Annotated in this window: 114 protein-coding genes and 3 pseudogenes (2 of these 117 cut by a window edge); 68 read left to right on the forward strand and 49 right to left on the reverse strand. The window is 47.5% G+C overall.

The genetic code is table 11. The annotated features are described in order from the left end of the window. The 3 genes from PSE6802_RS0116240 to PSE6802_RS29270 form a co-directional block, all read left to right on the forward strand. Positions 1-503, forward strand: partial view of a site-specific integrase gene (locus tag PSE6802_RS0116240; RefSeq protein WP_019501102.1) — the 3' end only. Its footprint begins 628 nt before the window's first position; only the last 503 of its 1,131 coding nucleotides appear in the window; its start codon lies beyond the left edge, outside the window; the stop codon is at positions 501-503. 87 nt (positions 504-590) lie between these two features. After that, positions 591-1,382: an IS5 family transposase gene (locus PSE6802_RS0116245; protein ID WP_019498649.1), complete on the forward strand. Its 792-nt coding sequence runs from the start codon at positions 591-593 to the stop codon at positions 1,380-1,382. Beyond that, the gene (locus PSE6802_RS29270) at positions 1,383-2,195 is read left to right on the forward strand and encodes a Fic family protein (RefSeq protein ID WP_019501103.1); all 813 of its coding nucleotides are present in this window, start codon (positions 1,383-1,385) and stop codon (positions 2,193-2,195) included. It begins immediately after the preceding gene. Here the strand turns inward: PSE6802_RS29270 and PSE6802_RS0116255 are convergent. Continuing rightward, a protein-coding gene (locus PSE6802_RS0116255; RefSeq protein ID WP_156815358.1) for an ISKra4 family transposase occupies positions 2,156-3,231 on the reverse strand; the annotation gives its coding sequence in 2 pieces (ribosomal slippage) (positions 2,156-3,073 and positions 3,076-3,231; 1,074 coding nt in all). The genes PSE6802_RS29270 and PSE6802_RS0116255 overlap by 40 nt on opposite strands. Positions 3,232-3,424: 193 nt before the next feature. Here PSE6802_RS0116255 and PSE6802_RS0116265 point away from each other — a divergent pair. From PSE6802_RS0116265 to PSE6802_RS29280, 5 genes are all read left to right on the forward strand, one after another. Further along, positions 3,425-3,670, forward strand: a complete 246-nt coding sequence (locus tag PSE6802_RS0116265; protein WP_019501104.1) for a hypothetical protein — start codon at positions 3,425-3,427, stop codon at positions 3,668-3,670. A 78-nt stretch (positions 3,671-3,748) separates the two neighbouring features. Beyond that, a complete protein-coding gene (locus PSE6802_RS33545; protein WP_019501105.1) occupies positions 3,749-3,895 on the forward strand; it encodes a hypothetical protein in 147 nt (48 codons plus the stop codon). 190 nt (positions 3,896-4,085) lie between these two features. Then, the gene (locus PSE6802_RS32035) at positions 4,086-4,751 is read left to right on the forward strand and encodes a transposase (RefSeq protein WP_019501106.1); all 666 of its coding nucleotides are present in this window, start codon (positions 4,086-4,088) and stop codon (positions 4,749-4,751) included. Positions 4,752-4,803: 52 nt separating this feature from the next. Further along, positions 4,804-6,057 (forward strand): IS256 family transposase, encoded by a 1,254-nt coding sequence (locus PSE6802_RS0116280; RefSeq protein WP_019498360.1) that lies wholly within the window; start codon positions 4,804-4,806, stop codon positions 6,055-6,057. A gap of 103 nt (positions 6,058-6,160) precedes the next feature. Beyond that, complete coding sequence (locus PSE6802_RS29280) at positions 6,161-6,799, forward strand: transposase (protein ID WP_019501107.1); 639 nt, start codon at positions 6,161-6,163, stop codon at positions 6,797-6,799. Positions 6,800-6,944: 145 nt separating this feature from the next. Here PSE6802_RS29280 and PSE6802_RS33550 read toward each other — a convergent pair whose 3' ends face one another. Together PSE6802_RS33550 and PSE6802_RS0116295 are read right to left on the reverse strand one after the other, a co-directional pair. Continuing rightward, entirely contained in the window at positions 6,945-7,088 is a 144-nt protein-coding gene (locus PSE6802_RS33550; RefSeq protein WP_156815558.1) for a hypothetical protein, read from the reverse strand. Positions 7,089-7,451: 363 nt separating this feature from the next. After that, entirely contained in the window at positions 7,452-8,318 is an 867-nt protein-coding gene (locus tag PSE6802_RS0116295; protein WP_019501109.1) for a 3'(2'),5'-bisphosphate nucleotidase CysQ family protein, read from the reverse strand. Between the two features lie 283 nt (positions 8,319-8,601). Here PSE6802_RS0116295 and PSE6802_RS0116300 point away from each other — a divergent pair, with 283 nt between their 5' ends. The 4 genes from PSE6802_RS0116300 (at position 8,602) to PSE6802_RS0116315 (ending at position 12,790) form a co-directional block, all read left to right on the forward strand. Then, complete coding sequence (locus tag PSE6802_RS0116300; protein ID WP_019501110.1) at positions 8,602-9,663, forward strand: Light dependent period protein LdpA domain-containing protein; 1,062 nt, start codon at positions 8,602-8,604, stop codon at positions 9,661-9,663. A 45-nt stretch (positions 9,664-9,708) separates the two neighbouring features. Continuing rightward, positions 9,709-11,448, forward strand: a complete 1,740-nt coding sequence (locus PSE6802_RS0116305; RefSeq protein ID WP_019501111.1) for a R3H domain-containing nucleic acid-binding protein — start codon at positions 9,709-9,711, stop codon at positions 11,446-11,448. 33 nt (positions 11,449-11,481) lie between these two features. Then, positions 11,482-12,075, forward strand: a complete 594-nt coding sequence (gene recR / locus PSE6802_RS0116310) for a recombination mediator RecR (RefSeq protein WP_019501112.1) — start codon at positions 11,482-11,484, stop codon at positions 12,073-12,075. 175 nt (positions 12,076-12,250) lie between these two features. Next, positions 12,251-12,790 carry a YdcF family protein gene (locus tag PSE6802_RS0116315; protein ID WP_019501113.1) on the forward strand — a complete coding sequence of 180 codons (540 nt, stop codon included), beginning with the start codon at positions 12,251-12,253 and terminating at the stop codon, positions 12,788-12,790. A gap of 80 nt (positions 12,791-12,870) precedes the next feature. On the opposite strand, the gene hisG is transcribed toward PSE6802_RS0116315, so the two are convergent. Continuing rightward, positions 12,871-13,524: an ATP phosphoribosyltransferase gene (gene hisG / locus PSE6802_RS0116320; protein WP_019501114.1), complete on the reverse strand. Its 654-nt coding sequence runs from the start codon at positions 13,522-13,524 to the stop codon at positions 12,871-12,873. 564 nt (positions 13,525-14,088) lie between these two features. On the opposite strand from hisG, the gene PSE6802_RS0116325 reads away from it, so the two are divergent. Beyond that, entirely contained in the window at positions 14,089-14,373 is a 285-nt protein-coding gene (locus tag PSE6802_RS0116325; protein WP_019501115.1) for an HU family DNA-binding protein, read from the forward strand. A gap of 115 nt (positions 14,374-14,488) precedes the next feature. Next, positions 14,489-15,253, forward strand: a complete 765-nt coding sequence (locus PSE6802_RS0116330) for a Uma2 family endonuclease (RefSeq protein WP_019501116.1) — start codon at positions 14,489-14,491, stop codon at positions 15,251-15,253. Between the two features lie 56 nt (positions 15,254-15,309). Here the strand turns inward: PSE6802_RS0116330 and cysK are convergent, their stop codons facing one another. Continuing rightward, a complete protein-coding gene (cysK, locus tag PSE6802_RS0116335) occupies positions 15,310-16,263 on the reverse strand; it encodes a cysteine synthase A (RefSeq protein ID WP_019501117.1) in 954 nt (317 codons plus the stop codon). A 21-nt stretch (positions 16,264-16,284) separates the two neighbouring features. Then, complete coding sequence (locus PSE6802_RS0116340; RefSeq protein WP_026103344.1) at positions 16,285-16,731, reverse strand: RrF2 family transcriptional regulator; 447 nt, start codon at positions 16,729-16,731, stop codon at positions 16,285-16,287. 191 nt (positions 16,732-16,922) lie between these two features. Here PSE6802_RS0116340 and ctpC point away from each other — a divergent pair, with 191 nt between their 5' ends. After that, positions 16,923-18,206, forward strand: coding sequence for a carboxyl-terminal processing protease CtpC (gene ctpC, locus PSE6802_RS0116345; protein WP_019501119.1), 1,284 nt, complete (start codon positions 16,923-16,925; stop codon positions 18,204-18,206). Positions 18,207-18,422: 216 nt separating this feature from the next. Here ctpC and PSE6802_RS0116350 read toward each other — a convergent pair whose 3' ends face one another. Next, on the reverse strand, positions 18,423-18,755 hold the full coding sequence (locus PSE6802_RS0116350; protein WP_019501120.1) for a hypothetical protein: 333 nt from the start codon (positions 18,753-18,755) through the stop codon (positions 18,423-18,425). 239 nt (positions 18,756-18,994) lie between these two features. Between PSE6802_RS0116350 and lpxB the strand changes: the two genes are divergently transcribed. Together lpxB and PSE6802_RS29285 are read left to right on the forward strand one after the other, a co-directional pair. Further along, positions 18,995-20,170, forward strand: coding sequence for a lipid-A-disaccharide synthase (lpxB, locus tag PSE6802_RS0116360; protein WP_019501122.1), 1,176 nt, complete (start codon positions 18,995-18,997; stop codon positions 20,168-20,170). 40 nt (positions 20,171-20,210) lie between these two features. Continuing rightward, entirely contained in the window at positions 20,211-20,813 is a 603-nt protein-coding gene (locus PSE6802_RS29285) for a pentapeptide repeat-containing protein (RefSeq protein ID WP_019501123.1), read from the forward strand. 60 nt (positions 20,814-20,873) lie between these two features. On the opposite strand, the pseudogene PSE6802_RS32045 reads toward PSE6802_RS29285, so the two are convergent. Both PSE6802_RS32045 and PSE6802_RS33555 read right to left on the reverse strand, forming a co-directional pair. Beyond that, a pseudogene (locus PSE6802_RS32045) lies at positions 20,874-21,122 on the reverse strand (protein kinase domain-containing protein); the annotation flags it as partial. A 92-nt stretch (positions 21,123-21,214) separates the two neighbouring features. After that, positions 21,215-21,394, reverse strand: a complete 180-nt coding sequence (locus tag PSE6802_RS33555) for a hypothetical protein (protein WP_156815559.1) — start codon at positions 21,392-21,394, stop codon at positions 21,215-21,217. Positions 21,395-21,659: 265 nt separating this feature from the next. Between PSE6802_RS33555 and PSE6802_RS0116375 the strand changes: the two genes are divergently transcribed. The 4 genes from PSE6802_RS0116375 (at position 21,660) to PSE6802_RS29290 (ending at position 25,637) form a co-directional block, all read left to right on the forward strand. Then, positions 21,660-22,946 carry a site-2 protease family protein gene (locus PSE6802_RS0116375; RefSeq protein WP_019501125.1) on the forward strand — a complete coding sequence of 429 codons (1,287 nt, stop codon included), beginning with the start codon at positions 21,660-21,662 and terminating at the stop codon, positions 22,944-22,946. A 92-nt stretch (positions 22,947-23,038) separates the two neighbouring features. Next, the gene (locus PSE6802_RS0116380) at positions 23,039-23,395 is read left to right on the forward strand and encodes a PH domain-containing protein (protein ID WP_019501126.1); all 357 of its coding nucleotides are present in this window, start codon (positions 23,039-23,041) and stop codon (positions 23,393-23,395) included. 13 nt (positions 23,396-23,408) lie between these two features. After that, on the forward strand, positions 23,409-24,176 hold the full coding sequence (locus PSE6802_RS0116385) for an RNA methyltransferase (protein WP_019501127.1): 768 nt from the start codon (positions 23,409-23,411) through the stop codon (positions 24,174-24,176). Positions 24,177-24,260: 84 nt separating this feature from the next. Next, the gene (locus PSE6802_RS29290) at positions 24,261-25,637 is read left to right on the forward strand and encodes a serine hydrolase (protein WP_019501128.1); all 1,377 of its coding nucleotides are present in this window, start codon (positions 24,261-24,263) and stop codon (positions 25,635-25,637) included. Positions 25,638-25,644: 7 nt separating this feature from the next. Here PSE6802_RS29290 and PSE6802_RS0116395 read toward each other — a convergent pair whose 3' ends face one another. From PSE6802_RS0116395 to PSE6802_RS0116405, 3 genes are all read right to left on the reverse strand, one after another. After that, positions 25,645-26,208: a thioredoxin domain-containing protein gene (locus PSE6802_RS0116395; RefSeq protein ID WP_019501129.1), complete on the reverse strand. Its 564-nt coding sequence runs from the start codon at positions 26,206-26,208 to the stop codon at positions 25,645-25,647. A gap of 123 nt (positions 26,209-26,331) precedes the next feature. Further along, on the reverse strand, positions 26,332-28,056 hold the full coding sequence (gene pckA / locus PSE6802_RS0116400) for a phosphoenolpyruvate carboxykinase (ATP) (protein WP_019501130.1): 1,725 nt from the start codon (positions 28,054-28,056) through the stop codon (positions 26,332-26,334). A gap of 481 nt (positions 28,057-28,537) precedes the next feature. Beyond that, positions 28,538-28,759 (reverse strand): hypothetical protein, encoded by a 222-nt coding sequence (locus PSE6802_RS0116405; protein WP_019501131.1) that lies wholly within the window; start codon positions 28,757-28,759, stop codon positions 28,538-28,540. 146 nt (positions 28,760-28,905) lie between these two features. Here PSE6802_RS0116405 and PSE6802_RS0116410 point away from each other — a divergent pair, with 146 nt between their 5' ends. The 7 genes from PSE6802_RS0116410 to PSE6802_RS0116440 all read left to right on the forward strand — a co-directional run bounded on the left by PSE6802_RS0116410 (position 28,906) and on the right by PSE6802_RS0116440 (position 38,698). After that, positions 28,906-30,054, forward strand: a complete 1,149-nt coding sequence (locus PSE6802_RS0116410) for a coatomer subunit gamma family protein (protein WP_019501132.1) — start codon at positions 28,906-28,908, stop codon at positions 30,052-30,054. A gap of 4 nt (positions 30,055-30,058) precedes the next feature. Further along, on the forward strand, positions 30,059-32,329 hold the full coding sequence (locus PSE6802_RS0116415) for a MarR family transcriptional regulator (RefSeq protein WP_026103345.1): 2,271 nt from the start codon (positions 30,059-30,061) through the stop codon (positions 32,327-32,329). Positions 32,330-32,452: 123 nt separating this feature from the next. Continuing rightward, a complete protein-coding gene (gene argJ / locus PSE6802_RS0116420; RefSeq protein ID WP_019501134.1) occupies positions 32,453-33,667 on the forward strand; it encodes a bifunctional ornithine acetyltransferase/N-acetylglutamate synthase in 1,215 nt (404 codons plus the stop codon). A gap of 200 nt (positions 33,668-33,867) precedes the next feature. Beyond that, positions 33,868-35,013, forward strand: a complete 1,146-nt coding sequence (locus tag PSE6802_RS0116425) for an ABC exporter membrane fusion protein (protein WP_019501135.1) — start codon at positions 33,868-33,870, stop codon at positions 35,011-35,013. Further along, entirely contained in the window at positions 35,010-36,347 is a 1,338-nt protein-coding gene (locus PSE6802_RS0116430; RefSeq protein ID WP_019501136.1) for an FtsX-like permease family protein, read from the forward strand. Before PSE6802_RS0116425 ends, PSE6802_RS0116430 begins: the two co-directional genes overlap by 4 nt. 93 nt (positions 36,348-36,440) lie before the next feature. Then, on the forward strand, positions 36,441-37,718 hold the full coding sequence (locus tag PSE6802_RS0116435) for an ABC transporter substrate-binding protein (RefSeq protein ID WP_019501137.1): 1,278 nt from the start codon (positions 36,441-36,443) through the stop codon (positions 37,716-37,718). Then, positions 37,715-38,698 carry a glycosyltransferase gene (locus PSE6802_RS0116440; protein WP_019501138.1) on the forward strand — a complete coding sequence of 328 codons (984 nt, stop codon included), beginning with the start codon at positions 37,715-37,717 and terminating at the stop codon, positions 38,696-38,698. The genes PSE6802_RS0116435 and PSE6802_RS0116440 overlap by 4 nt, the downstream gene beginning before the upstream one ends. 116 nt (positions 38,699-38,814) lie before the next feature. Here the strand turns inward: PSE6802_RS0116440 and PSE6802_RS0116445 are convergent, their stop codons facing one another. Continuing rightward, a complete protein-coding gene (locus PSE6802_RS0116445) occupies positions 38,815-39,180 on the reverse strand; it encodes a DUF6464 family protein (protein WP_019501139.1) in 366 nt (121 codons plus the stop codon). A 152-nt stretch (positions 39,181-39,332) separates the two neighbouring features. Here PSE6802_RS0116445 and PSE6802_RS0116450 point away from each other — a divergent pair, with 152 nt between their 5' ends. After that, on the forward strand, positions 39,333-39,932 hold the full coding sequence (locus PSE6802_RS0116450; RefSeq protein ID WP_019501140.1) for a superoxide dismutase: 600 nt from the start codon (positions 39,333-39,335) through the stop codon (positions 39,930-39,932). Between the two features lie 185 nt (positions 39,933-40,117). On the opposite strand, the gene PSE6802_RS0116455 is transcribed toward PSE6802_RS0116450, so the two are convergent. Continuing rightward, a complete protein-coding gene (locus tag PSE6802_RS0116455; protein WP_019501141.1) occupies positions 40,118-40,567 on the reverse strand; it encodes an NAD(P)H-quinone oxidoreductase subunit N in 450 nt (149 codons plus the stop codon). A gap of 104 nt (positions 40,568-40,671) precedes the next feature. On the opposite strand from PSE6802_RS0116455, the gene PSE6802_RS0116460 reads away from it, so the two are divergent. The 6 genes from PSE6802_RS0116460 to PSE6802_RS35865 all read left to right on the forward strand — a co-directional run bounded on the left by PSE6802_RS0116460 (position 40,672) and on the right by PSE6802_RS35865 (position 46,075). Next, entirely contained in the window at positions 40,672-41,259 is a 588-nt protein-coding gene (locus PSE6802_RS0116460) for a DUF3177 family protein (protein WP_019501142.1), read from the forward strand. Positions 41,260-41,411: 152 nt separating this feature from the next. After that, on the forward strand, positions 41,412-42,833 hold the full coding sequence (glnA, locus tag PSE6802_RS0116465; RefSeq protein ID WP_019501143.1) for a type I glutamate--ammonia ligase: 1,422 nt from the start codon (positions 41,412-41,414) through the stop codon (positions 42,831-42,833). Between the two features lie 184 nt (positions 42,834-43,017). Continuing rightward, positions 43,018-43,479 carry a Fur family transcriptional regulator gene (locus PSE6802_RS0116470; protein ID WP_019501144.1) on the forward strand — a complete coding sequence of 154 codons (462 nt, stop codon included), beginning with the start codon at positions 43,018-43,020 and terminating at the stop codon, positions 43,477-43,479. A gap of 90 nt (positions 43,480-43,569) precedes the next feature. Next, a complete protein-coding gene (locus PSE6802_RS0116475; RefSeq protein ID WP_019501145.1) occupies positions 43,570-44,178 on the forward strand; it encodes a Uma2 family endonuclease in 609 nt (202 codons plus the stop codon). 28 nt (positions 44,179-44,206) lie between these two features. Continuing rightward, a complete protein-coding gene (gene dacB / locus PSE6802_RS0116480; protein WP_019501146.1) occupies positions 44,207-45,715 on the forward strand; it encodes a D-alanyl-D-alanine carboxypeptidase/D-alanyl-D-alanine endopeptidase in 1,509 nt (502 codons plus the stop codon). A 147-nt stretch (positions 45,716-45,862) separates the two neighbouring features. Next, the gene (locus PSE6802_RS35865) at positions 45,863-46,075 is read left to right on the forward strand and encodes a transposase (RefSeq protein ID WP_019501147.1); all 213 of its coding nucleotides are present in this window, start codon (positions 45,863-45,865) and stop codon (positions 46,073-46,075) included. 159 nt (positions 46,076-46,234) lie between these two features. Here the strand turns inward: PSE6802_RS35865 and PSE6802_RS0116490 are convergent, their stop codons facing one another. From PSE6802_RS0116490 to PSE6802_RS0116500, 3 genes are read right to left on the reverse strand one after another with little or no spacing between them, the layout of a single operon-like run. Beyond that, entirely contained in the window at positions 46,235-46,441 is a 207-nt protein-coding gene (locus tag PSE6802_RS0116490) for a type II toxin-antitoxin system HicB family antitoxin (RefSeq protein ID WP_019501148.1), read from the reverse strand. Continuing rightward, positions 46,431-46,697 carry a type II toxin-antitoxin system HicA family toxin gene (locus tag PSE6802_RS0116495; RefSeq protein ID WP_019501149.1) on the reverse strand — a complete coding sequence of 89 codons (267 nt, stop codon included), beginning with the start codon at positions 46,695-46,697 and terminating at the stop codon, positions 46,431-46,433. The genes PSE6802_RS0116490 and PSE6802_RS0116495 overlap by 11 nt, the downstream gene beginning before the upstream one ends. 53 nt (positions 46,698-46,750) lie before the next feature. Then, positions 46,751-47,020 (reverse strand): hypothetical protein, encoded by a 270-nt coding sequence (locus PSE6802_RS0116500; RefSeq protein ID WP_019501150.1) that lies wholly within the window; start codon positions 47,018-47,020, stop codon positions 46,751-46,753. Between the two features lie 515 nt (positions 47,021-47,535). On the opposite strand from PSE6802_RS0116500, the gene PSE6802_RS0116505 reads away from it, so the two are divergent. Together PSE6802_RS0116505 and PSE6802_RS31210 are read left to right on the forward strand one after the other, a co-directional pair. Beyond that, positions 47,536-48,834, forward strand: coding sequence for an ABC transporter ATP-binding protein (locus PSE6802_RS0116505; protein WP_019501151.1), 1,299 nt, complete (start codon positions 47,536-47,538; stop codon positions 48,832-48,834). Positions 48,835-48,840: 6 nt separating this feature from the next. Continuing rightward, entirely contained in the window at positions 48,841-50,664 is a 1,824-nt protein-coding gene (locus PSE6802_RS31210; protein WP_019501152.1) for a sulfotransferase, read from the forward strand. Positions 50,665-50,686: 22 nt separating this feature from the next. On the opposite strand, the gene PSE6802_RS0116520 is transcribed toward PSE6802_RS31210, so the two are convergent. The 3 genes from PSE6802_RS0116520 to PSE6802_RS0116530 all read right to left on the reverse strand — a co-directional run bounded on the left by PSE6802_RS0116520 (position 50,687) and on the right by PSE6802_RS0116530 (position 53,166). Next, a complete protein-coding gene (locus PSE6802_RS0116520; protein WP_019501153.1) occupies positions 50,687-50,905 on the reverse strand; it encodes a DUF6737 family protein in 219 nt (72 codons plus the stop codon). A gap of 129 nt (positions 50,906-51,034) precedes the next feature. Then, entirely contained in the window at positions 51,035-52,084 is a 1,050-nt protein-coding gene (locus PSE6802_RS0116525) for an anthranilate phosphoribosyltransferase family protein (RefSeq protein ID WP_019501154.1), read from the reverse strand. 155 nt (positions 52,085-52,239) lie between these two features. Beyond that, the gene (locus tag PSE6802_RS0116530) at positions 52,240-53,166 is read right to left on the reverse strand and encodes a LysR family transcriptional regulator (RefSeq protein WP_019501155.1); all 927 of its coding nucleotides are present in this window, start codon (positions 53,164-53,166) and stop codon (positions 52,240-52,242) included. Positions 53,167-53,611: 445 nt separating this feature from the next. On the opposite strand from PSE6802_RS0116530, the gene PSE6802_RS0116535 reads away from it, so the two are divergent. Together PSE6802_RS0116535 and PSE6802_RS0116540 are read left to right on the forward strand one after the other, a co-directional pair. Next, positions 53,612-55,366, forward strand: coding sequence for a helicase HerA domain-containing protein (locus PSE6802_RS0116535; protein WP_019501156.1), 1,755 nt, complete (start codon positions 53,612-53,614; stop codon positions 55,364-55,366). A gap of 316 nt (positions 55,367-55,682) precedes the next feature. Continuing rightward, positions 55,683-56,120, forward strand: coding sequence for an ATP-binding protein (locus PSE6802_RS0116540; RefSeq protein ID WP_019501157.1), 438 nt, complete (start codon positions 55,683-55,685; stop codon positions 56,118-56,120). Between the two features lie 7 nt (positions 56,121-56,127). Here PSE6802_RS0116540 and PSE6802_RS33560 read toward each other — a convergent pair. Then, positions 56,128-56,268 (reverse strand): annotated as a pseudogene (locus tag PSE6802_RS33560) (IS4 family transposase); the annotation flags it as partial. Next, positions 56,269-56,499, reverse strand: coding sequence for a hypothetical protein (locus PSE6802_RS33565; RefSeq protein ID WP_156815561.1), 231 nt, complete (start codon positions 56,497-56,499; stop codon positions 56,269-56,271). It abuts the pseudogene before it with no gap. Positions 56,500-56,578: 79 nt separating this feature from the next. Here PSE6802_RS33565 and PSE6802_RS0116550 point away from each other — a divergent pair, with 79 nt between their 5' ends. Together PSE6802_RS0116550 and PSE6802_RS0116555 are read left to right on the forward strand one after the other, a co-directional pair. Continuing rightward, complete coding sequence (locus PSE6802_RS0116550; protein WP_019501159.1) at positions 56,579-57,358, forward strand: carbonic anhydrase; 780 nt, start codon at positions 56,579-56,581, stop codon at positions 57,356-57,358. Between the two features lie 57 nt (positions 57,359-57,415). After that, positions 57,416-58,270 (forward strand): Tab2/Atab2 family RNA-binding protein, encoded by an 855-nt coding sequence (locus PSE6802_RS0116555; RefSeq protein ID WP_019501160.1) that lies wholly within the window; start codon positions 57,416-57,418, stop codon positions 58,268-58,270. 59 nt (positions 58,271-58,329) lie between these two features. Here PSE6802_RS0116555 and PSE6802_RS0116560 read toward each other — a convergent pair whose 3' ends face one another. Further along, positions 58,330-59,025 (reverse strand): L-threonylcarbamoyladenylate synthase, encoded by a 696-nt coding sequence (locus PSE6802_RS0116560; RefSeq protein WP_019501161.1) that lies wholly within the window; start codon positions 59,023-59,025, stop codon positions 58,330-58,332. A 409-nt stretch (positions 59,026-59,434) separates the two neighbouring features. Between PSE6802_RS0116560 and PSE6802_RS35395 the strand changes: the two genes are divergently transcribed. After that, entirely contained in the window at positions 59,435-59,560 is a 126-nt protein-coding gene (locus PSE6802_RS35395) for a hypothetical protein (protein WP_263970365.1), read from the forward strand. 324 nt (positions 59,561-59,884) lie between these two features. Here PSE6802_RS35395 and menC read toward each other — a convergent pair whose 3' ends face one another. From menC to PSE6802_RS0116595, 7 genes are all read right to left on the reverse strand, one after another. After that, positions 59,885-60,931 carry an o-succinylbenzoate synthase gene (gene menC / locus PSE6802_RS29310; protein WP_019501162.1) on the reverse strand — a complete coding sequence of 349 codons (1,047 nt, stop codon included), beginning with the start codon at positions 60,929-60,931 and terminating at the stop codon, positions 59,885-59,887. Positions 60,932-61,090: 159 nt separating this feature from the next. After that, positions 61,091-61,513, reverse strand: coding sequence for a type II toxin-antitoxin system VapC family toxin (locus tag PSE6802_RS0116570; RefSeq protein WP_019501163.1), 423 nt, complete (start codon positions 61,511-61,513; stop codon positions 61,091-61,093). Beyond that, the gene (locus PSE6802_RS0116575) at positions 61,510-63,438 is read right to left on the reverse strand and encodes a DUF4209 domain-containing protein (protein WP_019501164.1); all 1,929 of its coding nucleotides are present in this window, start codon (positions 63,436-63,438) and stop codon (positions 61,510-61,512) included. Before PSE6802_RS0116575 ends, PSE6802_RS0116570 begins: the two co-directional genes overlap by 4 nt. Positions 63,439-63,493: 55 nt before the next feature. Then, the gene (locus PSE6802_RS29315) at positions 63,494-65,314 is read right to left on the reverse strand and encodes a mechanosensitive ion channel family protein (RefSeq protein WP_051050584.1); all 1,821 of its coding nucleotides are present in this window, start codon (positions 65,312-65,314) and stop codon (positions 63,494-63,496) included. Positions 65,315-65,350: 36 nt separating this feature from the next. Continuing rightward, positions 65,351-65,908, reverse strand: a complete 558-nt coding sequence (locus tag PSE6802_RS0116585) for a Uma2 family endonuclease (protein WP_019501166.1) — start codon at positions 65,906-65,908, stop codon at positions 65,351-65,353. Between the two features lie 201 nt (positions 65,909-66,109). Further along, positions 66,110-69,334 (reverse strand): efflux RND transporter permease subunit, encoded by a 3,225-nt coding sequence (locus PSE6802_RS0116590; RefSeq protein WP_019501167.1) that lies wholly within the window; start codon positions 69,332-69,334, stop codon positions 66,110-66,112. A 73-nt stretch (positions 69,335-69,407) separates the two neighbouring features. Then, positions 69,408-70,703 carry an efflux RND transporter periplasmic adaptor subunit gene (locus PSE6802_RS0116595; protein WP_202950707.1) on the reverse strand — a complete coding sequence of 432 codons (1,296 nt, stop codon included), beginning with the start codon at positions 70,701-70,703 and terminating at the stop codon, positions 69,408-69,410. A 58-nt stretch (positions 70,704-70,761) separates the two neighbouring features. Between PSE6802_RS0116595 and PSE6802_RS0116600 the strand changes: the two genes are divergently transcribed. Next, a complete protein-coding gene (locus tag PSE6802_RS0116600) occupies positions 70,762-71,292 on the forward strand; it encodes a MarR family winged helix-turn-helix transcriptional regulator (protein ID WP_019501169.1) in 531 nt (176 codons plus the stop codon). Positions 71,293-71,469: 177 nt separating this feature from the next. On the opposite strand, the gene PSE6802_RS0116605 is transcribed toward PSE6802_RS0116600, so the two are convergent. The 5 genes from PSE6802_RS0116605 to PSE6802_RS0116625 all read right to left on the reverse strand — a co-directional run bounded on the left by PSE6802_RS0116605 (position 71,470) and on the right by PSE6802_RS0116625 (position 77,104). Further along, positions 71,470-74,175, reverse strand: a complete 2,706-nt coding sequence (locus tag PSE6802_RS0116605) for an MGH1-like glycoside hydrolase domain-containing protein (protein WP_019501170.1) — start codon at positions 74,173-74,175, stop codon at positions 71,470-71,472. 80 nt (positions 74,176-74,255) lie between these two features. Beyond that, positions 74,256-74,435 carry a hypothetical protein gene (locus PSE6802_RS0116610; protein WP_026103349.1) on the reverse strand — a complete coding sequence of 60 codons (180 nt, stop codon included), beginning with the start codon at positions 74,433-74,435 and terminating at the stop codon, positions 74,256-74,258. 103 nt (positions 74,436-74,538) lie between these two features. Further along, entirely contained in the window at positions 74,539-75,108 is a 570-nt protein-coding gene (locus PSE6802_RS0116615) for an NADPH-dependent FMN reductase (RefSeq protein WP_019501172.1), read from the reverse strand. Positions 75,109-75,125: 17 nt separating this feature from the next. Beyond that, a complete protein-coding gene (locus PSE6802_RS0116620) occupies positions 75,126-76,208 on the reverse strand; it encodes a VOC family protein (protein ID WP_019501173.1) in 1,083 nt (360 codons plus the stop codon). A gap of 158 nt (positions 76,209-76,366) precedes the next feature. After that, the gene (locus PSE6802_RS0116625) at positions 76,367-77,104 is read right to left on the reverse strand and encodes a Crp/Fnr family transcriptional regulator (RefSeq protein WP_019501174.1); all 738 of its coding nucleotides are present in this window, start codon (positions 77,102-77,104) and stop codon (positions 76,367-76,369) included. Between the two features lie 963 nt (positions 77,105-78,067). Here PSE6802_RS0116625 and PSE6802_RS0116630 point away from each other — a divergent pair. Continuing rightward, positions 78,068-79,105, forward strand: coding sequence for a linear amide C-N hydrolase (locus PSE6802_RS0116630; RefSeq protein ID WP_051050632.1), 1,038 nt, complete (start codon positions 78,068-78,070; stop codon positions 79,103-79,105). Between the two features lie 489 nt (positions 79,106-79,594). Here PSE6802_RS0116630 and PSE6802_RS0116635 read toward each other — a convergent pair whose 3' ends face one another. Further along, a complete protein-coding gene (locus PSE6802_RS0116635; protein WP_026103350.1) occupies positions 79,595-80,470 on the reverse strand; it encodes a glycine betaine ABC transporter substrate-binding protein in 876 nt (291 codons plus the stop codon). Positions 80,471-81,027: 557 nt separating this feature from the next. On the opposite strand from PSE6802_RS0116635, the gene PSE6802_RS0116645 reads away from it, so the two are divergent. From PSE6802_RS0116645 to PSE6802_RS31215, 3 genes are read left to right on the forward strand one after another with little or no spacing between them, the layout of a single operon-like run. Beyond that, positions 81,028-83,622, forward strand: a complete 2,595-nt coding sequence (locus tag PSE6802_RS0116645; protein WP_019501178.1) for a hypothetical protein — start codon at positions 81,028-81,030, stop codon at positions 83,620-83,622. 41 nt (positions 83,623-83,663) lie between these two features. After that, positions 83,664-84,275 (forward strand): Uma2 family endonuclease, encoded by a 612-nt coding sequence (locus tag PSE6802_RS0116650; protein WP_019501179.1) that lies wholly within the window; start codon positions 83,664-83,666, stop codon positions 84,273-84,275. A 13-nt stretch (positions 84,276-84,288) separates the two neighbouring features. Continuing rightward, the gene (locus PSE6802_RS31215; protein ID WP_019501180.1) at positions 84,289-85,452 is read left to right on the forward strand and encodes a hypothetical protein; all 1,164 of its coding nucleotides are present in this window, start codon (positions 84,289-84,291) and stop codon (positions 85,450-85,452) included. A 23-nt stretch (positions 85,453-85,475) separates the two neighbouring features. Here PSE6802_RS31215 and PSE6802_RS31220 read toward each other — a convergent pair whose 3' ends face one another. The 5 genes and pseudogenes from PSE6802_RS31220 to rpoD all read right to left on the reverse strand — a co-directional run bounded on the left by PSE6802_RS31220 (position 85,476) and on the right by rpoD (position 89,635). Further along, positions 85,476-86,945 (reverse strand): tetratricopeptide repeat protein, encoded by a 1,470-nt coding sequence (locus PSE6802_RS31220; RefSeq protein ID WP_019501181.1) that lies wholly within the window; start codon positions 86,943-86,945, stop codon positions 85,476-85,478. A gap of 144 nt (positions 86,946-87,089) precedes the next feature. Next, on the reverse strand, positions 87,090-87,389 hold the full coding sequence (locus tag PSE6802_RS0116665; RefSeq protein WP_019501182.1) for a helix-turn-helix domain-containing transcriptional regulator: 300 nt from the start codon (positions 87,387-87,389) through the stop codon (positions 87,090-87,092). Next, a complete protein-coding gene (locus PSE6802_RS0116670) occupies positions 87,376-87,720 on the reverse strand; it encodes a type II toxin-antitoxin system RelE/ParE family toxin (protein WP_019501183.1) in 345 nt (114 codons plus the stop codon). Before PSE6802_RS0116670 ends, PSE6802_RS0116665 begins: the two co-directional genes overlap by 14 nt. Positions 87,721-87,738: 18 nt before the next feature. Continuing rightward, a pseudogene (locus PSE6802_RS35870) lies at positions 87,739-88,381 on the reverse strand (Uma2 family endonuclease). A gap of 69 nt (positions 88,382-88,450) precedes the next feature. After that, entirely contained in the window at positions 88,451-89,635 is a 1,185-nt protein-coding gene (gene rpoD, locus PSE6802_RS0116680; RefSeq protein WP_019501184.1) for an RNA polymerase sigma factor RpoD, read from the reverse strand. A gap of 333 nt (positions 89,636-89,968) precedes the next feature. Here rpoD and PSE6802_RS0116685 point away from each other — a divergent pair, with 333 nt between their 5' ends. The 6 genes from PSE6802_RS0116685 to PSE6802_RS0116710 are packed head-to-tail and all read left to right on the forward strand — an operon-like array spanning position 89,969 to position 94,207. After that, positions 89,969-90,544: a DUF2854 domain-containing protein gene (locus PSE6802_RS0116685; protein ID WP_019501185.1), complete on the forward strand. Its 576-nt coding sequence runs from the start codon at positions 89,969-89,971 to the stop codon at positions 90,542-90,544. 20 nt (positions 90,545-90,564) lie between these two features. Next, positions 90,565-91,059 carry a GNAT family N-acetyltransferase gene (locus PSE6802_RS29335; RefSeq protein WP_019501186.1) on the forward strand — a complete coding sequence of 165 codons (495 nt, stop codon included), beginning with the start codon at positions 90,565-90,567 and terminating at the stop codon, positions 91,057-91,059. Between the two features lie 5 nt (positions 91,060-91,064). Continuing rightward, positions 91,065-91,652, forward strand: coding sequence for an L-threonylcarbamoyladenylate synthase (locus PSE6802_RS0116695; RefSeq protein ID WP_019501187.1), 588 nt, complete (start codon positions 91,065-91,067; stop codon positions 91,650-91,652). Positions 91,653-91,679: 27 nt separating this feature from the next. Beyond that, positions 91,680-92,270 carry a zf-TFIIB domain-containing protein gene (locus PSE6802_RS0116700; protein ID WP_019501188.1) on the forward strand — a complete coding sequence of 197 codons (591 nt, stop codon included), beginning with the start codon at positions 91,680-91,682 and terminating at the stop codon, positions 92,268-92,270. A 9-nt stretch (positions 92,271-92,279) separates the two neighbouring features. After that, the gene (locus PSE6802_RS0116705; protein WP_019501189.1) at positions 92,280-93,230 is read left to right on the forward strand and encodes a branched-chain amino acid ABC transporter permease; all 951 of its coding nucleotides are present in this window, start codon (positions 92,280-92,282) and stop codon (positions 93,228-93,230) included. Continuing rightward, on the forward strand, positions 93,227-94,207 hold the full coding sequence (locus tag PSE6802_RS0116710) for a branched-chain amino acid ABC transporter permease (protein ID WP_019501190.1): 981 nt from the start codon (positions 93,227-93,229) through the stop codon (positions 94,205-94,207). The genes PSE6802_RS0116705 and PSE6802_RS0116710 overlap by 4 nt, the downstream gene beginning before the upstream one ends. Positions 94,208-94,212: 5 nt before the next feature. Here PSE6802_RS0116710 and msrB read toward each other — a convergent pair whose 3' ends face one another. Both msrB and PSE6802_RS0116720 read right to left on the reverse strand, forming a co-directional pair. Continuing rightward, on the reverse strand, positions 94,213-94,632 hold the full coding sequence (gene msrB, locus PSE6802_RS0116715) for a peptide-methionine (R)-S-oxide reductase MsrB (protein ID WP_026103351.1): 420 nt from the start codon (positions 94,630-94,632) through the stop codon (positions 94,213-94,215). Positions 94,633-94,837: 205 nt separating this feature from the next. After that, complete coding sequence (locus PSE6802_RS0116720; protein WP_019501192.1) at positions 94,838-95,215, reverse strand: winged helix-turn-helix transcriptional regulator; 378 nt, start codon at positions 95,213-95,215, stop codon at positions 94,838-94,840. A gap of 112 nt (positions 95,216-95,327) precedes the next feature. Between PSE6802_RS0116720 and PSE6802_RS0116725 the strand changes: the two genes are divergently transcribed. The 4 genes from PSE6802_RS0116725 (at position 95,328) to PSE6802_RS0116740 (ending at position 98,171) form a co-directional block, all read left to right on the forward strand. Continuing rightward, on the forward strand, positions 95,328-95,918 hold the full coding sequence (locus tag PSE6802_RS0116725) for an isochorismatase family protein (RefSeq protein ID WP_019501193.1): 591 nt from the start codon (positions 95,328-95,330) through the stop codon (positions 95,916-95,918). 55 nt (positions 95,919-95,973) lie between these two features. After that, positions 95,974-96,363 carry a YciI family protein gene (locus PSE6802_RS0116730; protein WP_019501194.1) on the forward strand — a complete coding sequence of 130 codons (390 nt, stop codon included), beginning with the start codon at positions 95,974-95,976 and terminating at the stop codon, positions 96,361-96,363. Positions 96,364-96,373: 10 nt separating this feature from the next. Beyond that, positions 96,374-96,853: a DUF1772 domain-containing protein gene (locus tag PSE6802_RS0116735; protein WP_019501195.1), complete on the forward strand. Its 480-nt coding sequence runs from the start codon at positions 96,374-96,376 to the stop codon at positions 96,851-96,853. Between the two features lie 376 nt (positions 96,854-97,229). Beyond that, the gene (locus tag PSE6802_RS0116740) at positions 97,230-98,171 is read left to right on the forward strand and encodes a metallophosphoesterase (protein WP_026103352.1); all 942 of its coding nucleotides are present in this window, start codon (positions 97,230-97,232) and stop codon (positions 98,169-98,171) included. Positions 98,172-98,210: 39 nt separating this feature from the next. On the opposite strand, the gene PSE6802_RS0116745 is transcribed toward PSE6802_RS0116740, so the two are convergent. Next, the gene (locus tag PSE6802_RS0116745; protein ID WP_019501197.1) at positions 98,211-98,468 is read right to left on the reverse strand and encodes a hypothetical protein; all 258 of its coding nucleotides are present in this window, start codon (positions 98,466-98,468) and stop codon (positions 98,211-98,213) included. An 87-nt stretch (positions 98,469-98,555) separates the two neighbouring features. Between PSE6802_RS0116745 and PSE6802_RS0116750 the strand changes: the two genes are divergently transcribed. Next, positions 98,556-99,248: a type III pantothenate kinase gene (locus tag PSE6802_RS0116750; protein ID WP_019501198.1), complete on the forward strand. Its 693-nt coding sequence runs from the start codon at positions 98,556-98,558 to the stop codon at positions 99,246-99,248. A gap of 28 nt (positions 99,249-99,276) precedes the next feature. After that, on the forward strand, positions 99,277-100,059 hold the full coding sequence (locus PSE6802_RS0116755) for an ABC transporter permease (protein ID WP_019501199.1): 783 nt from the start codon (positions 99,277-99,279) through the stop codon (positions 100,057-100,059). A 66-nt stretch (positions 100,060-100,125) separates the two neighbouring features. On the opposite strand, the gene PSE6802_RS0116760 is transcribed toward PSE6802_RS0116755, so the two are convergent. After that, complete coding sequence (locus PSE6802_RS0116760) at positions 100,126-100,782, reverse strand: calcium-binding protein (RefSeq protein ID WP_019501200.1); 657 nt, start codon at positions 100,780-100,782, stop codon at positions 100,126-100,128. A 62-nt stretch (positions 100,783-100,844) separates the two neighbouring features. On the opposite strand from PSE6802_RS0116760, the gene PSE6802_RS34115 reads away from it, so the two are divergent. Further along, on the forward strand, positions 100,845-101,084 hold the full coding sequence (locus tag PSE6802_RS34115; RefSeq protein ID WP_019501201.1) for a hypothetical protein: 240 nt from the start codon (positions 100,845-100,847) through the stop codon (positions 101,082-101,084). A 75-nt stretch (positions 101,085-101,159) separates the two neighbouring features. On the opposite strand, the gene PSE6802_RS29340 is transcribed toward PSE6802_RS34115, so the two are convergent. Then, the gene (locus PSE6802_RS29340) at positions 101,160-101,816 is read right to left on the reverse strand and encodes a calcium-binding protein (protein WP_019501202.1); all 657 of its coding nucleotides are present in this window, start codon (positions 101,814-101,816) and stop codon (positions 101,160-101,162) included. Between the two features lie 191 nt (positions 101,817-102,007). Beyond that, positions 102,008-104,191, reverse strand: a complete 2,184-nt coding sequence (locus PSE6802_RS0116775; protein WP_019501203.1) for a tetratricopeptide repeat protein — start codon at positions 104,189-104,191, stop codon at positions 102,008-102,010. Positions 104,192-104,371: 180 nt separating this feature from the next. Here PSE6802_RS0116775 and PSE6802_RS0116780 point away from each other — a divergent pair, with 180 nt between their 5' ends. From PSE6802_RS0116780 to PSE6802_RS0116795, 3 genes are all read left to right on the forward strand, one after another. Beyond that, positions 104,372-105,019, forward strand: a complete 648-nt coding sequence (locus PSE6802_RS0116780) for a Mo-dependent nitrogenase C-terminal domain-containing protein (RefSeq protein ID WP_019501204.1) — start codon at positions 104,372-104,374, stop codon at positions 105,017-105,019. 188 nt (positions 105,020-105,207) lie between these two features. Then, positions 105,208-105,822, forward strand: coding sequence for a DUF3611 family protein (locus tag PSE6802_RS0116790; RefSeq protein ID WP_019501206.1), 615 nt, complete (start codon positions 105,208-105,210; stop codon positions 105,820-105,822). 86 nt (positions 105,823-105,908) lie between these two features. Beyond that, the gene (locus tag PSE6802_RS0116795; RefSeq protein ID WP_019501207.1) at positions 105,909-106,601 is read left to right on the forward strand and encodes a ComF family protein; all 693 of its coding nucleotides are present in this window, start codon (positions 105,909-105,911) and stop codon (positions 106,599-106,601) included. Between the two features lie 9 nt (positions 106,602-106,610). Here the strand turns inward: PSE6802_RS0116795 and PSE6802_RS0116800 are convergent, their stop codons facing one another. Then, complete coding sequence (locus PSE6802_RS0116800; protein ID WP_026103354.1) at positions 106,611-106,925, reverse strand: DUF1825 family protein; 315 nt, start codon at positions 106,923-106,925, stop codon at positions 106,611-106,613. A gap of 231 nt (positions 106,926-107,156) precedes the next feature. Next, positions 107,157-107,507, reverse strand: a complete 351-nt coding sequence (locus tag PSE6802_RS0116805) for an FHA domain-containing protein (RefSeq protein ID WP_019501209.1) — start codon at positions 107,505-107,507, stop codon at positions 107,157-107,159. 491 nt (positions 107,508-107,998) lie between these two features. On the opposite strand from PSE6802_RS0116805, the gene prfB reads away from it, so the two are divergent. From prfB to PSE6802_RS31225, 5 genes are all read left to right on the forward strand, one after another. Next, a protein-coding gene (prfB, locus tag PSE6802_RS0116810) for a peptide chain release factor 2 (RefSeq protein ID WP_156815564.1) occupies positions 107,999-109,106 on the forward strand; the annotation gives its coding sequence in 2 pieces (ribosomal slippage) (positions 107,999-108,070 and positions 108,072-109,106; 1,107 coding nt in all). A gap of 48 nt (positions 109,107-109,154) precedes the next feature. Next, positions 109,155-109,604 carry a DUF4168 domain-containing protein gene (locus PSE6802_RS0116815; protein ID WP_019501211.1) on the forward strand — a complete coding sequence of 150 codons (450 nt, stop codon included), beginning with the start codon at positions 109,155-109,157 and terminating at the stop codon, positions 109,602-109,604. A 75-nt stretch (positions 109,605-109,679) separates the two neighbouring features. Then, entirely contained in the window at positions 109,680-110,600 is a 921-nt protein-coding gene (locus PSE6802_RS0116820) for a branched-chain amino acid transaminase (RefSeq protein WP_019501212.1), read from the forward strand. A gap of 33 nt (positions 110,601-110,633) precedes the next feature. After that, a complete protein-coding gene (locus PSE6802_RS0116825) occupies positions 110,634-112,229 on the forward strand; it encodes an adenylate/guanylate cyclase domain-containing protein (protein ID WP_019501213.1) in 1,596 nt (531 codons plus the stop codon). A 79-nt stretch (positions 112,230-112,308) separates the two neighbouring features. Beyond that, positions 112,309-113,077, forward strand: partial view of a serine/threonine protein kinase gene (locus PSE6802_RS31225; protein WP_019501214.1) — the start only. 803 nt of this gene lie beyond the right edge of the window; 769 of the gene's 1,572 nt are visible here — the first part of the coding sequence; the start codon lies at positions 112,309-112,311; its stop codon lies off the right edge, out of view.

Here is a 113,077-nt window from a genome sequence, read left to right on the forward strand (position 1 = left end):
GTTACTACAGCTACTACTACCCATTTGTTCTGTTTTGCTTTGGTACGGGTGTTCGTTTGGGTGAGGCGATCGGGTTGCAGTGGAAAAGACTATCTGAAGATTGTGCAACCATCGAAATTGTGGAAGCATTATCTCGTGGAGTGCGCAAGCCCACTAAAACTAACCGTTCGCGGCAGTTCAGGCTGGCTCGTAACATTGCGGTGATGTTACTACAGCACAAGCCTGCAAACGCAGAGCCTGAAGATATTGTGTTTACTACACCCAGAGGTCATGCCATTGACGATCATAATTTCCGCAATCGGGCATGGATAACTGTTCTGAGCGAACAGCAGATTTCCTATCGCAAGCCCTACAACATGAGGTCAACCTTTATCAGCTATGCACTGGCATCGGGCATGAGTCCGATGATAGTCTCGCAAATTACGGGGCACGATCCGCAGGTGATGTTCAATCATTATGCTGGAGCTATTGAAAGTACACCTGCAACCCCTGAACTTTATTGATATGGTATTTGAGAAGCCATTTAGGAAGTAAAAGGCGCACCAAAAGCAGGTATAAATACTGATGAAGTCTAGTATAAACCTGAAGAGATGCGCCGATCCTATAATACCGATTTATCCAACCAAGAATGGGAAATTATCGCACCCATGCTACCCAAACCATCAAAATGGGGTAGGCCACCCAAAACAAATATGCGAGAGTTACTGAATGCCATTTTCTATATACTCAAAAATGGTTGTACATGGCAGAATCTACCCCATGACTTTCCGCCTTACTCAACGGTCTATTTCTACTGGCAAAGGTGGGAAAGAACTGGGCTACTGGAGGAGATTAATCGCAAATTGAGCCAACAATTTAGGGAAAAGGTTAGTAAAGAGGCGACCCCAAGCTTGGTGAGTATCGATAGCCAGAGTGTGAAGACAACAGAAAGTGCGGGCAGTCGAGGTTTTGATGGCGGTAAGCAAATCAAGGGCAGAAAACGCTTCGCTATGGTTGACACCTTGGGCTTAGTTGTAAAGGTGTTGGTGTGTGCAGCTAACATCGGTGAAAGAGCAGGAGCTAAGCAGTTGTTACAGAATCTCACATCTCCATTACCACGATTAGAGAAAATTCTGGTTGATGCTGGATTCTCTGGTGATGAAATCACACAATGGGTCAACGACAACTTCGGATGGCTTTGGGAAGTTAGCAAACGGGCAGACAATCAGAAAGGTTTTGTAGTGGAGTCAAAGCGTTGGGTGGTAGAGCGAACCTTTGCTTGGTTAGGTAATTGTCGTAGACTAAGCAAGGATTATGAATTTTATGAGCAAATGTCTGAATCGTTTATTTACTTGGCTTTAATCCGCAAAATGCTAAGAAATCTGGCAACTGCGACTTCCTAAATGGGTTCTGAGCGCAACTACCCCTTCAACGATCTACCCTTATTACCACCGCCTGTTGAATTAGAGACTAAGGTGGTTCTGAAGCAGGCAATCTCTGCCAACCGATCGCTGGCAGAATTGAAAGGGGTTGGAGATCTGATTCCGAATCAAGCAGTTCTGCTCAATACCTTGGCTATCCAGGAAGCTAAGCTGTCATCGGAAATCGAAAATATTGTCACAACTAACGATGAACTGTACCGAGCCTTAGCGGATGAAGGACAGCCGAGCGATCCTCACATCAAGGAAGTGCTGCACTACAATGAGGCGCTTTGGTATGGTTTCCAGAAAATCAAGCAAGACCAGCCGCTAACGACGCGACTGTTTGAGGAGATCGCTCAGATCGTTAAGCCCAGTGTTTCAGGAGTGCGGAAGGTGCCTGGAACACTGGTGGTTGACGGAATTACTGGAAATGTTATTTATACACCTCCAGAGGGCGAAGCGATTCTCAGGGATAAATTAGCCAATCTCGAAAGTTTTATGTATGCCAATGACGACTTAGACGTGCTCATCAAGATGGCAATAATGCACTACCAGTTTGAGTCAATTCACCCTTTTACAGATGGCAATGGCAGAACGGGACGCATTTTGAATATTCTCTTCCTGGTGGAAAAACACTTACTGGAATTGCCCGTTCTCTATCTAAGTAGCTACATCATTCAGCATAAACGTGACTATTACATGGGGTTGCGTGGCGTGACCGAGCAAGGAGACTGGGAAAAATGGCTGGGAGCATCTCAGTTTTGCAAGGCAAGGTTAAGAGAGCCATTAAGGTAAGCAGAACGGTGTTTGAGGACTTGTGGCACATTATCACGGTTCCATTGAGCGCCAGAGATTTTGATGCGTCTAGCGATTTGCTTAACAGCAGATTCCACTGCGCCAGAACCAATAGAGCAAATCTGCTCGGTTTGGAAATACCAATAATCAGGAATACGATGGCGATGCTTGTGCAGATAAGCAATAAAATTGATGCTCTGAGGACTAGCTAAGTGATTGAGCTCAGCAATAGCTGCAGTCACATTACCCCGCCACAAAAAAGCTTCGACCCCAGTCAAAAGTTGAGCTGTAGCCTCAATTTTATGCAGGTTTTCCACCAAATGGAACCAGTCCAAGATTTCATAGCGACTATCAGGTATAGAGATCTGGGCAATAATATTCCAAATCCCATCATGTCCATCCCCAATACAGGTAACCATATCTGCTAAAGGCTGTCGATTTACCCAGTCTGTTAAGGCAATGTTATCTTGAAATGTGGCAAATATGGCTTGTCCATGCAAGTTCACAGCTTTATAGTCCTTCCACTCACTTGGCTGTCCAAGTGGCGTGCGCAGTCTGATTCTGCCTCCATCGACACTTAATTCCTCGACCGACTCTTCTACCTCTAGGGGGCTAAATTCATGGCGATGCACCAGGCGCTGTTGTGTACTGCGCGATATTTGCACTCCCATCAACATGGCTAAGTCTTTGGCGGCTTGTTCGTAGGATACATTCGCACTCAAGATCAGGCTACATCTTTCCACATACGGGCTCACCTGGCTATAGGGGGCTACTTTGAGCTTCTGCGCTTGCTTTTGCGTGAGGTGGAGCTGTCCGATGCTGCTTTGCACTCGCCTGCGGCGTCCTGCTTCTGTGCCCGTAACTGTGCGGATAAAAAACTCCCTATTTCTGGGCTGACATGTTCGAGGATTTGCTGCCGCACAGCGATTTCGATCCCTTCCAAGCTGGTTAGTTGTTCCGATGGTGTATTCTGATAAAGGATGGCGGCAATAGCTTGAACGTGCGCTTGCATTTCTTTTTCCTGCTCTGGAGTCATGGTTGCTCTCCTTGGGGTTGGTTTCTCGTATTCCTATCTTCTGATTTCTTCCCCCTTTTGGCTACCCATCTATATTAAGCATTATTACTCAGTGCAAAGTTGAGATGCTCCCAAATGGCTGTTGTACGTGCTTCGAGCTATTGAGGAAACTTCTTCGATCACTCGTGACAAAATTCTAGCTATCCGAGGACTAATGGAACGAGTTTCGGAAACGGTGAAGCGCGAACTACCCAAAATATATAGCAAGGAACTTGTCGAAGTCCTGTTTCAACAACCTTATTGTAAGATTCGTTTTTTGGAAGAAGCTGATATTGCAAAACGTCAAACTGCTTCAAATTACTTACGTGAGTTAGAGGGTTTTGGTTTGCTCAAAGGGGTTAAACGCGGACGCGAAGTTTACTACGTTAATATACCTTTCTTCGACTTGCTGACTAAGTAATAATACTTATGTGTATATTTTTTAACTAAAAATCGACATGTATACATAATATGTACGTGCCATCGACATATTATTTCAATGGCGATCGCCGACTATCTATCTCAGCATCCAGACCTGAATTTTGATTCAGATTCTGGCGAAGCTATGCTCAATCGGTTTAATCGAGGCATTGATGACCTCAAGGCAGTGGCAGAGTACATCGAAAATAAGCCGAGATCGCTTTAAGGAACCTCAGTTAGGGTTAACCTGCATTATTCATGAAGAGCAGATGCTACACAAATAGTGGTAGGTTGACTATTTTGTTAAACTAAAACACTATATACACACGACTTGGAAGGTTAAGCAGGTAAGGTCTAAAAAGGGCAACAAAAGGCTAAGATGAAGGAATAAACGACGAAAAAGCCTTGTTTTGCCAATGTTATTACCTTTTTTCAGGCTGGTAGGAGTAGCACCAACCATAGCTAAAGGGATGCAGGCATATCGCAGCGTGTTTTGTCGCGAAGAGGGATTTAACCACGTCAGTCGATATGTCAATGGTTTGATTCTAAGTCCCAACAAGACATTACAAGGGATCCACAGCCAAATAGTGTGGCCAGAGGGAGAAGCCGTGAGCCGACGGGCAATGCACGAGGCAGTGTTTGAGGCAGGGTGGGATAGCGAAAAGTTAATGCAAAAGCATCGGGAGACATTATCATCGGAGCATCAAGGCAAGGGGAAAGAGGTAATCAGCCTGGATTGGACGTTGGCACATCACGAACGGGGCAAAGAAATCTTTGGAGTCAAACGCAGTTACGATTATGTAGAGCATCGCATGAGCAACTACCAAACAGTGGTGACTGCAGTAATCTCAAATCGGGAGTATATCGATGGGTTAGACGTGGTAGTGCAACCACCGAATTGGCAGGAGGCAGAGAAAGCATATTTGCAGATGAGCGCACAACAGAGTTACACGGAGATGGCGCAGGTAATGGCGCGTCTGAGCGAGTTAATCAGCTACCAGAGCAATCGGCTGGAGTATCGTAAACGCACGGAAATCGTGCGAGACCTCGTGGAACAACTGGAAACAGAGGGACGAGACTGATCAGAATTTTGTGTAAGCGGTCTAGAATCACAAAAACCAAGGAGACCGCAACATGTTAAGAGGCAAACAAGCAACTAATCGTACAGATGAACTACTAGACGAGTTGGTGTCAGAGTGCCATAGCCCCGAGGACATTCTAGGAGAATCGGGCTTACTGAAGCAACTGAGTCAACGACTAATCGAGCGAGCGCTCACGGGAGAGCTGAGCCATCACCTCAAATCAAGCACGCCTAAGGGAGAGGAAGCGGTAGAAGACGAAGTTGTGCGACGCAACAGCCGCAATGGCTACTCGCAGAAGACGGTGCAGTCGCAACAGGGCGAAATGGAGTTGTCGATACCGCGAGACCGTAACGGCGAGTTTGACCCCGTGCTGGTACCGAAACACCAAAGGCGAATAGCAGGACTCGATGAGAAAATCCTGGCTATGTATGCACGGGGATTAAGCACCCGAGACATTAGTGCTCAACTCGAAGAACTCTATGGTGCCAAGATCTCCGCCGCACTCATCAGTGAGGTCACTGATGCAGTTAGCGACGAGGTCAAGGCTTGGCAGTGCCGTCCCCTGGAACCTGTATATCCCATCATTTACCTCGATGCCCTCTACGTGAATATCAAGGTGTCGGGTCGGGTGAGCAAGCGAGCGGTCTATGTCGTCTTGGGTATTACGGTTGAGGGCAACAAAGAATTGCTTGGGCTGTGGATTGGGGAGGTGGAATCCGAAGGCGCTAAGTTCTGGCTCAAGGTGCTGACTGACCTCAAAAACCGTGGGGTCAAGGACATTCTGATTGCCTGTTGCGATGGCTTAGTGGGATTCCCCCAGGCGATTGAGGCTGTTTTCCCGCAAACCCAGGTGCAACTATGTATTGTGCATCTGATCCGCAACTGTTTGCGTCATGTGCCCTGGAAAGACGCTAAAGCTGTTGTGGCTGACCTCAAGCCCATTTATCATGCTGCCACTTTGGCAGAAGCCGAAGCTGCGCTTGAGGCTTTTGCCGCCAAGTGGGATCGCCTATACCCCGCGATTAGCCAAATCTGGCTGCGCCATTGGCAGAACATTATCCCCATCTTTGACTATCCCATGGACATCCGCAAAGTCATCTACACTACCAATGCCATTGAATCCCTCAATCGCTCCCTGCGCAAGGTGATTAAAACCAAGGCTGTCTTCCCCGATGAGGAATCTGTCTTCAAGCTCATGTTCTTGGCCATGCATAACATTGCCAAGCGTTGGACTCGCCCCCTTAAAGATTGGAAGGCAGCGTTGTCATATTTTGCTATCCTATTCCCAGGACGTTTAAATTACTGACCTTATTTCTCGCTTACACAAAAATCTGAGCACTCTCGAGGGACAGTTCCCCAACGCCCACTATGCTTTTGACAACGGCGTATTGACCCTGGAGTTGACGCGTTTGATTGAAAGTAAGGGCAAGCACTGGGTCAGCGAAATTGAATCATCGCGACATATCCTTTGGGATAACCAGTGGCAACGAGTTGATGCTGTCGCCACCCTGTTACGGTCTCAGCATCCTCAGAGCTTTCGGGCTGTGACGATCGCCTGTCGTAATGGTCAAAGTAAGACCATGTGGGCATTTACGAAAGTGATACGGCTGAAACGCTATGGACGCAAGCGTTTGGTCATTGTACACGAGCAGTCGGACTTGGGTGATGCCCCGCGCTTTTTACTCACGGATGCCCAACATTGGGAAAGCACGCGCATCATGGAAACTTGGAACTATCGCTGGTCTTGTGAAGTCTTTCATGAGTTCTGCAAGCAAGTTACAGGATTGGAAGCGGCTCAGGTACGCAACCAGCAAGCGGTCAAACGCCACTTGCGTTTATGTTGTCTAGCGCAGTCTTTGCTCCAACGCGTAACGGGCTCGGGCGGAAAATCGGAAAGTTTTTCGTTTGCTAAGGGAACGCAAACCATCGGGCAGAAGCTCCATTCCCTCTCGCGTGAAGCGCTTGCTCAACTACTGGAGTTGGCTCATGGCTTGTTTGCCAACGGACGTTCTATAGCTCAGGTATTGGAGGTGCTTATGCCTGCTTAGATTCATCTGACATTCTGTCCTCGGCTTGAATAACCTTCCAAGTCGTGCCAAGTTATCGTACTGACAGAGGGCGTAGAGTAAAGGTCCTCTTTTTTGTTCCATGCCAACGGCAATTTTCCCCTCTCCATAGCGTGCTCGCAGTTGATTAACCCAATCCAAGAGGTCTTGGGGGCGAGTTTGGATGATGTATTCTTGCGCCTGTGCCGGACGCACAATCGTAGAGGGCAATATCATGTTTGCGATCTGCCCAGTCAATGCCAATGTAGGCAACATATTGGTCAGTGGTCATGTTAGATTAATTCCATTGATTTTGGTCGAACTCAGAGAGCCTGCCGCCGACACACGCGAAAAGATTATGGAAAAGGTTGTAGCCTTGTTCCCTGAGAATTCGTTAAAAGTGTAGGATAAAGGTTCAGAGGCGATACGATATGTTAGTAGTCATCTAGTGACTTGCGCTGCAATGTCGCTGAACCCGACCGTTTGAAGGCGATCTGTTGGAGGCGGGGGGTTATAGCGTTTTTCAATTGAGAACAGATTTTATTGACGGGGTGAAGGGGTGGATTGTGGGAGCCTATATCGGCGATCGCTCTCTTCGCTCCGCCAAGAAGCTATGGCAATCAATACCTGCAGTCTATCGTCAAGGTGCGTTATGTTATACCGATTTTTGCTCCTGGTCTTCTAGAGCCGCAAGTGCGGCCTGACTTAGCTGGCATAGATCGGCATGACAGCGACGATTGCTTGCCATAACTCCTCCCCACTGAAATACGTCTTCATTGTTATAGGTTAAAGGAGTGAGATCGAAGTGCGTAATTTTGCCTCCGGCTTCCGTGAGGATAATTTCTGGGGCGCAATAATCCCAATCCTTGGGTGCGGAATGACCGGAAATGGAAACGTAGTAGTCTGCTCTACCCTCTGCGATCGCTGCTAACTTGCCACCGATACTGCCCAGAGCGATTTCGCCCTCCTTAGGTAAGTGTTTGAGAATGTAGTCTAACTTCTCACTGCGATGGCTGCGACTGGCGATTGCGATCATATTTTCCATTTCGATTTTGTTAGAAACGCGCAGCGGCGTTTTGCTGCCATCGACAAGTTCCAAATGCGCACCTCCTCCACTGGTCGCGGTAAATAGTTTGCCCGCGACAGGCGATGCCACCAGCCCGAGGACGGGGCGCTGCTGATAGGCAAGACCGATATGCACGGCAAATTCACCCGTGCGTTTGATAAAGTCAGTGGTGCCATCCATCGGATCGATCGCCCATACCCAGTCATAATCGAGGCGGCTGAGATCGTCCTCAGTCTCTTCGCTGAGATAGGCAAAATCCTGCGTGCCCAATTTTTGCTGGAGATTTGAGAGGATATACTCATTGGCGGCAAGATCGGCTGAAGTCACGTCACCCTCATGATTGCCCTTGTCAGTAATTTGCAAATCCTGGGGGGATTCATAATATTTCAGTAAAATTTCGGCTGCTCCCCACGCAATAGGACGGGCGATCGCTAATAATTCCGCTAGATCGTGCATTGGCTGACTTTCTTAATTTTAGGTGAAATAATACAGCGATCGCGATCGCTGAATACTGGCGCTAGTCCATTAGTCTATGCCAAAATTCGACCAAAATTTTAAGGTGTTACAATTAATCAACGCTCGTTGTATAGCTATAGACAGATCTGTTAGGACAGGGGGGTGTGGGGGCGTTGCCCCCACGAAGGGGTTCCACCCCTGCACCCCGTCCTAAGCCTGTTGGCTATAGCTATAAATTTTCATGGTCTTTGCCATCTTTGCTAAATCCCTTCTAAATCCCTAGATGTCTAAGCCCTTAGACTCTCTCTTAACACGGCAGTGGTTCAAGCTGATCTGTGGTGCTAGTTATCAGTATTTGCCTGTCATTCGTAATTTAGCTCTGGTTTATACCCTGGCAGGGGCTGACTGTATCGATATGGCCGCCGACCCGGCTGTAGTGAATGCGGCGCGCGAGGGCATCAAAGTCGCCCTCAACTTAAGCAGTAACTTTAACCCTAATGCAAACCATGCTGCACGCAATATAACCAACTCCCAACCCCCAACCCCTTGGGTAATGGTGAGCATTAATAACGTTGAAGATTTGCATTTCCGTAAGGCGCAATTCGATGCGATCGCTTGTCCTCCCACCTGCGATCGCCCCTGCATTAGTGCCTGTCCCACTCAAGCCATTCAGTTTAGCGATCGCTTTCAAGGTGTGAGGGATGAACTTTGCTATGGCTGCGGGCGCTGTCTGCCCCTCTGCCCCGTACAGATTATCCACACCCGCGAACAATCCTACGATCTAGAAGACATTGCCGACATGGCGATCGACGCGATCGAAATCCACACGCAACCCTGGCGAGTCGATGAATTTCGCCACCTTTGGCAGCGGTTGGCTCCCCTAATTGTTAATCTCAAGCTAGTTGCAGTTAGTTTTCCTGACTGCGACAATCTTAAGGAGTACTTGTTAGCATTACTAGATTGTATGCAGCCTTTACCAAACCAGTTAATTTGGCAAACGGACGGTAGGCCCATGAGTGGCGATATTGGTAACGGTACGACCCGTGCCGCGTTGCAACTATGTCAAAAGGTATTGGGCTTGCAATTGCCCCGAGGTTTCGTGCAATTGGCGGGTGGTACAAACGCCAGTACTGTTGCTAAACTACGGGCAGCTAACATAGAAGCTTCTGGTGTCGCCTACGGTAGCTATGCCCGCAAGTTGGTATCAGAATTTTTAGAAGCAGGAGGCGATCGCCTTGAATCACACCCCCATTTACTCCAGCAAGCCGTAAACCAGGCAAGCAGTCTGGTCGCACAAATTAAACCTCTCAAAACCTCTCGAAAACTCTCAAATACAACCGCTTAATTAAGCTTAATTAATAACTAAATTATTAACCTGAATTACTAACCTATGTCCGAAGTTATCCGCAGACAGGTAACCGACAATCTAGACCAACTTTTGGCCATACTGCCAACCGAAATCAGACAAAGCATTGAAACCTACGGACATCTCGATAGTCTTGTTGAAGTGGTACTGGATCTGGGCAGACCGCCGGAAGCAAGATATTTCGAGCAAACGCGCTATTTAGCAGAAGCACCAATTACTCAAGCCGATCTAGATCTGTGCATCCAGCGCGTGGGCGAATTTAGTGGCGACAACCGGGCTGGCATCGAACGCACCCTGCACAGAATTAGCGCGATTCGCAATCGCAAAGGTGTAATTATTGGCTTAACCTGTCGGGTCGGTCGTGCTATTTTCGGCACGATTGAGATGATTCGCGATTTAGTCGAAACGGGCAAGTCGATTCTGTTGCTGGGCCGACCGGGTATGGGAAAAACCACGGCTCTGCGCGAGATCGCTCGCGTGCTGGCGGATGAAACTCACAAACGGGTGGTAATTATCGATACTTCCAATGAGATTGCGGGGGATGGCGACATTCCTCACCCCGCGATCGGGAGAGCGCGGCGGATGCAAGTTGCCAAGCCCGAACTCCAGCATCAAGTCATGATCGAAGCGGTGGAAAACCACATGCCGGAGGTAATCGTGATCGATGAGATCGGTACGGAGTTGGAAGCTTTAGCGGCCAGAACGATCGCCGAGCGTGGCGTGCAATTAGTCGGCACCGCCCACGGCAATCAATTGGCAAATTTGATTAAAAATCCCACCCTATCGGATTTAGTTGGCGGCATTCAGTCCGTCACCCTGGGCGATGAGGAAGCACGACGGCGCGGCACGCAAAAAAGCATTCTCGAACGCAAGGCTCCACCCACATTTGACATTGCCGTGGAAATGCTAGAGCGCTACCGCTGGATCGTACATAAGGATGTTTCAGATACCATTGACGGTCTATTGCGCGGACGCGAACCTGCCTATCAGATTCGCGGTGTGAGCGAAGAGGGCAAAGTGACCATCTCAGAAGAACAACCGCGTCAGCCGGAAATAGTCAGAAACCCTGGTGCCAGGGGATGGCGTGCCTCAGGACGCATGGAACCTTTGCCGCTGGATCGCAGTTTGGTACGCAATGGTGCCGACCAGTCCGACCGCCAATACGATCTAGATAGCGAGTCGAGCGGGTCTAGAGCTGAGGAAAGACCTGGAGCGAGGCCCTTGCTCAATGCTGGCGCGATCGCCGATCGCGATGGGGATGTTGTTTACGTCTACCTCTATGCCGTGAGCCGCCACCAAACGGAACAGGTAATCGATATGCAAAGTCTACCTATCGTTTTGACTAAAGAATTAGATCGGGCTGATATGGTACTGGCATTGCGATCGCAGGTACGCAGCCACTCCAAACTGCGCCACTTAGCCGAAACGCATTCGCTGCCCATTCACACGATCAAAAGCAGTACGATCCCGCAAATTACGCGGGCACTGCGGCGGATGCTGCAACTTGACGAGCCTGCCGGAATTTCTGCTGTTAACGACCTGAACTTGTTTGCCTATGGTGACTCCGAAGACGAAATGGAAGCTTTAGAGGAAACGCGCCTGGCGGTGGAGCAAATCGTGATCCCCAAAAGCCAGCCCGTCGAGCTTTTACCCCGTTCCTCTACGATTCGGCGGATGCAGCACGAATTGGTGGAGCACTATCACCTCAAATCTACCAGTTTCGGGACAGAACCAAATCGCCGCCTGCGTATCTACCCTAATTAACTGCCCTATTAACCGCTATCCCTAACTATTCTCTTGTACACTCGCCCCCTAGCTCATTTAATCGAACAACTGCAACGCCTGCCTGGAGTCGGGTCTAAGACTGCGCAGCGTCTGGCTTTGCATATCCTCAAACGCCCGGACGATGAGGTAGAAGCTCTAGCAAAGGCTTTATTAGCCGCAAAACAGCAGGTAGGTTACTGCTCCGTGTGCTTTCACCTCTCTGCTGAGCCTGTATGCGATATCTGTAGCAATCCCAGCCGCGACGAGACCACTATTTGCGTAGTGGCGGATTCGCGCGATCTGATTGCCCTGGAGAAGACCCGCGAATATCGAGGTAAGTACCATGTTTTGGGGGGACTGATTTCACCAATGGATGGCATTAGTCCAGATAGTTTAAACATTCAAAGCTTGGTGAGACGTGTTAGTGGGGGTAAGGTAAGCGAAGTAATCATGGCAATTAGCCCCAGCGTAGAAGGCGAGACGACCACTCTTTATGTGGGCGGCCTACTGAAGCCATTTGTCAAAGTAACCCGCATCGCCTTTGGCATTCCCATGGGCGGCGATCTGGAGTATGCCGATGAAGTAACTCTGGCTAAAGCGATCGAGGGGCGGCGCGAACTAGATTAGAACTATAGCTATAGCCAATAGGCTTAGGACGGGGTGCAGGGGTTCCACCCCTGCGTGGGGGCTGCGCCCCCACACCCCCTGTCCTAACAGATCTGTCTACGGCTATAGATTAATAGACATTAAATGGCAGGGCTGTGGTATAACAACCAAGCAGTCTTCACACAACTGATATCTGATGCGAAATCCATTCAAAAAAGCTAAATCGGCAGTTGCCCTGTCTGGGTTGGTTGCTTTTGGTTGGCTAATTTCTGGTGGTGTTTTTCCTGCGACCAAGCGATCGCCTCAGGCAATCTTAGTCCTGGGCGGAGCGCCTTCGCGGGAGAAATTTGCCGCTAAGTTTGCTTTGCAACACCCCGATCTCCCAATCTGGGTCTCATCAGGTAGCCCTGAAGAATATTCCAACTACCTGTTTTCGGAAGCTGGCATTTCACCTAAGCGAATTCATTTGGACTATCGTGCTGTCGATACCGTAACTAATTTCACCACCCTGGTCGATGACCTCCAGAAACGACAGATTACAGACGTTTACGTCATTACCGCCGATTACCATATGCCGCGAGCGCAAGTAATTGGCAGTATCGTTCTGGGCAGCCGAGGTATTCGGATGTACCCAGTTTCGATTCCATCTACAGCTAAAGGAGAAGAACCGCTGAAGGTAGTGCGCGACGGACTGCGATCGGTTTTCTGGCTAGCAACGGGTTCTTCATTGCGGTAGGGTGCATTGGGAGTACGACGCAACGCACCTTAACTTCAACCTGGTGCGTTACGCTGCGCTAACGACACCCTACAATCGATCTATTTGCTAGCAGGTTCGGCTGCAATCGCAAAACGCAACTTGTCTACCAAAGTAGTTAAGTTGTCAGCATTAATGCGATAGCTGAGTGGATGCGCGATCAGTCTGGCCGTGCTTTCAAATAACACTTCGATCTCCTGCAAACCGTTTTCGCGCAGGGTTTTTCCCGTCGAGACCAGATCGACGATCGCGTCCGACATACCTGTAATCGGTGCTAACTCCACGGAACCGTACAGAGGAATCACTTCTACAGGCAGATCTATGCTTTGGAAATACTCGCGAGCGCAACGCACCGACTTGGATGCTATGCGACTGTGGGGTGGCAGATCGAGTACGGATTGATAGGGGCTGGCTTTGGGTACGGCGATCGACATGCGGCAATGTCCAAATCGCAAATCCAGGAGCCGTGCTACGTTAGGTTGTTTTTCTCGCAGCACGTCTTCGCCCACAATACCTAATTGTGCTTGTCCGTACTCCACATAGACAGACACGTCCTGCGCCCGTACGAGCAAAGCTCGAGCAGCGCCAGTAGGATCGGTAATTTGAAGTTGGCGATTAGAACTGTCTAAAAATGCGCTAAAGTCCAGTCCTATAGATTGGAGCAGAGCAATCGATTCTTTAAGTAACGAGCCTTTGGGCAGGGCAAAGACAATCATGGATAGTTGAAAATTTACTTATTCCAGGATAAGACTTTTGGACTCTAACCAGATCGAAATTCCACGAAACTGTCTTGTCGTAGTGCATTTGCAAGTTGTGACAAATCTTAAAACTAAGAGGGACAAACTTTTCTTAAGCAAAATCCAGATAGCTAAAGCGATATTGGCAAGATTGTCAGGCAGGAGCGATCGCCACTTGAATGCTATAAGCCTTGCAGTTAGGAGGTTTCAAGGTTTAGTTACCTGGAAGCTATGTAAAGTCGAACTGCTTTCAATATTAAAAAAATAATAACTATTTGCTAAATGCCAAGTAAATAAAGGAAAAAGTCCACATAACTTAAAGTTTTCACCTGTACACAAATGGATGGTTGCTATTAGAATAAATCCTTGAAAGCCCAACCCTATAGGAGTTTCACAACTATGGGGATGATTTTTCGCTAATTAACCCTTGGCAACTGCATAAAAGAGTTGCCTTTACATATTTTTGCTCGGTTTATGCCGTAAATTCAGCTAAAACGAGCATTTTCATACTAAACTCTCGATCCACTATATACGGAAGGCAATATGAATAAAGGTGAATTGGTTGATGCGATCGCCAAAAAAGCGAGCGTCAATAAAAAGCAGGCTGACGAAGTGCTAACTGCGACTTTAGAAGTAATTGTTGATGCGGTTTCATCCGGCAATAAGGTAACTTTGGTTGGTTTCGGTTCTTTCGAGCCTCGCGAACGCAAGGCTCGGGAAGGTCGTAACCCCAAAACAGGCGACAAAATGGAAATTCCTGCCACGACGGTACCCGCCTTCTCGGCTGGCAAATCGTTTAGGGAAAGGGTCAGCCCACCAAATGATTAATTGAATTGCTGGCAATATACAAAGCCTCCAACTCAGGAGGCTTTGTTATTCCTAGTTTCCAAAAATTAGGTGCGATCGTGTTAGGTTAAATCTGAAATGCTATTTATTACATGCCATGTCTGAAGCTCTTGCCTTTGACCTGGATATCGAAGATATCGTCACCGAAGATGATGAACCTGTGGACAATCTTGCCTCAGAAAAGCAGCAACGACTGCTGACAGAACCACTCTACAGCTATCCCTTTCAACCGCCTGACAGTGAAATATTTTTAGCGGCTGCTAATGTTGGCGTTTTTTACTCGACTCATCAACCGCCTTTAGTACCTGATATGTTCCTGAGTTTGGACGTGCAGGTCGCGGATAACTGGTGGGAAAAGCAAAATCGTTCTTATTTTGTCTGGGAATTTGGTAAGCCACCCGATGTAGCGGTCGAAATCGTCTCTAATCGCAAAGGAAAGGAATTAGACCGCAAGTTAAGAGACTATGCCAAAATTGGCGTGAAATATTATGTGGTATTCGATCCTAGCCATCAAATTAGTACCGCAACTTTACAGGTATTTCAACTACAGGGACGCTTCTACTCAGCCCAAGACACAACCTGGCTGGAGCAGGTGGGACTAGGGTTAACTTTATGGACGGGTGCTTATGAAGGTAAAACAAATGAGTGGTTGCGCTGGTGCGATCGCAATGGTCAGGTAATCCCCACAGGGGCAGAAAAAGCTGAAGCCGCACAGCAACAAGCTGAAGCCGCGCAGCAACAAGCTGAACTTGCACAGCAACAGGTCGAGGCTGTTTCGGCAGAATTGGACGCAGAACGGCAGAGATCGCAACGATTAAGCGATCGCTTGCGAGAAATGGGCATCGATCCAACCGCTCTATAAAAAAAGCAAACTGGGTAGTGCGTAGCACTACCCAGTTTGCTTGTACGATCGCCGATTCAGCTCAGCGCGACTAATTCGGGATCTTGGAACAGGGGCGTGCTGAGATAGCGTTCGCCAAAACTGGGCTGAATCATGACAATGAGTTTATTTTTATTTTCGGGTCGCTTGGCAATCTGAATTGAGGCATACAATGCCGCGCCACTGGAAATGCCAGAAAGCAGTCCTTCTTCCTTGGCTAACCTGCGTCCGTAAGCGATCGCGCGATCGTCGGTTACGGTAATTACCTCGTCAATTAATGATGTATCCATTACCTCTGGGATAAAGCCCGCACCAATTCCCTGAATTTTATGCGGCCCAGGTTGTCCGCCAGAGAGAACAGGACTGTTGGCAGGTTCGACCGCGATCGCCTTAAATTCGGGCTTGCGTTGTTTGATTGCCCCGGCTACGCCTGTAATCGTGCCCCCTGTACCAACACCAGCTACCAGAAAATCTACCTGACCGTCTGTATCCTCCCAAATTTCTTCGGCGGTGGTGAGACGGTGAATTTCAGGGTTGGCTGGATTGCGAAACTGCTGCAGCATGTAGGTGTTGGGTGTATTAGATGCAATTTCCGTGGCACGACGAATGGCACCACCCATACCTTCACTGCCAGGAGTCAGTTCCAGTTCGGCTCCATAAGCTCGCAACATAGCTCGGCGTTCGAGGCTCATGGTATCGGGCATTGTCAGAATCAAGTGATATCCTTTTGCAGCCGCAACCATGGCAAGAGCGATGCCAGTATTTCCCGAAGTGGGTTCTACCAAAGTAGTTTTGCCGGGTAGAATTAGCCCTTGTTTCTCGGCATCCTCGACCATGCTAATACCTATGCGGTCTTTGACAGATGCAGCTGGGTTCATACCTTCAAGCTTGACCGCGATCCGTGCTAAGCATCCCTCCGCCTGGGGAATGCGGTTTAGTTCAACGAGAGGAGTACGACCAATTAGTTCTGTGATGTTATGGGCGATTTTCATAGGTATTATTAGCTGTATTTTTTAGATGTAGTACATCGTGGTAGATAACTGGCGTTGCTTTTCCAGTTCGTACAAATCTTTTAATGTGGAGTTTGCCAAAACTTCAGTCGCCGCTTTTTGCGCGGTTTGCCATAACTCCCGCACAACGGAAATATCCGGAGCATCTGGGCTGTTCTGCACTTTACCAGTTACAGAAGATGGCGGATCGTTTCCCTCAATGCAGCGAACAATTTCCAGAATACTGATACTCCAGGGTTCTCGTGCGAGCAAATAGCCACCCTTAGAGCCACGTTGGCTGCGCACCAAACCATTCCGTCTTAAAGTGGCAAGTAGGTGCTCTAAGTAGCGATCGGGAATATTCCTTTGACTAGCGATTTGACGGCTCTGCAATGGTTGAGCTGCAGTAAAATGACTGGCTAGCTCCAATAAAGCTAAGATTGCATATTCGCTCTTGAGAGAAAGTTCCACTGCAGTTCCACTAAAGTCAGTAACTAGCTTTAGAAAATCATACCCCCATATTGTACTAGGAATTATGGACATACCTAGCATTTTTGCTCGCATCGTTTTATTAAAGAGATTAAACCCACATGGGCGTATACGCCATTAGGAACCTGTGCTAGATTAGCTGTGTAATCCTCGCACAGTCGATTTCACGAACAATGCTCATGGCAAAACGCGGACTTATACTAAGCACAACAGCAGCATTAACAGCAGCGGTAGCTGTTGTTGGGTTTCAGCTAGCTAACCCTAGTGCTGCTGCATTTAAAAGCAGCCCTAAAGAACTAGTAGACGAAGTTTGGCAGGTGATCAATCGCGAATATGTTGATGGCAACTTCAACAAAGTGGATTGGCAGCAAACCAGACGTAAATATCTGTCGCGTGACTATGCTTCTAAAGCAGAAGCCTACAGAGCTGTGCGAGAGATGCTTAAGACTTTAGACGATCCCTATACCAGATTCATGGATCCCGAACAATTCAAGAGCATGCAAATTGATACATCGGGAGAGCTGACTGGTGTCGGTATTCAACTAGGAATGGACGAAAACACCAAGAAACTAACGGTGATTTCACCAATTGAAGGTTCCCCAGCAGCGCGGGCGGGTATTTTAGCTAAGGACATTATTATCACGATCGCGGGCAAGAGCACAGAAGGCATGGATATTAACCAGGCTGTAGCTCTGATCCGCGGCCCCTCTGGTACCAAGGTAAAGTTAGGAGTGCAGCGTGGCGGTCGCACATTCGATGTGGAATTGGAAAGAGCCAAAATAGAAGTCCACCCCGTCAAAGCAGAAGTGCGCGACTCTGGCATTGGTAAAGTTGGCTATATTCGTTTAACGCAGTTTAATGGCAACGCCGCCAGCGATATGCGCAAGGCGATCCAATCCCATGTCGATCAGAACGTTAAAGGTTTTATCCTGGATCTGCGCTCTAATCCTGGCGGTCTATTATATTCCAGTGCGGAAATTGCCAGAATGTGGCTGGACAACGCCACGATCGTTTCCACCATAGATCGCAAAGGTGAAAGCGAACGATTAACTGCGAATCGTCAGGCTCTCACGGATAAACCTTTGGTTGTTTTAGTAGACGGTGGCTCTGCCAGTGCTAGTGAAATTCTTTCCGGCGCGCTCCAGGATAATAAGCGCGCTGTATTAGTCGGCACTAAGACATTTGGGAAAGGGCTAGTGCAGTCAGTACATCGACTTGGTGACGAGTCAGGGCTGGCTGTGACGATCGCCAAGTACTACACGCCTAATGGTACAGATATCAACCATTCTGGGATCAAACCCGATATTAGTATCGAACTGACGGACTCAGATCGCGAGCGCCTGGTTAAAAACCGAGATCTAATCGGTACAATTGAGGATCCTCAGTATGCCAAGGCTCTGGAAGTTCTGACCAAGCGCGTGCAAAACCCTCAACTGCCTTCTGTGAGTCGCAACTAAGCCCAATCTGGAGCAGGCTCAAACTTGATGTTGGGCGCTCCCTTTGCGGAAGGCAAAACATTGAAACCTGGTTTGGGCTTAAAAGCTGGAATGTAGCTTACAGCTTGGTTCTGGATATTTACGGCTATATTACACGCCTGGCAAAAACCTGATATTAACTAACAAAAACTAAAAGACGAGGGTTAACCCTCGTCTTTTAGTTTTTGTTACTGGCACTTAGTTGTAGCACTTCCAGGCATATGGATCTTTTTCATTGCTGGTGGCAGCGTAGGCATAGTCGCCGTGTTCCATGCGGCATACTTCATTCATGGAGATGGGATATTCCTGTGAGGGCCAGGCCATAAATTTGGTTAGAGGAACAAGACAGCGCCAGGAGTCGGCAGTGGGGGTATCTCCCATCAAAATTACCTTGGCACTTTTAGAGTAGGCATTCTCGCAATAGTAAGCAAGATCGAGTTCGCCCACTTCTGCAGCTTGTGATGGCAAGGCGACCGAGAACATCGCCAGCATAGCTAATACAAAGGCGACAAGTTTTTTATATAGTTTCATAGCTACTCCTTAGATCGTGGGTAAGTGATGGTGGTATTTGAGGGTCTATATACAGCGATATAAAGGTTAATGGCGGTTTCCCTGACTGCTACAAGCAGTAACTGCATAGAGTTAGTCGGTAATGATATTTCCCAAATTCGATCGAAAAATTACCGATCTCTTCATCTTTAGATCTGCCGATGTATGGGTTGTTTTGCTACGATTACAAGCTGGTGAGGAAGCATATCACAAACCATATAATGAAACGACGGATTTTTATTAGTACGGGTGAAGTTTCAGGGGATTGGCACGGTTCGATCCTGATTCAAGCACTCCAAAATTCAGCCCGGCAACGCGATCTGGAATTAGAGATTCTGGCTCTGGGAGGCGATCGCATGGTAGCCGCCGGTGCGACTCTCCTCGGTAACACCGTAGGCATAGGCTCGATTGGTTTGGTTGAAGCCTTACCCTACGTCTTGCCCACCTTGCTCGTGCAGTGGCGAGCCAAGCAACAACTTAAAAAATTTCCACCTGATTTAGTCATATTAATTGATTACGTCACGCCAAACATTGGCATGGGGTACTTTACCAAACGTCAGTTGCAAGTACCCGTAATTTATTACATCGCACCGCAGGAATGGGTCTGGTCGTTTAACGATAAGAATACGCAGGCGATCGCTGGCTTTACCGACCGCATTTTGTCGATATTTCCGCAGGAGGCAAAATATTATGCCGAGCAGGGCGCGCAGGTAAAGTGGGTGGGGCACCCGCTAGTGGATTTGATGGATCGCGTACCAGATCGCGCCACGGCACGTCAGCAGCTAGGAATTAGTAGCGAAGATTTAGTAGTAGTGTTGCTGCCCGCTTCGCGATCGCAGGAACTCAAGTACCTGTTACCAGTAATGTTACAAACAGCAAAATTGATTCAAGCCCAATTGCCTCAGGTAAAATTTTGGTTGCCGCTTTCTTTGGAAAAGTATCGCCCCAATGTTGAACGACTTTTGTCTCAGTATGGTGTAAAAGCAGATGTGGTTTCTCATCCGTCTCAGTTAGTAATTAGAGCTGCAGATTTAGTTCTGTCCAAATCTGGTACGGTTAACTTGGAAACTGCCCTTCTGAACGTACCGCAGGTTGTTATTTATCGTGTCAGCACCGTTACTGCCTGGATCGCACGCCATTTGCTACACTTCTACATTCCGTTTATGTCACCACCCAATTTAGTCCAAATGAAAGCGATCGTGCCGGAGTTTTTGCAGGAAGCTGCCTCGCCTGAAAGTGTATCCCAAGCCTGTTTAGAACTGCTTTTAAATGAGCGATCGCGGCAACAGATGCTGTATAACTATGCAGAGATGCGTAATTGCTTGGGTGGTAATGGTGCAATTGAAAGGGTAGCAACTGAAATTTTGGATGCATTGCCAGTAAACAACCTCAACTAGAAAGTCATTGCAATTTGTCAGAGATAAAAAGGGGTACAGGATGGAAAGGGCAGAATTTATCAAGCTTTATACCGCAGGTGTGCGAGACTTTGCCACCACTAATTTTAGCGGTCAAGATTTGAGTAATGTCGATTTCACCAATGTCGATCTCGGTGGAGCAGATCTGACTGGAGCCAATCTCAGCGACACAATCTTCGACCACACCACAGTTTTGAGTGGGGTTGATTTTCGCTATGCCAATCTTAGTCGGGCCAGTATGCAGGATCTAAATCTCGAATATATCGATCTGCGCAAAGCTAATTTAACCGGAGCAAATCTGAGTCGCTCTGAGATGAATGGTGCTGATTTTAGCAACGCAAACCTGATCGGCGCGCAACTAGTCGAAGCCGATCTGGTGGAAGCAACGCTAGTGGGGGCAGATTTAACTGCAGCAAATTTTCGTGGTGCCGATCTCAGAGGTGCTAATTTCTCGCAGGCGATTATGGTGGGCACGGACTTAACTGAATGCGATCTGACGACAACCAATTTCAGCAGTGCCGATCTCACGGATGCTAAGGTATATGCTTCTATCCGCCCGCAGGGTGAGGCGATAGACGATGTCACTTTTCCCGATGGCAGTAAAGTTAAACCCGATTGGTGGTAATAGTTGCACCAATTCTCAGTATGAGAGAGACTATCGCTTTTTAACCTGCATGGCGATCGCTTCCTTTACCGCGCCAAAATCAATCAGAACGAGTTTGCCATCAACCCGACGACGCATCAGATTTTGCGGTTTGATATCGCGATGGATAATATTTTGCCGATGCACGAATGAGAGAATTTCCAAAATCTCTCGCAATAGGTTTACGACATCGCTTTCCTGCCACGGCTGACCGGGAAGAATCTCAGTACTGAGGTCTTCGCCATCGATTAGCTCTTGAATCAGATAGAATTCGTTATTTTCTGGGAAGTATAGCGTTTTTCAATTGAGAACAGGTTTTATTGATAGGGTGAAGGGGTTCCACCCCTTCTTGGGGGCAACGCCCCCAAACCCCCTTCTCGTTTTCATCTGAAAACCGCTATAGGCAGAGAGCGTAAGGGATGCGATCGTAGTTTTTGACCGAGCCTGTAAAGAAATTCCCCTTCCTGTTGAAACAAGCGCACGATTTCAGGTGAGATCGCCTGTGGCTGCAACCGCTTCACCACGCATCTGGGTTTGGGGTTAATCGGTATATGCAAATCCAATGAATTTTACCATTTCGCCTCGTAGGAATGGCGTGGTTGCTTGCTCTAAAAGGGTACTTTTGGAGTTCCCCCCTTGATAAGGGGGGCTAGGGGAGATCTTGCATTTCAGCATTCAATGCGTAAGTCCTAAACTATTTAGGGCAGGGTTCGACTGTCTCGCAGAAAAGCCAATAAAATGTTGTTATTAGGATTAAACCTAAGGCATATTAGTTTGCACTAGTTTGCACTATAAAAGCTGGCACCAAGTAAAGGCTAAGTCTAATTTATGAAAGGCGGCATTCGCATCGGCACTATTTTCAAAATTCCTCTATTCATCGACCCATCGTGGTTTCTGATTGTGGCGTTGATGACGTTAAGTTACAGAACCGATTACGTTCGGTTGTCGCCAGATTTAGCCTTGCTCTTTGGCTTTCTAACTGCTGTATTGCTATTTGTTTCGGTTTTGCTGCATGAACTGGGGCATAGCCTGACGGCTAAGTCTCAAGGTATTGAGGTCAACTCGATTACCCTGTTTCTATTTGGTGGCGTGGCGGCAATTGAAAAAGAATCGAAAGATCCCTGGTCGGCTTTTAGCGTGGCGATCGCAGGGCCAATCGTCAGCCTTGCCCTTGGTGGTATTTTATGGGGTACAGCGCTGGCTCTAGCAGGAAATGGCGTGTTTGCAGTATTAAATCATCCTGTCAATCCCCAGGCTGCCACTAAACTGGTAAGCGATGTAGGAATAAATAGGGCGTTAGTTGGTTCTATGGCGTTTAATCTGGCGCAAATTAATCTCGTCTTAGGCATATTTAACTTAATTCCAGGTCTGCCTCTTGATGGCGGTCAGGTTTTAAAAGCTGTGGTTTGGAAAATTACAGGTAACCGCATGACTGGTGTACGGTGGGCTGCTCGTTCCGGTCAATTTCTGGGACTAATTGCTATATTTATGGGGGTTAACCTCCTGTTTCTGCGCAACGGCCTGTTCTACGGAATCTGGCCGATTCTGCTGGGCTGGTTCGTCATGAATAATGCGTCTGCTTACCTACAGTTCACGAATTTACAGGAAGCATTAATGGGATTAACGGCAGAACTGGCAATGACGCGAGATTTTCGGATTGTCGATGCCAAAATGTCGCTGCGTCAGTTTGCCGATGAGTTTTTGCTCCTGCGAGAAGACAAGGATATTCAACCTGCATATTTTGCTTCTGCGGATGGGCGCGATCGCGGTGCGATCGCACCTGAGGATTTCCGCTACATCGAGCGCAGCCAGTGGGAAAGCAAAACGCTGAACGACATTGCTAAGCCGTTTAAGTCTCTGGATGTTGTGGAGCTAAAGGCAAAAATTGTAGAGGTAATTAAGCTGCTAGAAGAAAAGCAGATCAAACGTTTAACTGTGCTTTCCCCCGTCGGTTCTGTGGCTGGCGTGATCGATCGCGGCGACGTGCTGCGCGCACTGGCACGCAAGCTCAAATGGCCGATTCCCGAAGCCTACATTCAACAAGTAAAAGCCGATGGTAAGTTTCCGCCAGATCTGCGATTATCGGAGTTAATCGCGCAGATTCCCCCCAATTAAGCTGAATGTATATATTGTTAAGGTGGGCAATGCCCACCCTACCAGGGTTTCTTTAAAAACCGATCGCTGAATGCTAAAAGCTAGAGAAAATCATGCAAATCTATGTATCGAATCAAGAGGTAAAAATTCAACTCAGCGGGACCGAGCGTTTCTGGGCGTTTCACATTGGTAGTACTATTACCATTCCTGTAGCGCATATCAAGTCTGTCAGTACTGCCGAGCCAGCTAGTAACTGGAAAGAAATTCGCGCTCCCGGTGCGTTTATCCCCGGATTTATTAAATCCGGCACCTACTACAGCGATCGCGGTCGGGAATTTTGGTATGTGACGAGGGAAAAGGACTACCTGATCTTGGAACTCAAGGATGAATACTATAAGTGGATTACTCTAACTATCGACAACAGCGAAGCTTTGGCTCGCCAAATTCAAGCGGCGATCGCCAATTCTTAAATTTCTAGCCTGCATGTTCGACGTACGCATTATTCTCGTTGAGCCAGCCGGAGCGCTAAATTTAGGTGCGGTGGCGCGGGTGATGAAAAATATGGGGTTGGCGCAGCTCTGGCTGGTAAATCCCCAGTGCGATCGCTTCAGCGATGGCGCGCAACACATGGCCGTACATGCCAAGGATATTTTAGAAGCAGCGCGGATCGTCGATACCTTACCAGAAGCTCTATTTGACTGCCACAGAGCGATCGCTACTGTCGGTCGAGTATCGCCTTCGGGCACTAATTTGCCATTAAATTCGTCCGATGGCCTGAGCTGGCTGACCCAGGTGGAAAGCAGCGCGATCGTGTTTGGGCGCGAGGATCGCGGCCTTAGTAATGCGGAATTGCAATACTGTCAACAGGTGATGACAATTCCGACGGCGGCGGTTTATCCTTCGCTCAACCTGGCGCAAGCGGTCGGGATTTGTTGCTACCATCTACGCCTGCTCTATGAATCACGCCATGAAGCAAATGAACCAAGTGCAAATTCTTTTGGCGCGATCGCTAGCCAAATCGAGCAAGATTTGGTACATTCAGCCTCCATAACTGTGGTTGAAGCTTTCTACGAACAACTGGAGGCTATACTGCTGGAGATCGGGTTTCTTTATCCGCATACAGCGTTCAGTAGAATGAGCAAACTACGCCAGTTGTTTAATCGAGCCAACCTCACAACCGAAGAGGTTGCTATGCTGAGAGGTATTTTGCGACAAGTTAATTGGGCTGCGCAAAAAGATGCCAAGCAATAGCGATCGATTATCTAAATGGTTAGCGAGTTAATAGTAAATGACTGTGCCGAACAGTCGAATTGCAGGATAGGGTGTCAGAAAACCATGAGCCGCGAATCTAGACTGAAACGACTAAAAGAAGGTAAGAACCAACCCTATGTCTCTATTGCCAGAGATCGAGTAACCTCCATTTCAGAAGGAACTGCACTGCGCGATCGCAAAATTCAACCGAATCAAACTCAAGTTGCGACACTACCAAAACCGCCATTAAAATCGCAGTCAAAATCTACATCGCTCAGGCGTTCCCATCTCACCCAATCCCTAGCAAAAAATATAGGTTGGCAAGTTCTGCGCTTGGTGGTAATTGGTGTCGGTTTGAGCGCGATCGCAGGGACATTAATCTACTTTTGGCAGAGTGCCGCTAGTCGTACTATCACGGCACCCATCGGCCATCAAGTCGGTTCCGACAAAAAGGAGGCACCAGATTCTACGGATTTACCGCTTAAGGCGGAGCTAACAGCGTTAACAGCAAAAATTAAGCAGCTAGCAGCACCAGAATCGGATCTATCGCTCCAAACGCTGGTCTTTGATGCAGATACGGGCGTTTATACCGATGTCAATAGTCGCAAGCCGATCGCTTCGGCTAGCATCATTAAAATACCCTTGCTGATCGCATTTTTACAGGATGTCGATGAGGGTAAAGTGCAACTGGGCGAGCAATTGGAAATTAGCAAAGATGTAATCGTTGGCGAAGCTGGCGGTCTTCAGTACGAACCTGAGGGTACAAAGATCTCAGCGCTGGAAACCCTGACAGAGATGATTGTCCACAGCGACAACACCGCCACCAACATGATTATGAAAAGGATTGGTGGTAAGGATGCGGCTAACCGTCGCTTTAAGTCCTGGGGGCTAAACTCTACAGTAATTCGCAATCAGCTTCCAGATTTAGAGGGCACAAACACCACCAGCCCCTACGATCTGGTCAATTTATTGTCTATGGTGGATAAAGGGAAATTGCTCTCGCCGCGCAGTCGCGATCGCTTGATGGATATCATGCGTCGCCCCGTGACGAATACGCTCTTACCCCAAGGAATTGCCGCCGATGCCCGCATCGTTCATAAAACTGGAGATATCAGATCGGTGGTGGGCGATGCTGGCATTATCGATATGCCCAGTGGGAGGCGCTATATCATGGCAGCAATCGTGAAGCGCCCCGACAACGATCAAAGGGCAAACGAGCTAATTCGTCAGGTTTCCAGAGCTACCTACGATTACCTCAAGACTAATAACAGTAATAGCTCGCCCAACTCAGTTAGTCCCCCCATCCGTAAACCAGCGACTAATCCTGCCAGCAACTCCATCGACAGCACCATTCAAGCTCCAGACACTACGATCGTGCCGCCAGAAACATCGAATGTCAACGATTCAGAAACTTCTTCCTTGGCGCGATCGCAGCAACCCGTTGTCAATACGCAACCCTAGTGTTCTGTTAGGCGTGGGATTTTGGTTGCGTGGCATCGGCTGGTAGCGGCCCCGTAAATGGCGATATGCGATCGCTCTCCAGGCGATTGTGAGGTAGTTTTTCCCCCGCAATCATAGCCGTGATGTTCTCTGCCATCACGGTATGGGGAACAACGCCGATCGCGTTGCCAACTACCATATTTTTACGATCCATAAAGACGAAATGGGGAATGCCATCAACCTTAAAGCGGGTAATTTCTGGCAACCATTTGTTGTTATCCACATTCAGCATGACGAAATTGACAGCGGAGCCGTACTGCTTTTGCAATGCCATGTTATCGGCAGCCATAGACTGGCAACTCGTACACCAGTCGGCATAGAACTCAACCACGGTGGGCTGGTTATTTGCTAGTGCAGATTCTAATGGCGTGGCGGCTTTCGCAACTGCCGCAAGGGAAGCACCGCTGTTTTGGGTTTGAAAGCCAAAGAAGAGTGCGGCAGCGAGGGCGATCGCGGCGATCGCGATTAACAGATTGCGCGCGCGATGCTCGGGCGTGCCAGTGGGAGTATTGTGGATAGGCGATGATTCCATAGGTAGCGATCGGCTGTTTTAGCAATTTACCTATAGTTATAGCAGCAAGCCACCAGGGAATAACCGAAAAATTAGGTACAAGCCCCATCCCATAAGGACGGGGCTTGCAACCCATTTCTTTGGTCAATCCGCGTTGGGGCCAGCATCGACGATGTCCTTGTGCGCGTGCTTAAAGCGCTTGAAGTTTTCTACAAATAGGCGAGCGAGGTGCCTTGCTTGCCTGTCGTATTCTGCTTTGTCGCTCCAGGTATCCCTGGGATTCAGGATTTGTTGAGGTACTCCCGGTACCGATTCGGGGATCGATATTTTGAAGATGAGATGGGGATAGAACGCTACATTATCCAGGTGACCGTCTAAGGCTGCCGAGATTGTGGCGCGGGTGTGCTCGATGTCCATACGCGCGCCCACCCCGTAGGGGCCGCCCGACCAGCCCGTATTTACCAGGTATACGGTAGAGTTATGGCTTCTGAGTCGATGGCCTAGAAGCTCGGCATAGATGCTGGCTGATAGAGGTAGAAATGGCTTGCCAAAACAAGCAGAGAAAGTCGCTTGCGGCTCGGTGATGCCGCGCTCGGTACCAGCCAACTTGCTGGTATAGCCGGACATAAAATAGTACATTGCCTGCTGCTCGGTGAGCTTGGCGATCGGGGGCAGTACGCCAAAAGCATCTGCCGAGAGAAAGATAATGGTATTGGGATGACCGCCTATACCCGGAATTACAGAATTGGGAATGTATTCAATTGGATAGGCAACACGCGTATTCTCCGTCAGGCTGCCATCGTCGTAGTCGGCAACTCTGGTATCGGATGCCAGAACGACATTTTCCATCATGGCTCCAAATCGAGTTGCTTCCCAGATTTCTGCTTCTTTCTCATGGGAAAGGTGAATCAATTTCGCATAACATCCACCCTCAAAGTTGAAGATGCCTTCATCTGACCAGCCGTGCTCGTCATCGCCAATCAGTCGGCGGTTGGGATCTGCGGACAGAGTGGTTTTACCAGTACCGGAAAGACCGAAGAACAGAGCTGTATTACCATTCTCGTCCATATTGGCAGAGCAGTGCATGGGCAGGACGTTACACTTCGTCATGAAGTAGTTCATCAGAGAGAATACAGACTTCTTGATTTCTCCCGCGTACTTCGAGCCACCGATGATTACCAATCTTTTGGCGAAATGTAGTGCAATAAATGCTTCGCTGTTAATGCCATCGTCATTCGGATCGCCGTGCAGTCCAGGAACGGCAATTACGGTAAAGTCGGCATGATGGTGGTGCAGTTCTTCGTCTGTCGGTCTGAGGAATAACTGATGGGCAAACAAACTCTCGGATGCAGCCTCGGTAATCACTCGCACTCCCTTTCTATACTTGCGATCGGCACCCACATAGCCATCGAAGATATAAAGATCTCTGCCCTGCACGTAGGAAAGAATCCGCCGATAAAGCCGATCGAAGTTTGCTTCGGAAATGGGAACGTTGAGCTTATTCCAGTGAATCTCTTCTTTGCTACTCGGTTCTTCGACAATGAATTTATCGTTGGGCGATCGCCCAGTATACTTCCCGGTATGCACGCATAAAGCACCATTTTCGGCTAGAACGCCTTCACCGCGAACGAGAGAGTGTTCTATCAGAACTGGCACGGGTAGGTTGTGGTAGACATGCCCGAGATTCTTCATGCCGAGAGCATCTAATCCGAAGGTCGAACCATGCTGTCGTTCGCGAATATCTGCGTTATTCAGATTTGGAGAATAATTAGCTTGTGGAGAATAATTAGCTTGTGGAAGCTTCTCTTTTACAGGATTTTCTATCGACGCGCGCCCATAGAAATTGCTGGCAAGATTTCTGTCGCTCATATTCAGCCGCCCTCTCTCATGCGATAGGTGTAACTGCCTTCAATTTCCACCTCAGCCACATATCGAAGATCCTTCAATCACCACTCAATCGATAAATTTTAAAACTACAATTTAAGAAGGGGAAGGTATCGAGGCAGTAATTCCATCGTTGCACATATTTAGCATAGTTATAAAAGATTAATTATTTCTTCCATGTTTGTAGCAGATAATACTACAATACGCAATTGTAGCTAGCAACACTATGATATTCTCTTGGGTGAGTCAACTATAAATATGCAATTTTTGCATTAGAAATCGCAATACATGCATTTGAAGTGAGTGAGAAAATCAGGTGATTTTAATACACCTCTTTAAACGCTACCAAATCGCAGCGATCGCATAATTTTATGGCTTTCTACTCGTTCGTGCAATTCTCCGCAGCCTCTAGTAATTTCTTACCCATTTCAATTGAGATGTACAAATCCACTATTGGCTAAAATCATCATCTGCCTTCTTGCCAAAGCAGTTCGTCAACTCGCTCTGATAGATCGGACATGCCGCTTTTTCCCATACCTATGCATTTGGGAAGTTCTTGCTTACTGAGCCAAAGATACTCGTCCACGATTTCTTGAACGACTTCTGATAGGGTTTTGTCTTTGTGCTTGGCGATCGCTTGTAAAGCTAGTTCTGTTGCTTCTATCAAGTGAATTACAGTTGGTTTCATATCTGGAGATGCTATTGATAATTGATATAGGTTGAGGACTGCATTTTTAGCCTTCTGCTTCCAAAAGTCATTTATTATAGATCCGCCTCGAATTATACGTTAAAAATAACGTATAATAAAAATAACGTACGTTGAGGATAGCATAAATGAAAGCTAATCCAGGCGGTCAAGTTGCGCCAAACGAAGTTGTGGGACGGGATACTTTGATTGCCAGCCTCTGGGATATTTTGGAGCGACAAAGCGCGATCTTGAGTGCAGAACGGCGCATGGGTAAAACCAGCATCATCAAAAAAATGGAGGCAGAGCCTCCAGAAAACAAATTGCCAATCTTCCGAGATCTCGAACATGTTGGCTCGCCCTTAGAGTTTGTGGAAGCAGTACTGCAGGATGTAGAAGAGTATTTGAGCAAGAAGCAAAAGGTAGCAAACCGAACTCGCCAACTACTGCAAGATTTGCGTGGTTTGGAGGTCAAGGGCTTTAAGCTACCTCAAGAGATTGCGTCAGATTGGAAAAAAATCCTTAAGGCAGTCATTGATGACCTGGTTACCAACCAGGAACGCCAGGTAATTTTGCTGTGGGATGAAGTGCCGTATATGCTGGACAAAATCGGCAATGTGGCAGCAATAGAGGTGTTGGATACACTACGATCGCTCCGCCAAACCTATCCAGATGTGAGGATGGTGTTTACAGGTTCGATTGGGTTGCATCATGTCGTGAACGAGCTAAAACAAAAGGGCTATGCCAACGAACCAACTAACGACATGTATCCTGTTGATGTTCCACCCCTATCCGAAGAGGATGCAACTGCACTAGCTAGCGAACTACTGGAAGGAGAAAAGATTCCTACGGCAAATCTTCAGGAGGTAGCAGCAGCGATCGCTCGATCTGTAAGCTGCATTCCCTTTTACATCCACCATCTGATTGCTAGATTAAAAATGAGAAACGATACAGTTGAACCTACAACAGTACTTGAAGTGGTAGGCGATTGCCTGCTCGACCCGCTCAATCCCTGGAAAATGGAACATTATCGCGATCGCATCACGAACTACTATGACAGCGATCGACAAGCTTATGCGCTCAACCTGCTGGATATTTTGTCAAATGCTGAGCGAGCTTTATCGTTTGACGATCTGTTTGCCAGCCTTAGACTCGAACCGCAAACGCAGGACAGAGAAATAGCGAAGGATGTCTTAAGGCTTTTAGGCAAGGATTACTATATCGTTCGGCAGAAAGATCTGAAATATAGTTTTCGCTATCCACTCATTCAGCGGTATTGGCAATTTTTGAGAGGTTAGGCTGATGAAAAACACATTCCTCTCAAGATTTACGCCCAGCATGATGTCGCCAGAAGCTCTGGAGGCGATCTTCGTGCAAAGACATCAGTTAGTAGAAGAACTAATCGATGCAATTCGGACTAGCGCGCTGACTGCAAATAAGCATTTTCGGCTCTTAGTGGGTGGGCGAGGTATGGGTAAAACGCATACAATTGCCCTGATTTACCACCGCATCGCAGCGATGGCAGACTTGAGAGACAAATTACTAATCGCATGGCTGAGAGAGGAAGAATGGGGTGTTTCGTCTTTTTTGGATTTACTATTGCGGATATTTCGCGCCCTCGAACAAGCTTATCCAGATGAGTATAAATCTAAGCTAAAGCAGAAAGTTGAGGAGCTTTATCAGTTTCCAGAACAGGCACAATATAGGGCAGAAAAGTTATTGCGCGAATTTGCAGGCGATCGCGTTTTGCTACTGTTAATGGAAAATTTAGACGATATTTTTGCAGGTTTAGGGGATATCGGCCAAAAGCAACTGAGAGCTTATATCCAGAATAATTCGTTTATCACTATTTTAGCAACGACGCAGAGTTTATTTCATGGCGTTACGCACAAAGATTCCCCTTTCTATGGGTTTTTCTATCCCCACCACTTAGAGGAGCTTAGTTTGGAAGATGCCGTCACTTTATTACAACACATCGCTAAGTTAGAGGAGGATAAAGAATTAGAATCATTCATCCAAAGTAGGGCAGGACATAATCGCATTAAAACCATCCATTATCTTGCAGGAGGAAATCACCGCGTCTATGTCATCTTTGCCGAATTCCTGACGCGAAAATCGCTAGATGAGTTGGTGGAACCATTCATGAAAACTTTGGACGAACTGACTCCCTATTATCAAGCTCGAATGGCGTGGTTATCGCAACAGCAGAGGAAAATCGTTGAGTTTCTATGCGATCGCCGCCATCCCGTCCCCGTCAAAGAAATAGCACTGCGTTGCTTTATCAGCCACCAAACCGCATCGAGCCAACTAAAGGATTTACGCGACAAGGGATATGTCAGAGCTGAAACAATTGGTCGCGAATCTTTTTACGAACTGCGAGAAGTTTTAATGCGCTTTTGCCTTGAAGTCAAGAAGCAACGCGGAGAGCCAATATCTTTATTCGTAGATTTTTTGCGCAGTTGGTATACGCAGGATGAGCTGCAACAGAGATTGGAAAGATTGAGCATGAAAAATGCCGAACGTCAGTTGGAGTGCGATTATATCAAGATGGCACTTCAAGAAAGGGAAGAGAAAAAAGAAGATCCTCGCATAGCAGCTTACAAGCGAGAATATCAAAATTGCTACGATAAAGAAAATTATGAAATGGCGCTGCAAAATGCTGAAAAACTGATAGGACTTCGAGGCGATCTTGAGGACTGGCTGTGTAAAGGAGCTAGTTTGGCGTTTCTCCATCAATGGAAGGAGACCTTAGCGTTTTGTTCGCAAGCGATCGAACTTTACCCAAATGAGCAGCTTTTTTGGACAATCCAAGCATGGTCATTGGATAAACTGCAATACTATGATGAGGCTTTGTCCTCTTGGGATAAAGCAATCGAACTTACCCCAGCCGATTCACGGTTATGGATGTTTCGGGGCCATGAACTGAGTAACATGCAACGCTATGAAGAAGCTTTGTCATCATACGATTGTGCGATTGAAATCAACCTTAATTATAGTTGGGCTTATTCGTCACGGGGCTTTTTGCTAAGAAAATTACAACGTTATGAGGAAGCTTTAGCTGCTTTTAATAAATCCATAGAACTAGGATGTATCGAATCTCTAGTTTTCCTTGAATGCGCTATTGTATTGTTAGAATTAAATCGCTGGGATGAGGGAATCCAAGCGTTAAATCTTCTAAGTGATGAAGATATAAAAATAATGGATATATACCTCATTATTCAAAAGCTATTTGATAGTAAGCATGATGCGTCATTTTGGCAAAATCGGATTCAAACACTCATCGAACTGTACGACAACCACCAGATTACCTCAGCATTAGGCCAAGGGATCGTCCATAATATTCCCACATTGATGTCAGAGATGGTCAGCGATAAAACTGCTCGGACATGGTTGGAAGTATGGCAAGAATTAACGGGCGATCGCCCCGAATTTCAAATTCCTTTGCGCCTGCTCAATGCGGCTGTGCGCTACCGAGAGACAAAGGGCGATCGCCGCGTTTTGTTAGAGCTTCCCATTGAGGAACGTAACTTGCTAGAACCTTTGCTGAAACAAGCGGAGTCGAAGCCAACCTGATGCCGATCGCAAATTTCCAGTGCTTTTGCCCAGATTGTAGATACGGTAGCAAAAAATAACTAATCGTTGCGATCGCAATGCCATAATGCTGTTTGTCGTATTTCAGTGGGTGTGGCAAAGCATATGGCAGATTGGCATGAAATTCCTGGCGGGGTGACGGCAGCGAAGGGCTATAAGGCTACGGGAATTAAAGCTGGGCTGAAACCATCGGGTGCTCCGGATCTGGCACTGATTAGTTCCGACGCGAGCGCGATCGCGGCGGGGGTGTTTACAACTTCGCAGGTTAGAGCCGCTTGCGTGGATTTTAACTTGCAAGTATTGCAGTCCAGCACAATGGTACGCGCAATTTTGTGTAATGCCGGGCAGGCCAATGCCAGTACGGGCGATGAAGGCTGGCGCAATGCCGTCGAGACGGCGGAACTGGTGCAGAAAACCATGGGTATAACCGATGCCGTCCTGGTGGCATCTACAGGCGTAATTGGCAGGCAGTTAGACATGGATCGGATGCGAGCGGGGATTCCACAGGCGATCGCCGCCCTGGCACCCGATGGCAGCGATGCCGCATCGAAGGCGATCGTCACTACGGATCTGGTGACAAAATCATTTGCGCTCGAAGCTACGTTTGACGGGCAGCCAGTTCGGGTTGGCGGTATCTGCAAGGGTTCGGGCATGATCCACCCAAATATGGCAACGATGCTGGCATTTGTCACCTGCGATGCGGCGGTGTCGCCCGTCCTGTGGCAGTCGATGGTGAGTCGCGCCGCCGAGCAAAGCTTTAACCAAATTACCGTCGATGGCGATACCAGCCCCAACGATATGTTACTGGCACTCAACAACGGACAGTCCCTCACGGCTGGGATTACGGATGCAAATTCCCCCGCCGCCCAAAGGCTAGAAGCAATGCTGACCGAAGTCTGCGTTCAACTTGCCAAAGCGATCGCTCGCGATGGTGAAGGCGCTACCTGTCTGATTGAAATTAACGTCACTGGTGCGGGCGATCGCGCCGCCGCCCGAGCGATTGCCCGCACGATCGCCGGTTCGTCATTGGTGAAATCCGCTGTATTTGGACGCGATCCCAACTGGGGTAGAATTGCCGCCGCCGCTGGGAGGGCGGGTGTAAAGTTTGATAAAAACCAACTAAATATTCAACTGGGCGACTTTGTGATGATGGCGGACGGCGTACCGCAAGAATTTGACCGCGATGCCGCTAGTAATTATCTGAAAAGCGATACCGTTGCGATCGGGGTTAGTGTCGGTAACGGGCCTGGCAGGGGCACGGCCTGGGGCTGCGATCTAAGCTATGATTACGTCAGAATCAACGCAGAATATACGACTTAGGAGCAGTTAGCTTGCAGCGCTCAGCGGTCGGCCTTTTAACGTTGGGGCTGTAGGCGGTGAAATTCTTAGCTGCGTTCGTGTCTTGGCAAACTGCTATAGCAGCACTGTTGGAGGAAAATACCATAAAGGGTGAGTTCAGCCCGTGGTGAAAGTAATAAAATTTAATACTAAAGTTATGACAATAGTGAGACGAAAAGCTGATGGAGACTAAGCTTGAGACTAAGCCCAAACAATCGGGAGCAAAAATCCCAAATTATTGGGTTATATCTCTAATCGTTCTTGGCACTGCTCTATTGGGATTTAGTGCTTACTATGCCATCACCAGGGCGGGTAATGCTTCGCAAACAGCGCCAGCCACTTTACCAGTATCAGAGCCTAAAACTCCACCGGCAGTCAGCGCCCTCGGGCGTTTAGAACCGCAAGGAGAAACGATTAAAGTTGCCCCCCCATCTGCGCTTGGCAGCTCCCGCATTAGCAGGTTGTTGGTAAAAGAAGGGGATCGAGTACAAAAGGATCAGGTAATTGCGCTCCTGGACAGCTACGAGCGGACACTAGCAGCCGTCAAGCAAGCTGAAAGTCAAGTTGCCGTGCGGCAGAGCATTGTGGAGCAAGTCAAGGCTGGAGCTAAAACAGGCGATATCGAAGCCCAGAGAGCTAACATGATGTCCAGAAAAGCTAATTTAGCGCGCTGGCAAAATGAGCTGGAAATTGCTAAAAGCGACTTGCAGCGTTACGAGATGCTGGTTAAAGATGGAGCGGCTTCCGAGTTTCAGCGCGACAGTTACATGCTGAAAGTAAAAAGTTTGACCGGTCAGATCGCTCAAGCAAATGAAGATATCGCTCAAGCTGAAAATCTACTGAACAGCGTTGCAGAAGTGAGACCCACAGATGTGAGGGTGGCAGAAGCCCAACTGGCAAGCGCGATCGCCGATCTGGAAAAAGCAAAAGCCGATCTAGTCCTGACCGCAGTCAGGGCACCAATTGCCGGGCAAGTCCTCAAAATACATGCTAAATCCGGCGAAGCGGTTAACACTAACAATGGCGTACTTGAGCTAGGCAACACCAGCCAGATGTACGTGGTGGCTGAAGTTTATGAAACTGATATTGGCAAGGTAAAGGTAGGGCAGAGGGCTACAATTACCAGTGAAGTAATTGATGGTGAAATAACTGGCAAAGTCGAGCACATCGGTTTGCGAATTGCTAAAAATGATGTACTTGGAACCGATCCAGCCGCCAAAACTGATGTCAGAGTAATTGAAGTCAGAATCAAACTAGACGATAGCGCTAAGGTCTCTAATCTCACCAATCACCAGGTCAAAGTCAAGATCGAGGTTCTGAAGTCATGATTTTTGCCGTCCCGCTTGCCTGGTTGCAACTCACTTATGAAAAAAGTCGCTTACTAGTAGCGATCGCTGGTATCACGTTCGCGGTGATTTTGATGTTCATGCAGATCGGATTCCAGGATGCCCTATTTAGAAGTGCAATCCGCTTGCAAAGCAACTTAAAGGGCGATCTAGTCTTAATCAGCCCTCAATCCACTAACTTAGTTGGGATGAGGAATTTTTCTAAGCGCCGTCTGTATCAAGCCGCTGGCATTGAAGGTGTCAAAGCGATTCACAATCTCTATATTGGGCTGGCAGCTTGGAAAATTAAGGAGAGTCCGTCTGGGCAAACCCGAAATATTCTCGTATTGGGAGCCGATCCCAATTCCGATGTATTCAAATTGCCCGGAGTCAGTAGGGAAAATCTCGAGCAAATCAGATTGGAAGATGTCGTGCTATTCGATCGCGACTCTCGCCCTGAGTTTGGCCCGATTGTGAAAGAATGCGGCGCGGATGCAAGTTTGGAGGACTTTACCTGCCATAAGCCGGTTTTTCGGGAAGTTGCGAACCGTCGCTTGAAAATTGGCGGCATGTTTAGAATGGGTTCTTCTTTTGGTGCCGACGGTACGATAATCACCAGCGAAACCAACTTCCTGCGCATCTTTGACAATCGCAGAGAAGGACTGATTAACGTTGGCATTATTGAACTCAAACCTGGTACCTCCCCATATGAGGTCATGAAACAATTCATCGCTTTGCTCCCAGGCGAAGAGGTGCTTTTAGCCAAAGAGAATTTTACGCCAGATAATCAGCGCATTCGAGAAGTAGCATCCGATAAGACCAGAGTTACAATTAGCAAAAAAGATCTGACAATTGCGGACATCAAAAAGGCAGGCGACCTGGTTGATGATGATATCAGAATCCTGACGATGGATGGCTTCATCAATTTTGAGAGATCCTATTGGCAGCGCAGCACGGCGATCGGCTTTATCTTCACGCTCGGCACGATCATGGGCTTCATCGTCGGCATCGTGATTGTCTACCAGATCCTTTACACCGATGTATCCGATCACATGGCGGAATACGCCACCCTAAAAGCAATGGGATACAGCAATTTCTATTTATCTAAAGTCGTACTCCAGGAAGCGTTCGTGCTTTCCATTCTGGGTTTTATACCCGGTTTAATTGTATGTATTGGCTTATATGCGCTCACGCGCAATGCCACGCGCTTACCGCTCGATATGACCTTAGAACGAGGTATTCAGGTTTTGATCCTAACAACGATCATGTGTATCATTTCCGGTGCAATATCTCTGCGTAAGGTACAATCTGCCGATCCAGCCGAAATATTCGCCTAGTCTGTGTTGCACGCGATCGCCTTAGCAACGAGCAACCGATCGCGCCCAGTTAGTGCTAAAAATAACTACGTGAATATATAGATCGCGATCGCCATGCATTTCCCTCGAAGAAAGTTTCTGCAAACCAGCGCCCTGTTCCTATTAGGAGCCTGCGGCGCTCAAACAACCAGCTCAAACCAACCCCAACCATCACCTAGCAACAAAATTACTTTCTGGACGATGCAGCTGAAACCCACGTTTGATGCTTACATGGCAGAGGCGATCGCTGCATTTACAAAACAAAACCCTGGCACTCAAGTAGAATGGGTCGATGTGCCGTGGGGCGATATGGAGAGCAAGATTCTCAGTACGATTGCTGCCAATAACATCCCGGACGTGGTTAACCTCAACCCTCAGTTTGCTGCTAAGCTAGCTGAGAAAAAGGCTTTGCTGGATATGCAAACGCGATTAACTCCAGCCGAGATCGAGCAATACTTTCCCAATATTTGGAAAGCCAATCAATTAGGCAGCGTTACCTTTGGCTTGCCCTGGTACGTTGCCACCGATGTCACGATCTACAACCGCGATCTATTTCAAAAAGCAGGAATCGATCCCGCCCGTCCGCCCAAAACCTACGACGAACTTGCAAAAGCTGCCGAGCAGATCAAAGCTAAAACGGGCAAGTACGCTTTCATGCTGACGATGGATGGCAGCCAGGTGCTGGAGTCGATGGTACAAATGGGGATGAATTTACTAACTGCCGATGGTAAGGCAGGATTTAACGATGCCGCAGGTAAAGCTGCCTTTAATTACTGGGTGAGTCTATTCCAGAAACAATTGATACCGCGTGAGATTCTCAATGAAGGTCACCGCAAAGCGATCGAACTCTATCAAGCAGGCGAGCTAGCAGTTCTTCTCACGGGACCGCAGTTTCTCAAGGTGGTGGCTCAGAATGCCCCCGACATTGCCAAAGTCTCGGATGTGTCAGCCCAAATCGTTGGTTCTACAGGTAAAAAGAGCGCGGCTGTGATGAATATAGTCGTGCCCGCCGGTGCGAAAAATGTAGATCTTGGTGTCAAGTTTGCCTTATTTATCACCAATAGCGAAAATCAGTTGAACTTCTCTAAAGTTGAGAACTCTCTACCTTCGACTGTGAAATCCGCTGCCGATCCTTACTTTACTTCTCTAAGCGATAAGGCTTCAACTACTGATAAAGCTCGTACGATCAGTGCATCCCAACTGGCGCAATCAGAAGTGTTAATTCCCCCTGCTAAGGATTTAGATAAACTGCGCAAAATTATCTACGAGGAATTACAACTTGCAATGTTAGATCGAAAAAATGCCGATACTGCCGTTGCCAGCGCTGCCGAACGTTGGAACCAATTGGGATGATAGATATCTCTGTAATAATCCCGTGCTTCAACCACGGTGATTATATCTGGGATGCGATCGCCAGTGTCGAAGCCTCGCAGGATCGCGATCGGCCAATTAACTACGAACTCATTATTATCAATGATGGTTCGACGGCGGAGACAACGCTGGATGTTTTAAACGATCTGCGCGATCGCGGTTACACAGTGATTGATATCGAGAATCAAGGTTTGGCTAATGCCCGCAATCATGGCATTGCGATCGCATCCGGTCGCTATATTCTGCCCCTGGATTCCGACAATAAGATTCGCTCGGAATACATGTATAAGGGGATAGAGATTCTGGATCGCTGTCCTCAGGTTGGAGTTGTCTACGGTGATGTAGAGTTTTTCGGCGGGATGACGGGGATTTGGGCGCTACCGGATTTCGATCTATATCGCCTCATGATTGGGAACTACATTGATGCCTGTGCCGTATTTCGCAAACAGATTTGGCAAGAATGCGGCGGTTACGATACCAATATCCCTGACAAATTGGGCTATGAGGATTGGGAATTTTGGCTGAGGGTAGCCAAACAGGGATGGCAGTTTCATCATATTCCAGAGGTGATGTTTGACTATCGTACCCGTTCTGACTCTATGGTGCAGGCTTGCAAGCAACCCGCCAACCAAAAACGCCTGGTGCATTATATTTGCGCTAAGCACCAGGATCTATATGCATCCAGATTAGCTGACGTAATTGCTGATAAGGAATTGGTTGCCTTCGAGCGCATGTACGAGGTAGAGAGGTTAAAAAGAGAATTGCAGCACGTACAGTCCGATCTAGAGCACCTTAACCATCTAAATCATCAATACCAAGAGTCCGAGGTGCGTTTAAGCGAACACTTACAAGCTGCTAGAGATCGGATTGCCGTCCTGGAAAATACAGTGGCAGCAATGGAAACCAGTAAATTCTGGAAATTGCGCATGTTATGGCTAAGGATCAAACGATCGGTCTCCTAAGAGACTTGCACGAACATAAGATACCTGCGATGTGTTACGGCTAATAACCAACACGTCCTACAGTTGCGATATTTGGGATATTGTTTAACCACAAGTCCCTAAGCATTAAAGATCTACTAATTGCTCTCAGGCAATGCTTCCCAAGCACTGCAACCACTACATGGTCCCATCGGGTTAACGGCACAGCGAATAAATTCTGATCGCGCATTGTATCGGCAGGTGGCATCGCCAATTACCCAGCTTCCTTCTACCAAATTCATCTCTGTAGGTTTTTGCGTAGGCTTGACAAATAGAGCCACTTTCAAAGGAACGTAGCGTCCCGATCTCAGGTGGTAACGATGGCGGCGCTCTAAAACTAAATAGGTTTTTCCGCCTACTTCCAAGTAGTTTCCTGGTTGCGGCATCCACCCTAGGTAAATCTTAGTAAGCGATCGATCTGGGCTAACCGTAAAGATCTCGGTTGGTAGATCCGACACATCCATGCTGATAACTCGAACACTTTAAGAATACTTTAAATAAATCTAATACTTCAAATCCTGCTCTACTGATAATTCCTTAACAAACTTGTTAAATTTGTAGCATAAAATCGTTACAATACTTAAGCTCAAACCAACCTAGAAGAGGACTAAGAACAATGGCGTTTGAACTTCCTGCTTTACCATTTGCTGCTGACGCACTAGAGTCAGCACATATGTCAGCGCAGACATTTTCATTCCACCATGACAAGCATCATGCTGCTTATGTCACCAATCTCAACAACCTGGTTAAGGATACGGATTTGGCGGACAAGTCGTTGGAAGAAGTGATTGCGATCTCCTTTAAAGACCCAGCTAAGGTGGGCATATTTAATAACGCCGCACAGGTTTGGAATCATACATTCTTTTGGCATAGCCTCAAACCGGGTGGGGGTGGTACGCCAACTGGTGCTTTATTAGACAAGATTGTCGCTGACTTCGGCAGCTTCGATAAATTCAAAGAAGCTTTCAAAACCGCAGCTACAACCCAGTTTGGCAGTGGCTGGGCCTGGTTGGTTTCGGACAACGGCACGCTGAAGGTCACCAAAACGCCTAATGCCGAGAATCCAATGGTACACGGTCAAACTGCGTTGCTGACCCTGGATGTGTGGGAACATGCCTACTATCTCGACTTCCAAAATCGCCGTCCTGACTACATCCAGAACTTCCTGGATAACCTGGTTAACTGGGACTTTGTGGCGAAGAACTTCGCTGCCTAGATCGATCTACAGCTATAGCCAATAGGCTTAGGACGGGTTGCAGGGGTGGAACCCCTGCGTGGGGGCGCAGCCCCCACACCCCCTGTAATAACCGAATCCGTTTACGGCTATAGGAAAAAATACCCTAAAACCAAAAGAGTTCGCCCGCTCGGACGAACTCTTTTGCTGTAGGAACGTGCGTGTAGCTATGCTGCGATAACTTGCTTTAACGGAGACCAACTAACTTCGCGATCGCTGGCGGTTTCAATCACAATTTTGACGCGGGCATCGCGATCGGGGAATTGGCTCAATACTTCCAGTTCTTGCCGCGACAAATAGCGGCCTTCAATCAGCCAGACCACTAACCCCTTGGACTTAGGTGGCAAGCTAGACAAACGATATTGAATCTGGGGCGGCAAGAAGTATGTCTGAACCGCTTTTTTGCCTAGATGGGGCGGTCTCACGCCGTGCACGCCAGTCAAATAGCTGGATATATCGCCCAAACCACGCGCCGTAATTGACAGGACATCGTATCCGGCTGCCCGCAAGCGACGTTGATAGCGTCCTTCATACCCGCCTTCGGGGGGAACGCGCATCGCCAGCGCTCCAGCCTTTGCTAAATCTTTAACTATACTGTCAGTTGCAATTAGTGGCATGGTTGAATTTGAAATTAAAGTTACTAAAACTACCTATTAGTTTATCAATACATCAGTCACTAACGATAGTGTAAACCCTATTAACCTAACAACTCTAACTAAGTATGGAAACATTAATTCGACAATTTGTTTGGCTGGATTTCCGTCTAGCCGTTCTGTTTACCGTATTAATCCCTCTGGGACTGCTCGTTTGGGCATTTCGCGATCGCTCGGAGACAGTCAAACGCTCTCTAGCAATCTACTGGCGCGTAGCCAGTCTATTTGCCATTAGCGTTTACTTACTAATTGGGGGATTGCCGATCGCTTTCTTGACCGTTTTCGCAGCAAAACTCTTGATTCCACTATCTTTGTGGTACTGGCAGGATATCAACGAAGATATTGCCATGTCGAGGGGAGCGCTGAAAGCCTGGTATAACGTCTGGCGGTGGGCAACGTCTGCCTATTGTGTAGTTGGGGCTATATTCAGCGCTACATACATTCCGTGCGCGTTTTCTCCCTTGGGGGAACTCAGCCGCACCTGCAAAATTTGGCTAGAACCGCCACTAGCATGGCGAGCGATCGTTCATGCGGGCGCACCCGTAGAGAACCTCGGTTTCTGGGGGATTGTGGGGCTAATCGTCTACGGCCTGTACCTTGCTAGTTTCTTATTCTTTAGCTTGCCTAAGCAGGGTCGGATTGCTTTTCGTAACTAAAGTTACTGAATCCTTTAGCCTAAACAAATTAAAGATTAATTACAGGTTATCTCGAACAAAAAGGTATCGAAAACTACAAAATGCCTTTACCTGGATCTCTACCATGAACCAATTGTAAATATTTTCAGACTAACCTAAATCAAGGATATAGTATGGCTCAGTCTCCCCAAGAAGTCCTGAATATGATTAAAGAGCAGGACATCAAGATTATCGATCTAAAGTTCATTGACATGCCGGGTATTTGGCAGCACTGCTCTTTTTATCACAATCAGATTGACGAAAGTTCTTTCACTGATGGCGTTCCTTTTGATGGGTCAAGTATCAGAGGCTGGAAGACTATCAATGAGTCAGACATGGCTATGGTGCCAGATCCAGCTACAGCCTGGATCGACCCCTTTATGGAAGTACCAACCCTTAGCATGATTTGTAGCATTAAGGAACCGCGATCGGGTCAGCCCTACAATCGTTGCCCCAGGGTAATTGCCCAAAAAGCGCTCGACTTCCTTGCTAATACTGGGCTTGGCGATACGGCCTTCTTTGGACCAGAAGCCGAGTTTTTCATGTTCGACAGCGTTGAATATGGACAAGAGATGCATACCAGTTACTACAAGGTTGACTCCGCCGAGGGTTTGTGGAACACGGGGCGCAGCGAACCAGGTGGTAACCTCGGTAATAAAATTCGCAATAAGCAAGGCTATTTTCCCGTTTCACCCTCTGACTCCTTCCAGGACATCCGTACCGAAATGCTGCTGACCATGGCAGACTGCGGCGTACCGATTGAAAAGCACCACCACGAAGTTGCCACAGGTGGGCAAGCAGAATTGGGCTTCAAATTTGCAAGCCTCATCCAGGCTGCTGACTATTTGATGACCTACAAGTATACGATTAAGAACGTGGCCAAGCGCTATGGTAAGACTGTCACGTTTATGCCTAAGCCTCTATTTGGTGATAATGGCTCTGGCATGCACACGCACCAGTCTATTTGGAAAGACGGTCAACCACTGTTCGCTGGTGATAAGTACGCTGGGCTAAGCGATATGGCGCTGTATTACATTGGCGGTTTGCTGAAGCACGCTCCGGCTTTGCTCGCACTCACGAACCCTACTACCAACTCCTACAAGCGTCTGGTTCCTGGCTTTGAAGCTCCAGTAAACCTGGCTTATTCACAGGGCAATCGTTCTGCTTCGATTCGCATTCCACTTTCCGGTGGTAACCCGAAGGCAAAGCGCTTAGAGTTCCGTTGCCCTGATGCTACTTGTAACCCATACCTAGCCTTTGCGGCAATGCTGATGGCTGGTATCGATGGCATTAAGAACCAAATTCATCCTGGCGAGCCACTTGATGTTGATATCTACGAACTCTCGCCTGAAGAATTATCTAAGGTGCCTTCCACCCCAGGCTCATTGATGGATGCATTGGAATGCCTCGAAAAAGATCATGCCTTCTTGTTAGCTGGTGATGTATTTACTGAAGACTTTGTGAAGACTTGGATTTCCTACAAGCTCAATAATGAAGCTATTCCAGTTAGCATTCGCCCTCACCCCTACGAGTTTAGCCTTTACTACGATTGCTAAAACTGGGTAACGTTTTAGCATTGTTACAAAAGTTAACACTTGCAAGAAAAGGTAATTATCCCTTGACTCCGTTCTAGACAAACTAAGATTCATTTGCAATAAACTGAAAAAACCGTCAGTACTGGCGGTTTTTTGTTTCAATAATATAGGCTATTATCAAGAAGATGTCATTATTGAAAATAAGATGACTCTGTCAGAAACCACTTACTCACCAGAAGCTCTGAAAGCGGAATTAAATGCCAAGGGTTGGCGCATGACTCCGCAGCGAGAAGTGATTCTAAATACCTTTAAGCACTTGCCCGAGGGAGAGCACCTTAGTGCGGAGGATCTATACTATCGCTTACAAGCTCAGGGCGAAAACATCAGCTTGTCTACAATTTATCGCACTGTCAAACTGATGGCGCGGATGGGGATCTTGCGCGAGCTAGAACTAACTGAAGATCACAAGCATTACGAGATCAATCAACCTCGACCGCACCATCACCATCATTTAGTCTGCGTCAAAACTAACCGCGTGATCGAGTTTAAAAACAACCAGATCATGACCATCAGCCAGAAAGTTGCTGATAAATATGGATTTAAGGTGCTGGACTGTCAGCTCACGATCATCGGCGTTAGCCCTGAAGGACAAAGATCGATTTTCTAGATTACCGATCCTTAATACTTTTAAGATTCCTTGGGGAGTGTTGAGGCTAAGGCGATCGCGCAACTCAACAGTAAATAATTAGTGGTAATTATGACCGTTACCAAACTCAAACTAACATTCGATCGCTTCCTGGAGGAGTATCCCGACAATGGTTGCAAGTACGAGCTTGTGGGTGGGGAATTTGTAGAAATGCGCGCAACCAGAGGTCACGATACGATCGCCGATCTGATTTTGTTTACCTTGCACGATGAAGTCAGGCGTTTAAATCTCGATCTTGTAGTTACGAATCGACTGGTAATTCAGACTCTAAATCGTCAGGGCGAAGAGCAAGCACGCATTCCTGATGTCAGTGTAGTCGATCGACAGATCTGGCTGGCAAATCCCTCCGCTTATACTGCCTTCAATCGCCCTATCCAACTGGCTGTTGAGGTTACTTCAACCAATTGGGACGATGACTATGTCGATAAACTCGAAGAATACGAGCATCTTGGCATTGCTGAGTACTGGATTGTCGATTATTTAGCGATCGCAGCTCGGGAATATTTAGGCAATCCCAAACAACCAACGGTTTTTGTTCATGTCCTAGGAGTAGATGGCAAATACCAACGTACTCAATTTAGAGGAGAAGAGAGGATTGTGTCAAAACTTTTCCCTGAGTTGGATCTAACCGTAGCGCAGATAATTGGTGCAGCACCTTAGATTTTTATTAAAGTTCTAACCTCTCTTAATGTCTAAATTCGCGATTTCCATTTGGCAGTGTAGGGTTCTTTTAGCGGCGATCGCCTCGTTAGCAACGTTAGCAATTTACTTGCCTGGCCGAGATGGGGGAGCGATCGCTCAAGCTCAGAGCGATCGCTCCCACGCAGTGTGTGCTAGCCAATTGGAGTCAGAGGTTAATAAGATAATCCTCACGCCAAAACTAAAATCCTCGCGCTTGGGTGTATTGGTGACAGGGATGTCGCCATCATCACAAACTTTAGTAAATGTAGATGGAGATAAGTATTTCATTCCCGCTTCCAATGTTAAGTTACTCGCAACAGCGGCGGCATTAAAGCTCCTGGGAGCGAACTATCGCATTCGCACCAGCCTGGTTGCTAGATATGCAGTTAGCCCGAAAGGAGAACTCAACGGCGGTTTGGGGGTGGTTGGCAGGGGCGATCCGAGCTTGACGACAGATACGCTCAAACTCCTCGTGCAACAATTAAAGCAGAAGGGTGTAAGGCGGATAAATGGTGGCATCTATGCCTTACCTCAATTTCGCGGATCTGGCTGGGGTGTGGGATGGGAATGGCAGGATCTTCAGGAGGATTATGCCGCGATCGTCCATCCCCTCACGATCGATCGAAATGTTTTGGATTGGACAATTAAACCCGGTCAGGTAGGGCAGCCTGTCAGCTTCAGTTGGGATAGTCCCGATCTGGCATCCGGTTGGATAGTGGAAAATCAGGCTCGTACTGCGGCAAAGGGTAGTCCATATACTCTCAAGGTGGAACGTCCCTTTAACTCCCAAAAGTTAATTATTCGCGGACAAATACCTTGGGATAGCGAAGCGGAATTGGGAGCTACAGCCGTTCCCGATCCATCTTCACATTTTCTAAAATTACTCAACGCCGAACTGATTGCCCAAGGAATTCAGGTTGATGACGGATTGGAAACCTCAACAAAGATAACGGGGGAGCCATCGCTCGAACTGGCATCTGTGGAATCGCCAACTGTGGCGGCACTGATCCGCACGACGAATAAGGATAGCAATAATCTCTACGCCGAGTTACTGATGCGCCAACTGGGGCAGCGATCGCCACAAGTAGGAAAAGATACAAGTGAGGCAGGTATTCAGGCGATCGTCGCGTTCCTCCAACAACAGGGGATTCCCTCCGATAGTTTTAACCTGGCAGACGCAGCAGGGCTATCGCGTCGTAATTCCATCACGCCCAGAGCCTTAACTCAGATTTTGCAAATTATGGGACGCGATCCGGTGTTTCGGGATTCCTTGTCAATCGCAGGAATCGATGGCACTTTAAAAAATCGTTTCCAAGATACTCCTGCATTGGGTAACCTGAGTGCGAAAACAGGTACGCTTAGCGATACCGTCTCCCTCTCTGGTTATGCCAAGCCCGCGATGTATGACGAACTGGTATTTAGCATCATGCTCAACCAAAGTAACTTAGAAGCAAAGGATGCCAGAGCAATTGTCGATGCGATCGCGCTTGTATTAATGCGCGTGCAGCGCTGTTAGGTTTTGGGATGCTAGCCATTACAAGTAACGGCATGCGACAGGGGGTGTTAGCCCAGATCGTGGCGACCTTGACCTTGCATAGTCAGGTTAGAGCACAGGTAAAAAAAGCCTGAATGGACGACCCCGATTGTCGTAGACTCACAAACGGTGAAAAATACTTGTACTGCCAGTGCTGAGTCGAAAGGGTTTTACTCCTACAAAGCCACCAATGGCATCAAACGCCATTTAGCAGTTGATACCCTCGGTTTGCCTGTGTTTAGCCACTGCACCAAAGCCAATATATCTGAAAATCGGGGATTAATCGAGATGTTTGGCCAAAATGTGGATTATACCAATTCTTCAAAATTGAATCGCAGATAGATAACCTCAACGGACTTAATCAGCGATATCGTTTAAGTATAACGGCTTGCGTATCAGCGGACGGACTTGCAAAATAAGCGCAACTATAGCGGTTTGATCCGTTCCGCTGCATACGCTGGTAGACACACCAACAGATATAGTTACGCTGAATTCTAAATTTTAGGCATAGACTAATTTACCTTTTGGCTGAGGAATGGATCTGCCTAATTCCTGTGCTGTTTCAATCCACTCTTGCATAATGATTTGTGCATTTTGCAAGGCTTCTATATAGGTTTCACCATCAGCCGCACAACCTGCAAGTTCTGGCACCTCAGCAACGAAAGATTTATCCTCTTCACTCCAGTAGATGATTATCTCATATTTCATTATCCTCTTGGCCTCCCAATTTGTATTTAAGAATAACTTCGCGAACTTGCTTAACTTGGTAAGTTTTTGCTTTACTACCTTTGGGTTGAATATTCAGAATTTCTTCAATTCCTTCTTTTGCAAAAATATGATGACTGCCACGAATTCGTTTTTCAAATCCCAGATTTGTCAATAGCTGGCATAATTGTTCAAAGGGAATGTTATTGTCAGAAGTCCCTCTCAGAATTTTGAGTAATAGTTTTTCTGCTTTTCCCATTAGTTAATTTTTTGCTTTAACATTTTTTCTTGCAACAGTATCAGCATATTTAATTACCTCGAAACTTCTCCTTTCCAATGTTCAACCGCAACAGCGGCACCATCTATAACTGAGGCGGCGAAGAAAGCAATCCAGAAACCGCTGGCAAGAGACAGGTTCTGAAACGGCTTCTCGCGTTTCTCATTCTCTTCACTCCAAAAAACTAAATCTCCATGAGAAGTAATTTCCACTTTATCGGCATATAAATATATTTCTCCATTAGGTGAAATATCGGTCGGTACTTTGACACACCAATAAGATTTGCCGTAATTATCAGTCGACATAATGTGCTTTGCCTATTAAATGTGAACAATAGAGAATTTGTAAGTCTCAATAAATATATGCTCTCACTGAAATGATATACAAACAGAGAACAATAAGGTCTAACTATATATTAGACTGATTTTTTCTACCTAAGCACCTGATTAAGACGATTAGCCAGAATTTTTCTGCCTAACTACTCTGGATAGGTGATTAGCCAGAATATTTCTGCCTAATCAACCATATGGGTGTGTTAGACAGATTTTTTCTGGGTAATACACCCCGTTCAGGTAGTTATACGAAAAGTTCAGCGCGATCGCTGGAAATATATCGAAAGCTAATGCCAAGTATTTAAACTTGCTATAAGTATAAATATTTATAGTCGAAGTATTTAAAATTCAGCTATTTTGATCCAGAGGGTGCATTTTTCGCTTGGAACGCTAGCTAAGAATTGTGCATTTTTGTGAAGAAAAGTTTAAACTAGTTTTGGTACTCTGTATCTGGAAATTCTGGCTAACTTTTACAGGAAGCAGTGCGTGTGAGTGAGATCGCAATTAACGTAAATCGTGTTTCAAAGTGCTTTAAACAGTACGCCCATCCAGTCGATCGCCTTAAGGAAATCGTATTTCCGCGACGTGGAAGAGCCAAGGATTTTTGGGCACTGAACGATATTAATCTGGAAATCCCCAGGGGACAAACTCTGGGCATTATCGGGCAGAATGGGTCTGGCAAAAGTACGCTGCTGCAAATAATTGCGGGGACTTTAACGCCAACTAATGGTAGCGTGCAGGTAAACGGGCGCATCTCCGCTTTGCTGGAGTTAGGCAGCGGGTTTAATCCGGAGTTTACGGGTCGCCAGAACGTATTTTTTAACGGTCGCCTGTTGGGGCTATCCCAGTCGGAGATCGCAGCCAGGTTCGAGGATATCGTGAAGTTTGCTGATATCGGTGACTTTATCGACCAGCCCGTCAAAACCTACTCCAGCGGTATGTTTGTGCGCTTGGCTTTTGCCGTGGCGGTGAACGTCGAACCTGAAATTTTAATCGTTGATGAAGCCTTAGCCGTGGGCGACATTTTGTTTCAGCGCAAGTGCTTCAGCAAAATTGAGGAGCTAGCAAGTCAAGGCACGACCATTCTCTTCGTGTCCCACGACCTCAATAGCATTCTGAACCTATGCGATCGCGCCATTATCATCGACCGCCACAAAATTATTTGCGACGACAAACCTCATCCGGCGGTGCTTGCCTATAGTACGCTGATGGCGCAGCGAGAGGCTGCCAGCGAAGAATTTCAGAATCGTAAGTTCCGACACGAAGCCAAGCCATCCGCATCCGGTGAATCTGTGGGTGAATCTCGCATTGGCGTTGGTGGGGCAGAACTGCTTGATGTGGAGTTGGTGGACGAGCAAGGGCGATCGGTGCAAACTGCCAAATGCGGCGAGCGGCTGATCGTGCGCTCTACCATTCGGTTTTATGAAGATATTGCTTCGCCCATTTCTGGTTTTAAAATTAAGACCCTGAATGGCATTGCCGTAGTCGGTCACAGCACCTACGGTACGCCGCAGAGTTTACCGGCGGTGCCCGCTGGTACGGTTATGACTCTAGAGTTTGGCTGGAACTGCTATCTCGCGCCCGGCAACTACACCGTCACCGCTGGGGTATCGGAGACCCGCGCCGACCAAAAAATTGTCGCTCTAGACCGTCGTCGAGATATTTTGCCCCTCACCGTAATAGGTTCTCAATCCTCCTATGGTCTGCTGGCTTTACCCGTTGACATTGACTATACCTGCGACTGGATCCGCACATCTGAACCTAAGGTATTGCAAACAACAAAGTAATCCATAATGCCGAATTTTTCCGCAAGCCAGACAATGCATGGATTGTCGCCGCTAATTATTACTGGGATGCATCGTTCTGGCACCTCGCTCACGGCTTCCTTTTTGCAAACTCTGGGAGTTAACGTGGGCGATCGCCTCTACGCAGCAGATCGAGCCAACCAAAAAGGTTACTTTGAGGATGTCGATTTTCTGGAGTTTCAGCGACAAGTTTTGCAAGCTTCCTGCAATCCCAACGAGCCGGGCTGGCCAGACTGGGGCTGGACAGAAAGCGAACAGTTAAATAAGGAAAATTTTGCTAATTATACGCAGGCTGCCCAAGCGTTGATTGCCACTAGAGCCAATAGTCAAACCCTTTGGGGTTGGAAAGATCCGCGCACTAGCCTCATGCTCGATTTTTGGCACGATCTGCTTCCCCAAGCCCGTTATCTTCTTGTCTATCGATTCCCGTGGGATGTGGCAGATTCAATTCTGCGGCTGAACGAACCAATTTTCCAGGAGCATCCCGACTATGCCATCCGAACATGGCGATTTTACAATCAGCAACTCCTCGACTTTTACACTCGACATCGCGATGCTTGCCTTTTAGTCAGCGTGAATGGCTTCTTGAAAGATCCATCTCGATTAGTCAAGTTGGTGCAAAATAGATTTTCTCTGGCGTTAAATGCTAGCAACCCGCTCGACTCCCAGAATTCGGAGCATGCGATCGCAGATATCTATGACGAGAAACTTTTTGGTAGCCTCGATTGGGAGCATCCCTTAGTGAAGTTGGTGTCGCAGGTAGCACCGGAATGCACGTCTCTACTGGAGGAGCTAGATCGAGCAGCCGATCTACCCAACTCTTTGCCTTTCCAAGGGATAGAGGAATCGATTCTCGCTTCTGTATTGCGATTGCAGCAAATCACAACGCAAAGCAAAACGCAACCCAAAACGGCAAAGTTGCCATCAGGGATACAATGCGCTACGCTTACGTCTACTGAAGATGTCAATTCAGATGCAGGTGTAGTTATGTCCATGACAAATAACGAACAGCTCGCGAGCGATCGCCCTGCCATGGAGCGATCGCCAGAACTACAAGCTTTGTTAGCCTCTCCGCCAAAGCTGCACAAAGACCGCATGGGTAACCTGGTTTCCTATCAAGCCTGTGAGGAAGTGCTTGACTTCATCGATCGTCATGTCACAAAGGACTCCAGAACCCTAGAAACCGGAGCGGGAATCAGTACGATTCTGTTTGCGATCGAGGGTAGCGAACATACCTGTATTGCACCCGGACAAGGACAATTCGATCGCATTCGACAGTATTGTGCCGATCGCCAGATTTCGACCGATCGGATTGATTTTCAGTGCCATAGTTCCGAACATGTGTTACCACAGCTAAATACTCTCCCTTTAGATTTAGTTTTGATTGATGGCTGTCATGGGTTTCCAATTCCATTTATTGATTGGTTTTATGCCACATCACACCTCAAGAAAGATGGCATCCTCATAGTAGATGATACGCAGTTGTGGACGGGTATGGTTCTGAAGGAGTACCTACTTTCAGAACCGGAGTGGGAGCTAGTGCAGGATATTAATCCTCGGGCGGTAATTTTTAGAAAACTGCAAGCAACCATCCCCACTAAGGAGTGGGATCGGCAGCCATACGTCCAGTTGGCAGAATCGTTATTCCAGCAAAAAATACTCATGGAAGAGCGATTTGCGCGCGAGGAAATCCAAATAAATCAAGAGTTACACAGGCTGCAAAATGAGATTGAAGCGATAAAAACTTCTAAATTTTGGAAACTGCGGGAAGCATGGTTTGCCGTGAAGCGATCGCTCAAACTATCGGACTAGCATATCATTTCGGATTGCTATATTACTCGTGTTCCTTAAGTGCTTCCAGAGAGACCAGTTGTGGCCACAGCAATAGGAAAAATCCCATCCACGCCAGTATGGGGAGCGCTACTAGAATTGAGATCCAGATTGTCTCAAACAATAACCAGCTACCCAAGATAATCGCGACACCAGTCAAGAGAATCGACCAAGGTTGGCACCACCAGGGCTTGTAATTCCAAGGATTATCAGGCTTTTCCACGTGTTTTTTAACTTAAGCTCTAATATCTATAGCCGTAAACAGATCGGTTATTACAGAGTGGGGGGGCTGCGCCCCATGCAGGGGTGGAACCCCTGCACCCCGTCCTGAGACTATTGGCTATAGCTATAATTACGTAATTACCATATCAGCTTGCAGGGAAACAGCACGTTGAATCTGCTGGAGCTTTTGCAAAACTTTACCGTTATTTAGTAACTCGGTCGCGATCGCGATGCCCTCCTTGATGTCGGCACATAAACCAAACCGATACAGATAAAAACCGCCATTCCAAATGGCAGAGTTGCTTAACTCAGTTGGCTTACCCTCCAACACCGCCATGATATCCGTCACCAGTTGCTCTGTAGGTGATAGCGGGACTTCATTGGAAGTAAAGCCGTAGTCTCGCGCCGCAAAGATCGCGCGATCGCAACCAAATCCTACGATTGCGACGCGACCGCGTGGCAGATCGCAACTCCCTTCCGAGCCTTTCACAGTTGTAAATAGCTCCACACCACGCATGGCAAAAGCTTCTCGCATCACAATTTCGGTAGGTGGATGTACGAAGCCGCAGACGGAGTGAGATTTCCCTTGATAGGGCGACCACATCAACTCTAGGGTAGCAAAAGGGGGACGCTTACCGATCTGATCGCGATAGGTCACAATATCGTGGGCTAGGGGAAAATGCTTTGGTAAATAGATAAATCCCAGGCTAGTTTCCGCTAACACATTGCGAACCTTTGTTAAAGACAACTGCGACCATTGCACGCCCAAAGCTTGCCAAATATCGATCAGCGGTACCCCCTCTTTGGTAGGCATCCGATCGCCACCGTGCATAATCGTGGGACAGTTAGACGCAGCCAGAATTAAAGCCGTAAGCGGACTAATTGGTGCCGTGCGCGATCGCCCATCATAGGGCGACCCTAAAATTGCCACAGGTAGGTCGAAATCAATCGGCTCCAGTTGCGGCCCTAAGCGATCGTAGGCATCCAACATGCCCGCCATCTCTTCTGAAGTGGGGCGCTTAATGCGATGAGCGATCATAAATGCTCCAATTTGGGCGGGCGTGGCCTCCTGCGTCAAAATCATGCAGGTGGCATCCCGCGCCTCCTCGCGCGTTAAATTTTTACCAGTGTGTGTACCGCTCCCTATTTTGCGCAGCAGGGTTCTAAAAGCATTACTCATAGTCAGCCAGTTTAATACATTCCAGCCCCATCACCCAATCCCCATTACCCATCACCCAACCATCAATCCTCGGGAAGGGTTTAGCATTTGTTCGATCGTCTTTGCCTCAAACCAAAGAATTCATGACAAATGCTAAACTCCTGCGGCATCTCTCATCACCCAACCCCCAATTCCTTCTTCTCTGAAACCTGTGGCGGGATTAATTCGCAAACTAATTTGCGGAAATGCCTAATGGGGGGAACTTGCAGGCGATCGCTGGTCGTTACCAATGCCACCTGGCGGGTTAGTTGTGGCGCGACTAACGGACGCACTGCCAGCATAGGATCTGTGGAGGCTTCTTGGAGGGCAGTTTGCGGCAAGAGTGCTACTAGATTTCCTTGTCTTACCACACCGCGAAAGGCATCTAGAGAATTTAGCTCCAGCGCTGAGTTGAGCTTTAAACCTTGCACTCTAAACTGATCCTGGACTAGCCTCTGGATGCCATATCCGTCTTTAAACACTACCTGGGGATACATGGCTAGATCCGTCCAGGGCACGGCTGTATATCTAGCGAGGGGATGCTCGGCAGACATCAGCACCTGGATTGTCTCCTCATATAGCAGATCCACGATCGTTTCAGGACTGGCTGTCAGGAAGCGATTGTTCATAACGATCGCCAGGTCGATCAATCCATCTTTGAGGACTTTAATGGCGCGATCGCTACCTAAAGTTGTAGCTCGCACCTGTACCTGGCTAAAATCCTGGCAAAAGCGTTGCAGCACCCTGGGCAACCGGTAGGCACACACAGAGGGGATAGCCGCAATACACAACTCAGGTTGCTTGCCTGCCAACAGATCGGAGATTTCCTGGGTTGCCGATTGCCATTCCTGACAAATACGGCGCGCTCTACCAATAAAGCGATCGCCCGCTACGGTCAGCTTGGCCTGAGCGTGACGGTGCAGCAACTGCACGCCAAGATCGGCTTCTAGGGCCTGCACTTGTCTGCTGATCGTAGATTGGGTAACTCCACATTTCTGGGCTGCCTGCTGAAAGTTACCCGTTTCAGCAACTGCCATAAAAGCCTGCAACTGCTCTAAACGCATAGACTATCCTGTATCCGTATGAGGAAAATACGATATTTCGCCAATACATTCAGTAGAAATTGATACGGTTCCGTGGATTTCGGTTGCGAAGGAATATGAATTTAATAACGCCAAAATCTCTGTAGGGGGGCAGGTTTTGCCAAAGTCTATTGGCAAGAACTGATTAAACCTCATCCAAACTTGCCCCTACCTCGGGAAATTACATCTTATTTAAAGGACGATCCTAATTAGGAACTTGTCTGAAGCTGAAGATCTTGGAATCCTCACCCCTACTCACCCCTAACCCTTCAGAGGAGAAGAGAGTCGCAGCCCCGTTGCGGCTCTAGATCGCTGGTAGTAGAACAGAATCTCTGGTAGGAATAATCACAATTTCGCAATACCTGCTAAAGTAGAGCAGATGCAAGCATCTGCGGTTCGATAGACTATCCAACTACCCCCGTTGCCCATGAGTTCTTTACTACCTTTAGGCGTTGTCGTGCAGGGATCTTTGAGCCAAGGTTTAGAAGTGAGGCTCAATGCTGATGTCTCGGTAGAAGATATGCGGGTGGGAAAATTCTTAGTAGTGCAGGGTCGCCGCGCTCGCTTCTTTTGCATGCTTACTGACGTGACGCTCGGCACTTCTAGTCCTCGCATTTTGATGAATCCCCCTCAACCTAGCAATACTTTCCTAACGGAAGTGCTATCAGGAACGGGAACGTTCGGCACGATAAACCTTACGCCAATGCTGATGTTTATTCCTTCCGATCCTCTGGATATCCTGGGGAGTAATTTAACCAGTAAGAAGGGCAAGCGCAAAAAATCGGGAGAATACAGCAGCGGTACGCATCCCGCAGGGAATCGCCTCAGCTCTGAAGATGCGAGTACGTTCAATTTGTTGCCCGTCAAAACCGTACCCAGCCACTTCAGTCAAGTATTCGATGCCATAGAGCGAGATTTTCGCATTGTATTCGGGTGGGAAGACGATCCGCACAAACGAAACTTTGCGATCGGGCAGCCTATAGATATGCCCGTGCCAATTTGTCTAGATTTAGACCGCTTTGTCGAACGCAGTAACGGCGTGTTTGGGAAGTCTGGAACTGGCAAGTCCTTCTTAACGCGCCTACTTTTGTCGGGCGTAATTCGCAAGCAGGCTGCGGTCAACCTTATCTTTGATATGCATTCCGAATATGGCTGGGAAGCTGCGATGGAGGGCAAGGCTTTCAGCACGGTCAAGGGATTGCGGCAATTATTTCCCGGGCAAGTGCAAATCTATACCCTCGATCCGGATTCCACATTGCGTCGGGGCGTTCGCGACGCGCAGGAACTCTATATCAGTTACGACCAGATCGAAGTGGAAGATCTAATGCTGATCAAAGACGAGCTAAACCTTTCCGAAGCTAGTCTCGAAAATGCGATCATTCTGCGCAATGAATTCGGTAAAACCTGGATTACGCGGCTGTTGACCATGTCGAATACCGAGATCCAGGAATTTTGCGAACAAAAGATGGGGAGTAAGTCATCAATTATGGCCTTGCAGCGCAAGCTCACCCGCCTCGACGACATCAAATATATTCGTAATAGTTGTCACGAAAACTACATTAAAAAGATTCTCGATGCTATTGATGCCAAAAAACATGTCGTGATTGAGTTTGGCTCGCAGTCGAATTTGTTGGCTTATATGCTGGCAACAAATGTGATTACGCGCCGCATTCACCAGGTTTACGTCCGCAAAGCCGAGCGCTTTCTGCAAACTAAAAATGTCTGCGATCGCCCCCAACAGCTAATGATTACGATCGAAGAAGCGCATCGCTTCCTTGCGCCAATGACAGCGAAGCAAACTATTTTTGGCACGATCGCCCGCGAGATGCGTAAATATTTCGTCACCTTACTGGTTGTCGATCAGCGTCCGTCTGGTATTGATAACGAAGTTATGTCCCAGATTGGCACCCGCATTACGGCATTGCTGAACGATGAGAAGGATATTGAAGCGATCTTTACCGGTGTAGCTGGTAGCGGCAACCTGCGATCGGTACTGGCAAAACTAGACTCAAAACAACAGGCATTGGTATTGGGACATGCCGTACCTATGCCTGTAGTCGTGCAGACGCGCCCCTATGACGAAACTTTCTACCGTGAAATTGGCGAAGTTTCCTGGGAAGAAATCTCCACCACTGAAGTTTTGCGCGTTGCTGAAGTTGCCAAGGCTGATTTGGGTTTTTAGCATTCTTATAGATAATATTTAGCACTACCTTCAAGCACCCAATATCTGCAAACGATTGACTTCGCAGGTTATTATATTTCTGTGAAATATTGCAGCAGTCTGTGAGTAAGTGAGTATTATTGACTTACTGAAGTGCTTGCATGCCCCTTTTAAAAGCTAAGGGAATTGCAGTTAAATAATGTCCCAACCGTAGGATGTGTTAGGCATTAGCCGTAACACAGCGCGGGTATCTTATTTTCATGCAAGTCCCTAACTGCTAACTACTATATGCCATGGTATATAACCGTCTTGGTTCCGAGTACAGTCTTGAGCAATTATGCCTGTTGCAAAGAAAATTCAACTACAAGTTAAAACGGATCTCAACGCGCTGTCAGAAGTCCTGAGTTGGTTTAATCAGTTGCGTCAAGACTCAATGCCAAAAACAGATTGGCTTAAATGTCAAACTGCTCTAGCCGAAGCGTTTACCAATGCCGTGCGCCATGCCCACAAGGATTGTCCTCAAGAAACTCCAATTAATCTGGAGGCAGTTTTATTATCAAATAGTATCGAGATCAGAATTTGGGACTACGGCCCTCAGTTCGATCTGGAGTATGAAGTTTCAATTTTACCCAATGAGGTCGATGAAACTGCAACTGGCGGTAGGGGGTTGTACTTGCTCAAACAAATCGCAGACAAACTAAGCTATACGCGCGATCGCGATCGCAACTGCTTGCTATTGGTGAAGCAATATGCTCCGGGACTAGACATGGTTTAGGGCAGGCAAAACCCCGCTGAAGATAAAGCCGTTTATGGGGCTTGAGGGCAATCAGATTTTGCACCCAATCAGCCCATAATTCCATGCCATATATCCATCGTTGCCCATAGAGTCCAAAGCTAAATTCGCTCTATCGCGGAGTTTTATCTCATCCCGATCGCTGTAAAAGCCTTCCATATCTGACTGTGGCTTTGGAATTGCTGGCAGGGGTAGAGGAAAGGAAGTGCGGGATGGGTTTGCGATCGCAGTGCGATCGCACTATAGCGGTTTTCAGATCGGTGGTGAGCAGGGGGTTTGGGGGCGTTGCCCCCAAGAAGGGGAGGCAGGGCGGTCTTGGGGGTTCCCCGCTAGAGCCACTGCCGTGTGGAACCCACCCCATCAATAAAACCCGTTCTCAAGTGAAAACCGCTATATTTAGTGAGACAATAAAGAGTCGGTAGAGTTCAGGGTGAAGCTGTATGAAGAAACTGATCAAAGGACTGCGTAATTTCAAGAAGAGTTACTATTGCAGCCATCAGGATCTATTTGAAGAACTGTCACACGGGCAAAAACCTCGAGTCCTATTCATTACCTGCTCCGACTCGCGCATCGATCCCAACCTGCTCACCCAAACCGATCTAGGCGAACTATTTGTCATTCGCAATGCTGGGAATATCATTCCTCCCTTTGGTGCCACCAATGGTGGCGAAGGTGCCGCTGTCGAATACGCCATCCACGCCCTCGGAATTCAGCAAGTAGTTGTTTGCGGTCACTCCCACTGCGGTGCCATGAAGGGGTTGCTAAAACTACAAAGCCTTGAAGACGAAATGCCTCTGGTCTACGAATGGCTCAAGCATTCGGAGGCTACTCGCCGCGTGCTGAAGGAAAACTACAGCGAACTGGAAGGCGAAGATTTAATTGCTATGGCTGTGGCCGAAAATGTTTTGAACCAGTTAGATAACCTGCGCACCTATCCCGTCATTCGTTCCAAGATGCACCAGAAGCAGATCAACCTCTACGGCTGGATCTACGAGATCGAAACCGGTGAAGTGTTTTCCTACGATCCCGATCTTGATGAATTCAAACCCATTCTCACCGACATACCCGCCTGCGATCTACGCAATACTCCTCCCCATAGCAGTTCCCTAGAGAAACCCCTGCAACAGCAAATCCACCAGATTGAAATAGATCGCGCCCATCTGAGCGGCTGGCTTCCCGTCGAACAGGCCGATCGCATTTATCGCGGTTCCTATTCCTAAGCTCAATTACTAGCCCTAACTGCTGATAAGCTAATAGCTGACCGCTAAAAGCTAACTATGAAACGACCCGCTGCTGTTTGGGAGCTAGATTTTTATTCTCGCCCCGTCCTGGACGACAACAACAAAAAAATATGGGAATTGCTGATTTGCGATCGCGATCGAGCTTTTGAGTGGGTCAAGCAATGTCCTGGCAACGAGGTTAATTCTAGTTGGTTGGCGAAAGAACTAGAGGCAGCAATGGCAGCCGCTGGAGAAACTCCGCAGAAAGTACGGTTTTTCCGACCCAGCATGAGCAACATTATTACGCGGGGCTGTCGGCAAGTGGGTCTGACATCGCTGGCTTCTCGCCGCATGTTCGCAATGCTGAACTGGTTGCAGGAGCGAATGCAAACAGTTTACCCACAGGAGACAGGGTTTCAGGCAGCCGATCCGCACCCCCTACCATTGCAAAACTTGCAGCCGGTCAAGCCGGAACCAATTCCCAATGCCCTCATGGGCGATCGCTGGCTATTGGTATCCTTGACTGCTGCCGATTTTGCCAGTGCGTCGGAGTGGTCGATGGATTTTGGCGAACTATTCAAGACGGACTCCCTCGCCCCAAATTTAGTTATTCCTGGCATCATCATTATCTCCAGCCGCGCACTACCGCTGGCAGCCTGGATGTCCGGTGTCGATCCGGTATTTCTGAAATTTGTACCCAATCGCGATCGCGTCCAGTTATTACTCGAAGCCAGCGCTGATGCCAGTTGGATTTTGACCACTTTACAGGCTCCTAAGGATGGGAAGGCGATCGCTGAGGGGGAAAGCTTTGAAGTTGCCAAACAGCGAGCAGGGGGCATTCATTTTATGGCCGTCCAGAAGAATCCTGAAGATGAGGAATTCGCAGGCTTTTGGCTGCTGAATGAGGTGTAATACCAAATATCGCCACAACAATCGCAATCGGTTCAGGGTAGAAGGCACTGCCCCTACGCTTAAACGGTCATAAATTCTACACTGCCCAATCCTTGCCGCACGATCTCGGGTTCGTCTGTAGTTAGATCGACAATCGTAGATACTTCATAGTGAGGCTCCGAGCCATCGTCGATAATAATATCGACCAGCTTGTCGAAGCGATCGAATAATTCTGCTTGCGGGAGATCGCAAGCTTGCACCGATTTACCGCGTTTGATCGCTACGCCATTTCGCCCGTTGCTATTCCACCCATTATCATTGTCATCGCGATCGCTGAGATTTGCCGATGTAGAAATAATTGGGTTGCCTAAAGCTTGAATTAACGTTTGGGAAACTACATGATCGGGGACGCGAATCCCAGTGGTTTTGCGTTTGGGATCCATCACCAGACGCGGCACTAGCTTAGTAGTGGGGAGGATAAACGTATATGGCCCCGGTACTAAGCTTTTCATGATGCGATAGGCACTGTTACTTACCAGAGCGTAGTGGGCGATATTGGATAGGGAAGAGCACAGGAAAGTAAGCGGCTTGTTGTTTGAAAGCTGCTTGATCTGTCGTACGCGTTGCACGGCGGATTTGGAGTTGAGGTCGCAACCAATGGCATAGACAGTATCTGTGGGGTAAAGCATGACAGCCCCATCTCGCAGTGCAGACGCGATCTGCTCGATACTGCGCGATTGCGGTGATTCGGGGTGTAACTTGTGGATGATAGCCATTGCGAATTCGTGCTCGAACTTAAGGAATAGCGCAAAATTTTCATCGACAAGTTTTTTGCACCTTTACTATGATAGCCGCAGACAGATCGGTTATTACAGAGGGTGTGGAGGCTGCGCCCCCACGCAGTGGAGGCAGGGCAGTCTTGGGGGTTTCCCCCTAGAGCCACTGCCGTGTTCTATGCGCTCCTTCCTCAGCCTATTGTGCGAGAAAAATCTAAATGAGGCAAAACCTTCTCTAGTTTTTCACTATTTGGATCTATTCTGAAGCACATCAGGAATTTATAGATTGGCGTTATTGGTTACAGAGGCATCAGATTCAGTAGGCATTCATTTCCCCTAGTTTGCCTCCTCCTTACCCCACCATATTGTCTTTGTGGTCTTGTAGCTGATTTCTAGATTTCTATCCTGTATGTACATTTACACTCCAACATTATTTAAGCGTCGAGCCTCTGGTGTCGCCGCTTTTTTTGTGGGCGATCGCAACTCCTTAATTCATGCGAAATCCGGTAGATCGCTCACTGTAAAAATAGTCTGAAAACTATAAATGCAACTTTTCCCACTTCACAGATAGATTTTGGGAAATGCACCATGCTTATGAATCTTCCTTTTCCATGTATATAGCATTTTGCAATTGAGAAAGGGGTTAGTTTATGGGGTGAAGGGGTTCCACCCCTTCTTGGGGGCAACGCCCCCAAACCCCCTTCTCGTTTTCATCTGACAACCGCTATAGTTATAGCCAATAGGCTTAGGACGGGGTGCAGGGGTGGAACCCCTGCGTGGGGGCTGCCCCCCCACACCCCCTGTCCTAACAGATCTGTCTACGGCTATAATTCTGAGAAAGCATAGGCGAGCTTCTGATTTATGCCGGCACGGCGATCGCTCCTCGCTCTGGCATAGGACATGCGGGTACCAGATCGTTAGCTAGCAATTCCCCCGTTGCTAAACCGCAGGCACGAGTTATTTGGGGAATAGAAGCTGCAAGATGTAACGCCCCCAAACGCGCGATCGCTCCATCAATCGTAGTGGTAATTACCACATCTAACCCAGCGGCGAAAGCAACGTCAGCAGCTTGTCGAGCCGTCAAAATTCCACCCATTGCCATCGGTTTCAGAATTGCGATATCGGCAGCCTTGCAAGCAATTACCTCGCGCAGATCGTCGATACAGGTAATTGCTTCGTCAGCAGCGATCGCTATTCCCACCGAACGCTTAACTTTTGCCATGCCTTCAAGATCCTGGGCTGCGACAGGTTGCTCGACATACTCAATGCCCAGGGGTTCATAGCGACGGATTTGGGCGATCGCTTCATCCACCGACCAGGCTTGATTGGCATCCAGACGAATTTGAACGTGCGGCGAAATAGCATCTCGGATCGCGGCTACTCTTTGCCAATCTCGATCTGCTAGATCGGTACCGATCTTGACCTTAATGCATGAGTAGCCTTTTGTCTCAAACGACTGTGCTAAATTGACAGCGATCGCGGGCGACACAGCACCGATTAAGGCATTAACTGGCAACCGATTGCGGCTTTGAGGGTTTATTAACTGTGAAAGCGATTTTGCTTGGGCGATCGCGAGTAGATTGCACAGGGCTAACTCAACCCCATGCTTTGCGGCTGGAGATTGGCTGAATTCGGTTAGAAACACAGCGATCTCGTGCAAACTCGCAAACTCCATTCCCACTAGCCCAGTCTGTAAATTATCGAGAACGGCTTGGGTTTCTACGAGCGACTCCATGCCAAAACCTGGTAAAGGCGATGCTTCTCCCCATCCCATCCTACCTTCGGTATCGCAAATCTGGATAACTATACAGGTGCGATCGCAAATCGAGCCAAATGCTGTTTTCAGTGGTTGACGCAGAGGCAATTTATGGTGCTGTAGGATTACTCGTTCGATCTGAAACGTCATAAAGCAGCAACAGCATCCATCAGTAGATTGTAAAGCTTTGCATCTACTCTACAGCAAAAATATTAATCCGCAACCTGAGAAAGAAGCTGTTTGTAAACAAAGCTTAAGAGTTATTTGACATGCGCTATAAAAGGACATAACTCATGATGGCTAAGTTGACTAAACAGTCCAGTCTTCAAGACATAAATTGGGAACTTTAACAAAGTCTTTAGAGTTGCGCGTAACAAGGATTGTTTGATTAGCTAAAGCGATCGCTGCAATTCTCAAGTCTTGCGTACCTATACGAACCTTTTGTTGGAGCAGATCCTGGTAACATGCAGATGCTTTATTGTCGAAATCCAGCAAATTAACGCTACAAAAATACAGAAGAGTCCTCTTAAGGTTTTGATAGGCGACTGCTAGCCGCTCAGGATTTGTAGCAGATCTGCTAATCCCAGCCAACCTCCCTCGCAACTGTTCCTCCAGTGTAACAGTTGTAATAAATATTTTGGAATTGCCGATTTCCCTAGTTCGTTCTGAAATTTTAGGATGACTATGCTGAAAAAGAGTTACATGATCGGTATCGAGGATATATTGACTCACGCTGACTGATTCTCCATTGAGGAAACCTCATGCTCGGCTAACCCAGAATCTAGCTCGCGTCGATAACTAGCCATGTCTTCTACAAACTCATCAAAGAGCGGATCGTCTTTGAACATGCCAGCGAACTTAACCCAAGGATCGGATTTCTGAAGACTTTGTTGATAATGCAAGATTGGTAAGCAGCAGAGACGGAGGGTAAGCCACCACAGATAGACCATAATCGGATGTGAAAATTCACCATCATTTATCAAACCGTGAGCCATACGGTTTCTTAGGTTGCTACCAGAATGCTCAACCAATAGGCACTGTAGATCGAATAGCGTGTCTTCATTAAAAATAGAAGCTAATTCTGGTCGGTAAAGTGTAGAGTTTAGATTGTGTTCGTTTTGAATACCACTATCATCGAGTCCAGAAGTTATCACCCCTTTTTGCCACAGTAAATAACGAATCGAGTTTTCGATCTGAGGAATAAGAATGTGGGTAGATGTCAGGAAATCTCCATCCAATCCTGCATATAGACCTTTTGCAAAAAGATACTCTCGCCCTGTTGGTATAAAAGGGTTGTGCGAAACAATTGGTAGTAAGTCATTAATTCTGACGCTGTGCTCTAAGTTGATTTGATATATTGCAGATTCAACATATGCTTGAGCATGAAGCGTCTGATAATAGATCGCATTTTGATTCATCTCAAAGCGGGTTACTGCTTCTACTTCATTAGGATCGTCGGAAAGGAATGAGCCAGGTTGCCGAGCTGTCACTTTACCTTTCTCATTCATTATCACCTTAGGGGCAATGTGGGATGCAATAAACTCACGAGCATGTTCCTGTACTTGTTGCCGTAGTTGAGAGACATTAGAAGGGGAGCCTAGTAAAGATAAAGCAAAAAGGGCATCCTGAAAATCTTTTCCTTTGACGTAAGCTCTAGCCTGCTCTATCATTTCACTAATGTCAATCTCTTGAGAACTAGCAATTAGCTCATTGCGAGATTCTTCTTGATATTGAAGTAGCAACCTGTGAACTTCTTCGGATCTAGATTTTGCGTCGATAGTTTCTTCTCTAGTGCCTCGAATGCTTCTAAATGCCTCAACTGCTTGCTGCATAAAATGCGAAGCAGCTAGGTAACTTGGTGGTGTTTTCTGGAGAAAATCTTGAGCTTCCTGAACATAGGTTTCAGCAGCTAGCATTGAGGCTTCACGCTCTTTAAAATTATCTCTTTCTGTGCGATGCCATACTGCTTTAATCTCCCATAAAGTTCTTGCTCTACGCCAATCATGGGTTGATTCCGCCAAGGTAGCAGCTTTCTCAGCTAGAGGGATACATTTTACTGAATCGCCAAGCTGACACCTCTGCAAAAGCTGCATCAGTTTAGCAGATAACCATGATGGATCCTCTCCGTTCAAATGATTAAGAAGATCCTCGATATATGTGGCAACTTCCTCAGTCTGATATTTGATCCGACGTGCTAAACGAAGCGATCTTTCAATCCTATCAAAACAATGCGTCCACTTCTCAGGATCTGCTAGTTGCGTTGCAGACTTTAGGTAAGCAGTTACAGCTAGCTGCGCCATCCTATAATCACGCCGTTTAGCCCAGAGAACATCTGCAATTCTTGCCTGAAGTTCCGAATCCGATACATCAACTGCTATACCAGCCAAGAAATCTAGATGTTCATCTGTCAGGTTCTGAAATTGGTTGGCGAAAAACTCTTCTGTAGTCTCCGGTTTAATATCAACACTAGTTAGATAGGCTAAAATCTCAAAAACGTTCTGTTCTCTCGTTCTTCCTGATTCTTTTGCTTGCAGGGCTTTTTGCCAAAAAATACTATGGTAGCTACGGCAAATCTTCCTATCGCTACTATTTACTACATCCTGCCAGTCAGAGTTGATGAAATCGTCTTTTGTAAGAGGTGGACTCAGTAATGGCATAGTCTAAAAATTTAGCTTCCTGATACAGCTAGTATAGCAAATCTAATCTGTTTGCTTACAATGTAACACCATCCTGTTCCTCGCGACCTAGCTGTGCAATAGTTGTTGAGTTATTAGTTAATTCTGTGGGTGCAGGTTCGTATTTGTTTACGACAGAAGATAGATGCGAGCCTAGTTTGATGCCAGCGCGATCGAAGGCGGGTTTCATGCGGCGGCGATATTCGCGGATTACTTTGCGATACACTCCAGGTAAGGTTTCAAACCGCAATCCAATCGTAAAGCCTCCAGCATCGATCTCTTCTACGCCTCTGACTTCGACTTCGACAATCTGCGGCCCCCAAAAGAGATCGGACTTCATTTCACTTGCGACTTGCTGAATAATTTCTATGGCATAATCGATATCCGTATCGTAGTCGATGTAGATTAACAGTTTGATTCTTGCCCAATCTTTAGAAAGATTATTAACAACTCTAATTTCGCTATTAGGGATAATAATCACGTTCCCCTGGCGGTTGCGGAGCGTAGTAATGCGGAGATTCATCTTCTCAACTCGACCAAATTTATCATTTAAAATGGCAAAATCGCCGATCGCATACTGATCTTCAATCAAAATTAACGCGCCGCTAATCAGGTCTTTTACTAATGTTTGGGCACCAAGGGAAATCGCAAATCCTAAAATTCCAGCACCAGCCAGGATTGGAGCTAATGGAATATTTAAACTTGCGAGCGCGAACAGAAGTGCTAAACCTGCTAAATGCACTCCAATAATGCCCTTGAGAATAGGTGAAAAACTACTGGTGCGTAACATCCAACGCTGTACGGCTTCGGGTGTGAGAGATTCGCGACTCGCCCATTTTGCTAAGAAGCGATCGACGATCACTCCACTATATTTAATTGCTAAAGTAGTACCCAGGATAACGCCCAGTACAATTGGCTGCTGAATCACATATACTTGCAGCCATCGGGTATAGGGAAATAATCCCACAATCCATCCTATACCGCATAACCAAACTACGACATGTCCTAATTGTAGTAAATGCCGACGCAGATCGTAGCTATTGAGCAAGCGCTCGTAAGACATCTGCTGCGACATCATGGAGCAACATTGTGACTGTTGCTGGGTAAAATCTTCATCATCGGTATCTAGAGCCGCTGCCATTGCTGCTAGATGTTCTTCTTGCTGTCTTTGTTTTTGCTTGAGTGATCGCCACCTCACCATCAACTGTTTCTGCAAGAATATCAGAATTGCACTCATACAGATCGCAGCTATGAGAATACCTGCTGAAATTTGTCCCTGCTGCCACAGGTAAGCAGTTTGGCGTTCCTGTTGAGCGCGAATCAGACCTCGTTGGATTACCCGCGCCACATAGCTGGCTGATTCTGGCAGGGTGAAGCCCCCGATGCGGGCATCCATCTCTGTCAGCACCAGCAAAGGCAGATCGTTATATTGTTTGCCATCGGATAGCAGAATTGTAGCCTGCTTGCTTTCAGTCTTAGCAACTACTTTCAGCGTTGATGCATCGAAACCGCGATCGATAATCCGGTAGAGATCCTTTTCTATTGCTTTAGCACGACTCTCAACCGGAGTAATGCTACCTGGTGCCATGCCCTGTCCTGTCGATACTTCCGCTGCTACCGCGAATAGAATACTGCCATCGAGTCTAACGGGAGCGTATACCATGCTATTAGTTTGCACTTTCGGAAGCAACTGACTGGTCAAACTATCGTCGTCGGGAGCGCTCGATTGTCCCCAAGCTGATGGGAATCCTGCGATCGCCAGAAAGACAAACATGCAAGATGTAATGAAGCTTAAAATGCGTATCGTCTGACTTTTGCTACTTTTAGATCGTGCTTTCAAAACTGGTATAGTTCCCATAATAGTAATTCTGCGAGAAGCTAAATTGATTTGAATTTACAAACTCAACCAATTAAAGATTTGTCGAGCAGTTAATTCCAATGGGATGTCTTTGAGAATGGGAAGGGAATCGTTATCTTTATATTCTTTAACGCGGCGATCGCTAAATACAACTAAAATGCTTTCGTCTTCTGGATCGAGCAACCAGCCTAGCTCGGTACCTTGCTCTGCACAGTGCAGCAAGTTTGCCAAGACCTTTTTATATTTCTGATCGGGCGAGAGAATTTCAATTGCCCAATCGGGATGAATTTCAAACCGATTAGCAATTCGACCAGACGGCTTACGGGGGATGCGTTCCCAACGGAAGACGGACACATCAGGCACGATCGCCGCACCACCAAAAACACAACGCAGTTCAGGAAAGGCTAACGCTATCTGTGTTGGTTGAGTAACTTGGTTGATATTTTGGCAAAGCGCACCTTGCAGTAGACTGTGTTCTCCTTGGGGCATAGGCTTTTGGTTAATTTGTCCTTGGATAAATTCTGAAGCGGGTTTGGTCTCTGGTAGTTCCAGAAATTCCTCTAGAGTTATCGGTTTTATGTTTGCAACGGTCATAGTTTACCTAACAGTGAAAACCTTCTATGTCAATCTTACTCGCCAGCATAAAAAATCAGGTTATTGGTTTATTTTGCCTGCTTGTTCGCGCTCTTGCTAGACGATCTTTGCAACCAGTCCAGCCTGTTTGCCGATTATAGCCCCTAGCTGCTTCCAGTAAATGAGAGGAGGATGAGAGCAGCATATTTTTTCAATTAAGAATCAGTCTGCAACAGCCACTCTTCGTTTGTTGAACCTGCGCTTCAAAGATTCCATGTTTGTATAAAACACTGGCGTGAGATAGAGGGTAAGGAATTGCGAGAACAGCAATCCTCCTACAACCACTAATCCTAGAGGGCGGCGAGCGTCAGCCCCCGCTCCCAAACCGAGCGCAATTGGCAAAGTCCCCATCAAAGCTGCCATCGTGGTCATCATGATCGGACGAAAGCGCACCAGGCAAGCCTCGTAAATTGCATCTACTGGACTTTTCCCATCATTTCGAGCCGCGATCGCAAAGTCAATCATCATAATTCCATTCTTTTTCACGATGCCGATCAAGAGAATGATGCCGATAAAGGAATAAATATTTAGATCGACATGAAATATCAAGAGAGTTAACAAAGCTCCAAATCCCGCTGAAGGTAAGCTAGAAAGAATAGTGAGGGGATGAATGAAATCTTCGTAAAGAATGCCCAGCACGATATAGATGATGAATATGGCAGCTAGCAGCAGCAAGCCCAGACCCTGTAAAGAATCTTGAAATGCCTGTGCCGATCCTTGAAAACCCGTACTGATATTATCCGGTAAGGTTTGACGGGCAACTTCGGCAATCTTACCCGTGACATCGCCAAGCGAAATGCCAGGTTTTAAATTAAACGAAAGCGTAACTGAGGAGAGTTGGCCCGAATGCGTCACCGTCAGGGGGCCGACACTGCGGGCGATCGCGGCAACGGCATTTAAAGGCACTAATTGTCCGTTAGACGATCGCACCGAGAGCAAATCCAATCCGCTTCGATCCTGTTGATAGGCTGTCTCCACACCCAAGATCACTTGGTATTGACTATCAGGGGCGTAGATCGTAGAAACCTGTCTCGTCCCGTAGGCATAACCCAAAGCTGTCTCAATTTGCGTAGCGGTCAATCCGAAACTGGCTGCTTGCTCGCGATTGATCTGAATGTAAACTTGGGGATTATTAATTTGCAGATCGGTATTGACATCTTGCAGTTCTGGCAATTTTCGCAATTCCGCTTCCAATGCGGGAGCGTATTTTTGCAGTTCTTCGAAGCTAGTACTTTGCAAAGTGTACTGATACTGCGCCTTAGTTTGCTGTCCGCCAATATTAATCGCAGGCGGATTTTGCAGGAAGACTTTCACGCCTGGTACGCGACTCAATTTCGGACGCAGTTCCTGGACGATCTCATCCGCACTGAGCGATCGCTGGTTCCGGGGCTTAAGACTGATAAAGACTCGTCCCGCATTAGCTGAAGAATTCAGCCCACCCGCACCAACAGTAGAATTAGTAGCAGCAACGTTCTCATCCTTGCGGATCATATCGACAATTGCCTGTTGGTGTTTCACCATAGACTCAAAGGATATATCTGGAGCCGCTTGGGTTGTGACGGTAAGATAACCGATGTCCGTGTTAGGAATAAAACCTTTGGGAACGACTACGAATAAAACAATCGTTCCCACTAAAATTGCAGCAGAGAGAGTAGAGGTGATGCGATGGTGCTTAAAAGCCTTTTTCAAACTCCAAGCATAGCCATTTTGCATGCCATTGAAGAGACTCTCCGAGAAATTGTATAAACGAGCTAAAAAGGATGGCGAAGATTTTGGCGGTGGGGGTAGAACTTCATTCCCTTCTGAATCCCGAACAGGATCGCTGGAATTTGTGGCATTTATATGTTCCTGCCCAACTTCACCTGCGGTTACGGGTACTAATTGATATGCTTCTTCTCGATCTTTTGCTTCTACTCGCAGAAACCGCGAGCATAACATCGGCGTCAGGCTAATCGCGATCGCCCCCGAGCAGAGAATGGCAACGCTAATCGTGACGGCAAATTCCTTAAACAGTCTGCCTAAAATACCGCCCATAAACAGAATGGGGATAAAAACTGCAACCAGAGAAATCGTCATTGAGAGAATAGTAAAGCCAATTTCCTGCGAGGCTTTGAGGGCAGCCCGAAAAGGTCTCTCCCCCATTTCCATATAACGCACGATATTCTCTAGCATGACGACGGCATCATCGACGACGAAGCCAACGGAGAGAGTGAGCGCCATCAAGGAAAGATTATCCAAGGAATAGCCCAGTAGCAGCATGATGCCAAAAGTCGCAATCAAGGAAAGCGGTACCGCCAGACTGGGGATGATCGTAGCGGAGAGATTGCGCAAAAATAGGAAAATCACCAGTACGACCAGGAAAATGGTCAATAACAGAGTAAGTTGCACATCATCAATGGATTCCTTAATCGGTTGGGAGCGATCGAAAAGTACTTCCATATTCACCGCCGCCGGAATTTGCTTGCGGAATGCGGGTAGGATTTTGCGAATTCGTTCTACGGTCTCGACGGTATTCGTGCCGGGTTGCTTTTGCACTGCCAACACGATCGCCCGATTGCCGTTAAACCAACTGGCCAACTTATCATTCTCGACGCTATCAATGACTTGTCCCAGTTCCCCTAGCTGTACGGGCGAACCATTGCGATAGGCGACAATCAGGCTACTGTAATCAGCAGCATTATTCAGTTGTCCGTTCGTAGAAATCGTGACGTTCTGTTGTTTGCCAAATAGGTTTCCTGTCGGTAAATTCGAATTGCCCTTGGCGATCGCATCCGCAACTTCATCAATGCCAATCCCTTTAGCACTGAGGGATTGCGGATCGATTAGCGCTCGCACCGCATACTTTTGCGCGCCAAAAACATTAACCTGTGCCACTCCATCGATTGTGGAGATGCGCTGAGCCAATTGAGTTTCCGCATATTTATTTACTTCAGATAGGGGCAGCACCGACGAATTCAGCGACAGATAGAGAATTGGCTGATCGGCGGGATTGACTTTGCGATAGGAAGGCGGCGCGGGCATGGTGGTGGGAAGTTTCCGCGTAGCTGCGGAAATCGCTGACTGCACGTCCTGGGCAGCTCCGTCAATACTGCGACTGAGGTCAAATTGCAGCGTAATTTGCGTACTGCCAAGATTGCTCGTCGAGTTCATGGAAGTAATGCCAGCAATACTCGAAAACTGCTGTTCCAAAGGCGTTGCCACCGAGGCCGCCATGGTTTCTGGACTGGCACCTGGTAAATTTGCCGTCACCTGAATGCTCGGAAAATCTACGTTAGGTAGATCGCTAACCGGCAGCATGCGATAGCTTCCTAGGCCCAAAATTAGCACGCCCATCATCACCAGGACAGTCATAATCGGTCGACGGATAAAGATTTCAGAGAGATTCATAGCAAACCTGTTTGACGAACGATACTTCCGACTTTCATCTTCTCTCCCCGTTTAAATTAGGGGGTGGAATTTTTTATTGCTCCTTCTCTTTCTCTTTCTCTTTCTCTTTCACAAGTGCGCCGGGTGTAAGGTTAAATTGTCCATCTGTAACTACGCGATCGCCTTCCTTTAAGCCCTTTTCGATCGCGATCTCCTCATTCAGACTGGTACCCGTGGTAACAGGTCGCATTTCCACCGTTCGATCGGCCTGGATCGCATAGACAAAGGTGCCTTTTTGACCGGATTGCACGGCAGTTGCAGGCACTACGATCGCATCCTTTTGCTCTGTCAGTTTTAGTTTGACATTCACGAATTGTCCCGGTGTGAGTTGTCTTTTGTGATTGGCAAAACTCGCCCTTAATTTCATCGTGCCTGTGGTGGCATCAACGGTGCTATCCATAAATACCAGTTCGCCCCGTGCTGGTTGACCCGAATCTTGGGGCGCTATTGCCTCTACTCTGAGATTTCCTTGGGCTTGATATTTTTTCAGGTCGGGCAGTAGCCGTTGCGGAATCGAAAATTCCACATAAATCGGCGCAACTTGACTGATTACCACTAAGGGATTGCTATCGTTATCTTTGACCAGATTCCCCCGATCCACATTTAATTTCCCGACGCGACCATCAATCGGAGCGTAGATCGCCGTGTAGGTAAGCTGAACTTTGGCACTTTCGACCGCTGCATCCGCCGAAATCAAAGCTGCTTGGGCAGTTTTAAGATTGGCTTTTGCTGATTCTACCGCCGCGATCGCATTGCCCACATTACCCTGACTGGCGGCTACTGTCGCCTGTTGCGCCTCAGACGTAGAACGAAATTGATCCGCCTGTTCCTGGCTGACTGCACCCTGTGTCACTAAGCTATTGTACCGCTCTGCCTGCTTAACCGAATTCTTTGCCTGGGCGGCGTCTCTGGCAACATTCGCCCGTGCTTGGGTGACTTGCGCTTCTGCCTGTGCTACCTGAGCCTGGGCTTGAGTTACCTGTGCGGCGGCTTTGGCTCGATCCGCGATCGCGCGGGCCAGATTTGCCTCTAACAGGCGCGGATCGATCTCAAACAAGCGATCGCCTTTGGCTACGTCCTGCCCTTCTTTGAAATAAACATTGGTTAATTGCCCCACAACCTGAGATTTAACTGCCACCGTTGCATACGCCTGTACGACACCCGTAGTCTGTACCATAATGGGCATATTCTGACGTTTCGCAGTTGCTGCCACCACAGGAATCGGACGTTTCTCGTCCTTACTTGATTTTGCAGACTGAGCTTGTAAACCAGCACAGGCAGTCAGTGCCAGAACGATCGGTAGTTGCAAATACAAAAAGCGTCTGGACATAGCAAAGAAATACATAGTTAGCTAAACTAACGATTAGTTTTACATCAATTCTAACTACATGACAAATTCTGCGGCCAAACGAGATCGAAAAAATAGTCCTCCAGTTGTTACCACAGCTGTAGAACCGGAAGCAAACAAATTCAGCAACGGTATCCCCTCCGCAGAACAATGCGCTGCCGAACTTATGGAAGCAATGCCAGCCATCATGCAATTCATCCGCACAGAAATGCGCAGCCAGCGCGAAAACAATCTCTCCATACCGCAGTTTCGCGTTTTAGCATTTTTAAGCCGCCAACCCGGTGCTTCACTATCAGAAGTCGCCGATCACCTGGGCGTAACTCGTGCTACCGCTTCCACCATGACCGATCGCCTGGTCAAGCACGGTTACGTAGACCGCAGCGATAATCCTCAAGAACGCCGCCACATCAACCTGAAATTGACGGAATCAGGCAGCGATCGCTTACAAGAGGCTAGAGAAGCAGTCCGCGCTAAAATTGCTAACTTGTTCGGCGACCTCACAACCGAACAATTAACAACTATATTCAGTGGGCTAACGATGCTGCATCAGAAGTTCAAAACTATCCACTAGATTGCAGCGATTTGAGATTATCCGCACGCCAACTTGCCATCATCAGCAATTTTGGGTCGCTAATTTTCGACCCACCTTATACCAATTCCCTAAAGTAAATTTACAGATTACTGGAGGGGCGAACGGCCGTTCGCCCGTACATAGGTTCATGTGTAGTTCAATTTTGAAGAATTGGTATTAAATCGCAATAGAAGTGAGTTTTTCCGATTTACCGTGCATGCAATACTCGCCCGCCTGCAGGATCAGCTTCGCAACCAAACCCGTCCAACCCGTCTGATGGCTGGCTCCAATCCCAACGCCATTATCGCCGTGAAAATACTCGTAGAATAATATTAAATCTTGCCAGTGCGGATCGGTTTGGAACTTGCTTCGTCCTCCATAAACAGGGCGATCGCCAGCTTCATTCTTGAAGAAAATAAAACTCAGACGGCGAGAGAGTTCTAGTGCTACTTCCCAAAGTGTCATCATCTGCCCCGATCCAGTCGGACATTCCACTTTAAAGTCATCACCATAGTAGTGATGAAACTTTTGCAGAGACTCAATAATCAAATAATTGACGGGCATCCACACGGGACCGCGCCAGTTGGAATTTCCACCAAATAGACCACTGCTGGACTCTGCGGGTTCATAATCAACACGGTGGCGATCTCCATTCACCTCAAAGATATAGGGATTGTCACGATGGCACTTAGAGAGGGCGCGAATGCCAAACTCTCCTAAAAATTCCGACTCATTCAGCATTTTCTCCAGGATGCGTCGCAGCTTGTCGCGATCGCAAATGGCCAGCAGTCGTCTAGCTCCTACACCGCACTCTTCCAGGCAAGCAATATTATGGGCTAGGTGCGGACGATTCTGGATGAACCATTCTACTCTTTGTTTAAATCCAGGCAACTTATCCAGAATCTCTGGTTCCAACGTTTCCACGGCAAACAAAGGAATTAAGCCAACCATCGATCGCACTTTTAGTTTTAACTGCTCGCCATGCGGTAGGTGCAGTACGTCGTAATAAAATCCTTCCGCATCATCCCATAATTCAGTACTTTCAGAACCCACTTTATTCATGGCATCGGCGATGTAGAGGAAGTGCTCGAAGAATTTTGTGGCAATATCTTCATACACAGGATTCTCTTTAGCTAACTCCAGGGCGATCGTCAGCAGGTTCAGGCAATACATCCCCATCCAGCTCGTGCCGTCCGCCTGTTCGATATATCCGCCCGTCGGCAATTCGGCGCTGCGATCGAATACGCCAATATTATCCAATCCCAGGAAACCTCCCTCAAACACGTTCTTGCCATCTCTATCCTTGCGGTTTACCCACCAGGTAAAGTTGAGCAAAAGCTTCTGAAACACGCGTTCGAGGAAAGCGCGATCGCTGCGACCATACATCTTCTGTTCGATTTTGTAGACTCGCCAGGTTGCCCACGCATGCACCGGTGGATTGACATCGCCAAACGCCCACTCGTAGGCGGGTATTTGACCGTTAGGGTGCATGTACCACTCGCGCGTAATCAGATCGAGTTGGCTCTTGGCAAAATCCGGATCGATCGCCGCCAGCGGAATGGCATGAAAGGCCAGATCCCAAGCCGCAAACCAGGGATATTCCCATTTATCGGGCATAGATAGAATGTCTTCGGTTTCCAAATGGAACCACTGTGAGTTTCTGCCGTGCTTGCGATCGCTCGGAGGTGGTAGAGATCCTGGATCGCCTTTCAGCCATGCATCCACGCAGAAGTTGTAGTACTGCTTGCTCCATAACATCCCCGCAAACGCCTGCCGCTGCACGTTCTGGATATCTTCGCTCAACGAGGAGGGAGAGATGCGTTGATAAAATTCATTGGCTTCCTGTTGGCGCGCGCGCATAATGCGGTCGAATTCGCGATCTCCTGCTGTCGAGGGAGATGGAGGAATTCTGTTCAACCGTAATTCAACAACTTGAGTTTCGCCTGCACCCACCACCAGTTCGTAATGCGCCGCTGCTTTCGTACCGCACCGATTCGGATTGACCGCTTCCTTCACACCGCGCACGATATAGTCATTAATGCCATCTTTGACGTAGGTTGAAGCATTGGGAGTGTCGAATAATTTGCGATTGTTCGTTTCATTCTCTACAAACAACAACTCGTCAGCCCCTTGACAGTAGAGCCACATCGTACCCAGATCGATATGATTGGCAGCAATCGCGCTCGATCGACTGTTCGCATCAATTGCTTGTAATAAAGGCTTGCCCTTTTTCCCATTCCCATCCCAAGACCAGGTATTGCGGAACCAAAGCGTAGGTAATAAGTGCAGCGCTTTCGCTTCCGAGCCGCGATTGGCAACGCTAACCTGAATCAACATATCTTCCGGTGAATGCTTGGCATACTCAACCGTAACATCAAAGTAGCGATCGCCCTCGAAGACACCCGTATCCAGTAACTCGAATTCCGGTTCCCTCCGATTCCTGCGTTTGTTCTCTTCGACTAGTTGCGCGTAGGGAAAAGCAGCATGAGGATATTTATAGAGATACTTCATATAGGAATGGGTGGGCGTATTATCTAGATAAAAGTAATACTCCTTGACATCTTCACCGTGATTGCCCTCAGAGCCAGTCAAGCCAAATAGCCTTTCCTTGAGGATGGGATCGGCTCCATTCCAGAGAGCGATCGCAAAGCAGAGTTGTTGGCGATCGTCGGAAATACCGGCGATACCGTCTTCGCCCCAGCGATAGGCGCGCGATCGAGCCTGGTCGTGGGAAAAGTAGTCCCAAGCCGTACCATTGGTACTGTAATCTTCGCGTACCGTTCCCCATTGACGCTCGCTGAGATACGATCCCCACTTGCGCCAGGGAATCCCCTTTTCTCTAATTTCGGCTAGCCTGATTTCTTCCGCTGTCATCGCAACCATAATCTTTTATCTCTTAATTAAAAAATCTATTTAATTAGGGGCGAATGGCCATTCGCCCCTACGATGAAATTCAAATTATTCTACGCCGATCGCACTTCCGTATTGCCACAGCCAGGACAAAAATGGACTTGCATAATATTTGCCAACTCGATATCTGCATCTACTTGCTGACTAGATGATTCGGTACGGCGATCGGGTTTATCAGCGTGATGATTCATCAATGTGTTGCATTTTGGGCATGCGATCTTCGCTTTTGACATGATTCTCTCCTTGGGATTATTTAATTTGGCGATCGTGCAGGGGAGGGCAGACCTACGTGTCTGTCCCTACGTTGTGATTATGGTTGGACACATAGATTTGTCCCTACGACAATTCAATATTCTCTCGTCCGTATCGTAAAACTTTGGCCATCCAAATCAACTCTTTTAAAAACTTATCTATCCGTCTGATGTAGGCTTCGTCCAGGAGATTGCCAGCTTCATCAAAGATTTTATGGACGCTGGAGAAGTTGCCATCCCAAAAGATGTTGACCAATCCTAGTTCTCGCATCACTGGCAAGAGATTTTGGATGACGCGAGTGCCGCCAAACGAACCAGCCGATACACCACAAATTCCCACAGCCTTATGAATATATTCCTTCAAGTTGGTATCAAGGATGTGTTTGAGCATGCCTGGATAACCGTGATTGTATTCGGGCGTGACAATTACAATTCCATCTGCTCGCATCATAGTTGCCGAGAATTCCGCATCTTTGATATCTTCACCCTCATCATCGATTGGGAAGGATAGCTTGCGAATATCGATCAGCTCTGTCTCAACACCGTCTTGCTTGTCTACCTCTTGCAGTACGAATTTAGCAACGTGTTCGCTCATGCGTCCCTGGCGAGGAGTTCCGAGTATCACTGGCAGAAACAACGGTCGATTTGTATTCATGGGATATGTCCTTAAAGCTACTGTTCTACTATTCGTATAGCATGACCGTCTGGATCGCGGACGATGAAGCCACGCTGGAATCCTAACGTTTTCCCTGGTAGCTCTACGACACTGGGAGAAATGAATGCGGTATTGGCGGCGCGCAGTTTTTTCGCGATCGCTGCTGCATCTTTCACGATCAGCGTGGTTTGCCAGTGGAATAAATCGTTCGGACGTGCATCGAGCGGTAGCGGCCTGCCATCGCGGGGCGTGAGGTAATCGAGAAATTCCACTCCCAGCCCTGTAGGTGCTCTCAAACCACTGATGCGCAGCTTGGCACCAAACACGTTATTGAGGTGTTCCTGTTCCGTGCCAAAATTTTCACTCTCGCCAGCTAATCTCATGCCCAATAAATCTCGGTAGAATCTCAAGCTTGTACCTGTATTCGCTACCACGATCGCGGTATGGTCTATGCCTAGAAATAATCGCTCGCTTGCCTGTTGCCATTTGGGATCGCCTTTACCAGGAGGAAAGTAGATAATCTCCAGGTTGTGCCCGTCCGGGTCTTTGAAATAAAAAGCGCGAATGCCTGCTGCTACTGCATTTGAGTTGGGAATCGTCTGCGGGGCGGTTGAGGAGTGTTGCACCTTAAAGCGGCGCAGGTGCTGGTAGGCTTTGTCCATATCGCTAACTACAATTGCCATATGCTGAAACCAGCGATCGTGACTGCGCGAGTCAATTGGTATGGGGTTACCCTTGGGCGTGAGATATTCTGTGAGTTCGATAAACTCATCGCCTAGCTGCATCCGCACCACACGCATTCTAATTCCAAATAATCCTTGTAAGTGTTCGTATTCGTTACCCCAAACTTCGACATCTGAGATTTTGCGAAACGCTAGAACCTGGGAGTAGAACTCTACAGCTTTATCCATATCAGATACAGTGATACCCACAGAATCCACGGCGGTTACGGTAGAAGGTGCTTGCTGGCTAGTGTTGGCAACTATTGCCGCTTTTGCGGTCACCTCCGCTGGCGACGGGGGCGGCAAGTTAACTATGCCATTAATGGCAACAAGTAGCCCTGTGGCAAGTAGCGTTCTGGTAATTGGGAACGGCTTCATAAATCTGGCTGCGAGGTAGAGTCTTAAACTAATAGCCAATTATGCGATCGCTATAATAAAGTAGGGCTGAATTCCAGATGAGAAATTGATGAGTGCAATAAAACTTAAGACTAGTACAAACTACCTTACAACTCGAAAGACAACCGATGGAGTTTTTATTAAGTTGATTCGCGATCGCTTAGTTCCAACATATCGCTCAGGCTTTGCAGGCGATCGCGATCCAGTAGTTCAATTTGCGCCCCATGTACTGCAATTAACCCTTCACTCGTAAGGCGATAGAATGCTCTAGAGAGAGTGGCTGGAATTGTGCCTAAAGTTGCAGCTAGCTGGCTTTTGGTCAGGTCTAGGGTTACTATATTATTACCAGAGTTTGCGCGATCGCGTTGTATTCCAGAGTATGAATCGCTCAGTTTCAGTAGATATGAGGCTAGGCGTTGCGGTACATCCTTAAAGGACAAATCTTCTACCAGATCCGTTAAATGTCGCAAATGCTGTGAAAGACTAATCAGCATATTAATCGCGATATCAGGGTATTGATGCAGTACATCCAGGAACGATCTGCGCGGGAACAAAATCAGTTCTGTTGGTTCTAGAGCAGATGCTGATGCTGGAAAACGTCTGCCATCTAACGCTGGTACTTCTGCAAAGTTTTCTCCTGGCTCAAAGATGCGCAGAATTTGCTCTTTACCGTTGGGTGCAGTCTTAAAAATTTTAACTCGCCCCATTTTGATGATGAAAAAGCCCGTAGCTTCGCTATCCTGCATAAAGACAATTTCTCCCTTTTGGAATCGTTGCAGTTGGGCAATTTGCGCTACGGATCCGAGTTGTTCCAAGGATAATCCTCGAAACATCAGCGTTGTCTGCAACCAGTCTCTTAAAGCGGATTCGATCGACATTTGCCCCAGCTTGAATGAAGAAATCTACTGTTTTATAGCGGTTTTTACTTGAAAACGGGTTTTATTTTTGGGGTGGAGGGGTTCCACACGGCAGTGGTTCTAGCGGGGAACCCCCAAGACCGTCCTGCCTCCCCTTCTTGGGGGCATTGCCCCCAGCCCCCTCTACTCACCTCCAATCTAAAAACCGCTATAATTTGCTTTCTTGGCTCAGAGCTAAAGTTGGCTGCAGCAGCCTGAACCAAGGCTGCGATCGCGATATTTCAACAGGTTTAAGCTTCTACCTGCTATCGATCGCAAAGCTTTTGGGTAAGTTCTACTCCAAAGTATGCCAGTGTATCGTAGCATTTATGCAATCCAGATCTAACTTCTGTCAAGGGCCTCCTAGAAGTTTGTCCGATTCGCGCCTGAGTAATTCATTGATGACTTTTCGACCGTTTTTATAACTTTCCAATCGGAGCGTATTCGAGTCTGAATATCGGAAAGTGACGATATAGATGATATGGTAATATCCCAAATCTGTGGGCTGACATTATGAAATTAATGAGGGCAAGACTTGCAAAGAAACAGTAACCACAGATTCAGCGCACTACCCCGAATCCATAATTGTACAATCTGGTTGATACTGACTGTCGAGAGTTCGTCGGCTAAAATGCAAAGTTTTTCTGCGGCGGGTGAGGGCTACCGTTAGCTGATTGTCAGAGCCAAGCCAGTACCAATTTTGATTTATTCTAAAAGACAGAACGTTTTGCACGATCGAGGTCTGATTTTGATTTATTCTAAAAGACAGAACGTTTTGCACGATCGAGGTCTGAAACTATTGGTGCTATAGCCGATACTGGGAAGATCGTACATCGTGTCAAGTCTACCAAAATTTGCCCTTGTGCTTACAGCTACTCTTATCCTTCTGGTCACTAACTGAGGAGTTGCATGATGAAAGTAACAACTAAGACTATTCGCGGAGCCATGTGTGGCGCACTGGTTGCTGCGATGTTTGAATTTACTCTATGGCAGCCTATCGCCAATGCCTGTACTCGCATCCTATGGAACAATAACAAACTGACGGTTGTAGTTGGACGGACAATGGATTGGCCAGAATCTACCGAGCCAATCCTCACTGTTTTTCCACGGGGGATGAACCGGAATGGCGGACTTCTCGGACCAAGTGTGGTCGTTAAAGAGAATCCAGCCCGGTGGACCTCAAAATACGCTAGTCTCGTGACCACAATCTATGGTGTTGGCACTGCCGACGGCTTCAACGAAAAAGGTGTGGGAGCGCATATGCTTTTCCTGACTGCAACTGATTTTGGGGCACGAGATCGCAATCTGCCCGGCGTACAGGCTGGACTTTGGGCACAGTATGTTTTAGATAACGCTGCTAGCGTCGAAGAAGCCCTGGAACTGCTCAAAGCGATTCAACCGATCTTGGTCGAATATAAGGGGCATAAGTCAACGGTGCATCTGTCGATCGAGGATGCGAATGGAGACTCGGCAATTATTGAGTACATCAATGGGAAAATGTTGGTTCATCACGGTCGCCAGCACCGCATCATGACGAACGACCCACCCTTTGACAAACAGTTAGCACTTCTAAAACAGTGGGATTTTACGAATGCTACTCGCGCAACTCCTCTGCCGGGTAACGTTTCCCCAACCGATCGCTTTGTCCGAGCTACCTTTTTTCAAAAGATGCTACCCGAACCCAAAAACGACCGGGAAGCGATCGCGGGCATCCTCGCAGTCGCGCGTAATGTTTCTGTTCCTTTCGGTGCGCCTAACTACGCTCCTGGCACTTTGTATAACACCGAATACCGAACCGCAATCGATCTCATCAATCGGCGTTATTTCTTTGAGTTGACCACCAGCCCCAACGTGGTTTGGGTGGATCTCAAGACGTTCGATCTAAACCCCGGCGCATCGGTGATGGTTCTCGACCCAGATAATATTGATTTGTCGGGCAACGTTACAGCAAAGTTCCAGAAGGCTGCAAGAGCGCCATTCTGAAGGAATCTAAGTTCCTTTACCTTAGATATTCCTACGATCGGATCGCTCGTATAGCGTTTTTCAATTGAGAACAGGTTTTATTGATGGGGTGAAGGGGGGAACACGGCAGTGGCTCTAGCGGGGAACCCCCAAGACCGCCCTGCCTCCCCTTCTTGGGGGCAACGCCCCCAAACCCCCTTCTCGTTTTCATCTGAAAACCGCTATAGGTTGGGTTGACGCAGGAAACCCAACCACCTTTCATCTGAATAATTCCGCCACTTCAGCGAGATTGCTGGCTAACCTTTGCATGCACCGAACGGATTGGCAATTCTGACTCGGTTTCAAACGGAGCTGCCGCTGATGGTACTGGCTGTTATGCTGCCAAACTAATTCTTCAGCGAACACATGATATAGCGGTTTTCACTTGAGAACGGGTTTTTATGAGAGAGGAATACAGTAAGGTTGAAGGCAATCTCGTTGTTAGTGATGTAGTTGCTATAGTTGGAGACTTTATAAATTACGCGATCGCCGAAATTCTCGCACTACTTCCTTTGCATCGCGCTTTTCACCATCCACCATGAAATTGAGGCGGCGCATATCTGATTCCGATATCTTGCCTTCTAAGCTCTGTAATACTTTATTCAATTCTGGATGCTTTTCTAAGGTAGCTTTACGCACGATGATAGTAGCGTCATATGGTGGGAAGTAGTTCTTATCATCTTTGAGAACAAAGAGATTTAAGCTAGAAATTAAGCCAGCCGTGGAATCACCGGCAATCAGGTCTACCTGTTTATCCGCGATCGCTCTATAAGTTAATCCCAAGTCCATCGATCTCGGTGGCTCGGCAAACTTGAGGCCGTAGGTTTTCGCTAGTCCTTCAAAGCCATCGGCTCTTTGCGTAAATTCATAGCCGAAACCTGCTCTCCATTTAGAGGTATATTTGGCAGCATCGGAAATCGTTGTAATCCCTAACTGTTGGGCATCCTGCTGCCTAATAATAATCGCAAACGTGTTATTAAATCCGAGAGGTGCGGTGACGCTCAGTCCAAATTGGTCGGCATAGGCTTGCTTCACCTTTTGGAATACGACTTTAGAATCTTTAATGGGTTGGTTTTTGAGAATAGCGGTAAATGCCGTGCCCGTGTACTCGGGATAGATATCGATTTCACCTGCAATGATACCCTGATGGCAGATAAACGTTCCTCCCAGATTGAGACGGCGCTCCACCTTCAAATTCGTTTTTGCCTCAACCTGTTGCGCTAGCAGTTCGCCTAATATCACCTGTTCGGTAAAGTTTTTGGAAGCGATCGCAATCCGTCGCTCCTGGTTATTACTACATCCAACTAATGTTGCAGCTACCAGGAAAATGGCACAAACTTGCTTAATCATGAGAAGCTTCCCAAAAACTCTAATCAATCGTATAGCAGCAGACAAATCGGTTATTACAGGGGGTGTGGGGGCTGCGCCCCCACGCAGGGGATCCACCCTTGCACCCCGTACTAAGCCTATTGGCTATAGCTATATTTTATAGCGGTTTTCAGATCGGAAAGAGCAGGGGGTTTGGGGGCGTTGCCCCCAAGAAGGGGTGGAACCCCTGCACCCCGTCAATAAAACCCGTTTTCAAGTGAAAACCGCTATAGTAGCTGTCAGCTATCAGCAGTTGGCTAAATATTGTTAGGTCTAATCCCATGAACCCAACTGCTAATTCGCTGAGGTTGACGGTCTTGACTCGAAATAGGGCAATTAAAAATAAGGTGAGAATTCGATCTATGCAGGGAAATACGAACTGCGCGATCGCCCCCTGCTCCCGATGATGTTGATGTTTGCTTTCAGGCAGTATCGCCGTGACTAAGATTAAAGTTCAAATCGCGATCGCCTCTTGGGAAGAGGTGGGTAAAATCGCAACATAGTTTCACCTGCAAGCTACCCCCAGAGAAGAACTTATGAATGCGATCGCCCCATCGGATCGGGACAGGCTGGACGCACACCTTGCCTCAGTCGATATTCCTGCCGTTTTTGCCCTGCTGCAAACCTATCCAGACCTGCGCCACACCGACCTGCCTGGTGTCGATAAGGCTACCTTGAAGGCGATCGCAGCTAAGCCTCAAGCTGTCAGGCAGATGGCATTGGGGTTTGCTTCAACTTCGCCATCAATCCGCCGATTCTGTAAGAAATATTTCCCCAAATTAGGCGCATTGGCTGCTACAGATCTGCTCTATCTCTTTATCGAGAGCCTCGATCCCCTGCGTCCCGTCGCCAGCAACGCAGATGGCTTGCTGGGAAGTTGCGGCGGCTATGCCAGTCCCCTAGGACAAGCTATTCGCGAGGCAAATATAAGTATGGAGATCCGCCGCCCTGAAATTGAGGTGTATTCCGATGCATCGCGCTTGGCGCGGGAAGTACTCGATCCTTTGCCATCCGCCCTTGCTGCCACTGATTTCGCGACCGTTCTCCTTGCCGTCGAGTATTACTTTGGCTTGGGAGTCTTTTACTCATTTACCCCTAACGATTACAAATCGCCGATAGCAAAGCAAAGCGAAGAACTGTTAGCAGGAATTTCCTACCACCTTACCGGCGCGTTCAAAGAAGTGCTGCGATCGCGCGCGCAAAAAGGGGATGCCAAACTATACGATGCGATGCGAGCCTGGATTTGCTACGAACCTCTCCTGGAACAGGAATGCTGGCAGGGGACTGCCATAGAATGCGTGCGTACCAGGTTTTTCCGCTTGCGTCGGAAGGATGTGGCCAGCATGAACCTGCACTGGTCTGCTGCCGACAATTTCGCCGCTTTTCCGCAGGAGCAACGCACTGCTCTCTATCTGCTTCTGCGAGATAGTTTATCCCGGTTGAGCGATCGCGATGCTGGCATGATGCGCTCCTACAGCCTGCGCTACTATCAGGAACGCTTTCCCGACGAAGCCAACCAAGCAGAGCAAATGGCGCTTCTAGGAACCCCTGCACCAACAAAAGCCGCAGCTATCCCCACAAAATTCCAACCAGAAACAGCACGAACTTTCTCTCCTAGCACTACAAAAAGCTTTCCTTCGTTTGCCGTCGATCGCGAGGATGCCCTGCACTATCTACTGGCGATCGCCAATTTGATGAAACTACACGGAGTAGCAAAGGCAATCCACGAACAGGATCTCGGCAATATGTGGAAAGAAGATTTCCCGCCGCCCAGCAGCGATCTACTCGTGCAACGAGACGAACAATTACTGCAAGAGATACGTCAACTTGTCAAAGAGCGAGGGCGCAGAATTTCGATCGCAGCGATCGAGCGTACCGACTTCGGCGAGCGATTTTTAGATTTGCTACAGCGCGCCACGGCTCTGCCAATCGCCCGCTACGAAAATGCCAAAGAGCGAGGAGAACTCGATCGCGATGAAAGTCAGCAAGAGCTTTACCTCTGTGCTAATTGGTTGATGCAGGCAGCATTAACCTTCTTGCCCGATCCGTCATTCCAACAGTGGTTGGAAATATGGCGCGATCGCATCGTGCCATTATCCCCCTTTGCCAGCTATTCTACCTTCGGCAGATACGACTCCCTACCCCAACTGATCGAAGCACGATTCCCCGACGAAGCTCCCTTTTTACTATTGGAGTTACAAGCAGAAACAAAATGGCCGAATTGCGATGCGGATTGGCAGCGCCGCCTCGCCCAAGCCTACGCACAGGGCGGAGATCGCGGCAGGCAAACCGTACGGAAAAATCTCGCTGGCGTTTCTCTCTTATCGAACGAACACTACCGTAGGAGCGATTGGCACGCACCTTACCAGTGGTTGATTTCGCAGTGGTGGGAACGACGGGATAGCGAACTGCTAGCAATTGCCTGCGATCGCTGTGCCATTCCCATGTATTGGAAAGGAGAGAAAGCCTACAGCCCGATTGTGAAGCAGTATCGCGACGATCGCGGCTACGCTGCCCGTACCTACGAATCCAGCGATGGCGCGATCGCCGTGCGAGACATTTGCATGCTGGTACGCGATCTGCAACCTGACTTCTTAGCGGGCATTGTGCGGAACACCCTGCAATTAGCAGGGGATGAGCGAGCTGCCTGCACGCTACTAACCTGTTTTGCCACGATAGGCAGTGACTTAACTCCATTCCGTGCCTGTACGTCTGGTTTGTTGGAATTGCTGGAATCGCCCCATAATTACGCGATCGCGGCGGGCTTAGAGATTTTCTCAATGCGCTGGGAACTGGCAAAAGACAATCTCTCGGATCTTCTCCTCGCTGCCGATCGCGCCCTAGCTTCAACTTCTACGGGGATTGCTAAGCAGGCGATAGAATGTTTGGGACAACTGGCGATCGCCTATCCCGAAGCGAGGGAACAGGCGATGGCGAGTCTAGAAAATGCCCTGTATGGCGAGACTAAATCCATTCTAGAAGAAACGCTAAAAACTTGGAAGAAATTTCTTGCGAAAGTGAAGAGTGCGGCATTCCCAGAGGCAGCGATCGCGCGCTTGCAGGAATTGGAGCGCAGCGATCCGAAGCTTTACGGCAAACTCGTACAGCCGCTGATAGCCAACAGCAAATAGAACGCGTAATATATACTTAATCGCTACGGAGTACTCCTAACATGATTGCTCAAATCGAAAAAACTCACTATACACCCGAAGAATATCTGGAATTAGAAATTGCTTCAGATGAGCGACATGAATATAATGACGGAGAAATTATTCTAATGACTGGCGGCACCCCCAATCATAACAAACTTGCTCTTAGCTTTGGCGCTATGCTTTTATTCTCGCTAAAGCGTCAGCCCTATGAAGTTTTCGCTACGGATCAACGGCTCTGGGTACCTAGGAAACGCATCTATGCCTATCCTGATGTCATGGTAATGGCGCAACCGATCTCCTATGCTGAAGGTCGCCGCGATACTTTAATCGACCCAATTCTGATTGCTGAAGTTCTTTCCCCATCAACTCGAAACTACGATCGCGGCGATAAATTTATTGCTTATCGCACCATTCCCACCTTTCAGGAATATTTGCTAATCGAGCAATCGAACGTGCATATAGAGCACTACTTCAAAACTGCAACCAGCCGCTGGACATTTGTAGAATACGAAGACATCGATCTCTCAATTCCTCTACAGTCGATAGGCTGTGATGTAGCGATCGCCGATTTGTACGACAAAGTTGAGTTCGAGATTACCGAAGATCCCGATCGAGAATCCATGCCGCAGTGAGAGAGATGTAGATATGGAAGCCTCAATAAGTTACACTTCCAACAGTCAAGCCATATTAGACGGCGATCGCACTGCTCTCTATTTTGCTCCCAATCTCTATCGTCCCCCTGTCAATTTACGCGCTCGCATCAAAGACGTATTGCCGTTTCGCGATGCCATGCTAGCGTTGCGGGACTGTATTGTTTCAGAACTGTACGTCAGCGATCGCGAGATTGCGGATAGACAGAACGATCCGGTAATTACTGTCGCTCCCGATCGCGTCTTTTTTGAGGCTTTTTCGCGGGACGAATCGACCTACGCGCGTTTGTCGCTAAAGGTTGCTGCCCTCACCGAGATAGAAGCCCTGCAACCGGGATGTACCAACATCGATTTTTCCGATAACTTACAACGAGGCTTGCAACAGATGCGCAGCACTCGCCCCACCTACCTGGACGTGCGCCGCGAGGAGGTTGCGGTTCGAGTTAGCGATCGCACTGTGCGCGAAGCCCGCATTGTTTTACCCGATACCTGGGTGCAGGGATTTCTAGAAGTACAATCGGCATTGCGTTTGCCCGCAGTTGCCCTCACCGTTCACCCGCAGGATTTACGCAATCTGCTTGCCTATCTCAAGCAACGCAAAACCAAGATCTCACCGCGCAGTTTGCGCTTTCGGTTGGAACCAGGACAACCGCCAGAAGTCACTGTTGAACCCTGGAACCAGATGTTTTGCTGGCAGCGATCGCAACACGCCGCCAATATCGCCACTGAAATCAGGATATGGGGTCGCCGTCGCCTGTTATTGCTAGAGAAAATCTTGCCGCATCTCAAGCAAGTCCGCGTCCTGTTGCAAGGCACGGGCTTACCGTCGTTTTGGATCGGCGATCTGGGCAATCTCTCTTTTCTACTCGGTCTTTCCGCTTGGACGGCAAGGGACTGGACGGAAACCGAGCCAGATCGTGTAGCGCAACCCACCACCCCCCTATCAGAGTCGCAACGAAACGAACTGCTCCACTTTCTTGCTGGCAAGGTATCCGTGGTACACCATGAAATTACTCTCGCTCTTGGTTGGACGGATGCTGAGGCGATCGCCGGACTGAACGAACTATGCTTGCAGGGGCGCGTGCTCTTAGATCCCGAAACGCTTCATTACTACGTTCGCGACCTATTCCCCGAAACAGCGATCGCTCCTCATGCCTAAAGCAGGCTGTTCTTCGACATGTTTTAGCAGACTAGTTTCAAGTTAATGTGGGTAGTATCGTGACTGGCATTAACAGTTACTATTTGTCCTAACTCTAAAGAGGGGGGAGATTCCATAATGTACACAGCTTGCATCCAACAGGTATCTCGAACAAACGGACTAGTTTCTAAATAGATCTCATCATCTAGCCACAAACCGAACCAAAAAGCGATTGCATGGCAGGTGCCGCTTTGAATAATTGGGACTGACAAATTGCGGGTTTCAGGCTTAATGTCATCACCATCAAAGTCGAACGTAAAAACCTCAAATTGCTCGGACAACGATTGATAAGGGAAATGGCGTACGAACAATTGCAGATATGATGAACGATTGGAGAAAGCATTAAATAAACTCAAGTCGAATCCCGATACATTTTGGACTCTATCCTCATGAAAGATATCTATACTATCAAGTAAGACAGCATAGACAGTTGCAGATTTGGGAATGATTTTGGCATTGGGCTTCAGCAATTCGCTGCGGGCATGGCGAACTGAAGGGACGACGTATTCTGCTAATAGTCCAACATCTAAGATTTCACTTACCAAAACATCAGCAGGTTCTGCTAGATCGCTGCCAATTTTGAGATCGTTGGACATCTTGTTAAACGCTGTGATGCGAGCGCTGTAGCCATTTGCTTGAATGATTTGACGCGCGATATTAGCGATCGGTTTTACTTTCTCGCAGGTATAGACATGGCTAGCTCCTGCCCTTGCTGCCATCATCGCAAGTAAGCCAGAACCAGAACCAATATCTAACACAATAGAATCATCTCCTATTGCTCTTTTCAATGCTCTTTCATAACAATTATTGCGATATTCATCGTTCATCATAGGGAAATGCCAGCGAGGCACAAATTTGACGTAAATTTGGTTCAGCTTTCCCAAGAGGTCAGGCAAATTAGGATTAATACCGAATGCTTTTTCATAACAAGCGATAGCTCCTTCATACATTCCTTGGTTAGCGAGACAGTTGCCGATATTGCAGTAAGCCTCTGCATAGTCAGGATTGCAAGCAATTGCTTTGTTAAAACATTCGATCGCCAGTGAATAGTTGCTGCGGTCGTATTCAATATTTCCTAGCTCTAGATAGGCAACGGCAAATTCAGGATTGATTTCAGTAGCTTTTCTATAAGCAGTTTCTGCTTCTGCTGTCTGTAAATTACCGTGAAGGTAATAACCATAGTGCAGATAGCAGCTTGCATAGTCAGCTTCCATTTCAAGAGTACGTTGATAGTAATCAAAAGCTGCATCCAAAATATTGGCGGTACTTGCCAAAGTATTGGCAGGATCGTAATGATTTGCAGCATATTCGTGGCGAATAGAAATCGCTCGCTCAAACGTAGGGATGGCATTTTCCCACATTTCCTGGCTTACATAGGCATTAGCCAAGCGAAACCAGGCTTCATCATCAAAGGAATGACGTTCAGCAATGTTTTTCAGATCTTCTAGAGACATAAGCATATCGATCTTCTTTCACAAAACAGTTTTGATTTTGGGCAACTTCCTCCACCCAAATACCACGCCGATCGGGTTGAGTTCGTTTAAGAAATATGAAGCTAAGCGATGAGCGTGCTAGAAAGGATTTACTAGATTTTTTAGCTACGCGGCATCTCCTACTGGTATAACTGAAAGCTTAAAGCCTAATTCATTTAATGCTTGAATTAAAACAGGCAGATTTAAATTAGTTGACTGAGAAAGAATATTTTGGATTGCTTCTTGATTCAAGATTGTTGATGAACTGTCTAACATGGCAAGCCTAGCTTCTGCAACATTTCTTAATGCTAAAAGCAATTCATCATAATTACACTCTTCTAACACAGCATCTAAGTAGGCTGCTGCCTCTTGAGGATCTTTTAGAGACTCAATTAAATAAGAATGATAGCTCCTACTCGTTGGCATGTTCGCGTTGCTTGTAGTCAAGCCAAAATTGTTTAGCCTGTAAAATATCGCGTTCTTGAGTGCTTTTGTCTCCACCACATAGTAGCAGAATAATAAGTAGATCGATCTGAGCAAAATATACCCGGTAGCCAGGCCCATAATCAATTTTAAACTCAAACACCCCTCCTCCGACAGAGCGATAATCGCCTAAGTTTCCTAGCTCTATACGATCTAGTCTTTTCCTAATTCTTGCTCTAGCCTCTCGATCTCGTAATGAGCTTAGCCAAGATGAGAATGGAGTTTCTCCCTGGCTTGTTTCGTAGATTCTAAGCTCCTGGGGATGCGATCGCATATTAAACCTGAGGTTTTTCTATACTTGGCATAGTTGGGCAATCGGAATTTGTAGATCGGCAAATGTCAGGGGAGCGATCGCCCCAGAAGTTAATATCAATTCCGTAGTATATTCACCGTTGACCAAATCCCTAAATACAATTAACCGTGCATTATTAAGATCGACAACCCAATATTCCTGGATGCCCGCTTCGGCATAGATCGACTTTTTGCGCCCCAAATCTTTACTCAGTGTGGCTTGGGAAAATTCAATCAGACAGAAGATATCATCGGGATAGGGATGATGTTCGAGATAGAGTTTGCCCAATGGCTTCACAACTGCGATATCTGTTTCTGGTTCGGAATCGTTGGGAAGGGTTACAGGTTTACTGCTCCGGCAACCTGAGATATTACAGGAGATACCGTTGTTTCAAGGAACACTGCTCAAAAAATGTAGGTTCTATTATTGCCGGAGCAATAGCGTCGCGGATTTTAGCGCGATCGCCCAGCAATGTTCTTAGATAATCCGCAACCTCTGTATTGGAGTAAGCATGAGGTACTCCCTCTGACGGCATTAAAACAATTTCTCCCTGCAACAACTCAACGGAGACATCCTGAAACAGACCCTCCTTAATCGCTTGATGGTATCTCTCAACCGTCCATTTATCTGTAGTTACAGCCATAGCCGTTACCTCAACCTTCGCTAACTATTGTTGTTAGGTTGCATCAAAGTTGTACGAACTGAAATTACCCTAGCGAATATATTCCTTCAGAACGCTGTTGCGGTTGGGGTGGCGGAGTTTGCGCAGAGCTTTGGCTTCGATTTGGCGAATGCGCTCGCGGGTAACGTTGAAAATTTGACCGATTTCTTCCAATGTCTTCATGCGTCCGTCGTCGAGACCGTAGCGCAGTTTTAATACATCCCGTTCCCTAGGGCTAAGCGTACCGAGTACGCTTTCTAAATCCTCGCGCAACAGATTCTTAGCAACCTGATCGTCCGGTGTTTCACCGTCGGACTCGATAAAGTCGCCCAGACGCGAATCCTCTTCCTTCCCGATCGGAGTTTCCAGAGAAATTGGCAACTGCGCTGATTTGGCAATAAAGCGCAGCTTTTCAATTGTCATTTCCATACGGGTGGCAATTTCCTCTTCAGTTGGTTTGCGCCCCATTTCCTGCGATAAAAGTTTCGTGGTTTTCTTGATGCGCGAAATGGTTTCGTACAGGTGCACGGGCAGGCGGATCGTGCGCGATTGATCGGCGATCGCTCTGGTAATTGCCTGACGGATCCACCACGTGGCGTAGGTAGAGAACTTATAACCCTTTTCGTGATCGAACTTCTCTGCTGCCCTGATCAGCCCCAAACTGCCCTCCTGGATCAAGTCCTGGAACGACAGACCGCGATTCATGTATTTCTTGGCGATCGATACCACCAGTCGCAGATTGGACTGTACCATCTTGTCTTTGGCACGCCGCCCCGAATGCAAGCGCCGCCGAAAATCGCCCAAGGGCATTTCCATTTCCTTTGCCCAATCCGAATCCTTCACATCTTCGGGATTATCGATTTGCAGTTGGGCAGCAAGCTTCTCGCGGGTTTGCTCCAGAACTAACAGATCGGCAATTTTTCGCGCTAACTCAATTTCTTCATCTGCCCGTAGCAAACGGATACGACCGATTTCTTGCAGGTACAGTCGAATTGAGTCCTCGGTGTAGTGCTTCTTTTTAGCCTGGCTGGCACGCTTTTTCGGGCCTCGGGCTTTACCAGGCTTGCCATCTTCCTCATCCTCGCCGGAAATGTCAATTGCACTGCCAGCTTCCTCTTCATCATCGAGGCTATCATCATCTTTCTCCAGATCTTCTAGATCTAAAGCAGACTCATCATCTCGATCGCTGGGCAACATGGTTTCAATTTCTGCGGGGAAGTTGATGGCTTTGCTCATGCCCGATTCCTCTAGCTCCGTACTTGGTTAAACTGTATGTGTAATTAAACTGACGTAAATAACGATCGAATGGTTGGAGGTAGCACTAGCGATCGCTCAGACGTTAGCGATCTAAATGACCGAAATAAATTCTAGCCTTTAGTTAATCTACTTCTAAGTTAGCAACTAAGATTTTAGATAACTGGTGCCGCTACCCTTAAATATTTCCCTTAATCTTGGCAGATTGTAGCCTCTCTAACGTATAAATTAAGCTGTGGCTGTAGTCATTTCATGACTTGCTTGGCAAAAACTATATAAAAACTGTATTAAGTTAGTTTCGCACTTTTCATTTATATGCTACGACAAATTTCTCTCAGTTCGGTATTTTTGCTAATCGGAATAGCATTAAGTGCGATCGGCGTATATGCCTACGCTACTGGTAATCCTACCCTCAACCTCGCTGGATTTTTCTATGGTATCCCTATTTTACTTGGGGGCGCAGCCCTAAAATCAGCGGAAGTTAAGCCCAGTCAGTTTTTATATCCCTCTTCCGATCTTGCTTTAAAATTGCGCGATACCCAGGCAACACCAACCCAAATAAAGGTGCGCCAGGATGTTACCCGCTATCGCTACGGCATCCGCGCTCACCTGGATGCAGCGTTGGAAAAATTAGGTATGAGTCCTACCAACGAGGAAAGACCGGTTTTAGCTGGTATTTATGAAGAGGTATTTCAAGCCGAGGGGCAACCCGATACCTACAGTTTAGTTTTGCGCTTTCAGTCGCCGCTGATTGGTTTAGAAACATGGCAAGAGAAACAGGAAAAAATTGGTAGATTTTTCGGCCCTGGTGTAATTGCTCAAGTCACCAGACCAGAAGTACAGAGCGAAATTCCCTTAGTCGATCTACGCCTAATCTCAGCAATTAACTGAGTTTTAAATTTTCTAACGGTATGCATGCGATTGAGATCCCAACAAGTAAAGATTTCGAGGCGATCGCAGATCTGAATGTCTCTGCCTACGCAGAATTTGCGCCGTATCTTCAGCCTGGATCGTGGGAAATCATGCAGAAGACCTTGCGCAACATCGCAGAAAGGGCAGAGAGATCGGAGTTTGTAGTCTGTCGTTCTGGCGATAACATCGTCGGCTCGGTTGCTTACTGTCGGGCAGGTAAAGGCGACCCAGCAATTTTTACGCCGGATATGGCTTCGATCCTCGTATTGGCAGTTCACCCGCAGCATCGAGGTAAAGGCATTGCCAAGGTTTTAATCTTGTCATGTATTTCGAGGGCAAAAAGTGACAGAGCGGGTTCGATCGGTCTTTTCACCAATGAACTGATGTTGCCTGCGCAACACATCTATAGGTGCTTGGGTTTTCAGCAAGACCTGGAGTTGCCCAAGCGTTACGGCATAAGGTACTTTCGGTTTGTGCTTTTGTTAGATAGTTAATTGTTATGGCATTAGTGTCGATGGCGGCTTTAGTTGCAGGAGCGCGATCGGGGCGGATAATTAGTTTCCCAACCGATACGGTTCCGGCGATCGCTTCGATTGCAGATCGAGCCGAAGCCATCTTTGCGCTGAAAGAGCGCCCTCAAGATAAGCCCTTGATCTTAATGGCGGCACGACTGGCGGTTTTGCTAGATTTTGTCGATACCGATCGCCCTGCCCTAACAATTTGGCAGCGGTTGGCTTGCGCTAAGCTGCCGGGTGCTTTAACCTTAGTTCTGCCTGCCAACGAACGCGGGAAGCGACTCAATCCTGGTGCAACTACACTGGGGATTCGCATTCCCAAATGCGATGAGGCGATCGCCGTTTTGCAGCAAACTGGCCCTTTGCTCACGACCAGCGCTAACAAAAGTGGCGACCCTCCTCTACGAAAATTAGGAGAAATCGCAGCTTGCTTCCCCCACGTACTCGTTATGCGCGATCGCGACCCAAACGCGATTACTGGTAGCGGCTTACCTTCAACTGTTGTTAAATGGACAGATGATGGTTGGCAAGTGCTAAGGCAGGGACAGGTGAGAATTGATGGTTATTTGTGAGTGTTTGCGATTAGAGGAGTATGAACTATGCACTGCCCTAAACATAAAGAAACTGATTTAAAAGCGACTAGAATCTCTGGCGATCTAGCAGCGCAACAGTGTTCTCAGTGTCAAGGGGTTTGGATACCTGCCCTAGAGTACAGTGCTTGGCAGGCTAAGCAAACTCAGCCATCTGCTAGTAAGCAGTCAATTCCACAGTATCCAGCGTCATTAACGCAATCGTCTAACTTCACACCGTCGGAATTTGATGCTAAAGCAGGCTTTTGCCCGGAGTGCGGTATTTACCTTTCTAGAGCTAAAGTACCCTTAAAAACACCTTTCTACGTGGAACGCTGTCTCAGTTGCAGTGGCATTTGGTGCGATCGCGGTGAATGGGAAGTCTTAGAGAATCTAAACCTGCATACCAACGTGCCGCAGCTATTCTCCAATCAGTGGCAGGCGCACATGCGAGAAATACATCAAGCAGAGATAGAGCGGCAAACATTAATTGATAAATTAGGTGCAGATGTGGCAAACCGCCTGTTTGAGTTGGTAAGCATCCTGGAGAAGCACGAGCACGGTAATTTTGCTGCTGCCTATCTGGTACGACATTTCGATCGCGATAAGGCAAAGAAATAGGCACAAAGCATGGATTTCACTTTATTTTTGCAGCAATTTCTCAATGGCGTGTCAACGGGTAGCGCCTACGCCATTTTTGCTTTGGGCTATACACTGGTATTTTCGATCCTGGGAATTATTAACTTCGCGCACGGTGCCGTGTTTACCCTAGGGGCATATTTTACCTACAGCCTCACTGGAGGGGCATTTGGGTTTAACGGTCTGTTAGCAAATGCCAAATTACCCTTTGCTTTAGATTTCTCGATCGCTCTGTTGCTTGGGAGTATTTTGTCTGGACTGGTCAGTGTAGTAATCGAGCGTCTAGCGTTTCGTCCGTTGCGGCTCAAACAGGCTGACCCCCTACTCACGCTCGTTTCCAGTTTAGGCGTGGCGATCGTAGTTGTAAATTTAATTCAGTACCTGGTCGGATCTGAAAGTTATACCTTCCCCGATAACGTCTATGGAAATTTACCTGCTGCCATCAACTTTGGCACAGAAGCCCGTCCCATCCTGATACGGACAGCGCAATTAGTGGTGTTTGGCGTTTCGGGTATTATGCTGGTAGCTCTGACCTATCTGATTAACTTCACAAGGTTGGGTAAAGCTTTGCGTGCTGTAGCGGAAAATGCTACTACTGCAAGTTTGTTGGGAATTAATACCGATTTCTATATCCTGTTCACTTTCTTTATCTCAGGTTTTTTGGCGGGAGTGGCAGGTACGCTATTAGGTACCAGCGTTGGGATTCCTGGCCCCTACTTTGGTGTTAGTTACGGCCTTAAAGGACTGGCTGTAATCGTATTGGGCGGTTTAGGTAGTATTCCAGGTGCGGTATTGGGTGGAATTGTTATCGGTCTAATTGAAGCATTTGTCCCCGCCGACTATTCCGCCTACAAAGACGCTGTGGCATTTGCCGTGTTATTTCTAATGTTGTTAGTTAGACCCCAGGGTCTGTTAGGGCGCAGTTTTGCGCAGAAAGTATGATTGAATTTTTGAACACCTACGGCACCGTCATTGTTTCCATGGTTTTTGGGGCAATTTTGGGACTTTCTGTCTATTTGCCGCTGATGGCAGGGCAGTTATCGCTGGCAACACCTGGATTTTATGCCTTGGGTGGCTACATTTCAGCTATCCTCTCAACTAAATATTTCCTCACGCCGGATGGCAATCCACTCAACCCATTCCCGATGCCGCTATTGCTCCTGGAAATGCTTTTAGCAGTAGTAGTTTCCGCGATCGTCGCGATATTGCTGGGTATTCCCGTGCTGCGGTTGCGGGGTATTTATCTGGCGATCGCCACGATCGCGTTTGTTGAGGTCTTGCGCTTCCTTTGTCAAAATTTAGAAATTACCGGCGGTGCGATCGGCATACCAGGAATTCCCCAGCCATTTAATTCGCAGATCGATTACCTCTGGGTAGCGCTGCCCCTATTAATCTTGAGTATGTTCTTTATCTATCGCTTGGAACGCATTCGAGTTGGCCGCGCCCTCACTGCAATCCGCGAAGATGAGCTAGCCGCTGGCGCAATGGGAATCAATCCCGCCTACTACAAGGTACTTTCCTTTACGTTGGGAGCGATTTTAGCTGGTGCCGTAGGAGCCGTTAGCGCTCATTTTCTCAATACTTGGAATGCCAAGCAGGGGACGTTTGACGCTAGTATCACCTACCTGGCATTTGTGCTAATCGGTGGCTCGCGCACGTTCGTCGGCCCTGTCATTGGCGGTATGGTGCTCACGGCTTTACCGGAAGCTTTAAGGGCGATCGCTGGAGTCAGTGGTATTCCTATCTGGTTATCTCAGTTTCTGCGCGATGGTCGGTTTATCATTTTCGGTTTGCTGATCGTGTTGGGTAGCATTTTCTACCCGCAAGGCATCATTACGCCCGACTTACCAAGCAAAATCAAGCAATTAGTACAAATGAGCTTGGCACTCTTTAAACCCAAGGTAAAGTCGAGCAAGTAATTCAACTATTCGGATTCGGCCTCGGGCACAAATTTCATAGCTACACCGTTCATGCAATAGCGCTGGCTGGTGGGTGCGGGGCCGTCGTCAAATACGTGACCCAGGTGTCCCCCACAACGGCGGCAATGTACTTCGGTACGAGTCATGAATAAAGAGCGATCTACTGACGTAGCGATCGCGCCTTCAATCGGCTCGAAGAAGCTCGGCCAACCCGTACCGCTATTAAATTTGGTGTCGGATTTAAACAGGGGCAGATCGCACCCTGCACAGAAGTAAGTACCTTTGCCATACTGCTTATCCAGGGGACTGGTGCGAGCGCGTTCCGTACCGTGTTTGCGCAACACCTGAAACTGTTCCGGCGTTAAAATTTCTTGCCATTCCGCCTCAGTCTTAGCGACTTCAAATTCTTCGTTAACTTTCCCCATTGCGATTGGCACCCCTATATTAGTAATTAATCTCTCAGACAAATTTAGCTTTTTAACGCCACAAATTATTCAATCTAAGGTCATATTTTGGGAAAAGACAGTAAGTCTTATACGTATGTTCTACTGCTTTAGTTATTAGTTCTGACAATGAACAATTCCTGCTAATGCTCAAGAGCAAAACCATTGAAACGATCGTAATTCTTGATTATTCTTCGATTCTGTCGTAATTCGCTCTTGCCTCTTCTACGGCTTGAAAATTAGCAGTTGACCATTCACATAGGCTCTTTAGAACTTGATTCAGCGTTTGTCCGAGCGGCGTTAGGGAATATTCGACCATTGGCGGGACAACGGGATAAACTTTGCGAGAAACTAGTCCGTTTCGCTCCAAATCCCGTAGAGTTCGTGTGAGCATCCGTTGAGAAATATCACCAATCTCGCGCTGAAGTTCACCATAGCGTTTTGTACCGTGAGACAGCACATATAGTGCTGCTACAACCCATTTATCGGCAATCAAGTCGAGCGTTTGGCGCAGATAGGGATGAGCGTCAAGTAGAGCAGGAGTCGAATCTTTGGATTTACGCATACATTTTTGTGTGTATAGCACTATTTTGTGTCTACTTGCGAATTTGAAGATACACGCAATATAGTTGATTTACGCTAAAAAAACAAAGAGGTTCAATTAAGGGATCGATACCATGAATACGATTTTCAAACATGAAGAAACTGCACTAGTGTTGATCGATCATCAAATTGGAACTATGCAGCTAATCAAGAATATTTCACTGGATGTAGTTAAAAGGAATGTGCTTGCCTTAGCTAAGACTGCCAGCATCTTGAATATACCTGTCGTGCTGACCAGTAGTCAGGAAGAAAACATTCAAGGAGCGCTACTGCCAGAACTACAAGATATTGTGCCAGAGGCTTTTGCTACGAGAGTTAAACGAGCAGGAATCGTTAATGCCTGGACTGACTCCAACTTCAGAGATGCTGTTGCTAAGACAGGTCGCAAGAATTTGATTATGGCAGGTGTCACAACCAGTGTTTGCCTTGTATTTCCAGCGATTGATGCTGTCAGTGCTGGGTTCAGTGTTCAAGCCGTGATGGATGCTTCTGGTTCACCCTCTGATTTAGCAGAAGAAATGTCACGTCGGCGCATGGAAAACGCTGGAGTCGTCCTAACTGCCACGGACACAATTATGGCTGAACTAGCTCAAGACTGGAGTACTCCAACTGGACAGCAAATTATTCAGGTCATGTTTCAAAACGTTCTGCCTTCTATTCACTAAATGGTTTCACATCTGATTGTTTCCCGTATCGAATTGAAGTTAGGAGCAAGATTGTATGAATTTCTCCCGTATTGAAGCCAGCAAGATCGTCGAGAGTTCTGCACCCTCATTGCGGCTGCAATTGTATGTTGTAACTTCAACAGCCAACAGCCTCGATGCAGTAAAGCAGAATCTCCCAGAACATCGAGCTTATTTGAGAGATCTTGAAGATCGCAATGTTTTGTTTGGAGCAGGACCGCTCTGGACAGATGACGGACAATATTTTGAAGGTGATGGCATGTTGATTTATCGAGCAACATCTGTAGAAGAAGCAACTGCGATCGCACAAGCCGATCCGATGCACACAAGCGGCGCACGTACTTTCAAAGTCCGTCCTTGGTTACTCAATGATGGCAGCATCACCATTCGCGTTACTCTCTCAGAACCGCAACGTAGCGTTATTTAAGGATTTAGTCATGTTCAAGCTTGCGAGACTTTTCAACTTACTTTCTGTAATTGCCCTCAGTTTATTTTGTGGTGCTTTCCTCTTCATTGCCCTAGTGGTAGTCAAATTTTGGCAAGCCGTAGAACCCGATGTTTTTCTCAATTGGATGAGCGATCATTTCTTTCGGTTTCCAGTACTCATGCTTCCGTTAAATCTAGTTGCTTTGGTGCTAACGATCGCAGCATTCGGCACGGGTTGGAAATCCTCAAGCCGATTCAATTTGGGACTCAGTGCAATCTGCATCTTCATCTGTACGCTCACATTTCCGATCTACTTCGCAGGTGCAAATGCCGAATTCTTAAATCGTCAGCTTGCACTGTCTCAGATTGCGAGTGCGATCGGTACTTGGGCACTATGGCATTGGATTAGAACTGGACTCGCATTGATAGCACTCATCTTGGCCAGTTTTGCCTTATTTCAGCAATCGCCAAGCCTGGAGGATGTATCGTGAGTACCAACAATTACAGATAGCATTTCTCTTAATGATTCAAGGTATATAGTGTTTTTCAATTGAGAACAGGTTTGATTGACGGGGTGAAGGGGTTCCACCCCTTCTTGGGGGCAACGCCCCCAAACCCCCTTCTCGTTTTCATCTGAAAACCGCTATAGGTCAATTGGCACAGACCGATTATCCAAACCAAAAACAGGGAGCAACTTTACCTGAAATAACTGTCCTTGTCAGCATCAGAACCTACACTCAGGACAAGACCTCATGGGTAAGGTGGGCAATGCCCACCTTACAATGACGTTGAATAACATGGGTAGCGATCGCCATTCTGCCATAATGCCTTTACAATAAAACGGTTAACTTAGAGGTTGCGCTTTATATGTCTATGAGACGCAGACAAATGCTATTACTAGTCGGCACCGGACTGGGGGCTGCTGTTGCTGGGGGCACGATCGCCAAGTTGATTAGCCCTGGCTCGGAGTCTAAATCCGCCAACAGCCCCGATCCGCAAAGCTCTTATACTGCCAAAGCCGAGAATGTTAGCACCAGGGGTAACGAGCAAACCCCATTACTCAGATTTACCGCGATCGCCGATACGGGTACGGGTGACTTTGGGCAATACGCCGTTGCAGATGCAATGGCAAAATACTACGAAGCAAAACCCTATCCATTGGTAATTTTAGCTGGAGATAATATCTATCCCAATGGCGAGATCGAGCGAGTCAAGAGCGTATTTGAGGAACCTTACAAACCACTACTATCAAAGGGCGTGGAATTTCACGCCGTACTCGGCAACCACGACATTATTACCGATAACGGCGTACCTCAGATCGAATACAAGCCTTTCCACATGCCAGATCGCTACTACACATTTCGTCAGGGATCGGTACAGTTTTTTGGGATCGATACCAATGTTAACAGCCCTTGGAAGAAACAGTTAGCCTGGTTAGAGGAAAGCCTGGCTGCCAGCGATGCCCCCTGGAAGATCGTATTTGGGCATCATCCCATCTACTCCTCTGGGTTCTATGGCAATACCCAAGCTTTCATCGACGATCTTTCTCCACTATTTGCGAAATATAACGTTCAACTCTATCTGTGCGGGCACGATCATAACTACGAGCGCTCGAAGGATATCAAAGGCACGACCTATATCGTGCATGGTGGCGGCGCTCACACTCGTTCCGTGGGAAAATCTGCAACCACTGCCTACGCGATCGCCAAGCGCAGCTTTGTAGCATTGGAAGTCTACGAGAAACGGATCGTGACGGAAGCGATCGGCACGGATGGAAAAGTATTCGATCGCGGTGAGATACTTCTATAGTAATCCTATCTGAGTTGTAAAATCCCCTCTCAAAATACTTCAAAACATTTCCACACTAGATGAGAATATTGGCTCGACATGAATAGCGTTAACGCGCTTGGGACGCACGAATAGGATTTCATTATCAGCTTTCATGGGCATCAGTAGCAGGTCGTCATCTTCGGCTTTGGGCTTAAACTTAGATGCGTACCAGGTTTTGACTTCCTCGATCGTATTAAAGCGCATATGTGCGACGTGATTTCCTTCGAGCATCAGATGCACAATATATTCGTCAGGCTTTCTGGGTTCTCTAGGCATAATAATGGTGGAAAATGATGTTAGGTCATATTATGCCTAATTATGCCCAAAAGTACCTGAAGTAAATGAATATTTAAAAGCTGTTTGATGACCAAAGAAACATGGCTGGCGATCGCAATCGGTAATACTCACATTCGTGCTGCTATTTTTAGCGGTACGGAAATATCAGTGGAATATGTCAAGCCACATATAGAACTCGATGAGTTAGAGTACGAATTAGATCGGTACTCCTACGATCGGATTTTGATCGCTTCGGTTGTGCCAGACGTGGTCACGCCGTGGCATGGACTCGCGCACACCCAGATCGTTTCCAGCCAGTTGGTACCGATCGGAGGCATCTATAAAACGTTTGGAGTAGATCGCGCCTTGGTGGCACTGGGGGCGGGTGTTACCTATGGTTATCCCGTTTTAGCGATCGATGCTGGAACATCGCTAACACTGACTGGCATTGATGCTACGCCTGCTTTAGTCGGAGGGGCAATTTTACCTGGGTTGCACGCCCAGTTTAAATGCTTGCGTCTCAATGCAGCATTATTACCCTTAGCTAACCCTCCCAGCGAACTGCCGACTTTGTGGGCGAATGACACGATCGCATCCATGCAAAGCGGTGTTGTCAATACTGTAGTAGCAGGGTTGAAGCGCTTCATCATTGATTGGCAAAAACAGTTTCCTCGCACGCCAGTCATTATCACGGGCGGTGAAGGCGAATATATCCAGAGTTATCTGCAGGGTGGCAAACTGGATAAGAGGTTGATTTTTTGGGGTATGCGATCGCTCTAAGATCGAGATCGAGCAATGGAGACAAAAAATGCAGAGATACTGGCGGACGTTAAGGTTATTCTGGAGTACGGCGATCGCAGCAGAGATGGAATACCGTCTTAATTTTGTCCTGGCGGCAGTAAGTAGTTTGGGCAGCCTTGTTGGGAGCTTATTCGGTCTATTTCTGTTTTATCGAACCGGCTATACATTTTCCGGTTGGCAATGGGAAGAAGCTTTAGTAGTACTGGCAGTTTTCACAATTTTGCAAGGATTTGCTGCTACTTTCCTCATCCCCAATCTCAGCCGCATTGTCGATCGCGTCCAGCAGGGAACCTTGGATTTTGTTTTACTCAAACCAATTAGCAGCCAATTCTGGCTATCAACACATACTATTTCACCTTGGGGCCTACCGGATTGTATTTTTGGGTTAATTATCTTGGGTTACGCTGGTACGAAACTGCATTTGGGAATTGCTAGCTATCTATTTGGTGCTATCCCTTTGCTATTAGGATTTCTCAGCCTCTACAGCATTTGGTTTATGCTGGGCGCTACCAGTATTTGGTTTGTCAAAATCTATAACGTTACAGAAGTTCTCAGAGGCTTTTTAGAGGCAGGACGCTTTCCTATGGTTGCCTACCCTACTTCCTATCGCTTCTTTTTTACCTTTGTAATTCCCGTCGCATTTTTAACGACGGTGCCGTCTGAAACTTTGCTGGGTCGGGGTGAAATTATCTGGATACTGGGAGCCGCTATTCTAGCCGGATCGCTTTTCTTTGCTTCGCGAATATTTTGGGGCTTCGCATTGCGTTTCTATACCAGTGCTTCCAGTTAGAACTAACCAAAACGGACAGGCTAAAATTGCAAACCTGCCCGTCTTGATGCTGCGATCGCGCGCAATTTAGTCTGGAGCGCTGGTAAAACGCCCAGCTAATTGACCTGGAGTAAAATTCAAAACAACGCCCAGGAAGTCACCAGTTGTACCAATTCTAATCAGCGTGTCAGCCGCAGTAAATGGCAGGCTGCCACCACCAGAAACTAGAGAGATACCAGATTCAGTGAGACCACCAGTAAGGCCGATCAGATCGCCACCCTGACCAAAATCGAGAATTTGATCCGCTAGCGCTGCGTTAGCTATCGCCGTATCGGTTCGGAGTACAAAAACATCGTCTCCACCACCTCCGATCAGAAAATCCTGACCGAAATCGCCGTAGAGAAAATCGTTACCATCGTCACCGTTCAAACCGTCACTGCCCTGACCGCCGCGCACTATATCGTCACCAGCATTACCACCAACATTATCGTCTCCTAAGTTACCGTTAACCAGGTCGTTGCCGTCGCTACCAGTCAGAAAGTCGTTTTGTTGACCCCCTCGAATGGTATCGTTGCCACCACGACCGTCAATGACGTCGTTTCCCAGGTTGCCGTTGATATCTTCGTCATCGCCTGAGCCACTAACCGTATCGTCACCCCCTAAACCCCTTACCGCACGACCAGCCACCTCACCTGGTGCAAACGTACGGTTATCTGGACCATCAGTTAAATCGAAAAAATCCATAGCCAATCTCCCTGGAACTTATACACAACTGCAAGTAGATCTGTCTCTGTGAGTACAGCGGGATGCAATTCCTGTATCCCATGCCAAATCCGATATTGCTAGTGTATATAAGCTATCCTGCTCTTGACCCAACACAAGCAAATAACCTAAAAATTTCAGGATTTAAGCATGAAGATCGCGAAAAGCCAAGAACATTTGATTTCTTGGCTCATACCAAATCCGCATTAATTACCCCTAAGATTGCCTGGCGACTGGAAGTCGCGGCGACACCAACAAAGTCCGCCTGCGCGGACTTCGAGTAACAAGGGGTTAGCAAACCAGGATTTGGCATCAAAACTAAATTGGGTTGATGGGTATGGGTATTACGTCACACCAAACTAACCTGGAGCGTTGGTAAAGCGTCCGGTCAATAAACCAGGTGTAACGTTGAGTACTACACCTAAGAAATCGCCGCCTGTGCCAATTCTGATCAGCGTATCAGACGCAGAAAATGGTAGGCTGCCACCACCAGAAACCAGAGAGATACCTGCTTCGGTAAGACCGGCAGTAAGACCGATCTGGTCAATGCCATTGCCAAAATCATTAATTACATCGGCAAAGGCAGGATTAGCTACAGCAGTACCAGTTCTGAGGACAAACACATCATTGCCCGCACCTCCGGTAAGGAAATCCGTGCCAAAGTCGCCGTAGAGGAAATCGTTACCATCATCGCCGAAGACAGAGTCATTATCCTGCCCCCCGCGCACGATGTCATCGCCGCCACCACCAAAAACGCTATCGTTACCCAAGTTGCCGTTACACGGATCGTTACCATCATTGCCATTTATGATGTCGTTCTCTCTTCCGCCTAGAAGAGTATCGTTGCCGCCGCCACCACTAAGTATGTCGTTCCCAGTATTACCGTTGATATCTTCGGCATCAGCCGAGCCGTTTATCGTATCGTTACCGCCTAAACCACGAACTGAAGCGCCTGCGAGTTGGCCGGGTGCAAATGTACGGTTATCGGGGCCTTCAGTCAAATCAAAAAATGCCATAGATCTTGAACTCCTTACAATTTGCTTTGACAGGTTAGCCGAGCTTTCGCATAACCGCAAGACCCTGGGAAACAAGTTTGAATTAATCCCATGCCCAATGCTTGCCAGCCAACCACCGCGCTATTGACGCGCAGCGATCGAATAAGTTCGCGGAAGTTCGCAATTTACCCCAAAGAATTTCTGCCGAAGATTTAATTGGCTTTGACCAGGGTACTATGCAGCTTGCGCAAGCTATACATGGCCTGCACTTGTTCGTCGCGATCGCCGCTTTTCTTCGCAATCTCCAGCCACTGCTGGTAGCAAGAAATTGCCATGCGATGGTTGTCAAGCTCTCTATAACCATGCCCCAGCCCTTTAAGCGCCGACATCTGTAAATGTTCGTTCCGCAGTTGGCGGGCGAGGTTGAGCGCTTGTTGGTGATATTCGATCGCCGTTTGTTCTAGTCCTTGGGCACTGTAGGCAAAACCCAAGGCAATCAAAGCATTCGTCTCTTTTTCGTAATTCCCCACAACTCTTGTAATGCCTAGGTATCGCTGCTGGCAATCTATGGCAGCCTGGTAATCGCCTAATTTATAGTAGGCGCTGCCCAGGTTGCCGAGAATACTGATTTCTCTAGCCTGGCGATCGCTCTCTGGTGGGGTACTGAGGAATTTTTGATAATAGCTAATGGCGGTGCGATACTGCCGCAGCGCGTAGTAGATATTACCCAAGCTACAGAGTGCGGCTGTTTGTGCCTGCCAATCCTGCTGCTCGCCCGATCGCATTAAGAATTGCTGGAAATACTTAATCGCAGTTTGGTACTGCCACATAGCTTGATAGGTCAGACCCAGCCCGTACAGCACCGAAAGCTCTAGATCGGGGCGATCGAGTTGAGGCACCAGCTTCAGTGCCATTTCGTAGAACTCAACTGCGGCATCTAGATCGCCGAGATAATAACTAGCGCCACCGCAATTGTGCAAAATTTGCCAGTGGCGATAGGGATCGCTGACTTTACTGCCACCGTTACGCCAGTTGTTGGGTAGCAGTTGTCTGTGCAGTTCCAGTATTAATGGCAATTCACCTATTTCTTTCAAGTAGTGCCAATCCGTATAGCGAATTACTTCCGATGCGGCATCCCAATCTTCGATCGCGCAGGCATCGCGATATTGCTTGAGCAGTGGTTTGAGATCCTGGCGCTCGGATTGCTCGCGTTCGGGAATGACTCGCAGCGCGATCGCCGCTACCTCAGGAGCAGGTTGTTTTAACAGATCGTCCTCTGCTAATGCCTCTAAATGCTCTAACGGTAGTTCGGCTACATCATCATGTTCTAACGGCAGTTCAGTTCCATCTTCCTCCTCCCACATACCCTCAACCGTGGGTCGATCGGTAGTTTTGGTTGGGCGCTCTCTGCTCTCAATCTCTTCCTCTGGGGACTCGCCCACTAAAGGTGTGGGGATAATATTTGGTTCCGACTCATTCAACTCAGCCAGGACAGCTTGGAGGGCTTCGAGCGTCAGACTAGCGGCATCTTGAGCTTTTTGCGGACTATCTTTTTGCGGGCTAGTTGCGATCGCATCTTTAGCTTGAGGCTCAGTTTTTGAAGGTTGTGCTGCAGGAGGTTTAGATGCAACGGTTTTAACCGACTGAACAGGATCTGCCGATTTGGTAGGCTGAACGGGTTCGACGACTTGGACAGGTGCAATAGGTTCGCTCGGCGCTGGTTTAACAGGTTCGACAGGTTTAGTAGGCTGAACAGGCTCGACAACTTTGGCAGACGCAATAGGCTTCACAGGTTCCGATTTAGCTGATGCGACTGGTTCGATCGGTTCCCCAGATTTAGCTGATGCAACAGGCTTAGCGGGTTCTGGTCGAACTGATGCCACCGACCCCGTTGGAGTAAATGGTTCGACGACATCATCAGATTCCTCATCATCATCGATCTCAGGCTCCTCGATCGCATTCACGGGTACAAATTTTTTGCGCGGCAGGGCATCAACACTGCCAGGGGCATTAAAGTTCTTAAATAAGTGAGATGCCAATCGCGGGATAGAAGTGCTTTGAGTTAGGCTTGGTTCTTCCACAGGAGCGGGTTGGGTGGTAGGGGGCGCAACTCTGGCTGCTGCAATCGGCTTTGTCTCAGAAGCCAGAGGCGCTGATGACATTGACTCCAAATCCTTTGGTGCTATCCTTGCAACTTTTTGCCACTCCAGATCCAGCTTTTGACAGATACGCTGAAAGTTCTCAGAGTCGATTGGGCGGCCATTAAAAAAGTCGCTAACCTTACGAGTCGAAAGTCCTAGCTCAGCCGCAAATGCTTTCTGCGTGCTGAAATGGCGATCTAGAGCTAACTTAGCCCTACGGAGCCAATTGGATGAAACTTTAAGGGTTTGAGTCATGACTTAATTTGGCGGATAAGGCGGATAAATACTGACAATGGCAAAAATCGAAACGTGTTTCTTGAGTCTTCATTTGAGTCTATTTTAGAAATAACCCGATTGGGCGATCGCACTCTCGAGAATATTCGCAAACCTGAAAATTTAGAATTATCATTAAAGCAGCGTTGAGATTGAACTTTTATGACGACTAGTCAAATGCCTTACTCTCAAGTGCAAATTTCCGCTTGGTTGAGGGGCTTATTAAGTGTTGCTTGGGCAGATAGTGATTTTAGTGCTAGCGAGAAAAATTTACTACAAGAATTAACCCAAAGTCCAGAGTTGCACAGTAATATCAACCTGGAAGAACTGAAACCCATTACCCCGTCCGAGTTGGCTGAGGCCCTCGGTAAAGATCCGAAAATTACGCAAAATTTTCTACGTACGGCAGTGATGATTGCCATGGTAGATGGCATGTACTCCCAGACAGAAGATGACCTGATCCAACAGTTTTGCGTAGCGCTCGGTCAAGAAATTAAGCCAATAGTCGAGCTGCGCAAAAAAATAGAGGCTTTACCTGGTAAAGAACACCATCCCGATCTACTCAATCCCGTCAAAGAATGGTTAGATCGCCTGGATATTCACGATAAAAGGTTGGCTCATTTCCTGTGTAAAGCTATACCTGCGCAATGTCCATTTGAAAGGGATGTCATCCTATTCGGGCGGAAAGTTATGCACATACCTGCCATGTGTCAAATCAATCCGTTGTACGATCAGTTGGTTGGATTGCGCTTTCGTGCTATGAACTACTTAGCGGATGATTGCGACGAGGACGTATCGAAATACTGTTAAGGGATTTGCGTATAAATAAAGGATCGGTTGTAGGATGCCGTTAGCACCAGCGTGACGATCGGGAAATTCATGATTCGGTCAATTATTAAAGTGCTAGTCTCTAATGTCCCTAATGATGTGTTTAATAAGATTGCCAATCCAGTTATTATTAACCAGACTGCCCCTAGTGCCAACAAAGTTAAAATTCCATGACAAAAGAGCTAAAAGAGTCAGATCCTGGGTCGCCTTCACCCAACGTGCTACGAATCATTCTGGCGCTACGGAAGTGGGGGTGGGGCAGTTTCTGGTCGCAGTTAGTCTTGGCAATCATTGCTAGTATCATCTTGATCGCAACTATTCCATTTGTTACTCGGGCTGCGGCTCCCAATCCTAACGTTCCTATTGCTACTGCTCCCAGTCCTGGTATTGGCATGGGAATTTTATTTACCGTAATTGGTATTGGCATAGTTTATTTCACTGCGTTCTGGAGCTTTCGCTATACAAAGTTAGCCCAAAAGCTCAGAGGTGCAAATGGCGGGGAACGTCCATCCAAGTTGCAAACAGTAAAGTTATTAAAAACTGGGGCGATCTTCAGCTTGATTGGGATGCCAGTTACCCTAATCGGAGCTAATGCTATTGTTGGGGCGCTAACTATTAAATCTCTAACCCCACAGCCTACTGGCGGCTATGTTGGGGTTATTTCAGTGCAGCCAATTGATATGTTTGTAGTTCAGGCAAGCATTTTGACTATTCTGGCGCACTTTGTCAGTTTATTTGCTTCTCTGTGGTTATTAAACCGCGTTAGTGACAAGCCAACCAACTAAATTGAAGGTCATATGGGTTGCCTCCCCTTCGCAGGAGGACTGGAGGAGAGGTGGGGTTCGGTCCTAATAATTTCAGGCAATAGCAAGTGTGGCAAAAGCTTAATTTTGTTTTAGGCAAGTGTTTAGATGGGTTGCTTGAGTCAAAATGCCCCCTATGCCAGCGTTCTACACCAGATCGCATTTGTGGGGATTGCGATCGCCAAATAACTAGCTGTCGCTATCCTCAGTTTTGCCAACCCCAACCCTCCGCTCTAGTGCCAATGCTGTTTAGTTGGGGTGTATATGATGGCGCGCTGAAGCGGGCGATCGCCGCCTGTAAATACGAGCGTCATCCCGCGATTGCCACGCTGCTAGGTGTAAAGATGGCGCAGGCGTGGCAGCAAGATCCTATGGCAAAACAGTTATTACAACCCAGGTCTGGCAGTATAAGCGCGGTTCCTATTCCGCTGCATCCCCAGAGATTGCAGGCCAGAGGCTTTAATCAAGCCGAAGTATTGGCGAGTAGCTTTTGCGCAGAAGTAGGGTATCGCTGTTTTCCCCAAGCGCTGATCCGCACTAAGAATACTAAACCCCAAATCGAGACTAAAAACATACGGGAACGGGAGAGCAATCTAGCTCGCGCTTTTGAGATCGGAAAGATATCGGGGTTAGGTAAGTCGGTTATTTTAGTCGATGACATTTACACTTCAGGTTCGACCATACGCGAAGCGATCGCCACTCTAGCAGGCTCAAATATTACCGTCAGCGCTGTAGTAGTGCTGGCAAAGCCAAAACTGTGAGTTAGACTTTTATTTCAATTCGCTTTTCATGCGCTCTAGCGTCATGTTCATCTGATCGAACATCTGCTGTGGGGTAATGCCAAAATTGCCAATCTGCGTTTGGAGCTGTTTCATAGTCATTTGCGCCATAAAGTCATCTGATAACTCAAACCGCTTCATAAAGATGCGGTAGCGATCCATCATTTCTTCCATCTTTTCGATGAACAGCTTTTTACCTTCGCGATCGAACTTACCGTAGCCAGCACCTAGCTCCATGAGCGATTGATAGTCCTGAAATAAGCTGCGCGCTTCCTGTTGTACGATCTCAGAGTCAAAAAAACCCATACCCATCATTTCAGTTAGACTTACCAAGCTTATTCTATCGCTTGATTCCCCAGGTTATTCACGCTTTGAGGTGGGGATATCCCTACTTAGGAGATTCCTACGAAACAATATACCTAGGTGTAAGGGCAGGTTTAGCCCAAGCCTGATGGTTTTAACCGAAGATAAACTGCAAAACCTGCCCCCTACGGGGATTTTATTTACTAGAAATCTCCTTAGCTTAATATTTGCAAACTAATCATTAAAGTTATTCAAATATGTCAGGGTTACGTTAGGGGCCAGGGTAATCACATCGCCATGGCACAGATCGTATGAAGATATTTTTTGATTATTGTTAATGATGATGCCGTTTATACTTGGCTTACCAGATAAGTCGCCATCGACGATGCGGTAAAGATAGCGTCCTGGCTCAGAGCCAGGCACTCTCAGAATCAGAGCATGCTGGCGGGATACAAACCGAGAATGCAGGTGAATATTGTTGCTGACATCTCGTCCAATTGTATATTTCAACCCACCCAGCACAAACTTTCTGCTACCTTTAGCATCCACGATTAATAAAGCATGGTTACTCTGTGTCTCGCTCATCAAAACTATTGAAACTAAATTTACGATCGCGATTTGTCTGCCTATACTTACAGGTATTACTCCGGATTTTTATAGGCTATATAGCTTACTATTCCCCAAAAATCATACATTGATATCTCTAAGTATTTTTAAATTCCCCAGTCCGAAGCATTTCTACACCCTGACTATTTGAGACTCGCGTTAAGCAAAGAGTAAAATAACGTCAGTTCGTCAGACCTCACCCCCAACTCTTCTCCTTCGAGGAGAGGGGAGCAAAACCCCGATCCTGCTGTTATTCCCCTCGCTTTTGAGGAGAGGGAGGTAGCGAGTAGGGTTCGTTTCCGTGGTTCGCCGAACTCACGTTAAAATAATACTGAGATTTAAATAAATGTTGAAGCCATACACATTACTCCACATTACACATTAAAGCTAATTGGCGATAAAGGTAAAGAGCATTGCTTCCGAGCCAGGCTGTCGCAACATAAATTACAGAACCCAATCAGAAAGATCGCATGGACTTAGCTGAAATTAAACGCCTCATCGACATACTCGCACAACGCCTGGGTAACACCCAGGACTATCTTTGACTTTCCCTCACTCAATGCCAAAGTTCTCGATCTAGAACAGGTCGCAGCCCAGCCCGAGTTTTGGAATGATGCCGATCGCGCCCAAAAGACTATGCAAGAACTCAACGAGCTTAAATCGCATATCGAGCAGTTTCAACGTTGGGGTAAAACGGTCGAAAATCTGCAAGCGATCGCCGAGCTATTAGAACTCGAGTTAGACCAGAGCCTTTTATCCGAAGCCTCAGACAGTATAAAGCAGCTTAATCTCGAACTAGATCGCTGGGATTTAGAGCAGCTTTTATCAGGTCCTTACGATCGTTACGATGCCATCCTCACGATCAATGCCGGTGCGGGGGGGACAGACGCTCAGGACTGGGCAGAAATGCTACTGCGCATGTATACCCGTTTCTGTGAAGCTAGGGGGTACAAAGTACAGCTATCAGATATATCGGAAGGTGAAGAAGCCGGGATCAAATCCGCCACGATTGAGGTGCATGGCCGTCATGCCTATGGCTATTTAGCCTCGGAAAAGGGCACCCATCGCCTGGTACGGATTTCGCCCTTTAATGCTAACGATAAACGTCAGACTAGTTTTGCCGGAGTTGAAATAATGCCCCTACTGGACGAAGAAGTCGAGTTGGAAATCGATCCCAAAGACCTGGATATCTCCACCACGCGATCCGGTGGCAAGGGCGGGCAGAATGTCAACAAAGTAGAAACTGCGGTGCGAATTACCCATATCCCGACTGGCATATCAGTCAGGTGTACCCAAGAGCGATCGCAATTGCAAAATAAAGAGAAAGCCATGCAGCTACTTAAGGCAAAATTATTAATAATTGCCCAAGAACAACACGCGCAAAAAATTGCAGATATTCGTGGAGATATTGTAGAGGCAGCTTGGGGTAATCAAATTCGCAACTACGTTTTTCACCCTTACCAAATGGTTAAGGATTTACGCACGAATATCGAGACTGCCAATATTCAAGATGTGATGAATGGCGAACTAGAGCCGTTTATTCAAGCCTACCTCAGGCAACAAAATAAGGTAGTTTAAGTCAACAATAATGGTTGTAGATCTAAAATTCAAAACTCAATAATTACTATGACTAGGTGGCGGTATTTTGCATCCAATTGCGTTGGCCTCGCAGGGTTTTCGCTGTTATCGATCGCGATTTTAATGTTGGGCGCGCCAACGGCACGGGCGCAGGATTTTACTGACGACCAAATTTCTCGATATGCGGCGGCGGCAGAAGCGATCGAAGGCAAGCGCAACGAGGTACTGCGCAGAGCTAAAAATAATCAGGGGTGGGTATCTGTTGCTAGACAGGCAGAAGCACGGAATATATCCGTTTGCGAATTGAGTCCGAGCGAGCAACCTGAATTTCTGCGTAATTTATGTGGGGAATTATTCACCTATTCAGAACAAACGATCAGAAATAACGGTTTTTCTAGTAACCGTGAGTTTAATCAGCTCACTCAAGCCCAGCAGCAAAACAGCCAATTACAAAGACGCATCCAGGAAAAGATCGTGCAAATAAGAGGTGGGAGATAGATTGGATTGGGATCGGTACAGGCAAATTTTTGCTTAAATATATAGACCGCCTACTTTTGTTACTGAGGTTTGAATATGTCTGACCAGTATGCCTACCTGCGTGGAGAATTTGTCCCTTTAGAGAATGCCTCGATCAGTATTCGTACCCATGCTTTTTTGTACGGTACGGCGGTATTTGAGGGGATTAAAGCATATTGGCTACCTGAGTCCGGTCAGATGGGCGTATTTCGGATGGCAGATCACTATAAGCGTTTGCAACAAAGCAGTCACATCTTGAGATTGCGATCGCCGATCGATGCTGACAAAATGGCTGAACTCACGATCGAGCTGATTAAACGCAATCAATGCCAGGCGAACACGTATATTCGTCCAATTGTATATAAGGCCGACCTGCGCATCGGGCCAATTCTGACAATTGCCAATACCCAAGACGACTTTTGCTTGTTTACCGTACCGATGGATGGTTACCTGGATACGAGTAAGGGACTGCACGTGGGGGTTTCATCCTGGCGGCGGCTGGATGACAATGCGATCCCAGCCAGAGCAAAAGTGAATGGAGCATACGTTAATACCGCCCTTGCTAAAACCGACGGTCACTTAGCTGGGTTTGACGATGTAGTGGTACTGACTAACGAAGGACATGTAGCAGAGGGCAGTGCCATGAACCTGTTCCTAGTAAGAGATAATTGTTTGATTACGAGCGCCATTACAGAAAATATCCTGGAGGGTATTACACGCAGTACTTTAATAGACTTAGCGCAAAAAGAACTGGGTTTGTCAGTAGTAACGCGACCGATCGACCGAACCGAACTTTATGTTGCCGATGAAGCATTCTTTGCTGGCACGGCCACGGAGGTGGCACCCATCACGAAATTCGATCATCGACCCGTAGGCGATGGCAATGTTGGATCGATCTCAAAGCAATTGCAAGATCTCTATAGCAAAGCGGTACACGGGCTCTTACCAAAGTACGATCGCTGGGTGACTCGCGTTTAAGATTTAAGATCGAAATGTAGTGAACCTAGAACGATGCCATACCTAGTTAGCACCGACGGTGGCGTTGATGGCAGAGTTACCAAGCTGAAAGCAGGACTGAATAGTATTGGTCGCCAGCCTGGCAACAGCATAGTCCACCAACATATGAGTCTTTCCCGACAACACGCTCAGATTTTAGTTACGGACCAGAGCGTTACTCTGACCGACCTCAATAGTCGTAACGGTACATTTGTTAACGATGTCAGGGTGCAGGAATGCGAACTGCATGATAAAGACCTGATTCGCTGCGGCGATATCATGTTTAGATTTGCTGACAATCTAGTCACCGATCCCAGGCTGAATATTGCCAAGCAAGTTTCGCCAGACTCCAATCGCGTCATGATTAGCTCTCTGCTCAACCAGCAAAGCAGTCTCCACGCCAGTAGAGTATTGAAGATTAGCCCTCTGGATTCTAGCGAACGCGCCCTCGCTAAGCTGCAAATTTTACTAGAGGTGGGCAAGCAACTCTCGTTCCCTGAAGATCCAGATAAGCTCTTGGCGAAAATCCTCGATTTACTATTTGACATCATGGAGGTCGATCGCTCTGCAATCCTGATGGTGAACGAGCAGACTGGGCAGTTAGAGAGCAAGGCATTTAAGCACAGGGCTGGTTTGGAAACCGACGACGACTATCACTTTTACAGCACGCAAATTACTAGTTTTGTGCTCGCGCATGGCGATGCCATTTTGACCAAAGATGCCCAGATTGACGAACGATTCGACAGTTCCGCATCGGTGGTAGGTCTATCAATTCGCGCTTCTATGTGCGTGCCGCTCAAGCCCAAAGATGAAATTATCGGCCTTTTGTATGTTGATAACCTATCCACATCCAATGCCTATTCCGACGAGGATCTAGAATTCCTCACAGCGCTTGCCAATCAAGCAGCGATCGCCATTGAAAACGCACGGCTATACAAGCAGATTGAAATGGAAGCCGTGACGCGCGCCAAATTCGAGCGCTTTTTCCCCCAATCGGTTAGCAAAAAAATTAGAGAAGAAGGCACTCTGGAAATCGTTGATACTGAGGTAACAGCCCTATTCTCGGATATTAGCGCTTTTACGGAACTATCGTCAGTGCTGGAACCGCGCCAGATAATTGCCATGCTGAACGATTACTTTCAGGTGGTAGTAGAAGACATCGTATTTGAGTACGAAGGTACGCTAGAGAAGTATATTGGCGATGCTTTACTAGCAGTATGGGGCGCTCCGTATCAAAAAACAGACGATGCGGATCGAGCGGTAAGGGCGGCGATCGCGATGCAAAGAGCTGTATGCGATCTCAGTACGCGCTGGCTCCAAGAACGCAATTTTGGCATTCAAGTTCACATTGGGATCAATACAGGTAGAGTGGCGGCTGGCAATATTGGTTCGCCCAAATTAATTCAATACGCCACGATCGGCGATACTACAAATGTCACCAGTCGGATCTGTAATGTGGCGCAGGCTAATGAAATAGTGATTTCTCAGTCTACGCTCGATCGCCTGATCGAACGCAACCTCCCCTTGATAAAACTACCACCAGTCAACGTGAAAGGGAAATCGGAAGCATTGCAGCTTTATAGACTAGATTGGCAGCAACTGCGATCGTAAATATTCGCGATCTAAATCACGTATGACCCAAAATTTGCACGATATGATGGTTATACATTAGATATCCTTATTCACCAGTATGGACAGCCCATTGCCTACAAATCCCTGGATTGGTCGTACGGTAGGCGATCGCAATCGCTATCGCATCAATGCTTGCCTTGGCGGTGGCGGTATGGGGGAGGTCTTCCTAGCTGTAGATACGCTTCTAGGGCAGGATGTTGCGATCAAAATGCTCAAAGAAAGACTAGTTTCTACAGCAGATCTGAGGAAACGCTTCGAGCGCGAAGTTTTACTGTGTGCGGCAATTAAAAGCGATAACGTCGTTCAGGTTAAAGATTATGGCGTGACGGCTGAAGGTTATCCCTATTACGTGATGGAATATTTAAGGGGGCAAACTCTAGGTCAACTCCTGCGTCAGGAAAAGAGATTATCAAGGGCTCGCAGTGCCTACATCATACATCAGGTGTGTGCGGGGCTGCACTTAGCCCATCAAGGTGTGGTGATGTGGCACGATGGCAACGCTGATAGCGAGCGCGTAAAAATCATTCACCGCGATTTAAAGCCTGAGAATATTTTCCTCGTTCCCACCAGCCTGGGTGAATTAGTCAAGATTCTGGATTTTGGGATTGCCAAAATTGCCAATAACCATTTCTTTGCCACCAATACTGGTATGTTCATGGGCACATTTCAATATGCTGCCCCCGAGCAACTAGAAGTGCGCAAAGATCTCAACGAACGCGCCGATATTTACAGCCTGGGTGTCATACTCTACGAAATGTTGAGCGGCACCGATCCATTTGGTTGTTCTCAAGCACAGGACGATAGCGGTTTGTGCTGGGTGCGCGCGC

Source organism: Pseudanabaena sp. PCC 6802 (assembly GCF_000332175.1).
Taxonomy (GTDB): domain Bacteria; phylum Cyanobacteriota; class Cyanobacteriia; order Pseudanabaenales; family Pseudanabaenaceae; genus PCC-6802.

What these genes read in the sequence shown, in the direction of transcription:
- PSE6802_RS0116625 (WP_019501174.1), bottom strand. Translation starts at nt 77,104, where the DNA reads ATGTCGATCGAATCCGCTTTAAGAGACTGGTTGCAGACAACGCTGATG.
- PSE6802_RS0116445 (WP_019501139.1), bottom strand. Translation starts at nt 39,180, where the DNA reads ATGGATGTGTCGGATCTACCAACCGAGATCTTTACGGTTAGCCCAGAT.
- PSE6802_RS0116730 (WP_019501194.1), top strand. Translation starts at nt 95,974, where the DNA reads ATGAATTTCTCCCGTATTGAAGCCAGCAAGATCGTCGAGAGTTCTGCA.
- PSE6802_RS0116670 (WP_019501183.1), bottom strand. Translation starts at nt 87,720, where the DNA reads ATGCGATCGCATCCCCAGGAGCTTAGAATCTACGAAACAAGCCAGGGA.
- PSE6802_RS33545 (WP_019501105.1), top strand. Translation starts at nt 3,749, where the DNA reads ATGGCGATCGCCGACTATCTATCTCAGCATCCAGACCTGAATTTTGAT.
- PSE6802_RS0116395 (WP_019501129.1), bottom strand. Translation starts at nt 26,208, where the DNA reads ATGGAATCATCGCCTATCCACAATACTCCCACTGGCACGCCCGAGCAT.
- PSE6802_RS0116555 (WP_019501160.1), top strand. Translation starts at nt 57,416, where the DNA reads ATGAAACGACCCGCTGCTGTTTGGGAGCTAGATTTTTATTCTCGCCCC.
- PSE6802_RS0116735 (WP_019501195.1), top strand. Translation starts at nt 96,374, where the DNA reads ATGTTCAAGCTTGCGAGACTTTTCAACTTACTTTCTGTAATTGCCCTC.
- PSE6802_RS0116435 (WP_019501137.1), top strand. Translation starts at nt 36,441, where the DNA reads ATGCATTTCCCTCGAAGAAAGTTTCTGCAAACCAGCGCCCTGTTCCTA.
- PSE6802_RS0116590 (WP_019501167.1), bottom strand. Translation starts at nt 69,334, where the DNA reads ATGAATCTCTCTGAAATCTTTATCCGTCGACCGATTATGACTGTCCTG.
- PSE6802_RS29315 (WP_051050584.1), bottom strand. Translation starts at nt 65,314, where the DNA reads ATGGGAACTATACCAGTTTTGAAAGCACGATCTAAAAGTAGCAAAAGT.
- dacB (WP_019501146.1), top strand. Translation starts at nt 44,207, where the DNA reads ATGTCTAAATTCGCGATTTCCATTTGGCAGTGTAGGGTTCTTTTAGCG.
- PSE6802_RS0116805 (WP_019501209.1), bottom strand. Translation starts at nt 107,507, where the DNA reads ATGAGCGAGACACAGAGTAACCATGCTTTATTAATCGTGGATGCTAAA.
- PSE6802_RS0116825 (WP_019501213.1), top strand. Translation starts at nt 110,634, where the DNA reads ATGCCATACCTAGTTAGCACCGACGGTGGCGTTGATGGCAGAGTTACC.
- PSE6802_RS0116665 (WP_019501182.1), bottom strand. Translation starts at nt 87,389, where the DNA reads ATGCCAACGAGTAGGAGCTATCATTCTTATTTAATTGAGTCTCTAAAA.
- PSE6802_RS31210 (WP_019501152.1), top strand. Translation starts at nt 48,841, where the DNA reads ATGCCGAATTTTTCCGCAAGCCAGACAATGCATGGATTGTCGCCGCTA.
- PSE6802_RS0116245 (WP_019498649.1), top strand. Translation starts at nt 591, where the DNA reads ATGCGCCGATCCTATAATACCGATTTATCCAACCAAGAATGGGAAATT.
- lpxB (WP_019501122.1), top strand. Translation starts at nt 18,995, where the DNA reads ATGAAACGACGGATTTTTATTAGTACGGGTGAAGTTTCAGGGGATTGG.
- PSE6802_RS0116585 (WP_019501166.1), bottom strand. Translation starts at nt 65,908, where the DNA reads ATGACCGTTGCAAACATAAAACCGATAACTCTAGAGGAATTTCTGGAA.
- PSE6802_RS0116610 (WP_026103349.1), bottom strand. Translation starts at nt 74,435, where the DNA reads ATGTCAAAAGCGAAGATCGCATGCCCAAAATGCAACACATTGATGAAT.
- PSE6802_RS0116710 (WP_019501190.1), top strand. Translation starts at nt 93,227, where the DNA reads ATGATTGAATTTTTGAACACCTACGGCACCGTCATTGTTTCCATGGTT.
- PSE6802_RS31215 (WP_019501180.1), top strand. Translation starts at nt 84,289, where the DNA reads ATGGAAGCCTCAATAAGTTACACTTCCAACAGTCAAGCCATATTAGAC.
- PSE6802_RS0116325 (WP_019501115.1), top strand. Translation starts at nt 14,089, where the DNA reads ATGAATAAAGGTGAATTGGTTGATGCGATCGCCAAAAAAGCGAGCGTC.
- PSE6802_RS0116605 (WP_019501170.1), bottom strand. Translation starts at nt 74,175, where the DNA reads ATGGTTGCGATGACAGCGGAAGAAATCAGGCTAGCCGAAATTAGAGAA.
- PSE6802_RS0116410 (WP_019501132.1), top strand. Translation starts at nt 28,906, where the DNA reads ATGAAAGCTAATCCAGGCGGTCAAGTTGCGCCAAACGAAGTTGTGGGA.
- PSE6802_RS0116375 (WP_019501125.1), top strand. Translation starts at nt 21,660, where the DNA reads ATGAAAGGCGGCATTCGCATCGGCACTATTTTCAAAATTCCTCTATTC.
- PSE6802_RS35395 (WP_263970365.1), top strand. Translation starts at nt 59,435, where the DNA reads ATGTACATTTACACTCCAACATTATTTAAGCGTCGAGCCTCTGGTGTC.
- argJ (WP_019501134.1), top strand. Translation starts at nt 32,453, where the DNA reads ATGGCAGATTGGCATGAAATTCCTGGCGGGGTGACGGCAGCGAAGGGC.
- PSE6802_RS29285 (WP_019501123.1), top strand. Translation starts at nt 20,211, where the DNA reads ATGGAAAGGGCAGAATTTATCAAGCTTTATACCGCAGGTGTGCGAGAC.
- PSE6802_RS0116475 (WP_019501145.1), top strand. Translation starts at nt 43,570, where the DNA reads ATGACCGTTACCAAACTCAAACTAACATTCGATCGCTTCCTGGAGGAG.
- PSE6802_RS0116745 (WP_019501197.1), bottom strand. Translation starts at nt 98,468, where the DNA reads ATGCCTAGAGAACCCAGAAAGCCTGACGAATATATTGTGCATCTGATG.
- PSE6802_RS29335 (WP_019501186.1), top strand. Translation starts at nt 90,565, where the DNA reads ATGCATGCGATTGAGATCCCAACAAGTAAAGATTTCGAGGCGATCGCA.
- PSE6802_RS0116550 (WP_019501159.1), top strand. Translation starts at nt 56,579, where the DNA reads ATGAAGAAACTGATCAAAGGACTGCGTAATTTCAAGAAGAGTTACTAT.
- rpoD (WP_019501184.1), bottom strand. Translation starts at nt 89,635, where the DNA reads ATGAGCAAAGCCATCAACTTCCCCGCAGAAATTGAAACCATGTTGCCC.
- PSE6802_RS0116800 (WP_026103354.1), bottom strand. Translation starts at nt 106,925, where the DNA reads ATGGGTTTTTTTGACTCTGAGATCGTACAACAGGAAGCGCGCAGCTTA.
- PSE6802_RS0116700 (WP_019501188.1), top strand. Translation starts at nt 91,680, where the DNA reads ATGCACTGCCCTAAACATAAAGAAACTGATTTAAAAGCGACTAGAATC.
- PSE6802_RS0116740 (WP_026103352.1), top strand. Translation starts at nt 97,230, where the DNA reads ATGTCTATGAGACGCAGACAAATGCTATTACTAGTCGGCACCGGACTG.
- PSE6802_RS0116780 (WP_019501204.1), top strand. Translation starts at nt 104,372, where the DNA reads ATGACGACTAGTCAAATGCCTTACTCTCAAGTGCAAATTTCCGCTTGG.
- PSE6802_RS34115 (WP_019501201.1), top strand. Translation starts at nt 100,845, where the DNA reads ATGCAATTCCTGTATCCCATGCCAAATCCGATATTGCTAGTGTATATA.
- PSE6802_RS0116720 (WP_019501192.1), bottom strand. Translation starts at nt 95,215, where the DNA reads ATGCGTAAATCCAAAGATTCGACTCCTGCTCTACTTGACGCTCATCCC.
- PSE6802_RS0116430 (WP_019501136.1), top strand. Translation starts at nt 35,010, where the DNA reads ATGATTTTTGCCGTCCCGCTTGCCTGGTTGCAACTCACTTATGAAAAA.
- PSE6802_RS0116650 (WP_019501179.1), top strand. Translation starts at nt 83,664, where the DNA reads ATGATTGCTCAAATCGAAAAAACTCACTATACACCCGAAGAATATCTG.
- PSE6802_RS0116350 (WP_019501120.1), bottom strand. Translation starts at nt 18,755, where the DNA reads ATGAAACTATATAAAAAACTTGTCGCCTTTGTATTAGCTATGCTGGCG.
- PSE6802_RS0116790 (WP_019501206.1), top strand. Translation starts at nt 105,208, where the DNA reads ATGACAAAAGAGCTAAAAGAGTCAGATCCTGGGTCGCCTTCACCCAAC.
- PSE6802_RS33565 (WP_156815561.1), bottom strand. Translation starts at nt 56,499, where the DNA reads ATGGGGTGGGTTCCACACGGCAGTGGCTCTAGCGGGGAACCCCCAAGA.
- PSE6802_RS0116815 (WP_019501211.1), top strand. Translation starts at nt 109,155, where the DNA reads ATGACTAGGTGGCGGTATTTTGCATCCAATTGCGTTGGCCTCGCAGGG.
- PSE6802_RS0116630 (WP_051050632.1), top strand. Translation starts at nt 78,068, where the DNA reads ATGTGTGGCGCACTGGTTGCTGCGATGTTTGAATTTACTCTATGGCAG.
- PSE6802_RS0116500 (WP_019501150.1), bottom strand. Translation starts at nt 47,020, where the DNA reads ATGTCGACTGATAATTACGGCAAATCTTATTGGTGTGTCAAAGTACCG.
- PSE6802_RS31220 (WP_019501181.1), bottom strand. Translation starts at nt 86,945, where the DNA reads ATGTCTCTAGAAGATCTGAAAAACATTGCTGAACGTCATTCCTTTGAT.
- menC (WP_019501162.1), bottom strand. Translation starts at nt 60,931, where the DNA reads ATGACGTTTCAGATCGAACGAGTAATCCTACAGCACCATAAATTGCCT.
- PSE6802_RS0116295 (WP_019501109.1), bottom strand. Translation starts at nt 8,318, where the DNA reads ATGCACGATCTAGCGGAATTATTAGCGATCGCCCGTCCTATTGCGTGG.
- PSE6802_RS29270 (WP_019501103.1), top strand. Translation starts at nt 1,383, where the DNA reads ATGGGTTCTGAGCGCAACTACCCCTTCAACGATCTACCCTTATTACCA.
- PSE6802_RS29340 (WP_019501202.1), bottom strand. Translation starts at nt 101,816, where the DNA reads ATGGCATTTTTTGATTTGACTGAAGGCCCCGATAACCGTACATTTGCA.
- PSE6802_RS0116330 (WP_019501116.1), top strand. Translation starts at nt 14,489, where the DNA reads ATGTCTGAAGCTCTTGCCTTTGACCTGGATATCGAAGATATCGTCACC.
- PSE6802_RS0116705 (WP_019501189.1), top strand. Translation starts at nt 92,280, where the DNA reads ATGGATTTCACTTTATTTTTGCAGCAATTTCTCAATGGCGTGTCAACG.
- PSE6802_RS0116725 (WP_019501193.1), top strand. Translation starts at nt 95,328, where the DNA reads ATGAATACGATTTTCAAACATGAAGAAACTGCACTAGTGTTGATCGAT.
- PSE6802_RS0116685 (WP_019501185.1), top strand. Translation starts at nt 89,969, where the DNA reads ATGCTACGACAAATTTCTCTCAGTTCGGTATTTTTGCTAATCGGAATA.
- PSE6802_RS0116470 (WP_019501144.1), top strand. Translation starts at nt 43,018, where the DNA reads ATGACTCTGTCAGAAACCACTTACTCACCAGAAGCTCTGAAAGCGGAA.
- PSE6802_RS0116455 (WP_019501141.1), bottom strand. Translation starts at nt 40,567, where the DNA reads ATGCCACTAATTGCAACTGACAGTATAGTTAAAGATTTAGCAAAGGCT.
- PSE6802_RS0116280 (WP_019498360.1), top strand. Translation starts at nt 4,804, where the DNA reads ATGTTAAGAGGCAAACAAGCAACTAATCGTACAGATGAACTACTAGAC.
- PSE6802_RS29290 (WP_019501128.1), top strand. Translation starts at nt 24,261, where the DNA reads ATGAGCCGCGAATCTAGACTGAAACGACTAAAAGAAGGTAAGAACCAA.
- PSE6802_RS0116380 (WP_019501126.1), top strand. Translation starts at nt 23,039, where the DNA reads ATGCAAATCTATGTATCGAATCAAGAGGTAAAAATTCAACTCAGCGGG.
- cysK (WP_019501117.1), bottom strand. Translation starts at nt 16,263, where the DNA reads ATGAAAATCGCCCATAACATCACAGAACTAATTGGTCGTACTCCTCTC.
- PSE6802_RS32035 (WP_019501106.1), top strand. Translation starts at nt 4,086, where the DNA reads ATGTTATTACCTTTTTTCAGGCTGGTAGGAGTAGCACCAACCATAGCT.
- PSE6802_RS0116425 (WP_019501135.1), top strand. Translation starts at nt 33,868, where the DNA reads ATGGAGACTAAGCTTGAGACTAAGCCCAAACAATCGGGAGCAAAAATC.
- PSE6802_RS0116535 (WP_019501156.1), top strand. Translation starts at nt 53,612, where the DNA reads ATGAGTTCTTTACTACCTTTAGGCGTTGTCGTGCAGGGATCTTTGAGC.
- PSE6802_RS0116595 (WP_202950707.1), bottom strand. Translation starts at nt 70,703, where the DNA reads ATGTCCAGACGCTTTTTGTATTTGCAACTACCGATCGTTCTGGCACTG.
- PSE6802_RS0116775 (WP_019501203.1), bottom strand. Translation starts at nt 104,191, where the DNA reads ATGACTCAAACCCTTAAAGTTTCATCCAATTGGCTCCGTAGGGCTAAG.
- hisG (WP_019501114.1), bottom strand. Translation starts at nt 13,524, where the DNA reads ATGATTGTCTTTGCCCTGCCCAAAGGCTCGTTACTTAAAGAATCGATT.
- PSE6802_RS0116600 (WP_019501169.1), top strand. Translation starts at nt 70,762, where the DNA reads ATGACAAATTCTGCGGCCAAACGAGATCGAAAAAATAGTCCTCCAGTT.
- PSE6802_RS0116540 (WP_019501157.1), top strand. Translation starts at nt 55,683, where the DNA reads ATGCCTGTTGCAAAGAAAATTCAACTACAAGTTAAAACGGATCTCAAC.
- ctpC (WP_019501119.1), top strand. Translation starts at nt 16,923, where the DNA reads ATGCTCATGGCAAAACGCGGACTTATACTAAGCACAACAGCAGCATTA.
- msrB (WP_026103351.1), bottom strand. Translation starts at nt 94,632, where the DNA reads ATGGGGAAAGTTAACGAAGAATTTGAAGTCGCTAAGACTGAGGCGGAA.
- PSE6802_RS0116755 (WP_019501199.1), top strand. Translation starts at nt 99,277, where the DNA reads ATGCAGAGATACTGGCGGACGTTAAGGTTATTCTGGAGTACGGCGATC.
- PSE6802_RS0116315 (WP_019501113.1), top strand. Translation starts at nt 12,251, where the DNA reads ATGCGAAATCCATTCAAAAAAGCTAAATCGGCAGTTGCCCTGTCTGGG.
- PSE6802_RS0116490 (WP_019501148.1), bottom strand. Translation starts at nt 46,441, where the DNA reads ATGAAATATGAGATAATCATCTACTGGAGTGAAGAGGATAAATCTTTC.
- PSE6802_RS0116575 (WP_019501164.1), bottom strand. Translation starts at nt 63,438, where the DNA reads ATGCCATTACTGAGTCCACCTCTTACAAAAGACGATTTCATCAACTCT.
- PSE6802_RS0116405 (WP_019501131.1), bottom strand. Translation starts at nt 28,759, where the DNA reads ATGAAACCAACTGTAATTCACTTGATAGAAGCAACAGAACTAGCTTTA.
- PSE6802_RS0116645 (WP_019501178.1), top strand. Translation starts at nt 81,028, where the DNA reads ATGAATGCGATCGCCCCATCGGATCGGGACAGGCTGGACGCACACCTT.
- PSE6802_RS0116750 (WP_019501198.1), top strand. Translation starts at nt 98,556, where the DNA reads ATGACCAAAGAAACATGGCTGGCGATCGCAATCGGTAATACTCACATT.
- glnA (WP_019501143.1), top strand. Translation starts at nt 41,412, where the DNA reads ATGGCTCAGTCTCCCCAAGAAGTCCTGAATATGATTAAAGAGCAGGAC.
- PSE6802_RS0116695 (WP_019501187.1), top strand. Translation starts at nt 91,065, where the DNA reads ATGGCATTAGTGTCGATGGCGGCTTTAGTTGCAGGAGCGCGATCGGGG.
- PSE6802_RS0116450 (WP_019501140.1), top strand. Translation starts at nt 39,333, where the DNA reads ATGGCGTTTGAACTTCCTGCTTTACCATTTGCTGCTGACGCACTAGAG.
- PSE6802_RS0116530 (WP_019501155.1), bottom strand. Translation starts at nt 53,166, where the DNA reads ATGCGTTTAGAGCAGTTGCAGGCTTTTATGGCAGTTGCTGAAACGGGT.
- PSE6802_RS0116760 (WP_019501200.1), bottom strand. Translation starts at nt 100,782, where the DNA reads ATGGATTTTTTCGATTTAACTGATGGTCCAGATAACCGTACGTTTGCA.
- PSE6802_RS0116460 (WP_019501142.1), top strand. Translation starts at nt 40,672, where the DNA reads ATGGAAACATTAATTCGACAATTTGTTTGGCTGGATTTCCGTCTAGCC.
- PSE6802_RS0116385 (WP_019501127.1), top strand. Translation starts at nt 23,409, where the DNA reads ATGTTCGACGTACGCATTATTCTCGTTGAGCCAGCCGGAGCGCTAAAT.
- PSE6802_RS33550 (WP_156815558.1), bottom strand. Translation starts at nt 7,088, where the DNA reads ATGACCACTGACCAATATGTTGCCTACATTGGCATTGACTGGGCAGAT.
- pckA (WP_019501130.1), bottom strand. Translation starts at nt 28,056, where the DNA reads ATGAGCGACAGAAATCTTGCCAGCAATTTCTATGGGCGCGCGTCGATA.
- PSE6802_RS0116495 (WP_019501149.1), bottom strand. Translation starts at nt 46,697, where the DNA reads ATGGGAAAAGCAGAAAAACTATTACTCAAAATTCTGAGAGGGACTTCT.
- PSE6802_RS0116525 (WP_019501154.1), bottom strand. Translation starts at nt 52,084, where the DNA reads ATGAGTAATGCTTTTAGAACCCTGCTGCGCAAAATAGGGAGCGGTACA.
- PSE6802_RS0116440 (WP_019501138.1), top strand. Translation starts at nt 37,715, where the DNA reads ATGATAGATATCTCTGTAATAATCCCGTGCTTCAACCACGGTGATTAT.
- PSE6802_RS0116300 (WP_019501110.1), top strand. Translation starts at nt 8,602, where the DNA reads ATGTCTAAGCCCTTAGACTCTCTCTTAACACGGCAGTGGTTCAAGCTG.
- PSE6802_RS0116265 (WP_019501104.1), top strand. Translation starts at nt 3,425, where the DNA reads ATGGAACGAGTTTCGGAAACGGTGAAGCGCGAACTACCCAAAATATAT.
- PSE6802_RS0116415 (WP_026103345.1), top strand. Translation starts at nt 30,059, where the DNA reads ATGAAAAACACATTCCTCTCAAGATTTACGCCCAGCATGATGTCGCCA.
- PSE6802_RS0116615 (WP_019501172.1), bottom strand. Translation starts at nt 75,108, where the DNA reads ATGAATACAAATCGACCGTTGTTTCTGCCAGTGATACTCGGAACTCCT.
- PSE6802_RS0116305 (WP_019501111.1), top strand. Translation starts at nt 9,709, where the DNA reads ATGTCCGAAGTTATCCGCAGACAGGTAACCGACAATCTAGACCAACTT.
- PSE6802_RS0116620 (WP_019501173.1), bottom strand. Translation starts at nt 76,208, where the DNA reads ATGAAGCCGTTCCCAATTACCAGAACGCTACTTGCCACAGGGCTACTT.
- PSE6802_RS0116820 (WP_019501212.1), top strand. Translation starts at nt 109,680, where the DNA reads ATGTCTGACCAGTATGCCTACCTGCGTGGAGAATTTGTCCCTTTAGAG.
- PSE6802_RS0116560 (WP_019501161.1), bottom strand. Translation starts at nt 59,025, where the DNA reads ATGGCTATCATCCACAAGTTACACCCCGAATCACCGCAATCGCGCAGT.